The sequence below is a fragment of the Streptomyces sp. NPDC002779 genome (genome assembly GCF_042888685.1).
In the GTDB taxonomy this organism is placed as follows: domain Bacteria; phylum Actinomycetota; class Actinomycetes; order Streptomycetales; family Streptomycetaceae; genus Streptomyces.
The window spans coordinates 132,942-246,098 of the sequence record NZ_JBIAQC010000002.1 but is presented as its reverse complement, the minus strand read 5'-3'; the positions used below and the strand labels follow the sequence as shown (position 1 = coordinate 246,098).

Here is a 113,157-nt window from a genome sequence, read left to right as displayed (position 1 = left end):
CGCCGGGAACTACTCCATGTGCGGCCGGGCCTACTCGCCCCGCTTCCTGTGGATGTGGCCGGGCGCCAAGATCTCCGTCATGGGCGGCGAGCAGGCGTCCTCGGTCCTCGCCACCGTCAAGCGCGACCAGCTGGAGGGGCGCGGCGAGCAGTGGCCGGCCGAGGAGGAAGAGGCGTTCAAGGCGCCGATCCGCGCCCAGTACGAGCGTCAGGGCAACGCCTACTACGCCACGGCCCGCCTCTGGGACGACGGAGTGATCGACCCGCTGGAGACCCGGCAGGTGCTGGGCCTGGCACTGACGGCCTGCGCCAACGCGCCCCTGGGTGACCCCCAGTTCGGCGTCTTCCGGATGTGAGGGGCATTTACCGATGACCATGTTCGACACAGTCCTCGTGGCCAACCGGGGCGAGATCGCGGTCCGCGTCATCCGCACCCTGCGCATCCTGGGCGTCCGCTCGGTCGCCGTCTTCTCCGACGCCGACGCCGACGCGCGGCACGTCCGGGAGGCCGACACGGCGGTCCGCATCGGACCGGCCCCGGCGACCCGGAGCTATCTGTCCGCGGAGCGCATCCTCGACGCCGCCGCCCGCACCGGCGCCCAGGCCGTCCACCCCGGCTACGGCTTCCTCGCCGAGAACGCCGACTTCGCCCGCGCGTGCGCCGCGGCGGGCCTGGTCTTCATCGGGCCGCCGGCCGAGGCGATCGCCCTGATGGGCGACAAGATCCGCGCCAAGGAGACCGTGCAGGCGGCCGGGGTCCCCGTCGTCCCCGGCGGACGCGACCCCGAACTGGCGCGGGCCGCCCGGGAGCTGGGCGCTCCGGTGCTGCTGAAGCCGAGCGCGGGCGGCGGCGGCAAAGGCATGCGCCTGGTGCGGGACCTGTCGGTGCTGGAGGAGGAGATCGCGGCGGCCCGGCGCGAGGCCGCGGCCTCCTTCGGCGACGACACGCTCCTGGTCGAGCGGTGGATCGACCGGCCCCGGCACATCGAGATCCAGGTGCTGGCGGACGGCCACGGCCAGGTCGTCCACCTCGGCGAGCGCGAGTGCTCCCTCCAGCGGCGCCACCAGAAGATCATCGAGGAGGCGCCGAGCGTCCTGCTGGACGAGGAGACCCGGGCGGCGATGGGCGAGGCGGCCGTCCAGGCGGCCCGCTCCTGCGGCTACCGGGGCGCGGGCACGGTGGAGTTCATCGTCCCCGGCGGCGACCCCTCGGCGTACTGCTTCATGGAGATGAACACCCGCCTCCAGGTGGAGCACCCGGTCACCGAGCTGATCACCGGCATCGACCTGGTGGAGTGGCAGCTGCGGGTCGCGGCCGGGGAGAGGCTCGCCTTCACCCAGGACGACATCACGCTCACCGGCCATGCGGTCGAGGCCCGTCTCTGCGCCGAGGACCCCGCGCGCGGGTTCCTCCCCTCGGGCGGCACCGTGCTGCGCCTGCGCGAGCCGCAGGGCGACGGCGTGCGCACGGATTCCGGGCTCACCGAGGGCACCGAGGTCGGCAGCCTGTACGACCCGATGCTGTCCAAGGTCATCGCCTACGGCCCCGACCGCGCGACCGCGTTGCGCAAGCTGCGGGCGGCGCTCGCGGAGACGGTGACGCTGGGCGTGCAGACCAACGCCGGGTTCCTGCGGCGGCTGCTGGCCCATCCGGCGGTGGTGGCCGGTGAGCTGGACACCGGTCTGGTCGAGCGGGAGGTCGACGGGCTGGTCCCGGCCGACGTGCCCGAGGAGGTGTACGAGGCGGCGGCCGCCGTACGCCTGGAGGCGCTGCGGCCCGAGGGCGAGGGGTGGACGGACCCCTTCTCGGTGCCGAGCGGCTGGCGCCTCGGCGGTACGCCCAAGCCCCTCGCCTTCCCCCTGCGGGTGGCCGGTGGTGACCCTGCCGAGTACGTCCCGCGAGGCACCCACACCGTCACCGGCGACCGGGTCTCGGTCACCCTCGACGGCGTCCGGCACACCTTCCACCGCGCCGCCGACTGGATCGGCCGGGACGGCGACGCCTGGCACGTGCGCGACCACGACCCGGTCGCCGCGTCCCTGACCCGCGCCGCCCACTCCGGCGCCGACTCGCTCACCGCGCCCATGCCCGGCACGGTCACGGTGGTGAAGGTCGCCGTCGGGGACGAGGTGAGCGCCGGCCAGAGCCTGCTGGTGGTGGAGGCGATGAAGATGGAGCACGTCATCTCCGCCCCGCACGCCGGCACGGTCGCCGAGCTCGACGCCTCGCCCGGCACCACGGTCGCCATGGACCAGGTGCTGGCCGTGATCGCACCGCACGAGGAGGCGGCTGAGTGACCCTCCCCATGGCGGTCCCCGCACCCGGCCTGCCCACCCGGGTCCGCATCCACGAGGTCGGCGCCCGGGACGGACTGCAGAACGAGAAGACGACCGTTCCCACCGACGTGAAGGCGGAGTTCATCCGGCGGCTCACCGACGCCGGCCTCACCACCATCGAGGCCACCAGCTTCGTCCACCCCAAGTGGGTGCCCCAACTCGCCGACGCGGAAGACCTGTTCCCCCGAGTGAGCCACCTCCCGGTGGACCTTCCCGTCCTGGTCCCCAACGAGCACGGACTGGACCGCGCCCTGGCCCTCGGAGCCCGTCGCGTCGCCGTCTTCGCCAGCGCCACCGAGTCGTTCGCGAAGGCCAACCTCAACCGCACGGTCGACGAGGCCCTGGCGATGTTCGAGCCGGTCGTCGCGCGGGCGAAGGCCGAGGGCGTGCAGGTGCGCGGCTATCTCTCCATGTGCTTCGGCGACCCGTGGGAGGGCCCGGTCCCCGTCGCGCGGGTGGTCGAGGTGTGCCAGGCCCTCCTCGGCATGGGCTGCGACGAACTGAGCCTGGGCGACACGATCGGCGTGGCCACACCCGGTCACGTCCGGGCCCTGCTGACCGAACTCACCGGGCGCGGCACGCCCGTCGACCGGCTCGCCGTGCACTTCCACGACACCTACGGCCAGGCCCTCGCCAACACCTACGCCGCCCTCCAGCACGGCGTCACCACCGTCGACGCCTCCGCCGGTGGCCTCGGCGGCTGCCCCTACGCGAAGTCCGCCACCGGAAACCTCGCCACCGAAGACCTCGTGTGGATGCTGCACGGCCTCGGCATCGACACCGGGGTCGACCTCGGCCGTCTCGTCGCCACAAGCGAGTGGATGGCCGGCCGACTGGGCCGCCCCAGCCCGTCCCGCACCGTACGAGCCCTCTCCCACAAGGAGTGACCCCGATGGACCACAAGCTCTCCCCCGAGCTGGAAGAACTGCGGCGCACGGTCGCGGAGTTCGCGCACGACGTCGTGGCGCCGAAGATCGGCGACCTGTACGAACGCCATGAGTTCCCGTACGAGATCGTGCGCGAGATGGGCCGCATGGGCCTGTTCGGCCTGCCGTTCCCCGAGGAGTACGGCGGCATGGGCGGGGACTACCTCGCGCTGGGCATCGCCCTGGAGGAGCTGGCCCGCGTCGACTCCTCGGTGGCCATCACCCTGGAGGCGGGCGTCTCGCTGGGCGCGATGCCGATCCATCTGTTCGGCACCGAGGAGCAGAAGCGCCAGTGGCTGCCCCGGCTGTGCTCGGGCGAGATGCTCGGCGCCTTCGGGCTGACCGAGCCGGACGGCGGCACCGACGCGGGCGCGACCCGGACGACGGCCCAGCTGGACCCGGAGACGGACGAGTGGGTGATCAACGGCACGAAGTGCTTCATCACCAACTCCGGTACGGACATCACCGGTCTGGTCACCGTCACGGCGGTCACCGACCGCGGGCCGGCGGACGGCGCCCCGCTGATCTCGTCGATCATCGTCCCCTCGGGCACCCCGGGCTTCACGGTGGCCCCCGCGTACTCCAAGGTCGGCTGGAACGCCTCCGACACCCGTGAGCTGTCCTTCGCCGACGTCCGCGTCCCGCGGGCCAATCTGCTGGGCACCCAGGGCCGCGGCTACGCCCAGTTCCTGCGCATCCTCGACGAGGGCCGGGTGGCGATCGCGGCGCTGGCGACGGGCCTGGCCCAGGGCTGCGTGGACGAGTCGGTGCGGTATGCCAAGGAGCGGCACGCCTTCGGCCGTCCGATCGGCGCCAACCAGGCGATCCAGTTCAAGCTCGCGGACATGGAGATGCGGGCGCACACGGCCCGGCTGGCCTGGCGGGACGCGGCGAGCCGGCTGGTCGCGGGTGAGCCGTTCAAGAAGGAGGCGGCGCTGGCCAAGCTCTACTCCTCCACGATCGCGGTGGACAACGCCCGCGACGCCACCCAGATCCACGGCGGTTACGGCTTCATGAACGAGTACCCGGTGGCCCGGATGTGGCGCGACTCCAAGATCCTGGAGATCGGCGAGGGCACGAGTGAGGTCCAGCGGATGCTGATCGCCCGGGAACTGGGCCTGCCGAGCTGACAACGGCCTTCGCCGGCGCCCGAGTTGGGTCCCTGAGCGGCTCACCGGTGGGGCGCTGCGGGGGCCCACCTCTGGACAATTGATGAGGTTAGGCTAACCTACCTTCGAATTGTCCGGCGAAGATCGCCCCGTTCGAAAGCAGCGTACCCATGTCCCACGCCAGCGCCACCCACCTCACCCGCCGTGGCATCCTCGCCGCGGGCGGCGCCCTCGGCCTCGGTGCCGTGCTCGCGGCCTGCGGCGACGACGACACCAAAAGCGGTGGCTCTGACCAGGAGACGGCCGCCGCGAAGTCCGGCCCGTGGTCCTTCAAGGACGACCGCGGCACGACCGTCAAGCTCGACAAGGTGCCGGTGAACATGGTCGCGTTCACCGGTGTCGCCGCCGCCCTCTTCGACTACGGCATCCAGGTCAAGGGCGTCTTCGGCCCGACCACCACCTCGGACGGCAAGCCCGACGTCCAAGCCGGCGACCTCGACGTCAGCAAGGTCACCGTGCTCGGCAACGAGTGGGGCAAGCTCAACATCGAGAAGTACGCGGCCCTCTCCCCCGAGGTCCTCATCACCACGACGTTCGACGACGCCGGCACCCTGTGGTCGGTGCCCGTCGAGTCCGCGGACAAGATCGCCAAGCTCGCCCCGAGCGTCGCGATCTCCGTCTTCGACCGCCAGCTCACCGAGCCGCTGCAGCGCATGTGGGAGCTGGCCGAGTCGCTGGGCGCGGACATGAAGTCCACCGAGATCGCCGAGTCGAAGAAGAAGTTCGAGACCGCCGCGGCCCGGCTGCGCGCCGCCGCCAAGGCCAAGCCCGAGATCAAGGTGATGGCCGGCTCCGCCGCGGAGAGCATCTTCTACGTCTCCGGCACCAACTTCTCCATCGACCTGGAGTACTTCAAGTCCCTCGGCGTGAACTTCGTCGAGCCCTCGGAGAAGGCGAAGGCCGAGAGCGCCGGCTGGTACGAGGCGCTCAGCTGGGAGAACGTCGACAAGTACGACGCCGACATCATCCTGGTGGACGACCGCACCTCCACCATCCAGCCCGCGGACATCACCGAGGCGACCTGGAAGAAGCTGCCCGCCGTCAAGGCCGGCCAGGTCATCCCGCGCTCGCCGGAGCCGATCCTGTCGTACGACAAGTGCACGCCGCTGCTCGACAACCTGGCCGAGGCCATCGAGAACGCGAAGAAGGTCAGCTGACCTCGCGGAAGGTCGCCCCCTGACGCTCACCCAGGAGCCTCCATGAGCACGGCCGTAGCCGTCGATTTCCGTTTCTTCTCCCTTCAGGTCGTACGGACTCGGCGGCTCGGTCCGTCTCTGGTCCGGGTGACGTTCGGCGGACCGGAGCTGAGCGACTTCCGCTCCGACGGCCGCGACCAGTCGCTGTCGCTGTTCCTGCCGCACCCGGGGCAGGAAGAGCCGGTCGTCCCCGTCGAGCTCGGCGACCGATGGTGGCAGGGCTGGCGCGACCTGCCGGACGACGTACGGGCCGTGATGCGCTCGTACACCCTGCGCGAGCTGCGGCGGGACCCGGACGAGATCGACATCGACTTCGTGCTGCACGAGCCCGCCGGGCCCGCCTCCCGGTGGGCCTCGCGGGCCGCCGCCGGGGACCGCGTCCTGCTCATCGGGCCCGCCGTCGCCGACAACCGGGCCATCCGGTTCCGGCCGCCCGCGGACACCGGCCTCATGGTGGTGTGGGGCGACGAGACCGCCGTACCGGCCGTCTGCGCCATCGTCGAGTCGCTGCCGGCCGGCACCCGGGCCCGGGTCTGGCTGGAGGTGCGGCACGCCGGGGACATCCAGGAGCTGGAGACCCAGGCGGACGCCGAGATCGTCTGGCTGGTCCGGCAGGACCGGGGCGCCGAGGGCTCCCCCATGGCCCTCGACGCCCTGCGCGGGACCGAACTCCCGGACGCCGAGCGCCCGTACGTCTGGATCGCGGGCGAGTCGGGGTGTGTGAAGGCGCTGCGCCGTCACTTCGTCCAGGAGCGCGGCATCGACCGGCGCCGGGTCACCTTCGTCGGCTACTGGCGGCACGGCCTGACGGAGGAGCAGCTGCGGGAGCTGGGCGAGTGATGCGACGGAAGTGACCACCGTCACGGAAGGGGTCGGGTTCCGGCCGCCTGACGCACGATGAAATTAGGTTAGGCTTACCTAAGTTGATCGACCTTCTCATCCCCTCCCCACTCCCCTTCGCCTCGTCCCGCACGGACTTCCCCTCGGAGGACCCCCCATGCGCTCGCACCTGCTCAATGACACGACCGCGGAGCAGTACCGCAGCTCCGTGACCGAAGGAATCGAGCGGGTGGCCGCCAAAATCGCCGCCACCGAACGTCCGTTCACCGGCGTCACGGTCGACGCCCTCGCCCCCACCATCGACGCGATCGACCTCGACAAGCCGCTGCTCGACACCGCGGCGGCCCTCGACGAGCTGGAGGACGTCTACCTCCGCGACGCGGTCTACTTCCACCACCCGCGCTATCTCGCCCACCTCAACTGCCCGGTCGTCATCCCGGCGGTGCTCGGCGAGGCGATCCTGTCCGCGGTCAACTCCTCCCTGGACACCTGGGACCAGTCGGCCGGCGGCACCCTGATCGAGCGCAAGCTCATCGACTGGACGACCGCCCGGATCGGCCTCGGCCCGGCCGCCGACGGCGTGTTCACCTCCGGCGGCACCCAGTCCAACCTCCAGGCGCTGCTGCTGGCCCGCGAGGAGGCCAAGGCCGAGTCCCTCGACACCCTGCGCATCTTCGCCTCCGAGGTCAGCCACTTCAGCGTCAAGAAGTCGGCCAAACTCCTCGGCCTCAGCGCTGACTCGGTGGTCTCCGTCCCCGTCGACCACGACAAGCGCATGCAGACCGTCGCCCTCGCCCGCGAGCTGGAGCGCTGCAAGCGGGACGGCCTGGTCCCGATGGCCGTCGTCGCCACCGCCGGCACCACCGACTTCGGCTCCATCGACCCGCTGCCCGAGATCGCCGAGCTGTGCGAGCAGTACGGCACCTGGATGCACGTGGACGCCGCCTACGGCTGCGGACTGCTCGCCTCCGTGAAGTACCGGGACCGGATCGACGGCATCGAGCGCGCCGACTCCGTCACCGTCGACTACCACAAGTCCTTCTTCCAGCCGGTGAGTTCGTCCGCCGTCCTGGTACGGGACGCGGCCACCCTGCGCCACGCCACCTACCACGCGGAGTACCTCAACCCGCGCCGCATGGTGCAGGAACGTATCCCCAACCAGGTCGACAAGTCCCTCCAGACCACCCGCCGCTTCGACGCGCTGAAGCTGTGGATGACCCTGCGCGTGATGGGCGCCGACGGCATCGGCCAGCTCTTCGACGAGGTCGTCGACCTGACCGCCGAGGGCTGGAAACTGCTGGCCGCCGACCCGCGCTTCGACGTCGTGGTCGAACCCAGCCTGTCCACCCTGGTGTTCCGGTACATCCCGGCCGCGGTGACCGACCCGGCCGAGATCGACCGCGCCAACCTCTACGCCCGCAAGGCCCTGTTCGCCTCCGGTGCCGCCGTCGTCGCGGGCACCAAGGTCGGCGGCCGCCACTACCTGAAGTTCACCCTGCTCAACCCCGAGACCACGACGGATGACATCGCCGCCGTCCTCGACCTGATCGCCGGCCACGCCGAGCAGTACCTGGGAGAGTCCCTTGACCGCGCTTCCTGAACCCACGCACACGACCTACGACTTCGTGGGCATCGGGCTCGGCCCCTTCAACCTCGGCCTGGCCTGTCTCACCGAGCCCATCGACGAACTCGACGGTGTCTTCCTGGAGTCCAAGCCCGACTTCGAGTGGCACGCGGGCATGTTCCTGGACGGCGCCCACCTGCAGACCCCGTTCATGTCGGACCTGGTCACCCTCGCCGACCCGACCTCGCCGTACTCCTTCCTCAACTACCTGAAGGAGAAAGGCCGGCTGTACTCGTTCTACATCCGGGAGAACTTCTACCCGCTGCGGGTCGAGTACGACGACTACTGCCGCTGGGCCGCGAACAAGCTGAGCAGCGTCCGCTTCTCCACGACGGTAGCCGAGGTGACGTATGAGGACGAGCTCTACGTCGTGCGGACCACCGCCGGGGACACCTACCGCGCCCGGCACCTCGTCCTGGGCACCGGCACCTCCCCGCACTACCCGGAGGCCGTGCGCGGCCTCGGCGGCGACTTCTTCCACAACTCCCGCTACGTGCAGAACAAGGCGGAGCTGCAGAAGAAGGAGTCGATCACGATCGTCGGCTCCGGCCAGTCCGCCGCCGAGATCTACTACGACCTCCTCACCGAGATCGACGTGCACGGCTACCGGCTGAACTGGGTGACCCGCTCCCCGCGCTTCTTCCCGCTGGAGTACACCAAGCTCACGCTGGAGATGACCTCGCCGGAGTACATCGACTACTACCGCGCGCTGCCGGAGGCCACCCGCTACCGCCTCACCGCCCAGCAGAAGGGCCTGTTCAAGGGCATCGACGGCGATCTCATCAACGAGATCTTCGATCTGCTGTACCAGAAGAACCTCGGCGGCCCGGTGCCCACCCGGCTGCTCACCAACTCCTCGCTGGAAGCGGCCCGTTACGAGAACGGCACCTACACGCTCTCCTTCCACCAGCAGGAGCAGGAGAAGGACTACGAGCTGCAGACGCAGGGCCTGGTGCTGGCCACCGGCTACGCGTACACCGAGCCGGAGTTCCTGAAGCCGGTGAGCGACCGCCTCGTGCGCGACGCGCGGGGCAACTTCGACGTCGCCCGCAACTACGCCATCGATGTGACGGGCCGGGGTGTGTTCCTCCAGAACGCCGGTGTGCACACCCACAGCATCACCAGCCCCGACCTGGGGATGGGCGCCTACCGCAACAGCTTCATCATCAGTGAGCTGCTCGGCAGCGAGTACTACCCGGTCGAGAAGACCATCGCGTTCCAGGAGTTTGCCGTATGACCTTCACCTTCCGCACGCTCGACCCCCTCAAGGACGCCGAGCTGCTGCACCGCTGGGTCACGCACCCCAAGGCCGCCTTCTGGATGATGCAGGACGCGAAACTGGAGGACGTCGAGCGCGCCTACATGGAGATCGCCGCCGACGAGCACCACCACGCCCTGCTGGGCCTGAAGGACGGCGAACCCGCCTTCCTGATGGAGAAGTACGACCCGGCCCACCGCGAACTGGTCGGCCTGTACGAGCCGTTGCCGGGCGACGTCGGCATGCACTTCCTGACGCCCCCCACCGACACCCCCGTGCACGGCTTCACCCGCTCCGTCATCACCGCCGTCATGGCGCACCTCTTCGAGGACCCGGCGGTCCAGCGGGTCGTGGTCGAGCCGGACATCGCCAACAAGGCCGTCCACGCGCTCAACGAGGCCGTCGGGTTCGTGCCCTCCCACGAGATCCAGAAGCCGGAGAAGAAGGCGCTGCTGAGCTTCTGCACCCGGGAGCAGTTCCTGCTCGCCACGGGGGTGGCCGCATGACCCTCGCCGACTCCGTGGCCCATCTCTCCCCCGAACGCTGGGAGCGGGCCAACCGCCTCCTCGTCCGCAAGGCACTCGCCGAGTTCGCGCACGAGCGGCTGATCACGCCCGAGGCCACCGCCGACGGCGGCTTCGAGGTCCGCAGCGACGACGGTCTGACCCGGTACCGGTTCACCGCCGTCCGCCGCGCCCTGGACCACTGGCAGGTCGACGCCGACTCGATCTCCCGGCACCGGGACGGCGCCGAACTGCCGCTGGCCGCGCTGGACTTCTTCATCGAACTGAAGCAGGCGCTCGGCCTGAGCGACGCCATCCTGCCGGTCTACCTGGAGGAGATCTCCTCCACCCTCTCCGGCATCTGCTTCAAGCTCACCAAGCCGCAGGTCCCGGCCGCCGAACTCGTCCGGAGCGGCTTCCAGGCCATCGAGACCGGGATGACCGAGGGCCACCCCTGCTTCGTCGCCAACAACGGCCGGCTCGGCTTCGGCATCCACGAGTACCTGTCGTACGCCCCCGAGACCGCGAGCCCGGTCCGGCTGGTCTGGCTGGCGGCGCACCGGTCGCGGGCCGCGTTCACGGCCGGCGTCGGCCTGGAGTACGAATCCTTCATCCGGGACGAGCTGGGCGAGCACACCGTCGAGCGGTTCCACGGCATCCTGCGCGAGCAGGACCTGGACCCCGCCGACTACTTCCTCATCCCCGTCCACCCCTGGCAGTGGTGGAACAAGCTGACGGTCACCTTCGCCGCCGAGGTCGCCCGGGGGCACCTGGTGTGCCTGGGCGAGGGCGACGACGAGTACCTGGCCCAGCAGTCCATCCGGACCTTCTTCAACACCTCCAGCCCCGAGAAGCACTATGTGAAGACGGCCCTGTCCGTCATCAACATGGGCTTCATGCGCGGCCTGTCGGCGGCGTACATGGAGGCGACCCCGGCCATCAACGACTGGCTCGCCCAGCTCATCGAGAACGACCCGGTGCTCAAGGAGACGGGCCTGACGATCATCCGCGAGCGCGCGGCGGTCGGCTACCGGCACCTGGAGTACGAGGCGGCGACGGACCGCTACTCGCCGTACCGCAAGATGCTGGCCGCGCTGTGGCGGGAGAGCCCGGTCCCCTCCCTCCGGGACGGCGAGACGCTGGCCACCATGGCCTCCCTCGTCCACGTCGACCACGAGGGCACGTCCTTCGCGACCGCCCTGATCGAGCAGTCCGGGCTGGCGCCGACGGAGTGGCTGCGCCGCTACCTGACGGCGTACTTCACCCCGCTGCTGCACAGCTTCTACGCCTACGACCTCGTCTTCATGCCGCACGGCGAGAACGTGATCCTGGTCCTGAAGGACGGTGTCGTCCAGCGCGCGATCTACAAGGACATCGCCGAGGAGATCGCGGTCATGGACCCGGACGCGGTGCTGCCGCCGACGGTGGAGCGGCTGCGCGTGGACGTCCCCGAGGACACGAAACTGCTGTCGATCTTCACGGACGTCTTCGACTGCTACTTCCGCTTCCTCGCCGCGAACCTCGCCACCGAGGGCGTCCTCACGGAGGACGACTTCTGGCGCACGGTCGCGGAGGTCACACGCGCGTACCAGGCGACGGTGCCGGAACTGGCGGACAAGTTCCGCCAGTACGACATGTTCGCCCCGGAGTTCGCCCTCTCCTGCCTCAACCGCCTCCAGCTCCGCAACAACCAGCAGATGGTGGACCTGTCGGACCCAGCAGGCGCCCTGCAACTGATCGGCACGCTACGGAACCCCCTGGCAGAGTTCTGACATAGCCAGACGGGGGCCCGGGAGACGGTCCTCCTGGGCCCCCGTCAACACGAACTCCGCAAGGGGCGCGGGGCTGTATCAATTTGCGGCTCCGCCGCGTGGGCGCGATCAACCCCCACCGCCCCGCAGCCAACTCACAACCAAGGCACCTGAGGAGACCGGTAGAAGGAAATCCCCATCGCCTCCCACCGAGGAGCCTGCGCAGCAAGCCGAACCTTGTACGCGTCCCAGTCGTGCGATGCCACCGAAGACCACCCCAACTCGGCCACCCCGACGACCCGCGGGAACGCCATGTACTCGATATCCTCGGACGTCCGCAGCGTCTCGCTCCACAACGGCGCCTCAACCCCCCGCACCGCCGACTCGGGCACCCCCGCCAGATAGGTCCCGGGATCCCAGTCGTAGGACCGCCGCACCTCGACGTACCCCGCCCAGGACAGCCCCAGCGGAGTCCTCTCGTCGTACTTCATGTCGAGGTAGATCCGGTCGGCCGGCGAGAGGATCAGCTCCGTCCCGCCCCGCGCCGCCGCGGCGACCTGCTCCTTCTCCTGCGCACTGGTGCCGTCGAGCCCCCAGTACTGAGCGAGCGCCCCCTTCGCGGGCGAGGCCCCGGTCAGCTGATGCCAGCCGATGACCGTCTTGCCGTACTTGGCGACGACGGGCTGCACCCGGTCCATGAACTTCACGTAGTCGGCGTGCGGCGTGGAGTGCGCCTCGTCCCCGCCGATGTGCAGATAGCGGCCCGGCGTGATCGCGGCGAGCTCCCGGATCACATCGTCCACGAAGTCGTACGTGAGCTCCTTGCCGACGCACAGCGAGCTGAAGCCGACCTCGATGCCGGTGTAGAGCGGGGGCGCGACCCCGTCGCAGTTCAGCTCGGCGTACGAGGCCAGCGCCGCGTTGGTGTGGCCCGGCATGTCGATCTCGGGGACCACCTCCAGGTGCCGGGAGGCGGCGTAGCGGACGATCTCCCGGTAGTCGTCCTTGGTGTAGTAGCCCCCGGGGCCCCCGCCGACCTGCGTGGAGCCGCCGTACGTCGCGAGCCGCGGCCAGGAGTCGATGGCGATCCGCCAGCCCTGGTCGTCGCTCAGGTGAAGGTGCAGCTTGTTGAACTTGTACAGCGCCAACTGGTCGACGTACCGCTTGACCTGGTCGACGGAGAAGAAGTGCCGGGAGACATCGAGCATCGCGCCGCGCCAGCCGTAGCGCGGGGTGTCCTTGATCGTGCCGCCCGCGACCAGCCAGGGGCCGGGCTGCGCGGAGTCCTTCTCCACGGCGGCCGGGAGGAGCTGGCGCAGGGTCTGGACACCGTGGAAGAGCCCGGCGGGCCTGGCGGCCGTGATGACGACACCTCGGCGGTCGCTGTCGAGGCGGTAGCCCTCCGCGCCGAACGACCCCTTGGCGAGCCGCAGTCGGATGCCGCCGCCGTGGGTGGTGACCGGCAGGCGGTAGCCGGTGGAGGGCCGCAGGAGGTCCGCGAGGTACTCCCCGACGCGGCGCACCTCGCGCGAGTCGTCGACCCGGATCCGGGTGCCGTCGGTGATGCGGTACGGGGAACCGCCCGGCGCGACGGAGGCCGGGGCGGGCACGACCCGGTCGAGCGGGATCGCGGCCGGACCCGGCCCCGGGGGCACCGCGCCGGTGGCGGAGACGCCGGCCGCGGCGACGAGCAGTAGCGAGCCGAGAAGGCGGAGCGTTCTGTGGCGCTGTCTCACAGTCGGTCCCTTCGGTGAGCTCCGATAGGTACAGACCACTCTCTCGCGAGACCGGTGAAACAATCACCCCCATGGCGGAAATCATCCAGAAGGACGGCACCTGGGTCTTCGACGGGGACGCGCTGCGGCTGACGCCCGGCCGGGACAAGAACGTCAGCCTTTTCCGCAAGACCCTCGGCGAACTCGTCGTCCCGCTGGGGGCGTTGGCGGGCATCTCGTTCGAGCAGGGCAAGAAGGCGGGGCGGCTCCGACTGCGGCTGCGCGACGGCGCCGACCCGCTGCTGCTCGCCTCGGGCGGCCGGCTCACCGAGCCGCACGACCCCTATCAGCTGATCGTGGAGTCCGACCGCTACGGCGTCGCCGAGTACTTCACGGACGAGGTGCGCAACGCCCTGCTGCTGGACCAGGTGCCGCCCGACCCGGTGGACGCCTACCTGCTGCCGGGCCCGTCGGTGCCGCTCTCCGTCTCCGCCGGCGACGGCACCGCCAGCTTCGACGGCGAGCGGATCCGGCTGGAGTGGAACTGGAAGACGGAGGACGCCAAGGCCGCCGCGGGGGCCCGCGTCATCGGCCTCACCGACGTCACCGCCGTCGAGTGGCATCCCGCGGTGGGCCTGGAGAACGGCCACCTCCGCTTCACCGTGCGCAACGCCCCGACCAAGGCCCCGCCGAAGTACGACCCCAACGCCGTGGAGCTGTGGGGCTTCAAGAAGGACCCGCTGATGGCCCTGGTCGCGGCGGCCGTCCAGGCCCGGCTCCCGCACCCGGCGGCCGCGGACGTACGCCGGCCGGACCCGGAGGACTCCCGCACCCCGCTGCCGGCCGCCGCCGAGGACGACCATGACGCGCTGCTGCGACGGCTGCGCGAGCTGGGCGAGCTGCACCGCACGTGCGTCCTGACGGACGAGGAGTTCACCCTGGCGAAACAGGCGATTCTGAAGCGAATGTGACACCTCTCCACAGCCCACTGACATGCCCGTGCCCGAAATCGGGCAGGTTTCTTGCGAAAGGGCGATCGGTACCCCAGGATCTACCGGGTGCACGACGAACTTGTTGATCATCTGACGCGGTCCACGCCCCTCAGCCGGGGCGAGGCGCTGCGGGTGGTCCAGGACGTGCTCGCCTACTTCGACGAGACGACCGAGGAGTACGTCCGTCGCCGCCACCGCGAACTCCAGGCCCAGGGCCTGGTGAACGCGACGATCTTCGAACGGATCGAGGCGGACCTGAAATACCGGGCGGTGGCACCGCCGGAGCTCACCCTCCGGCAGCTGCGCCGGATCGTCTACGGCTAGGAATACCCATACATGTGCGGAATCGTCGGTTACATCGGCAAGCGTGACGTGGCCCCGCTGCTGCTGGAGGGACTCCAGCGCCTGGAGTACCGCGGCTACGACTCGGCGGGCATCGCGGTGACCTCGCCCAAGAGCAGCGGCCTGAAGACGGTCAAGGCCAAGGGCCGGGTCCGTGACCTGGAGGCCAAGGTCCCGGCCCGCTTCAAGGGCACCACCGGTATCGCCCACACTCGCTGGGCCACCCACGGCGCCCCCTCCGACGTCAACGCCCACCCGCACCTGGACGCCGAGGGCAAGGTCGCCGTCGTCCACAACGGCATCATCGACAACGCCTCCGACCTGCGCCGCAAGCTGGAGGCGGACGGCGTCGAGTTCCTCTCCGAGACCGACACCGAGGTCCTCGTCCACCTCATCTCCCGCGCACAGGGCGAGAAGCTGGAGGACAAGGTCCGCGAGACCCTCCGGCTGATCGAGGGCACCTACGGCATCGCCGTCCTGCACGCCGACTTCCCGGACCGCATCGTCGTCGCCCGCAACGGCTCCCCGGTCGTCCTCGGCGTCGGCGAGAAGGAGATGTTCGTCGCCTCGGACATCGCCGCGCTGGTCGCCCACACGCGGCAGATAGTGACCCTCGACGACGGCGAGATGGCCACTCTCAAGGCCGACGACTTCCGCACCTACACCACCGAGGGCACCCGCACGACGTCCGAGCCCACCACCGTCGAGTGGGAGGCCGCCTCCTACGACATGGGCGGCCACGACACGTACATGCACAAGGAGATCCACGAACAGGCCGACGCCGTGGACCGCGTGCTGCGCGGCCGGATCGACGACCGCTTCTCCACCGTGCACCTCGGCGGCCTCAACCTGGACGCCCGCGAGGCCCGCCGGATCCGCCGCGTGAAGATCCTCGGCTGCGGCACCTCGTACCACGCGGGCATGATCGGCGCCCAGATGATCGAGGAGCTGGCCCGGATCCCCGCGGACGCCGAGCCCGCCTCGGAGTTCCGCTACCGCAACGCGGTCGTGGACCCCGACACCCTCTACATCGCGGTCTCCCAGTCCGGTGAGACCTACGACGTCCTCGCCGCCGTCCAGGAGCTCAAGCGCAAGGGCGCCCGGGTCCTCGGCATCGTCAACGTCGTCGGCTCGGCCATCGCCCGCGAGGCGGACGGCGGCATCTACGTGCACGCCGGCCCCGAGGTCTGCGTGGTGTCCACCAAGTGCTTCACCAACACCACGGTCGCCTTCGCCCTGCTCGCCCTGCACCTGGGCCGCACCCGCGACCTCTCGGTCCGCGACGGCAAGCGGATCATCGAGGGCCTGCGCAAGCTCCCCGCCCAGATCGCCGAGATGCTGGAGCAGGAGGACGAGATCAAGAAGCTGGCCGAGGAGTACGCCGAGGCCCGCTCGATGCTCTTCATCGGCCGGGTCCGCGGCTACCCGGTGGCCCGTGAGGCCTCGCTGAAGCTCAAGGAGGTCTCCTACATCCACGCGGAGGCCTACCCCGCCTCCGAGCTCAAGCACGGCCCGCTGGCCCTGATCGAGCCGGCCCTGCCCACGGTGGCGATCGTCCCCGACGACGACCTGCTGGAGAAGAACCGCGCGGCCATGGAGGAGATCAAGGCCCGCAGCGGCAAGATCCTGGCGGTGGCCCACCAGCCCCAGGAGAAGGCCGACCAGACGATCCTGGTCCCGAAGAACGAGGACGAGCTGGACCCGATCCTGATGGGCATCCCGCTCCAACTCCTCGCCTACCACACGGCCCTGGCCCTGGGCCGGGACATCGACAAGCCGCGGAACCTCGCGAAGTCGGTCACGGTCGAGTAGCCGGCACTCAGGAACGGCCCCCCGCGGTGTTGCCACCCACCACGCGGGGGGCCGTCCCCTTCGCCGGGGAGCCGCCCGCCCCCCGGCCTGCGCAGCTGGCCGGTGGCCGTCACAACCCCGGCCGGCGGCACGCGCATACTGGCCATATGCCCTTCACAAAGGCACAAACACCTTTGTGCGGCAGTGGATTCATGCATCCAGGAGGGGGAGGGGGCGCGCCGAGGACGCATCTCGTCCCGGGCGAGGGGGAGTTACGGGATGACGACGACGGGCCGCTGCGCCCGCTTGGCGAGCCGCCCCGCGACGGACCCGAAGATCCGCCCCACGATGCCGTGCGTGGAGCCCACCACGATCGCGTCCGCCTCGTACTCGCGGCCCACCTCTTCGAGTTCGTGGCAGATGTCACCGCCGCGCTCGACGAGGATCCACGGCACCTCGGCCAGATAGTCCGCGCAGGCCAGCTCCAGCCCCAGCACCTCGGTGCGGTGATCCGGGACGTCCACGAAGACCGGCGGCTCGCAGCCGGCCCACACCGTGGTGGGCAGCCGGTTGGCGACATGCACGATGATCAGGGCCGAGCCGGAGCGGTGGGCCATGCCGATGGCGTAGGCGAGGGCGCGCTCACTGGAGGTCGAGCCGTCGAAGCCGACCACGACGCCGTGCTTGAAGGCGGGGTCGCAGGAGTGACGTGACTCTTCCGCCGCCAGGGGCTCGGCCGCCGTGGGATCGGCGACGGGCCGCTTGCGGTCCGCGGGTTCGAAGAATTCGTGACCGGCCATGGCTGTCTCGGCGTTGTGATCCTTGTGTGGGTGGGATGACAGGGTGCGGCGGAGCTGTGTCCGGGAATCATCTTCCCAACCCCATACCCCCAAGGGTACGGCGGCACGCCTCCTTAGCCCAGATCCCGCGATGTGCTCCGCGGGGGTTCCAGGGAGCATGCACGAGGGTGTGCCCGTAACGCAATGGTTGCTGCGCTGTACAGGCGGTTTGCACAGGATGCCCGCGCGAGGCAGGTCACCCGCCTCCTGGCGGGCCGCACAGTGACCGACCGCCCGACCACGCGTTGATCTCCGTGAGCCACCGACACCGGGAGCACGCCATGGCCGGAGAGCAGCACCAGGACAGCACCACCGACGTGGTCCGCTGGGCGGCCTTCTCCTGCGTCCTCGTCCCCGTCGTCCTCCTCTGGTACGGCACCTCCCTGGCCGGCGCCACCGGCACCGCGCTGGGTCTGGCCGCCGTCACGGCGGTCTGCCGGGTCCTGCTGCGCCGGTCCGAGCGCGGCGCCACCCGCTCGCTCGCCGAGGAGCGCGCCGCACTCGCCGAGGAACACGCCTCGCTCGCGCCCCGTCGCGGGCGCCACCACCGGAGCGGAACGGGCGCGCACCGGGGCGGACGTCACTCCGGGGGAAATACACCGGGCGGTTGACCGGTTTCTATGCCCTCGGGCGCTTCTTTTCAGCCAACTTCCGGCAACCGGGCATCCCTTGCCCGAACCACCCCCCAACCCCCGTTCGACCTGCACGAAAAGGGTGTCGGGGGTGCGGCGCACCCTACGTGGATTGGCCACTGCGACGAGGCGCACTTCCCTGCACGGCCCGCGAGTGCAACGCTTCGTGATCGAATGCTTCACGCCAAGTTGCCAAGTCGACAATGTGCCGAGTGGCGAACCGGCCACTCCGGCGCGAGGCGACACAGTAGATTCGATCTTGACTGTCTACGGCGGGGGACTCGTGCAGGACCGAGGGGAAACGTGCAGGAGCGACACAACCGAGGAGCCGCGACCACCGAGGGGGGCTTAGCAGTATGAGCCACGACTCCACTGCCGCGCCGGAAGCCGCGGCCCGGAAACTTTCCGGGCGACGCCGCAAGGAGATCGTCGCGGTGCTGCTGTTCAGCGGCGGCCCCATCTTCGAGAGTTCCATACCGCTGTCGGTGTTCGGAATCGACCGCCAGGACGCCGGCGTGCCGCGCTACCGACTGCTGGTCAGTGCCGGCGAAGAGGGTCCGCTGCGGACCACAGGGGGCCTGGAACTCAGCGCACCACATGGCCTGGAGGCGATCTCGCGGGCGGGCACGGTCGTCGTGCCCGCCTGGCGCTCGATCACCTCGCCGCCACCGGACGACGCGCTCGACGCGCTGCGCCGGGCCCACGAGGAGGGCGCCCGCATCGTAGGGCTGTGCACCGGCGCCTTCGTCCTCGCGGCGGCGGGTCTGCTGGACGGCCGCCCCGCGACCACCCACTGGATGTACGCACCGACGCTGGCCAAGCGCTATCCGTCGGTGCATGTGGATCCCAGAGAGCTGTTCGTCGACGACGGAGACGTACTGACCTCCGCCGGTACGGCGGCCGGAATCGATCTCTGTCTCCACATCGTGCGGACGGACCACGGCAACGAGGCGGCCGGTGCGCTGGCTCGCCGCCTGGTCGTCCCCCCGCGCCGGACGGGAGGCCAGGAACGCTACCTGGACCGCTCTTTACCGGAGGAGATCGGCGCCGACCCGCTCGCCGAGGTCGTCGCCTGGGCGCTGGAGCATCTCCACGAGCAGTTCGACGTGGAGACGCTGGCCGCGCGGGCGTACATGTCGCGCCGCACCTTCGACCGGCGCTTCCGCTCGCTGACCGGGTCGGCCCCGCTGCAGTGGCTGATCACCCAGCGGGTGCTCCAGGCCCAGCGTCTGCTGGAGACGTCCGACTACTCGGTGGACGAGGTCGCGGGCCGCTGCGGCTTCCGCTCACCGGTGGCGCTGCGCGGGCACTTCCGCCGCCAGCTGGGCTCGTCCCCGGCGGCGTACCGGGCGGCGTACCGGGCCCGTCGCCCGCAGGCCGAACGGCCGACGGCGGACCCCGACACCGCCCCCGGCCCGACGCCCACGCTCCATCCGGAGCCCGGCCCGGTCCCGCTCCAGGCCCGCCGCACCCCGAGCACGGTGGGCCAGGCGCTGGCGACGGCGTCCTCGGACAACGGCCGGGACGCCTACGCGGCGCGGGCGAGCCTGCCGGGGCAGCGCAGCGCGACCTGAGCCGACGTGACGGACAGCACGCCGGACGGGCCCACCGGCCCGTCCGGCGTGCGCGTGCGCGCTCCCGGCGGTGACTCGGGGTGCTGCAAAAGCCGACGTCAGCTTTAGGGTGGTCGCATGAACGATCGCATGGTGTGGATCGACTGCGAGATGACCGGCCTCTCGCTGTCCGACGACGCGCTCATCGAGGTTGCCGCCCTCGTCACCGACTCCGAGCTGAACATCCTCGGCGACGGTGTGGACATCGTCATCCGGCCGCCGGATGCGGCCCTGGAGACGATGCCGGAAGTGGTGCGTCAGATGCACACCGCGTCCGGGCTCCTCGACGAACTCGCCGGCGGTACGACGCTGGCGGAGGCCGAGGCCCAGGTCCTGGCGTACGTGCGCGAGCACGTCAAGGAAGCGGGCAAGGCCCCGCTGTGCGGCAACTCCGTCGGCACCGACCGCGGGTTCCTGCTGCGGGACATGCCGACACTGGAGGACTACCTCCACTACCGGATCGTGGACGTCTCCAGCATCAAGGAACTCGCCCGCCGCTGGTACCCGCGCGCCTACTTCAACAGCCCACAGAAGAACGGCAACCACCGCGCCCTCGCCGACATCCGCGAGTCCATCGCGGAACTGCGCTACTACCGCGAGGCCGTCTTCGTGCCCCAGCCGGGCCCGGACTCCGAGACCGCCAGGGCGATCGCCGCGAAGCACGTTCTGCCTGCTCAGTAGCCCGGGACGGGCCCGCGCCAGGGCCCCCGGAAAAGCCGGGCGCGAGCACCCCTTCGGACCCTGTACACTTTTTCTCGGCCGGTCGGTGAACCACCAGGGAAACCGCCGGTCATGGTGGGTGTAGCTCAGCTGGTAGAGCACCTGGTTGTGGTCCAGGATGCCGCGGGTTCGAGTCCCGTCACTCACCCTGAGCGATCAGCCGGTGACCTGTAGAGGTCACCGGCTGATCGCGTTCCCGGGGGAGGCGTAGGGTCGGGTCATGAGCCGGTTCTGAGGCTTGGGAGGCTCGTCATGGGGTCGCAGCGGATTCATCGGTGGCGGCTGCTGACCTGGCTGGTCCTGACGTTCAACCTCGTCATGCTGCTGTGGCTCGTGGTCGCGCTGGACGCGGCCGAGGGCGAGGCCAACAACCCCGGCAGCCCCACCGGCACCTGGCTGGTCGCCTCCGCCTGGCTGACCGGCGCGGCTCTGCTCGGCGCCGCCTGGCTGGTCACCCACCACACGGAACGCCCGGGCCGCCGCCCCCGCCGGGGCCGGCACCGCTGAGACCGCTCAGGACGACGCCCGCTCCTCCAGCTCGGTGGCCAGCACCACCTGCCGTCGCTCCAGACCCCGGGAGACCGCCGGGCGCCGGTCGGCGATCTCCTCCAGCAGCAGGTCGATCATCCTGCGGCCCATCTCCTCGATCGGCTGGCGCACGCTGGTCAGCGGGGGCTCCATGTGCCGGGCGATGGCCGAGTCGTCGTAGCCGACCAGCGCCACGTCCTCGGGGATACGGCGGCCCTCCTCCCGCAGCACCTGCCGGGCGCCCGCCGCCATGACGTCCGAACCGGCGAAGACCGCGTCCAGGCCGGGCCGGCGCTCCAGCAGCGCGGCCATCGCCCGCCGGCCGCCGTCCTCGGTGAAGTCGCCCGGCTCGATCAGCCGCTCGTCCACTGTCTGGCCCGCATCCCGCAGGGCATCGCGGTAGCCGTCGACGCGGCGCTGGGCGCCGTACACGTCGAGGCGGCCGGTGATGTGGGCTATCTCGTGGCGCCCCCGGGAGATCAGATGCTCCACGGCCTGGCGGGCGCCGCCATAGTTGTCGGAGTCCACCGAGGTGAGCGTCTCCGCCGCGGATCTCGGGCCGCTGATCACGGCCGGTATCTCCAGCTGGGCCAGCAGATCGGGCAGCGGGTCGTCGGCGTGCACCGAGACCAGCAGCACCCCGTCCACCCGGTGCGCGGCGAGGTACTGGGCGAGCCGCCGCCGCTCGCGGTCGCTGCCCGCGAAGATCAGCAGCAACTGCATCTCGGTGTCGGACAGTTCGGCACCGACGCCCTTGAGGATGTCGGAGAAGTACGGCTCCGCGAAGAAGCGGGTCTCCGGCTCGGGCACGACGAGGGCGATGGCGTCGGTGCGGTTGGCGGCGAGGGCACGGGCCGCGGTGTTCGGGACGTAACCGAGCTCGGCGACGGCCGCCTCCACGGCGGCGCGGGTGGCGTCACTGACCCGGGGCGAACCGTTGATCACCCGGGACACCGTCCCGCGCCCGACGCCGGCCCGCGCAGCGACCTCTTCGAGAGTAGGCCGCCCGCCACTCCGCCCCCGCGCACCGTGGCTTGCCATGGGCTCCGCCTTTCGCCGTCGTCTTGTCGCTGGCCTGGAATTTAACAGTCCCGTCCTCGGTCGTGACCGTGCACCGGACGGGCTGCCCCAAGCCGATCGGCGGCGGGAAGCCGGTGGCCGTGCTTCCCGTGCGGCGCCCACGTCCCTCAGTTAACGTCCCGATAACTGAACGCATCTCTCCGCCCCCACGCCCTTGACACCCCCGCCCGGACCGACGACTCTTCAACACATCACTTGTGGGAGCGCTCCCACAGTACCTGACACATACACATCCCGCACGTTCCCCGCCCGAGCCGCAGCGAGAACTAACGGGCCCAACAGTGCAGTTGGCCGGGGGGTCGGCACGTCAGGGCAACAGGAGGACGCAATGCGAGCATCTACCCGAATCCGCCGCAAGGCGGTAGTCCTCGCGGCGGTCGCGTCGCTGGGCACCGGGCTGCTGGCCGGCTGTGCCGACGACGGCAACGACGACGACAGCTCGTCGACCGAGGGCGGTGGCGGCAAGACCAAGATCACCCTTGGTCTGTTCGGCACCGCCGGATTCGAGGAGTCCGGGCTGTACAAGGAGTACGAGAAGCTCCACCCGGACATCGACATCCAGCAGACGGTCGTGGAGCGCAACGAGAACTACTACCCGTCGCTGCTCAACCACCTCACCACCAACAGCGGCCTCCAGGACATCCAGATGGTCGAGGTCGGCAATATCGCCGAGATCGTCCAGACCCAGTCGGACAAGCTGCTCGACCTGTCGAAGTACGGCAAGAAGAGCGACTATCTGGAATGGAAGTGGCAGCAGGCGACCACGCCCGAGGGCCAGACGATCGGGGTCGGCACCGACATCGGCCCGATGGCCATCTGCTACCGCAAGGACCTCTTCGAGAAGGCCGGTCTGCCCACCGACCGCGAGGAGGTCGGCAAGCTGTGGGAGGGCAGCTGGGAGAAGTTCGTCGACGTCGGCAAGCAGTACCAGGAGAAGGCCGGGAAGAGCACCACCTTCCTGGACTCCCCCGGCGGTCTGCTCCAGGCGATCCTCAGTGGTGAGAAGGAGCGCTTCTACGACACCTCCGGTGAGGTCATCTACAAGACGAACCCGGCCGTGAAGGACGCCTTCGACCTCACCGCCGAGGCGGCCGAGGCCGGACTGATCGGCAACCAGACGCAGTTCCAGCCCGCCTGGGACACCACGATCGCCAACAGCAAGTTCGCCGCGATGTCCTGCCCGCCGTGGATGCTCGGCTACATCAAGGGCAAGTCGAAGCCCGACGCGGCCGGCAAGTGGGACATCGCCCAGGCGCCGCAGTCCGGCAACTGGGGCGGTTCCTTCCTTACCGTGCCCAAGTCCGGCAAGAACGCGGAGGAGGCGGCGAAGCTGGCCGCCTGGCTGACCGCTCCCGAGCAGCAGGCCAAGCTCTTCGGTGTGCAGGGCAGCTTCCCGTCCACCCCGGCCGCGTACGAGTCGGCCGAGGTGACGAGCGCCAAGAACGACATGACCGGTGACGCGCCGATCGGCACGATCTTCGCGCAGGCCGCCGAGAACATCCCCGTCCAGACCATCGGCCCGAAGGACCAGATCATCCAGCAGGGCCTGACCGACAACGGTGTGGTTCTCGTGACCCAGGGCAAGTCGCCCAAGGAGGCCTGGGAGAACGCCGTCAAGACCATCGACAACGCCCTGGACCAGTGACCCGTATGACCACTGGGCACGACACCGCCGCCGCGTCCCCCCTCAAGGAGGGGGGCGCGGCCCCGGGCCGCCCGTCCGGCGGCGGTCCGGTGACCGAGCAGGAGCTGCGGCGCCGCAAGCGGCTGTCCCGCCGCTGGCAGCGGGACGTGCGGTGGAGCCCGTACGCCTTCGTCTCGCCGTTCTTCCTGCTGTTCCTCGCCTTCGGCCTGTTCCCGCTGCTGTACACGGGCTGGGCCTCGCTGCACCAGGTGGAGCTGACCGCGCCGACCGACATGAACTGGGTCGGCCTGCGCAACTACACCCGGATCTTCGACGACGACTTCTTCTGGAACGCCGCCCAGAACACGCTGACCATCGGCATCATCTCGACCGTTCCGCAGCTGCTGATGGCGATGGGCATCGCGCACATCCTCAACTACAAGCTGCGCGCCTCGACCTTCTACCGGGTCGCCATGCTGGCGCCGTACGCGACCTCGATCGCCGCCGCCTCGCTGGTCTTCGTGCTGCTCTTCGGCCGCGACTACGGCATGATCAACTGGGCGCTCGGTGCGGTCGGGATCGACAACATCGACTGGCAGAACGACAAGTGGGCCTCGCAGATCGCGGTCTCCACGATCGTCATCTGGCGCTGGACCGGCTACAACGCGCTGATCTACCTGGCCGCGATGCAGGCGATCCCGCAGGATCTGTACGAGTCGGCCGCGCTGGACGGGGCGAGCCGCTGGCAGCAGTTCCTCCATGTCACGCTGCCCTCGCTGCGCCCGACGATCCTGTTCACCGTCGTCGTGTCGACCATCGGTGCCTCCCAGGTCTTCGGCGAGCCGCTGCTGTTCGACGCGAACAAGGGCGCCTCGGGCGGATCCCAGCACCAGTTCCAGACGCTCGGCCTGTATCTGTACGAGCAGGGCTGGGTGAACCAGCATCTGGGCCGTGCCTCCGCCATCGCCTGGACGATGTTCCTGATCCTCATCCTGGTCGGGATCATCAACTACGTCATCTCGCGCCGGCTGCGCGCCAGTAGTTAGGAGACCGGCCGTGACGACGACCTTGACGAAACCCGAGGCTCCGCAGGAGCGCCGACGTGTGCGAGGGCCGAAGGCGGCACGGGCCGGCGGGACCCTGCACGCGGGACCGATCGCGTACGTGATCCTCGCGTTGTTCACCATCGGCTCGCTGTTCCCGCTGGTGTGGACGGCGATCGCCGCCTCCCGCGACAACCAGCGGCTGGCCGAGACGCCGCCGCCGTTCTGGTTCGGCGGGAACCTCTTCGACAACCTCGATCTCGCCTGGAACGACGCCAACCTGGGCGAGGCGTTCCTCAACACCACCTTCGTGGCCGGGGTGTCGTCGTTGACGATCGTGTTCCTGTCGACGATCGCCGGGTTCGCCTTCGCCAAACTGCGCTTCAAGGGCCGTGGCGCGATGATGCTGATCGTGATCGGCACGATGATGGTGCCGCCGCAGCTCAGTGTGATCCCGCTGTACATGATGGTCGCCGAACTCGACTGGTCCGACCAGCTGCAGGCGGTCATCCTGCCCTCCCTGGTGAGCGCGTTCGGTGTGTTCTTCATGCGGCAGTACCTGATCCAGGCGCTGCCCGACGAGATCATCGAGGCGGCACGGGTGGACGGCGCGAGCAGCTGGCGCGTGATCTGGCACGTGGTGTTCCCCGCGGCCCGGCCCGCGATGGCGGTGCTGGGGATGCTGATGTTCGTGCAGACCTGGAACGACTTCCTCTGGCCCTTCCTGGTGCTCACCCAGACCGGCAATCCGACCGTGCAGGTGGCGGTCGCGGGCCTGGGCCGCGGCTATACGCCGGACCAGTCCCTGATCATGGCGGGCGCACTGCTGGGCACGCTGCCGCTGCTGCTCGTCTTCGCGATCTTCGGCAAGCAGATCGTCGGCGGCATCATGCAGGGCGCGGTCAAGGGCTGACGCCGCCGCACCGCCCCCGCTGCCCCGGGGGCCGGGTCATCACCGCTCCGGCCCCTGCTGCCCGCCTTCTCCCCTCTTCCCCCTACCCGTAGGTCTCCACGGCCTTCGATGGGAGCGCTTTCATGTCTGAGTCCGCACAGCCGGTGACCCCGGTGACCTTTCCACCCGCCTTCCTCTGGGGGGCAGCCACCTCCGCGTACCAGATCGAGGGGGCGGTGCGGGAGGACGGCCGTACCCCCTCGATCTGGGACACCTTCAGCCATACGCCGGGCAAGACGGCGGGGGGTGAGACCGGTGACATCGCTGTCGACCACTACCACCGCTTCCGCGACGACGTGGCGCTGATGGCCGAGCTGGGCCTGACCGCGTACCGCTTCTCGGTCTCCTGGTCGCGGGTGCAGCCGACCGGCCGGGGCCCGGCCGTGCAACGGGGCCTGGACTTCTATCGCAACCTGGTCGACGAGCTGCTGGCGCACGGCATCAAGCCGGCCGTCACGCTCTACCACTGGGATCTGCCGCAGGAGCTGGAGGACGCGGGCGGCTGGCCGGAGCGGGACACGGCCTACCGGTTCGCCGAGTACGCGCAGATCGTCGGTGAGGCGCTCGGCGACCGGGTCGAGCAGTGGATCACGCTCAACGAGCCCTGGTGCAGCGCGTTCCTCGGGTACGCCTCGGGCGTGCACGCGCCCGGCCGGACCGACCCGGCGGCCTCGCTGCGCGCCGCGCACCACCTGAACCTGGCGCACGGACTGGGGACTTCGGCCCTGCGCTCGGCGATGCCGGCCCGCAACTCGGTGGCGGTGAGCCTGAACTCCTCGGTGGTCCGGGCGGTTTCGGACGACCCGGCGGACCTGGCGGCCCGGCAGCGGATCGACGACCTGGCCAACGGCGTCTTCCACGGCCCGATGCTGCAGGGCACCTACCCGCAGTCGCTGCTGACCGCGACCCGGTCGCTGACGGACTGGTCGTTCGTCGAGGACGGCGATCTGGCGCTGATCCACCAGCCGCTGGACGCGCTGGGCCTCAACTACTACACGCCGACGCTGGTGTCGGCCGCCGCGTCGGCCCCCGCGGGCCCGCGGGCGGACGGTCACGGGGCGAGCCCGCACTCCCCCTGGCCGGCCGCGGAGGACGTCGCGTTCCACCAGACGCCGGGCGAGCGCACCGAGATGGGCTGGACGATCGACCCGACCGGCCTGCACGACCTGATCATGCGCTACACCCGGCTGGCCCCCGGTCTGCCGCTGTACGTCACGGAGAACGGCGCGGCCTACGACGACAAGCCCGAGCCCGACGGCACCGTCCACGACCCGGAGCGCATCGCCTACCTCCACGGCCACCTCTGCGCGGTCCGCCGCGCCATCGAGGACGGGGCGGACGTGCGCGGCTACTACCTGTGGTCCCTGATGGACAACTTCGAGTGGTCCTACGGCTACAGCAAGCGCTTCGGCGCGGTGTACGTCGACTACACGACCCTGGAGCGGACCCCGAAGTCGAGCGCCCTGTGGTACGGACAGGCGGCTCGGTCGGGGGCGCTGCCGGAGGTGGAGTCGGTCTGACGGGGGGCGGGGCGCGGCGCTTCACGGGGGGGCGCCGCGCCCCGCTCTTTCCGGCTGCTTGCCCGGCTGCTTGCCCGGCTACTTGTAGGCCGCGAACGCCTTGGCGAAGGCGTTCTTGTCCTGGTCGACGGAGCTGCAGGTCGGGTCGGCCGCCGGCTTCGGGCCGCCGGGGCAGGCCTTGTCGCGGGTCGCCGACCACATCGACAGCCAGCCGAGGCCCTTGGCCTTGGCGAAGTTCACCAGCTGGGTGGCGTCCTGGACCGTGAAGATCTCCGTGACGACGTCGTTGACGCCGATCATCGGGGTGACCGCGACGGTCTGCCAGGCGGCGCTGTCGGAGAGGCCGAGGACGCCCTTGATCTGCGCCTGGGTGGCGGTGGCGGCCTGCTCGGCGTAGGTGCCCATGTCGCCGCTGTAGGCGGGGCCGTAGTCCATCGCCATGATGTTGACGGCGTCGATGCCCACCCCGTTCTTCCTGGCGTCGGCCAGCAGGTCCACGCCGGGCTGGGTCAGGCCCTCCGGCATCACCGGGAGGGTGAAGGAGACGTCCAGGCCGGGGTGAGCCTTCTGGAGCTTGGCGATGGCCTGGGCGCGGCGGGTGTTGGCCGCGGTGTCGGGCAGCGCGCCGCCCTCGACGTCGAAGTCGACCTTGGTGAGGTCGTAGGCGTCCACGACCTTGCCGTACGCCGTCGCCAGCGCGTCCGCCGAGGAGCAGGTCGTCGCCAGTTCGCTGCCGGCCGCGCCGCCGAAGGAGACCCGGACGTCGCCGCCCTTGGCGCGCAGGGCGCCGATCTGCGCGGCCACCGCGTCGCTCGCCAGGTCGGTCACCCCGCCCCACTTGGGCGTGCAGCCGCCGCCGTCGGTGACGAAGGCGAGGTTGTAGTCCTTCACCCCGGTGGCCTCGGCGGTGGCGACCAGGTCGAAGGCCGGGTAGAGGGAGGTGTCGACGTACGGGGCGAATCCGGCGTTGGTCGTGGTGCCGGTGCCGGTCGACGCCGTGGGTTCGGCGGTGGGGGTGGGGGTGGCGGTCCGGGTCGGGGTGGGCGTCGGGGTCGGGGTGGGCGTCCCGGTCGGGCGGCCGGTGGGCTCCGGCGTCGCGCCCTGGTCGGCGGAGCACTTGACGCCGTCCACGAGGCAGCCGGTGGGGTCGCCGGTGCCGTTGACGACGAAACCGACGGTGACCGACTCCCCGGCCGCGAGGCCGTCCTTGTCCCAGGCCGCCGGCGTCACGGTGACGCGGGCACCGCTGACCCGGGACTCGGCGTTCCACAGCGAGCTCAGCTTCGCCCCCGGCGGCAGGTCGAAGGTGAGGGTCCATTCGGGCTTCGGCGAGCCGGTGTCGTTGGTGACGACGTACTGCGCGGTGTACCCGGTCGACCAGTCACTGGTCCTGGTGTACGCGGCGCCCACGCCGGCCGCCTGCGCGGTGCCGGTGAGGAAGACGGCGCCGCCACCGACCACCGCCGCGGCGACGACACCGCCTATCGCCTTGTTCCTGCCGCTGACCCTGCGTCGGTGGGTGCTCATCGCCTGCCTGCTTTCACTGCTCACGGGGGAGGGGGTGCGGCAGCACGCTAGCGATGCGGAATCGGGCAAACGCCGTGATCGGGGCTGGGCTTGCGGATCTTAGGGCGCGCTTAAGGAAGGGATCGGGGGCGGTTAATGGTCGAGACCAGTCGGCCGCTGCGGCGTCTGCGCACCCGGTGCCCGCGGCGCTCGGGCGCCCGCCCGTCGAGCTGGATCCAGATCCGCACCTCGGTCCCGCCGAGCACGGAGGACCCAATCCGCACGTCCCCGCCGGTCGACTCCGCGAGCCGGCGCACGATGTCCAGGCCGAGCCCGGTCGACCCGGCGCTGCCCGAGCCCCGCCCGCGGGCCATCGCCGCCTCGGGGTCGGGTATGCCGGGCCCGGCGTCCGACACCAGCACGATCACCGCGTCCTCGCCGTTGTGCACGTCGACCGCGAAGGCCGTGCCCTCGGCGGTGTGCCGGAAGACATTGCCGAGCAGGGCGTCCAGCGCGGCGGCCAGGTCGGCCCGGGCCACCGGTATGCGCACCGGCCGGTCGATCCCGGCCACCCGGACCTTGCGGCCCTCGTCCTCCGCGAGCGCCGACCAGAACGCCATCCGCTCGCGGACCACCTCGGCCGCGTCGCACCCGGCGCCCGGGCCGGCCGCGGCCGTCTGCGGCTTGGCCTCCCGGGCGGTCCGGATGATGGTGTCGACCTCCCGCTCCAGCTGGGCGACGGCGGCCCGGGTCTGCTCGGCGGCGGGACCGTCCCCGAGCGAGGCCGTGTTCAGCCGCAGCACGGTCAGCGGGGTCCGCAGCCGGTGCGACAGATCGGCGGCCAGCTCCCGCTCGTTGGCGAGCAGCTGGACGACCTGGTCGGCCATGGAGTTGAACGCGGCGGCGGCCAGCCGCAGTTCGGTCGGCCCTTCCTCCGGCACCCTGGCCCCGAGCTTGCCCTCCCCCAGTTCGTGCGCGCCCTCGACCAGGCGCTGGGCGGGCTGCACCATCCGCACGCCGAGCCGGTCGGCGACGGCGACCGAGCCGACGATCAGCGCGACACCGACGGCGGCGAGGACCGCCCAGGCCGTCGAGACGCCATTGCTGACCTCGGCCTCGGGGACGTAGACCTCCACGACCGCGATCGCGCCGGAGCTCAGGGCGACGGGCTGCAGAAGGGTGGAGCCGCCGGGCACCTCGGTGGTGGAGGCGCGGCCGAGCCGCCGTACGGTCGCGATGTCGTCGTCCGCGGCGCGCTGCCGGCCGATGCCGACGGCCTGCGCACCGTCGGCCGCCGGTATGTGCACGGCCATCTCCGCCTCGGAGCCGGCCGAGGCCACGACGCGTTCGAGCTGGTCGCGGTCGGTGGTGATGGACAGCGCCGGGGCGACCGCGGCGGCCTCCCGCTCGGCGTTGGAGAAGGCGCGGTCGCGGGCCATCTCCTTGATGACGAGTCCGAGCGGCACGGCGAAGGCCAGCACGACCATGGTGGTGACCGCCAGCGAGACCTTGACCAGGGCCCACCTCACAGCGGTGGCTCCAGCTTCACGCCGACCCCGCGCAGGGTGTGCAGATAGCGCGGGCTCGCGGCGGTCTCGCCGAGCTTGCGGCGCAGCCACGACAGGTGGACGTCGATGGTCTGGTCGTCGCCGTAGGACTGCTGCCACACCTCGGCGAGCAGTTCCTTGCGGGGGACGACGACTCCCGGGCGGCCGGCCAGGAAGGCGAGCAGGTCGAACTCGCGGCGGGTGAGGTCGAGCCGGGCGCCGTCCAGTTCGGCCTGGCGGCGCAGCGGGTCGACGGTGAGGCCGCCGACGCGCAGCACGGAGGAGGGGGCGGCCTCGGCGCCGTGGGAGCGGGCCCGGCGCAGTACGGCGGCCATCCGGGCGGACAGGTGATCGACGGAGAACGGCTTGGTCAGATAGTCGTCGGCGCCCGCGTTCAGCAGCCGGACGACCTCCGTCTCGTCGTCGCGGGCCGTGGCGATGATCACAGGCACGTCGGTGATGCCGCGCAGCATCTTCAGCGCCTCGGACCCGTCCAGATCGGGCAGACCGAGGTCCAGGATGACCACGTCGAAACGGAAATGGGCGACCTCGCGCAGCGCCTCCAGGGCGGTGCCGACGCTGCGCACGGTGTGTGCGGCGTCGGTCAGATGCCGGATGAGGGCCGAGCGCACGAACTGGTCGTCCTCGACCACGAGCACACTTGCCATGCGCCGCACCGTACGCCATGCGGACGAGCCCGGTCGGAGCCTGTGGACAACTCCCCCGCTGGGGACAACCGGGCGACACCTGTGGGACGCGTGAGGCAGTATGGCCCGCGATGCGCAGAGGACTCGTACACGTACTGGCTTGGTCGCTCGCCACGGGCGCGGCGGTCACGCTGTCGTGGTGGGGCGTGCACACGGTCATGGCGGGCACGGCCTACGACCCCCCGCGCGCCCTGCCCATCTCGGCCAGCGACGCGACGACGCAGGAGTCGAAGCCGCTGGCGTCCTCGACGCGGCGGGGGACACCGTCGCAGTCCGCCTCACCGAAGAGCCCCGCGCCGAAGCCGTCCCCCTCCGGCACGCTCCGCCCGTCCGGCACGCCCACCTCCGCCCCGGCCCCCTCGCCCACCTCCTCCGGCCACATCAAGAGCTACGACACCGAGGGCGGCCGGGCGGTGTTCGACCTCGGCAGGACCTCCGCGACGCTGGTGTCGGCGACGCCCGGCACGGGGTGGTCGATGCAGGTGTGGAAGACGGAGTCGTGGATCCGGGTGGAGTTCGCGCGGGGAGCGGACCGGGTGTCGGTGTTCTGCACCTGGCACGACAGCGCGCCGCGGGTGGAGATCGGGAACTACTAGGCCCTTCCGGCCCGGCGGCTAACGGAAGACCGACGCCGGGGGTGCCGGGGAGGCCACCGCCGCGGCGTCCGTGACGGGGGTCGCGCCGCCGGTGAAGTCCGTGAGGTTCCGGCCGTGTTCGACTCGTCCCGGGTGCGGGTCCGAGGCGGCGCGCCGGGTCAGTTCGGCGACCGGGAGCGGCTGGTCGGCGGCGACCAGCACGGCGTTGCCGAAGCGCTTGCCGCGCAGGACCGTGGGGTCGGCGACCAGGGCGAGCTCGGGGAAGCGGGCGGCGGCGGTGGCGATCTGGCCGCGCAGATGCGCCAGCGGCGGTCCGTCGGCGAGGTTGGCGGCGTACCAGCCGCCGGGGCGCAGGGCGCGGCGCACCTCGTCGAGGAACTCGGTGGACGTCAGATGGGCCGGGGTGCGGGCGCCGCTGAACACATCGGCGATGACGAGGTCGGCCCAGCCGTCGGGCACCTTGGCGAGCCCTTCGCGGGCGTCCGTCGAGCGCACCCGGATCCGGGCGTTGCGGTCCAGCGGCAGTTCCCGGCGGACGAGTTGGACGAGTTGGGCGTCGCGCTCGACGACCTGCTGGGTGGAGCGGGGGCGGGTGGCGGCGACGTACCGGGCGAGGGTGAGGGCGCCGCCGCCGAGGTGCACGGCCTGGACGGGTCTGCCGGGCGGGGCGACGAGGTCGATGACGTGCCCGAGCCGCCGCTGGTACTCGAAGGAGAGGTAGGCCGGGTCGTCGAGGTCGACGTGCGACTGCGGCGCCCCGTCGATGAGCAGCGTCCAGGCGCGCGCCCGGTCCCGGTCGGGTATCAGCTCGGCAAGCCCTCCGTCGACGGCCTCGACGACGGCTTCGGTGGCCGCCTCGTGGCGCCTGGAGTTCTTGGACCTGCCCATTGGCCCATTATGCGGAGCGGCGGGCGGTCGTGCCCGTCACCGGCAGTTGTCCGCCGCCTCGATCAGCCGCGCAGCCTCCCCGAGCGCCGCCCGCAGCACCGCCGGATCCGTCGCGAGGTCCGCCTCGCCGGGCGGCAGCAGCCAGTCGGAGCCCGCCACCGGCGGCGCGGGAGCCAGGGTCAGCCCCCGGCCGTCGGTCTGCGTACAGGTGCTGCCCGGCACGTCCCAGGCCGCCGCCGTCCCGGCCGGCACCACGAACCCGAGGGTGTCGCAGCCGTCGTCGTGCAGGACGGGTCCCACCGCGTCCCCCGCACCGCGCCGGAGGATGTCGACCGCCTCCAGCCCTTGCCTCGCCGGCACCGTCACCAGGTCGCAGGCCGCTCCCGCGCACGACGGCGTGCAGGGATCGATGCTCTGTCCGGTCTCCATTCCGGCCTCCACCACGGAACCCCTCCTCGAAACGAGCGCGGGTCGGGAGTCGGGCGGCTCCCGGTCCGTGTGGTTCAACGTGTCACCGCGTCAACAGCTACGGCACAAGTGCGCCGCAAAGGATGGCAGTTCATGGCAGATGCGGGATGAGATATCCGGTTTGTAGCCAAACACTGCGTGGCGGGTCCGACACAGCAGGTACGTTCTTGCCCGCCGGACACCAGGGGCACTAAGCGAACAAACCGCCCAAGTGTCCACCGGTCCGGCATGGTTCGACGGTTCGCACGAGAGGACCCGGCCATGACGTCGTCGGAGCTGGACTCGACCCAGCCCTCAAGACCATCCCGACCGAACCTCGCGTTCCGGCAGTTGCGCGGTCGGCGCTCGCCGGCCGAGTTCGCCGCGGCGGTCCGCAGGGCCGCGCGCGAGATCGGGGAGCGCGTCAGCTGCGACGCGCGCTACGTCGGCAGGGTCGAGGCGGGCGAGATCCGGTGTCCCAACTACGCGTACGAACGGGTGTTCCTGCACATGTTCCCCGGTCGCACGCTCACCGACCTGGGCTTCGCGCCCCGTTCGTCCGTCCGCGGACGCCGGACGCGTGAGGCCGAGGACGGGCCCCTCGCGCACCTCCCGAGCCCGGCACGTGCCGCGGGTGAGACGCGGGGGGTGTACGAGCCGTATGACACGCAAGACCCGTACGACCCGCACGAGAAAACCGAGGAGAGCGACGTGCTGCGTCGCGCATTCATGACCGGCGGAGGCGCCACGGTGGCCGCCGCCTCGCTCAGCCCCTTCGGGCTCGCCCTCGACGCCACGGCCGCGCAACGTCCCGCGCGGCGGCTCGGGACGAGCGAGGTGGAGGTGGTGGAGGAAGCGGTCCGCAGGATCCGGCTGCTGGACGACCGGCACGGCGCGGACGGCCTGTACCGGCGCGCGGCGGCTCCGTTGCGCGCCGCCTACGAGCTGCTGGACGCCGGTACCACGCGGCACGCGGCGGGTGAACGGCTCCACTCGGGCGCGGGCGAGCTGGCCATCTCGGTCGGCTGGCTGGCACACGACTCGGGCCGCTTCGACGACGCGCGGTCCCACTACGCGGAGGCGCTGGCGACCGCCCGGATGGCCGGCGACCCGGCGCTGGAGGCGCACGCCTTCTGCAACATGTCGTTCCTCGCGCGGGACGCGGGCCGCCCGCGCGAGGCGGTGCGCGCGGCGCAGGCCGCCCAGCGCGTCGCCCGCCCCCTCGGCTCCGCGCGCCTGCTGTCCCTGCTCGCGCTGCGCGAGGCGGGCGGCTGGGCCGGGCTCGCCGACCGCACGGGCTGCGCCCAGGCACTCGCGCGTGCCCAGGCCCTGTTCGACCGGGGCCGCTCGGACGCCGACCCCGAGTGGATGAGCTTCTACGGCGAGGCAGAGCTGGAGGGCTTGGAGGCCCAGTGCTGGTCGACGCTGGGCGACTGGCACCGCGCGGCCCGGCACGCGGGGCGCGCGGCACACCTCCAGGACCCGCACTTCACCCGGAACACCGCTCTGTACACGGCGGAACTGGCGGACGACCTGGCGCGCGGCGGCCACCCCGACGAGGCCGCGGCGGCCGGCCTGCGCGTCCTGGAGCTCCTCAGCGAGGTCCAGTCGTCCCGGATCCAGACGATGCTGGCGGGCACGGCCCGGGTGCTCCTGCCGCACCGGCGTGCCTCGGGAGTGTCGGCGTTCCTGGAGAAGCACGCGAGCGTGCCGCGAGCGGTGTGAGCCGGGAGCCCGTCCGGTCAGCCCGCCAGATGGCCCGTGTCGTTCCAGCTCTCCAGCGCCGGTTCCCCGTACGCCCAGCCGAGGACCGAGAGCGAGGTCGGGTTCAGCCTGATCCGGGCGGCGAAGTCCAGCGGCAGTCCCAGCCAGCGGGCGCCGATGGACCGCAGGATGTGCCCATGGGCGAAGACCAGCACGTCCCGGTCCGCGGACCGTGCCCAGGACACCACCTCGTCCGCCCGCGCGGTGACCTCGGCCAGGGACTCGCCCCCGGGGACACCGTCACGCCAGATCAGCCAGCCGGGACGCACGGCCTGTATCTCCGCCGGGGTCATGCCCTCGTACGCGCCGTAGTCCCACTCCATCAGCGTGTCCCACTCGGCGGCGCGCTCCCCGAACCCGGCCAGCTCGCACGTGGCACGCGCGCGTGCCAGCGGACTGGTCCGCACCTCCACCCCGGGCAGCCCGTCCAGCGGTGCCCGGTGCAGCCGCTCCCCGAGCAGCTTCGCCCCCCGCTGTCCCTCCTCCAGCAGCGGCACATCGGTCCGCCCCGTGTGCTTGCCGGACAGCGACCACTCGGTCTGCCCGTGCCGGGCCAGCAGAATGCGCGGTGCCATGGGGTGCAGAGCCTTTCCAGGAAGATGCGAGGCGGAGCCCATCCATCATCCCGCACCCTGTGAGGGGGCAACCCAGCGGGCGATCTCTGCGTCTATCAGGGCCGGGGGCGCCCGACGGAGGCGTGCACGTACACCGTAAAGTGGCCTGTCCGGGCAACCGGCGCCACGACGAGAAGGGGGAGGCGATCGGATGCCGCACGCCGAGACACCGGGCATACAGGCGGCACCTCGAAGCCGTCTGCGCTGGTGGACCGAGCTGCCGCTGATCGCATTGGTGTACGCGTGCTACTCGGCGGGCCGCCTGCTCGCCCGCGGTGATGTCACCTCGGCCGTCGACCACGGCCTGGCCATCCTGCGCATCGAGAAGGTGCTGCACCTCAACGCCGAGCACCCGCTCAACCGCCTGTTCACCCGCGAACCGTGGCTGGGTGTGCCCGCCGACTTCTGGTACGCCTCGCTGCACTACCTGATCACCCCGGTGATCCTGGTCTGGATCTTCAGGTCCCGCGCCGTGCACTACCGCGCCGCCCGCACCTGGCTGATGACCTCCACCTTCATCGGCCTGATCGGCTTCACCCTGCTGCCGACCTGCCCGCCCCGGCTGCTGTCCCCGACGCACGGCTTCGTGGACACGATGGCCCAGTACAGCTCGTACGGCTGGTGGGCGGGCGACGCCAGCGCCCCGAAGGGCCTGGGCGGTCTGACCAACCAGTACGCGGCGATGCCGAGCCTGCACTGCGGCTGGGCGCTGTGGTGCGGCGTCATGCTGTGGCGGTACGGCGGGACCCGGCTCGCCAAGATCGCCGCTGTGGTCTACCCGCTGGTGACGGTGATCGTCGTCATGGGCACCGCCAACCACTACTTCCTGGACGCGGTCGCGGGCGCCGCGGTGATGGGCGCCGGCCTGCTGCTGACGCCGTACGTCCTGCGCTGCGCGGAACGGGTCCGGGCGCGCTTCGAGGGCCGCGGCAGCCTGATCGCGGCCGGCTCGGCCCGGGCCGCCGCAGGGGCCTCTCCCGTCGCAGAGACCTCGATTGTCAGTGGCGGATGCCAGACTTCCGCGGGTGAGCGATTTCCACGGCAGCGCGAGTCACGGTTCGAGTCCGGAGCCGAGCCGGGTGCCTCCCCCACGGACGCGGGGGACGGCGCTGCGGCACCGGCTCGCTGAGCTGCGCGGTCCCGAGGTACCGGCCAAGGCGCTGGACGCCCGCGCCCTCGCCGCCCTCGCCGCCAACCCCGGGTGCAGACGGCGCGCCATCCTGGACGGCGCGGGGGTGGACAAGACGGCACTGGCGAGCGCGCTGGGCGCGCCCTCGGCCTTCGGTCAGTCGCAGTTCGCCCTCACCCGGGGCAACGCCTTCGAGGCGAAGGTCAAGGCGGACGGCGGCGCCGAGCTGCTGCGTCTCGTGCACGAGAAGCTGGACCGCTCCGCCGAACCGCCCGCGCGGGCGCAGGTGCCGGACCTCTCCGCGACCGGCCCCGAGGGCCGCGCGGCCCGCACGGCGCTGGCGCTGCGCGAGGCGGCCGGGGCGCCGGGCGCCTGGACCCTGCTGGACCACCCGATGCTCGCGCTCGACGTGGCCGGCTCCCCCGCCTTCCTGGAGCCCGACGCTGTGGTGGCGCACCCCGACGGCAGCTGGACGGTCGTGGAGATCAAGTCCTTCCCGATGCTGGACGGCTCCGCGGACCCGTCCAAGGTCGGCGCCGCGGCCCGGCAGGCGGCGGTGTACGTCCTGGCCCTGGAGCAGGTCGCCGCCCGCATCTCCCCGCCCCCGCGCGTGCGGCACCGGATCCTGCTGGTGTGCCCCAAGGACTTCTCCAACCTCCCCACCGCCTCCGCCGTCGACATCCGCAAGCAGCGCGCGGTGACCGCCCGTCAGCTGGCCCGGCTCACCCGGATCGAGGAGATCGCCGACGCCCTCCCCGAGGGCACCTGCTTCGACCCGGAGCTGCCCGCCGCCGAGCTGACGGCCGCGGTGGAGGCCGTTCCGGCGGCGTACGCGCCCGAGTGCCTGTCCGCCTGCGAGCTGGCCTTCCACTGCCGTGACCGCGCCCGCTCGGCCGGCGCGGTCACCTCGCTGGGCCGTTCGGTCCGGGCCGAACTGGGCGGTCTGACCACCGTCGAGGACGTCCTGGCGGCGGCCCACGGCACCGCCGGGGACCCGGCCGACCCGGCGGTGGCGGCCCTGCGCAGGGCGGCCCGGCTGCGGGCCGAGGCGCTCGGCGCCCGGGAGGCGGCCCCGTGTCCCTGATCGCCACCCTCGCCCGCCTGGAAGCGGTCAGCACCGGCCGCGCCCAGCCCTCGGCCACCGTCCGCCACCGCCGGCTCTCCGAGCGCCCGCTGGTCTTCGTGCCGCTCACCACCGCCGGTGAGGCCGGCGCCCCGCTCGGCGCCCTGGTCGGCACCGACCGGGACGCGCCCCGGCTGCTGGTCGTGCCGCAACCGCGCGACCGGGACCTGCGGTTCGCGTTCCTGGCGCAGCTGGCCGATGTGGTCCTGCCGCACATCGAGGCGTACACCGAGGCCGTCGAGACCGCCGAGCGCACCGACACCGACCCGGAGACCGGCAAGCGCGTCAAGGTCGAGGTCGACCTGTGCGCGCACGCACCCCAGCTGATCGTCCCGAGCCGCGCGGGCCTGGACTTCGTACGCCTGCTCGGCCGGTCCATGCGCTTTCGCCGTACGGCGGAGCAGGACCCGGAGACGCCCTACCCGGCGCCGCCCCGGGTGCCGCTGCTCGGCCGGTGGCTGACGCACTACGGCGAGCGGTCGCGGGTGCCGGGCTCCTCTCTGCTGCTGGCGATGACCGATCTGCTGGCCCGGCACTGGGCGACCGGGCAGTCCACCCTGGAGGACCAGCACCTGGGCGCGCTGCTCGCCTGGATCGACCCGCCGGACGGCGAGTCGGGCGCCGAGGCCGCCCTGCGCGCGGAGCTCGCCCGGGACGAGCGGGGCCAGCTGTGGTGGCCGCCCGCGGGCCCGGCCACCGACCCGGCGTTCGACAACAAGCTGCTCGCCCCCGCCATCGAGCGCTACGACCGCGCCCGCACCGCGCTCGCCGCGGCGGAGGACGGTCTGCAGGCAGACACCCGGCTCGGGGTGCTGACCGACGCCGAGCGGGAGATCCGCGCCCTGGTCGAGGGCGTCCTCCGGCCCACCTGGGACGCGGTGTGGCAGGGCCTGGACCTGCTGCGCACCCGGCTGCCCGAGGCCGGGCTCCACGTCGAGGAGCGGTGGACGCGCGACCGCTGGTCGTTCACCGCCCACCGGGACCGGATCACGGCCGGTGAGCCCCCGCAGCCGCGCCGCGACGACGCGGTGACGGCGGCGAACAAGCTCGCCGCGCGCGAGCGCGAGCAGGCCCGCCTGGAGGCGCAGGAGGCACTCGACGACCCGCTGGTGATGGCGGGGCGGCGGCTGGCCGGGGAGGCGTTCGCGGGCGAGGTCGTCGAGGTCGTCATGGCGTACAGCGAGGGCAAGCGGCCGAGCCCGCGCCCGCTGGTCACGGTGCGCACGGACGACCGGCCGCAGCTCGGCGAGCGGATGAAGGTGTACCGCTCGCTGGGCGGGAAGCCGCAGTCGGCGGAGTTCGTGAGCGGCGACGGCGATCTGCTGGTGCTGCGGGTCCTGGACAAGATGGGGCGCGGCAAGGAGCCCGAGGCGGGGTCCGTGCCGGAGAAGGGCGACCGGCTCTGCTTCACCCTGTTCGAGCACGAGCAGCGGGGCGGGGCGAAGCTGCCCGACCCGGAGCAGACGCCGTGGACGCACGGCGGGCCTCCCGGCGAGGCCGTACCGGAGCCCGCCGATCAGCCGACCGAGGAGGACGTCCTGTGACCGCCGTGTTCGACCCGGGTGCGGCGGCCGCGCAGGCCACCGACGCGATCCTCGCCGACACCCTGCACGGCACGCACCGCGGGGTGGTCGTCGACTCCCCGCCCGGTGCCGGCAAGTCCACGCTGGTGGTGCGGGCGGCACTGGAACTGGCCGACGCGGGCCGCCCGCTGATGGTCGTGGCACAGACCAACGCCCAGGTCGACGACCTGGTCCTCCGGCTCGCCGAGAAGAACCCCGGCCTGCCGGTGGGCCGGCTGCACAGCAGCGACGCCGACCCCTACGACAAGGCGCTGGACGACCTGCCGCACGTACGCAAGTCGGCGAAGGCGGCGGAGCTGACCGGGCTGCCGGTGACCGTGTCCACGGCCGCGAAGTGGGCGCATGTGAAGGTCGACGAGCCGTGGCGGCACGCGATCGTGGACGAGGCGTACCAGATGCGGTCGGACGCGCTGCTGGCGGTGGCCGGGCTGTTCGAGCGGGCGCTGTTCGTGGGCGACCCGGGACAGCTGGACCCGTTCGCGATCGTCGGCAGCGAGCAGTGGGCCGGGCTGTCGTACGACCCGTCGGCGTCCGCGGTGACCACGCTGCTCGCGCACAATCCCGAGCTGCCCCAGCACCGGCTGCCGGTGTCCTGGCGGCTGCCGGCGTCGGCGGCGCCGCTGGTCTCGGACGCCTTCTACCCGTACACGCCGTTCCGCAGCGGCACCGGCCATGACGACCGCCGCCTCGCCTTCGCCGTGCCCTCCGACGGGTCGGGCCCCGACAGGGTGATCGACGAGGCGGCCGAGGCGGGCTGGGGCCTGCTGGAACTGCCCGCGCGGCACACCCCGCGCACGGACCCGGAGGCGGTGCGGGCGGTGGCGGCGGTCGTACGGCGGCTGCTGGACCGCGGTGGCGCGGCCACCTCGGAGCGGTCCCCGGACCCGGCGCCGCTGACCGCGGAGCGGATCGCCGTCGGCACCGCGCACCGCGACCAGGCGGCCGCGGTGCGGGCGGCGCTCGCGGAACTCGGCGTGAGTGACGTCACCGTCGACACGGCGAACCGTCTTCAGGGCCGGGAGTACGACGTGACGGTGGTCCTGCATCCCCTGTCCGGGCGGCCCGACGCCACCGCGTTCCATCTGGAGACGGGCCGCCTGTGCGTCCTCGCCTCCCGCCACCGGCACGCCTGCATCGTGGTCTGCCGAGCGGGCGTGACCGACCTCCTCGACGACTACCCGTCCACGGAACCGGTCCAGCTGGGAACACTCGTGAAGTTCCCGGACGGCTGGGAGGCGAACCACGCGGTCCTGGCCCGGCTGTCGGAACACCAGGTCCCATGGCGCCCCTGACCGACCCGCCCGGGACGACCCACCGACCCACCGTCCCGCCGGACGGAGTCCGGCACGCCGCCGCAGGCGGCCGACGAATACAGCCCGGACGGCTGGGAGGCGAACCACGCGGTCCTGGCCCGGCTGTCGGAACACCCGGTCCCGGGCGCCCTTGACCGACCCGCCCCGGCGCCGTGCGGACCGGGAAAGCGCCGGAGGCGACCCGCCCCCTTGCGCGGGCGCGGGACAATGGACGGTGGCCCGCTCCCTGGGGGTCATCCGTGACGTACGAGGAGGAGAAGACATGGCGGAGCCCACGCCGCGTCGGAACGAACCGCGGCTACGCCCCGCGCCCCTGCTCTTCGAGCCCACGCAGGCGGCGGCCGACCCGGAGCACTTCTTCGACCTGGAGTCGATAGAGGACCCCCGGGCCCTGCTCGCGCGCGCGACGGAGCTGACGGTCGCCTTCCGGGCGGCGGCCGACCGTGCCGTGGAGTTCCAGGCCATCGCGGCGGCCCAGCTCGCCGACCCGCGGCGCTTCGACCGGCTGACGACCGCGGACATCGCGGAGCGGGCCGAATGGACCGAGGACTACGCCAAGAAGATGGTCGAGTTCGGCAGAGACCTGCTGCGGGGGGCGGTCGAGGGCCGGGAGCAGATCGACCCCGTCTGAGCCTGCCTGGCATATGCCGAGCGGGCAAGATCCGGGCAAGATACCCCTTCCCTCCCCTTCCTGTCCCGATTTCCGGCAACCCTCCGGAACGGGACGCTCACGGCCGGTAGATGTAGTCGCCATGAGCAGTTGCCTCGGCGCCTCGGGCGTCACCCCGGACGGAGCGGCCTGGCTGGCCTCGGCAGGAACGTATCCGCGTACCACGCTGGCGTTCTGGGAGGAGCGGCCCGACGCTCCGGTCGTGCTGCCCTGCGGTTCGGTCTTCGACGTGGTCAGCGTCCCCGCGATGTTCGGGCGCCGGATGCTGGACCGGCTCTGGGACGACGGCCCCGGTTCCGGCCCGGTGGCCGTGTTCCGGGGCCGGACCCTGCTGTTCGCCGCACCGGGCACGGCCCAGCGGCTGCCGTCGCTGTTGCGCTGGGAGGAGTTCGGGCGGTCGGCGGCCGTCCCGCCCCTGCTGTGCCACGGCACCGGCGACGCGGTGACCGTCCCCGCGCCGGTCGGCACCGCCGCGCAGAGCTCCCGCTGGCTGGTGGCCCCGGACACCCGCCACCCCTGGCTTCCCGGCCCTGAGATCCTGCTCTGGGCGGCCGTCCGAGCGGCACGTGCGGCGGTGCGCATATCGATTTTTCCTCCCCCCGACCAGGATGCTAAGGTCTACGACGTCAGCAGGCGCCGCTAGCTCAGTTGGTTAGAGCAGCTGACTCTTAATCAGCGGGTCCGGGGTTCGAGTCCCTGGCGGCGCACAGACGGTGAAAGCCCCTCGCGGAAGCGGGGGGCCTTCGCATTTCCCCACGACGCCGCAGGGGCGACTGGGGGTCCGGGGGTTACCCCCGGGGGACGCAGCATCAGCGGGTCCGGGGTTCGAGTCCCTGGCGGCGCACAGACGGTGAAAGCCCCTCGCGGAAGCGGGGGGCCTTCGCATTTCCCCACGACGCCGCAGGGGCGACTGGGGGTCCGGGGGTTACCCCCGGGGGACGCAGCATCAGCGGGTCCGGGGTTCGAGTCCCTGGCGGCGCACAGACGGTGAAAGCCCCTCGCGGAAGCGGGGGGCCTTCGCATTTCCGGCACCGGCTTCCACGGCACCGCACGGGTGTCCGCGAGTCCCGGGGTTACCCGCGGGCAGAGCCCCCGCGGCGCCGCAGGGCCGGACGCGGGCCCCGGCGTTCCAGAGCTCGTCGGCGCACCCGCCGTACCCCCGCGCCCCCGCTACCGCGTCGCGATCCGTACCGTCCAAGCCCCCGAGGTCGTGCGGCCCTCCACCTCCACCCGTACGCCCTCGTCCGGCACCGTGAAGCTTTCGCCCTCGGCGATGGGGGCGTCTGCCAGGGGTGGGTAGACCGAGTTCTCCCAGCAGGCCTCCGTGTGGGGGTGGGCGTCGATCACCTCGACCGGGCCCCGGCCGGACTCCGCGCCGCTGCGGACGCGGTAGACCAGGACCCCGTCCCGGCAGGCCCCCGCGTCGTTGCCGATCCGGCCGCGCGCCTCGAAGGCGAGCGCGCTGTCCGCGCCGGTGCGTACCACCGCGAGCTTGGTGCCGCCCCCGAGCCCGAAGGCGGGAGCCCCCGCGGCGCCCGCCACCGCCACCCCCGGCCCGGCCCCGAGCGGCTCCAGGGTGAGCCGGGTGCCGGCCGGGTCCCGTACGCAGGTCACCTGGCGCGGATCCAGCCAGCCGAGCTTCCACTTGTGCCAGCCGAACAGGTCGGGGGCCAGCCCGAACTGGCTGCCCATCAGGTCCCAGTCGCCGACGTAGGTGTCCCAGTCACCCTCGCCGTCCACCGGCCGGTGGTAGAGGTCCGGAAGATCGAAGACATGGCCCGTCTCGTGGGCGAGAACCAGCCGGTCCGGTGGATGCTGCTCGAAGATCGTGACGACGCGCCGGATCTCCGTCCCGTCCGCGCGCAGCGGGGTGTCCAGGTTCACCACCTTCGTGGCGTCGGAGTCCACCCCGGGCGCGTCCGGGTCGGCGACGAAGTAGACGACGTCGTAGCGGGAGAAGTCCACCCGGCTGTCGGCGGCGGCCAGCGCGTCGCGCAGATAGGCGCCCCGGGGCACGGGCTGCCAGTCGCGCTGTATGGCGTACGCCGTCGAGGGGCGCGGCATCCGGACCCAGTCCCCGAGCGGATGCGGACGCAGCGCGAACCTGCCGTAGGAGGCCCGCTCGAAGAACCGGCTGGTGGCCGGGAAGTGGTCGGCGGTCAGCTCGGCGGGGCTGGTCAGCGGGGTGGAGTCCGGGAAGGACAGGAACACCATGACCGCGTCCAGCGAGCGGGCCGGCCGCGGATAGGCGGCGTTCCAGGTGTCCAGGCCCTCCGAGTGGTGGGCGTCGGTGCGTTTCAGGGCGCAGGGCTCCGCCGAGTACGGCTCGGCGACCGAGGGGGCGGAGAGGATCGACGTCGCGGCGAGCGCCGACATCGTGGTGAACACGGCGGCGGTGGTGCGCAGTCGGGGCCATGCGCGCACCCGGCCCCCGAGTTCTCGGAACGTCGCACGGGTGAGTTCCCTGAGCGGGAGCTGACGCGGCACGTGGACCTCCGGGAGCGGTTCGCGGGACACCGCACCCAGCCTGTGGGAATTTGTCGTACAACGCCCTGTTTGTCTGCACCGGACGAGTGAGAGGCGCGGCGGAAAGCCGACGCCGACACCCCCGAAACGCTCACGGACCGTCACATGTGGTCGGGAGGCTGCTGAACCTGTCCAGGTGCGGGCAGAAACGAATTGTCAGATCGGCGGCTCGGTCCGGGACACTGGACAGTGGCTGGAAGGGCCCCGACCCAGCCTCTATGATCGGCACACTTTCCTGACCCTTTTCTGTACTGTCCTGATCCTTTTCCTGCACGGATCCGGCCCGGCGGCCGCCAGGTCGGTCGGCATCCCGACGAGACCCATCCGAAGACCGAGTGCACTGCGGGAGCGAGCGGTGAGCGGAACGTCCGAAGGGCCGGCGCCCGCGGCAGATCTCATCGGGCCGGCCGTCACAGAGAGTAGTCAAGGGTCCCCTTCGCGTACCGGTCCGCACGAGCGGCCGGACACCACGCCCTTCCGGTCCGCCTTCCACGCCGCCCCCCTGGCGATGGCCGTCGTCGACCGTGAGGGCCTGGTCACCGGCGCCAACCCGGCCCTCGGCGAGCTGCTCGGCAGGACCCCGCAGGCGCTGGCCGGAGCGGTCGCCGCCGATCTGGTGGACCTGACGTCCGACGCGCGCACCTGGCACGCGTACCGCGAGGTGCTGCGCGGCCGGCAGGCCCGGCTGCGCTGCACGCGCCGGCTGAAGCACCCCGACGGGCACTGCCTGTGGGTGCAGGTCGCCATCGCGCCGCTGCCCGCCGAGGAGCGCGGCGGAGTCCTGCTGTCGGTCGCCGACATCAGCACCCGGCGTGAACTCCAGGCCCGGCTGCGGCACTTGCAGAACCACGACCCGGTGACCCGGCTGCCCAACCGCACCCTGTTCTTCGAGCGTCTGTCGGCCGCGCTGGAGGCGGAGGCGTACGAGGAGGGCACCGGGCGGATCGGGCTGTGCTATCTCGACCTGGACGGCTTCAAGGCGGTCAACGACACCCTCGGCCACCGGGTGGGCGACCGGCTGCTGGCGGCCGTGGCCGAGCGGCTGACCCGGTGCGCGGACGAGGCGGCGTACGCCAGGGCGAGCACCCCGCTGGTGGCGCGGCTCGGCGGCGACGAATTCGCCCTGCTGGTCGAGGACTCCACGGGCACCGAGCAACTCGCCGAGCTCGCCGAGTCGGTGCTCACGGCGCTGCAGGACCCCTTCGACATCTCGGGCCGGCGGCTGTCGGCGTCGGCGTCGATCGGGGTGGTGGAGCGGCATGCCGCCGGGACCAGCCCCACCGCGCTGATGCAGGCCGCCGACACCACGCTGTACTGGGCGAAGGCCGACGGCAAGGACCGCTGGACGCTGTTCGACCCCGAGCGCAACGCCCACCGCATGACCCGCCAGGCCCTCGCCTCCACGCTCCGGCCCGCCATCGAGCGCGGCGAGTTCGTGCTGGAGTACCAGCCGCTGGTGTGCATGGAGGACGGCCGGCTGCGCGGGGTGGAGGCGCTCGTGCGGTGGGATCATCCGCAGTTCGGACTGCTGACGCCGAATCGGTTCATCGGACTGGCCGAGGAGGACGGCTCGATCGTGCCGCTCGGCCGCTGGGTGCTGGCCACCGCCTGCCGCCAGGCCCGGCAGTGGCAGCTGGACCGCCCGGACGAGCCGCCGATCTTCGTCAGCGTGAATGTGGCGGTCCGTCAGGTCTGGGACTCCGACCTGGTCGCCGACGTGGCCGAGATCCTCGCGGAGACCGGCCTGGCGCCGCACCTGCTCCAGCTGGAGCTGACCGAGTCCGCGGTGATGGGCTCCGGCGGCCGGCCGCAGCAGGCGCTCCAGGCGCTCAGCGACATGGGCGTGCACATCGCGATCGACGACTTCGGCACCGGCTACTCGAACCTGGCCTATCTGAGCCGGCTTCCGGTGTCGGTGCTGAAGCTGGACGGTTCCTTCGTCAAGGGCTTCCAGTACGACGGTGAGGGCATCGCGCCGAACCCGGCCGACGAGGTCGTGGTGGAGGCGATGATCCAGCTCGCCCACCGGCTGGGGCTCACCGTGACGGCGGAGTGCGTGGAGACGTCGGCGCAGGCGTCCCGGCTACGGCGGATCGGCTGCGACACCGGCCAGGGATGGCTGTACTCGCGGCCGGTGACGCCGGATCGTATCTCCGAGCTGCTGCGCTCACCTGAGGTTCAGGCGGCCGCTCGTAGGTCGTAGGCGTCCGCGAGGAGTTCGTAGGACCGCAGCCGCAGTTCCCCGCGGTGGGCGTGGGACGTGATCATCAACTCGTCGGCGCCGGTGCGCTTGTGGAGGTCGTCCAGGCCCGAGCGGACCTCGTCGGCGGTGCCGTGCACGATGTTGGCGCCCCAGGACGCGATGAACTCCTCCTCCATGGCGCTGAACGAGTGCGCCTCGGCCTCCTCGGGGCTGGGGAAGAGGCCGGGGCGCCCGGTCCGCAGCCGCACCATGCTGAGCCCGGTGGCCCGCACCTGCCGCCGGGCCTCCCGCGGGTCGTCGGTGGCGAGCGCGGAGACGCCGATCAGGGCGTACGGCGCGTCCAGCACCTCGGACGGCCGGAAGGACTCCCGGTAGAGATCGAGCGCCGGGATCGTGTTGTGCGCGGAGAAGTGGTGCGCGAAGGCGAAGGGAAGGCCGAGGGTGCCGGCCAGCCGGGCGCTGAAGCCGGACGAGCCGAGGAGCCAGACGGGCGGCCGGTGCGGGCTCTGCACCCCGCCGGGGGCGGTGGCCTGGACCGGGCCCGGGACGGCGTGGATGCGGCGGTAGGGGTGGCCGTCGGGGAAGTCGTCGTCGAGGAAGCGGGTCAGCTCGGCGAGCTGCTGGGGGAAGTCGTCGGCGGCTTCGTTCAGCCGGTCGGTGCGGCGCAGGGCGGCGGCCGTGGCGCCGTCCGTGCCGGGCGCCCGGCCGAGGCCGAGGTCGACCCGGCCGGGGGCGAGCGCCTCCAGGGTGCCGAACTGCTCGGCGATGACCAGGGGGGCGTGGTTGGGGAGCATGACGCCGCCGGAGCCGAGGCGGATGCGGTCGGTGTGGGCGGCGAGGTGGGCGAGGATCACGGCGGGCGAGGAGGAGGCCACGCCGGGCATGGAGTGGTGCTCGGCGATCCAGTAGCGGTGGAACCCGCGGGACTCCGTGAGGCGGGCGAGGTCGACGCTGGTGCGCAGCGCGTCGGTGGCGGTGCTGCCCGCGCCGACGGTGACCAGGTCGAGTACGGACAGGGGGACGGGGGCGGTGCCCTGTGCCGTGCCCCGGATCTCGTCTGCCGCCATCGGTGAGTGCCTCCTGAAATCGCGCCGGCGTGGTTCCTCGGGCGATAACAGGAGGCAGACTCCGCTTTATTCCCGGCTGTCTCCCGCGCTTGCTCCTACACCTGGACGATCGGCTCCCTGGTGAACAGGGAGCCCAGTGTCGGGGCGTTCACCCTGCGGTCGGTCAGGCGCAGGGCCTCCCAGACCGTGACCTGGTTGGCCGTCAGGACCGGCTTGGACAGTTCCTTCTCCAGCGCCGGGATGAGCGCCACGGTGTGCAGTGCCGTGTCCGGGAGCAGGACCGCCTCCGCCGCCTCGTGGTCGGCCCGGCGGGCGAGGGCCAGGACCTCCTCCTCGCCCCACCGGCCCACCTCGGCCGCCGTGACGACGCCGGAACCCCGCACCGACACCACCTCCGCGCCGCCCGCCCGCAGGAACCCGGCGAACAGGTCCGCCACGTCGTCGGGGTACGTCGCCCCCACCGCCACCCGGCGCAGCCCCAGCTCCGCCAGCGCGTGCACGAAGGCGAAGGAGGTCGAGGAGGCCGGCATGCCCGCGGCCAGGGCGAGGGCGCGCACCTGCTCGTGGGCGCCCTCCCAGCCGTGCACGAAGCTGCCGCTCGTGCAGGCCCAGACCACCGCCTCCGCGCCGGTCAGCCGCAGTTGCTCCACGCCCGCCGCCAGGCGGTCCGCGGAGCCCATCTCCCTCAGGGCGTCCACCCGGTGCGCGTCCTCACCGATGTCCGTGTGCACCAGGTCCACCCGGATGTCGCTGCCCAGGAGCTGCTCGATGCGTGGATAGTCGTCCTCGGCGGAGTGGCCCGGGTAGAGGAATCCGAGTGCCGTCATGTCGAACCTTCCTGCTGCTGTTCCACGTCCGGAAGTGCGGGGCCGCTGCGGGCCGCCGGATCGATCAGCGTCTGGTACGGCCCCACGGCTCGGGTACCCAGCCGACGCAGGGCCGCCCACATCGTGACCTGGTTGGCCGAGATCACCGGTATGCGCAGTTCCGCCTCCAGTTGCGGGATCACGTCGTAGGTCGGCAGGTTGGTGCAGCTGATGAACAGGCAGTCCGTGCCGCGCCGCACCGCCCCGCGTGCCATGTCCACCACATCGCGGTAGGGCACCTTCCATATGTGCCGCGTCAGGCCCATGAACGCACACCCCGTCACCCTGACGCCCGCCTCGGCCACGTACTCCTCCAGCGACCGGGTCACCGACACCGTGTACGGCGTCACCAGCGCCACCCGTCGCGCGCCGAGGTCGGCCAGCGCCTCCAGCAACGCCCCCGAGGTGGTCACCGAGGGCACCGCGCCCGCCCTGGTCATCGCCTCGCACATCGCCCGCTCGCCCGCGATCCCGCCGACGAAGCTGCCCGAGGTGCAGGCGTAGGCCACCACCTCGGGGGCGATGGCGATCAGGGTGCGGACCCCCTCGGAGAGCGTCTCGTGCTCGCTCACCAGCCGCGCCAGGTCCAGGCTCACCTCGATCGGCACGTACGGCGTGCGGGTCAGATGCAGGGACACCTCGTCCGGGATCCAGCGCCACAGTTCGCGGTCGAGGGCGAAGTCGAACGGCGCGACCACACCGACACCGCGCTGCGGCCGGGGACCACCGAGGAAGGACACGTCCATCGCAGGCACCGCCCTCGCGAGGAGACAGGGGACCGGCGGACGGTGCGGGCGTCCGTGTTGACGAAGGTAGATTCGGGTGCGAGCGTGGTCAATCCGCGCATGTCAGACGTCCGGTTCTCAGCGAAGGAACGGCATGACCACGCCCACGCTGCTCGTCCTGGACGCCGACCCGCTCCCCCGGCTCGGACGGCTCACCGGGCGGGCGCGGATCGAGCACGCGGACCCCGCCACCCTCGCCGACCGGCTGCCGCACGCCGATGTGCTGCTGGTCTGGGACTTCACCTCGCACGCCGTACGGCACGCCTGGCCCGGTGACGGCCCCCGGCCCCGCTGGGTCCATACGGCGAGCGCGGGCGTCGACCACCTGATGTGTCCGGAACTCGCCGTCTCCGACACCGTGGTCACCAACGCCCGCGGCATCTTCGACGAGCCCATCGCCGAGTACGTCGCCGCCCTCGTGCTGGCGATGGCCAAGGACCTGCCGCGCACCCTGGAGCTGCAGGGGCAGCGGACCTGGCAGCACCGCGAGTCGCGGCGGCTGAGGGGCACCCGCGCCTGTGTCGTCGGCTCCGGGCCCATCGGGCAGGCCGTCGTCCGCGCGCTCAAGGCGCTCGGCGTCGTCCCCGCGCTGGTCGGCCGGGTCCCGCGCACCGGCATCCACGGCCCCGAGGACCTGGACCGGCTGATCGCCCGCGCCGACTGGATCATCGCCGCCGCACCGCTCACCGAGCAGACCCACGGCATGTTCGACGCGCGCCGGTTCGGCGTGATGCAGCCCTCCGCGCGGTTCATCAACGTCGGCCGGGGACAGCTCGTCGTGGAGGAGGCGCTCGTCGAGGCGCTGTCCAAGCGGTGGATCGCGGGCGCCGCGCTGGACGTCTTCGCGCACGAACCCCTCGGCGCCGACAGCCCGTTGTGGGGCTTGCCGGGACTGATCGTCTCCCCGCACATGAGCGGGGACACCGTCGGCTGGCGCGACGAACTCGCCGCTCAGTTCGTGGAGTTGTACGCGCGCTGGGAGGCGGGCAGAACCCTGCCGAACGTCGTCGACAAGCAGCGCGGATACGTACCGGGACGCTGAACTTCCCCCCGCTGGAGGGCGTATGACCGACCTGACCGGACTCACGGCCGGACAACTCCTCGACGGTTACCGCGCGGGCGCGTTCAGCCCGGTGGACGCCACGCGGGCGGTGCTGGAGCGGGCCGAGCTGATCCAGCCGGAGGTGAACGCGTTCGTGCGGATCACCGCCGAGCAGGCGCTGGCACAGGCCCGTGCGTCGGCCGAGCGGTGGCGGCGCGGGGAGCCCGCGGGGCTGCTGGACGGGGTGCCGGTCACGGTGAAGGACATCCTGCTGATGCGGGGCGCGCCCACCCTGAAAGGCTCCAAAACCATTTCGGAGCAAGGGACTTGGGACGAGGACGCGCCGTCCGTCGCCCGCCTGCGCGCGCACGGTGCCGTCTTCGTCGGCAAGACCACCACCCCCGAGTTCGGCTGGAAGGCCGTCACCGACTCGCCCCTGACCGGGGTCACCCGGCATCCGCTGGACCCGACGCGCACGGCGGGCGGGTCCAGCGGCGGCGCCGCGGCGGCCGTGGCGCTCGGCGCGGGCCCGCTGGCGCTCGGCACCGACGGCGGCGGAAGCGTCCGTATCCCGGCGTCCTTCTGCGGGATCTTCGCGCTGAAGCCGACCTACGGCCGGGTGCCGCTGTATCCCGCGAGCGCGTTCGGGACGCTCGCGCACGTGGGCCCGATGACCCGGGACGTCGCCGACGCGGCGCTGCTGCTCGACGTCATCGGGGCGCCGGACTCCCGGGACTGGTCGGCGCTGGGCCCCGCGTCCGGATCGTTCCTGGACGGGCTGACCGGGGGCGTGCGCGGGCTGCGGGTGGCGTACTCGCCCACGCTCGGCGGCCAGGTGGCGGTGCGTCCGGCGGTGGCCTCGGCGGTGCGGGGGGCGGTGGAGCGGCTCGCGGGGCTCGGCGCGTACGTCGAGGAGGCCGACCCCGATGTCACCGATCCGGTGGACGCCTTCCACACCCTGTGGTTCTGCGGTGCCGCCCGGGTCACCCGGCGTCTCGGCCCTGACCAGCGGGAGCTGCTCGACCCCGGTCTGCGCGAGATCGCCGCACTCGGCGCCCGCCGCAACGCCCTGGACTATCTGGCCGCCGTCGACGTCCGGGCGGAACTCGGCCGCCGGATGGGCCGCTTCCACGACTCCTACGACCTGCTGGTCACCCCCACCCTGCCGATCACCGCGTTCGAGGCCGGCGCCGAGGTGCCCAAGGGCTCCGGGCACCGCCGCTGGACGGGGTGGACGCCCTTCACGTACCCCTTCAACATGACCCAGCAGCCGGCCGCCACCGTCCCCGTCGGCACCGACGGGGACGGACTGCCGGTCGGTCTCCAGCTGGTGGCCGCCCGGCACCGGGACGATCTGGTGCTGCGGGCGGCGCACGCGCTCATGTCCGGCGGAAGCTGAGCGTCTCCCCCGCCGCGCCCGAGCGCCAGAGGTCGTTGCAGGCGTCCGCCATCTGGGGCAGACCCGCCACGATCTGGCCCCAGACGATGCCGGGCACCCAGCCCACATCGCCGTTGAGCAGCAGGTTGTTGCGTTCGTAGAACAGGGCGAGGTCGACCAGGGTGGTGCCGGGGCGGACCTCGCGGTCGTAGCCGTAGGCCTTGGTGCCCAGCTCCGCGCCCGCGAAGGCGAAGTAGCACAGGTCGCCGGGGATGGGGGTGACGGTCGGGTTCTCCAAGGGCGGCTCGGTGTCCGCGAAGGGCGGGAAGAGGGCGTAGATCTCGTTGCGGGCGTATTTGGCGTGGTAGACGTCCCCGCTGAGCGGGAGGGCGTCCCAGACGGCCGCGCAGGTGATCGGTGCGCGGTCGTCCAGGAGTTTCGCCGTGCAGTGGATGTCCCGCTTCAGGAGCGAGACCTCGATGAACCGATCAGTCATACGAACAGGGTGCATACATCGCATGCGCTCGGGTAGCCGCGCCGCCATGGCTCCACCACTCGAACATGGCGAACACACATCTGGACCCACCCGCCGAACGCTGCTCGCGGGGGTGGCGGCGCTCGGTGCGCTGGGCGCGGCAGGCTGCTCACGGGTCGCCACGGCGTCCACGGAGGACGGCGGTGACCTGCTGGAACGGCTGCGCGCCGCGGGTGTCGTGCGGCTGGGCATCGCAGGTGAGATTCCGTTCGGCTACATCGACCGCGACGGTGAGCTGACCGGCGAGGCGCCCGAACTGGCCAAGGTGATCTTCAAGCGGCTCGGGGTGGACCGGGTGCAGCCCGTGCCGACCGAGTTCGGCTCGCTGATCCCCGGGCTCAACTCGCAGCAGTTCGATGTGGTCGCGGCCGGGATGTACGTCAATCCCGAGCGCTGCGAGCAGGTCATCTTCTCCGATCCCGACTACCAGATGCTCGACTCCTTCATCGTCCGCAAGGGCAATCCGAAGGGTCTGCACACCTACCGGGACGTGGTGGAGAAGAAGGCGAAGTTCGCCACCGGAACCGGTTACGCGGAGATCCAGTACGCGGTCGAGGCCGGGTACGAGGAGAGCGACATCCTCATCGTCCCGGACCAGGTCGCCGGGCTGAACGCCGTGGAGGCGGGGCGGGTCGACGTGTTCGCCGGGACCGCGCTGACCACCCGCGAGGTGGTGAAGAAGTCGAGCAAGGCGGAGGCGACCAAGGCCTTCAAGCCCATCGTCGGCGGCAAACCCCATGTGGACGGCGGCGCGTTCGCCTTCCGGCCCACCGAGACCAGGCTGCGGGACGCCTTCAACGTGGAGCTGCACAAGCTGAAGAAGAGCGGCGAACTGCTGCGCATCCTCAGGCCGTTCGGCTTCACCGAGGCGGAGATGACCGACCTGACCGCGAAGGAGCTGTGCGGCGGATGACGTCGGGACTCTGGGAACTCGTACTCAAGGGCGTCTGGGTCACCGTCCAGCTGCTGTTCCTCAGCGCGCTGCTGGCCACGGCCGTCTCGTTCGTGGTCGGCATCGCCCGCACCCACCGGCTGTGGATCGTCCGCTTCCTCGCGGGCTTCTACACCGAGGTGTTCCGCGGGACCTCCGCGCTCGTGATGATCTTCTGGGTGTTCTTCGTGCTGCCCACGGCCTTCGGCTGGCAGCTGGTGCCGATGTGGGCCGGCACGCTGGCGCTCGGCCTGACGTACGGCGCGTACGGCTCGGAGATCGTGCGCGGCGCCCTGACCGCGGTGGATCCGGCGCAGCAGGAGGGCGGTATCGCCCTCAGCTTCACGCCCTGGCAGCGGATGCGGCTGATCCTGCTGCCGCAGGCGGTGCCGGAGATGATCCCGCCCTTCTCCAACCTGCTGATCGAGCTGCTCAAGGGCACCGCACTGGTGTCGGTCATGGGCATGGGCGATCTGGCGTTCAGCGGCAACCTGGTACGGCTCGCGCTCCAGGAGAGCGCCGAGATCTACACCTACCTGCTGTTCATCTACTTCGTGATCGCCTTCCTGCTCACCCGGGTGATGCGGGGTCTGGAGAAGCAGCTGAAGGCCGGTGTCGGCAAGCAGCCGGAGAAGCGGGTCGTCGTGCCCGAGCCGGTCGGGGGTGGTCTGTGATGACCTGGGACTGGAACGCCGTGAGCGACTTCATGCCGCACTTCTGGGACGGGCTGTGGGTCACCCTCCAGGCCCTCGCCCTCGGTTCGCTGATCTCCTTCGCCCTCGGGCTGGTGTGGGCGCTGCTGATGCGCGCGCCCAGCCGCTGGGTGCGCTGGCCGGTCGGGGCGGTCACCGAGTTCATCCGCAACACCCCGCTGCTGGTGCAGCTGTTCTTCCTCTTCTACGTGCTGCCCGAGTGGGGCCTGACCTTCTCGGCGCTGATCACCGGTGTGGTCGGCATCGGGCTGCACTACTCCACGTACACGATGCAGGTCTACCGGGCCGGCATCGAGGCGGTGCCGGTCGGCCAGTGGGAGGCCGCGACGGCGCTGAACCTGCCGCTCACCCGGACGTGGACCGCGGTGATCCTGCCGCAGGCGATCCGGCGGGTCGTGCCGGCGCTCGGCAACTACGTGATCTCCATGCTCAAGGACACGCCGCTGCTGATGGCGATCACCGTCCTCGACATGCTCGGCCAGGCGCGGCTGTTCGCCCAGGAGCAGTTCCAGTTCACCGAGCCGCTGACGGTGATCGGTGTGGCCTTCATCGTCATTTCCTATCTGGCCTCCCTTCTTCTGCGAGCCCTGGAGCGACGCCTTGTCCACTGACATCCAGCCCGGCCCCGACATGAACCCCGCCGACCGGCGCGCGAACGGCGAGCTGATCCGGCTGGAGCAGGTCACCAAGCGGTTCGGCGACAACACCGTCCTCGACCACCTCGACTTCTCCGTCCAGGCGGGCAAGCACGTCACGCTGATCGGCCCCTCCGGCTCGGGCAAGACCACGATCCTGCGGCTGCTGATGACGCTGACCAAGCCCGACGAGGGCACGATCACCGTGGACGGGCAGCGGCTGTTCCCGGCGCCCGAGAAGCAGGTGCGCGAGGTCCGCAAGAAGATCGGGATGGTGTTCCAGCAGTTCAACCTGTTCCCGAACATGACGGTCCTGAGGAACATCACCGAGGCCCCGGTGACCGTGCTCGGCATGTCCAAGGACGCGGCCGAGGAGCGGGCCCGGGACCTGCTGGAGCTGGTCGGCCTCACCGAGCACCTGGACAAGCGCCCCGGGCAGCTCTCCGGCGGCCAGCAGCAGCGGGTGGCGATCGCCCGGGCGCTGGCGATGCGTCCGCGGGTGCTGCTGCTGGACGAGGTGACCTCGGCGCTGGACCCGGAGCTGGTTGCGGGCGTCCTCGATGTGCTCAGGGACATCGCCCGGTCCACCGACATCACGATGCTCTGTGTGACCCATGAGATGAACTTCGCCCGGGACATCTCGGACCAGGTGCTGATGTTCGACTCCGGGCGGGTCATCGAGGCCGGCGCCCCGGAGAAGATCTTCAGCGACCCCGAGCACGACCGGACCCGGGAGTTTCTCGGCGCGGTGCTGTGACGCGGCGGGCCAGGTGATGGCGGTGTCATATGCCAGGGGGTTATCGCCGCAGTTGAGGGCGTCGGATTCTCGTCAACAAGCGCTCACTACAGGCCCCTTGGCGGCTATCGTGGAGATTGCCTGACCGGAATCCGGCCTCACACAGCTAGCGCAGGGGGAAACACCGTGGCGCTGAAGCACGAGCCGACCGCGCCGTACCACTCGGCCCAGGACGCGTTGCGCGTCCTGGAGACCGTGGCACGGCACACCACCGGAATCACCGACACCGAACTCGCCCGGCACACCACCCTCAGCCCCGAGCGCCTGCCCAGCCTCCTGAGGATGCTGCGCCGCGAGGGGTACGTCGAGCAGACCACGGACGGCGCCTATGTCACCGGCGAGGCGCTGGCCCGGCTGGGCTCGGCGCACGACCGGGAGGCGGCCCTGCGCGAGAAGCTCCAGCGGACGCTGGACCGGCTGCGTGACTCGGTCGGCGCGGCGGTGTACATCAGCCGGTACGTCGACGGTGAGGTGAAGGTCACCCAGTACGCCGAGAGCCCGGCCGCTCCCGCGGTGAACGAGTGGGTGGACTTCCGCTTCTCCGCCCACGCGACGGCGGTCGGCAAGAGCCTGCTGACCCAGCTCGACCACAACGGCCGGCGGGACCATCTCTCGCGGCACAAGATGGCCCGGCTCACCTCGCGCACGATCACCAGTGACAAGCTCCTGCTGTCTCGGCTCGCGGCCCAGCCGCCGACGGTTCCCGTGCTGGATCTGCAGGAGTACGCGGTGGGCACGGTGTGCGCCGCGGTGCCGATCACGGCGGGGGCGTCGGTGGGGTGCCTGGCGGTGTCGCTGCCGCTGGAGCACGCGCACCGGCTGCGGCAGGCGGCGGACGCGCTGAACCGGAACGCGGCGCCGGTGCTGTTGTCTTTGGCGATCTAGCTCGTCTCTCGTCCGCGGGCCGTGGGGGCGGTGGGCCGGCCTGCCCGTGGTTCGAAGCACCCCCTCGGACCAGGTACTATTTTCTTCGTCGCCAGCCGCGAGACACCAAAACAAGCGGTTGGCGTGAGTCATGCGCCGCTAGCTCAGTTGGTTAGAGCAGCTGACTCTTAATCAGCGGGTCCGGGGTTCGAGTCCCTGGCGGCGCACAGACAGTGAAGGCCCCTCGCAAGCAGCGGGGGGCCTTCATCCATTGGCCCCGGACCACCTCGGTGCCGCCAGGGCGGCTGGGGGTCCGGGGGTCACCCCCCGGAAGATGCAGCATCAGCGGGTCCGGGGTTCGAGTCCCTGGCGGCGCACAGACAGTGAAGGCCCCTCGCAAGCAGCGGGGGGCCTTCATCCATTGGCCCCGGACCACCTCGGTGCCGCGAGGGCGGCTGGGGGTCCGGGGGTCACCCCCCGGAAGATGCAGCATCAGCGGGTCCGGGGTTCGAGTCCCTGGCGGCGCACAGACGGTGAAGGCCCCTCGCGAGCAGCGGGGGGCCTTCGCTTTGTCAGGGGCTCGGGGAGACGAGGGGGCCTTTCGTGTCCTCCGGGGTGAGGGGGCGGTACGTGGGTGTGCCTGGGGGGCGCCACCACACCGGGTCCGGGGAGTGGAGGCCCTCGTTTCTGAGCTGGGCTCGGTGGATCTTGTTCGTCGCTGTGACCGGCATCCGGCCCATGACCCGCACGAAACGGGGCGCCATCTTCGTGCCCAGGTCCGGTTGGGCCAGCAGGAACTCCGCGAACCCCAGCGGGTCGAAGTCCCCGGCGACGGCCGCCATCACCTGGTCCCCGGTCACCGGGTCCGGCACCGCGTACACGGCGACGGCGCGGGCGCCCTCGTACCGGGCGAGGATGTTCTCGATCATCGCGGCGGCCAGGTTCTCCCCGTCGACCCGCAGCCGGTCGTCGGTGCGCCCGGCGAACCAGAGGTAGCCGTCCGCGTCCCGGCAGAAGAGGTCGCCGGTCCAGTACGCCCCGTCCCGCCGCCGCTCCGCCTCCGCCGCCGGATTGCGCCAGTACCCCTCGAAGGGGCTCGGCCCCCGGTTCACCAGCTCCCCAATCGCCTCGTCCCCGTTCAGCAGCCGCCCGCCCGCGTCGAACCGCGCCGGCGGCCGCTCCCGGCCCGTCTCCGGATCGAGTACGACGAGCCCGGGCCCCGCCCGCCCCACCGCCCCGGCCGGAGTCCCCGGCGACCACTGCACCGCGGCACCGCCCTCGGAGGACCCGTACCCCTCCACCAGCCGCACCCCGAACCGCCGCTCGAAGGCCACCGCGTCCGCCCTCCCCGCCTCGGTCCCGAAGCCGAGCCGCAGCGGATTGTCGCGGTCGTCGGGGCGCGGCTCGGTGGCGAGGAGGTACTGGACGGCCCGGCCGACGTAGGTGAAGTACGTCGCCCCGTACGTGCGTACGTCCGCCAGGAACCCGGACGCCGAGAACCGCCGCCGCAGCGCCACGCCCGCCCCGGCCGCGAGGGCGGGGGCCCAGTCGGCGATGACGGCGTTGCCGTGGAACATCGGCATGCAGATGTAGTGAACGTCCTCGGGGCCGGTGCCGAACTGTCCGGCCAGCGACCTCCCCGCCGCCGCCAGCCGGCCCTGCGTGCAGATCGCGGCCTTGGGGGCGCCGGTGGAACCGGAGGTGAAGCAGAGCAGCAGCCGGTCGCCCGGGGTGGCGCGGGAGGTGTCGGGACGGGCACCGGCGTACGGCGCGAGCAGGGCGTCGTACTCCTCGGAGCCGGTCAGCAGGATCCGGACGCCGGGCAGGTCGAGGCCCTCGATCAGGGGCAGATGGCCGGGCTCGGTGATCAGGACGCGGCACTCGGTGTGCAGGATGTCCCGGGCCAGCTCCGGGCCTCTGCGGGTGGGGTTGATCCCGGCGACCGCGGCCCGGGCGAGGGCGGCGGCGCCGATCCACAGGGGGTACTCCGGGGTGTTGTCGAGCAGCACTCCGACGTGCGGCTCGGCGCCGGCCGGCAGCAGGTCGGCCAGGAGCGCCGCGCGGGCGGCGGCACCGGCGGCGACCTCGTGGTGGGTCATGACCCGGTCCGCGCACCACAGCCCCGGCCGGTGATCACCCCAGCGCGCCCCTACGAGTTCGGCGGTGCTCGTGGACTCCATGCCCGCGCAGAGTAATTGACGAGCCGTCAGATGAACATGCCCGGAGCCCCCCGAGGACGGTCGGCCGCCCCCGGAGGACCTCGGTGAGGCTCAGAACGTGACGTCCGAGCAGGCGTAGAACGCGTTGTTGGTGTCGGCGACCGTCCACACCGCCAGGATCACGTGCCGTCCGCTGAGCCCGGACGGCAGCCTGCCACTGTGCGAGAGCGTGGACGGTGGCCGCTGGTTGTTGTACGGCACCGTCAGGAACGGTGTGAGGTTGAGGTCGGAGCGGGCCAGATTGTGGTTCTGGTTCCAGCCCGGCTTGGTGATGTAGTACCGGAAGTCGGTCGTGGCGTGCATGGCCGTGAACTGCCAGCGGAAGGTGTAGCTCTGACCGCCGGTCACCTTGGTCGCGGGCCAGGCACCGCCCGAGGGGGTGCGCGGGGCGCTGAGCTGGCCGAAGTGGCCGACCCCGCCGTTGCATATCTGCCCGTCGGCCGGGCCGGAGCCCGGGAAGCCCTTCGGGCCCTCGACGCTCTGCGGCTCCCACTGTATGGAGCCGCAGTTGGTCACGGTGCCGTTCTGGCAGAGCTTCTGCCTGCTGATGGGGAGATCGGTGTAGCCGTGGCCGCTGGCCCCGCCGGACGAGAGCACAAGGGCTCCAGTGGTGGCGAGACCGACCACGGCAGCAGACAACTTGGTCTTTCTGCGCATACTGCCGCTCCTGGGAACGTGGGGGATGTTCAGTGAGCTGTGCAGGGTAGGTCTAGACCAAGTCCGAGAATATTGCCGTTGGTTGGCCATGTCCAGAACAAAGACATGACCACACCCGTCACGGGGCGGATTCCCCCCGCCCGGCGCAGAAGGCGACCGTGAGGTCCTTCACCAGTGCCTTGCGCTCGTAGTCGTCGAGTTCGACGAGCCCCCGCATGGTCAGCCGGGTCACCGTGTCCTCCACCGAGTCCACCACCGAGGTGAGCATCGACGCCCGGTGCTGGGCGTCCAGCGCGGCGATCCGGCGCCGGTGCATGGCGGCGGCCACCTCGGGGGCGTACTCCACCTGGACCGGCTGCACCGAGAACACCTCGACGCCGACGGGCGCCGCGTCGGCCGCGACCAGCCGGGTCAGCGCCTCCCCCGCCGCCTCGCCGCCGCCGCGCCCCGACCCCGGTGCCTCCACCGGGACCCGGGCGAGCGCGGCGGCCACGCACTCCCGCAGATAGGCCTCGTGGTCCTCGACGCCCAGCGTGGCCCGCGCGGTGTCCCGCACCCGCCACACCGCGAGGACCACCACCCGCAGCGCGACCCCGCTCGCGTCGGCCGCCGGCATCGGCTCGCTGCGCCAGTGCCGCAGCCGTACGTCCACCCGGCGGCGCAGCAGCATCGGGTTGACCCACATCAGTCCGGTGCGCCGGACGGTCCCCCGGTAGCGGCCGAACAGACCGAGCACCCAGGCCCGTCCGGTCCGGCCCCGGGCCAGTCCGCCGAAGCCGAACAGGCCGAGGGCACCGGCCCCGGCGTAGGCCGCCCACTGCGCGGGGCCGAGGCTGCCGCCCGCGTACGACGGCAGCCGCAGCGCCTCCAGTACGAGCGGCGGCAGTGCCCCGGCCCACCAGGAGGTGACCGCGCAGCCCGCGAGACCGCAGGCACCGGCCAGCACCCCCACCGCGCCGGGCAGCACCCTGGCGGGCCGCTCGGTCAGGGCCGGGTCCACGTCGGGCACGGTCCGCGCCCTCGTGGCGGCCGGCCGGCGCAGCCGCGGCTGCTCCCCCGTGCCCTGGCGGCGGCTGACGACGGCGGGCTTCAGCGGGACGGACACCGGGGCGGGTTCGTCCCGGAAGAGCAGATGGACGGGGATCTCGGTGGTGGCCTCGTTCTGGATCAGCCGGGCGGTCCTGGGCGGTCCCTCGGACTCCGGTGTCGGTGAAGTGGTCGTGCTCATGCGTGCCTCCAGCCTCCGCGCCAGATGCGTCACAACAGGGGGGTAAAGATCGATTACGCGAACAGCCGCCGCCAGGTCTCCGGCCCCGGGTAGCCGTCCGCCGCGCCGCCCCGCCATCCCTGGGCGCGCTGGAACGCCTCGACGTTCCGCCGGTCCGCCTCGCCCCAGCGCGGTCCGGGACCGGTCGTGTAGTACTTGCCGAACCCTTTCTTCACCAGCTGCTTCCCGAGCAGCGTGACGTAGGTGTTGTCGGCCCCGGGCCGGAATAGCGCCCGCCCCGGATACCCGGGCACCCCGTGCGAGGAGGGCGGCGCGGGCGCACCGGCCGCTCCCGCGGCGATGTCCCTGCCCTGGCCGGTGACCAGCAGGGCCCAGGTCCGCGGCCCCGGCAGCCCGTCCGCGTCCCCGCCGCGCCAGCCCTGCGCCTGCTGGAAGGCCTGCGTGGCCCGCCGGTCGGCGTCCGACCAGCGCGGTCCGGGGCCCGAGGTGTAGTAGCGCCCCGCCCCGCGCCCGACGAGCATGCGGCCCAGCTCGGTGACGTACTTGTTGTTGGCCCCGGGCCCGAAGTAGGCCCGCCCCGGATAGGGCGCCGCCTCCGGTCCGGCGGTCTCCGGCACCGAGCCCGCCGTACCGCCGGCCAGACCCTTGTAGCGGTAGGGGACATAGCGGCTGGAGTGGCTCCAGTAGGCGTACGGGGTGGCCTGCCTGCGGGCGTGCGGGCGGGTCTCCTCGTAGACGATGTAGGAGGTGTGGGTGTAGTCCGTCCAGCCGCCGAAGAGGACGACGTGGGAGCCCCGCTCGGGATCGGCCGGGTTGTGGAACAGCAGCATGTCGCCGGGCTGGAGGTCCTCCTTCGCGATGCGCACGCCGTACTGGTCGAGGGTGCCGGTCCACTCGTTGCCGGGCAGGCTCCAGGCCATCGAGACGAACCCCGAGCAGTCCTGCCGGTACCCGTCCGACCAGTACTGGGACATGCTGTACGGCACCTTCGCCGCGACCCACTGCTTGGCCCGCCGGATGATCTCCGCGCGGGTGGTGCCGGGCGCCGCCGAAGGCTTCCCCGGGGCCCCGCCGGGGCCGTGCAGGGGGGCCTTGCTCCCCTGCGGGGTGTCGGGCTCGTCGGCCGCCGGAAGGCTCGGCCGACCGGGCGCCTGCGGGGCCGCGAGCGCCGGTACGGCGTGCCCGGCGCCGAGCGCCGCCGCGGCGGCCGCCACGATCACCGTCCGGTGGGCCGGATGGGCGCCCCCGCGGCCGGCCGCGGAGTGCGGCAGGACACGGCGCCAGTGAACGCATCCGGGGCACTCGCAGTCGTTCGGGGGATCGAATTCCTCGAAGACCGGAGTCCCCATGCGATGACCCTCACATTCCGGATGGAAATGTCCGCGTGTGTACACATTCGTCAGTTTCGCAACCGTCTTCCGGGCGCGCATGTTGACGGTCCGAATGATGTACGGCCCGGGGCCCGGCCGGGGCCGTCCGGAGCACCCTCCCAGGTCGGGTAGAGTTGTCGCGTCAGCAGGCGCCGCTAGCTCAGTTGGTTAGAGCAGCTGACTCTTAATCAGCGGGTCCGGGGTTCGAGTCCCTGGCGGCGCACCGACACAGGAAGCCCCCCGTCGACGCGGGGGGCTTCCCGCGTCCCCGGACGCGCACACCGGACACCCAAGACCCCCACAGCCGCCACAATGAACGCGTATGACCGGTAAACACCGCGTTTCGCATCTTGCGATCATGCCGAACGCCGTAGAACCCTTGGTTCTTCAAGCTGCTGCCCGTGTGCGGCAGTTGGGGGGCAAGGAGCCGGTTGCCGTTCTGGCGGGGAGAGGGGCCCCGTTCACGACCGGATGCCGAGGGGGGCATCATGCAACCGGAAGGTCGCGTTTCCATGTCTATGAAGTGGAAGATGTGGTGACGGTGACCCGCCACTGATACGTCTGTGAAGGTCGAGGGGGACCGACACCGACGAAGGAACCGACAGACACGCGGTCGACCTGCGTGTGGGGGGATGACTCATGACGTCGACGCCGACGGGCGCCCGGCAGAACTCCGACCCGTCCCAGACCACTCAGCTCAGAGTGCCGACTCATCGGACCGGGTCGTTCCGGCGCATCAAGAAGACGCTGCCGAAATACGACTACGAGCACTACAGCCGGCTGGCCGGTCCCCTCACCCAGCCCGATCCGAACAAGCCGTACCGGGTGCAGTACCGCTCGCTGATCTCCCAGGAGCCGCACCGCATACGGGTGGCCCTGATGCTCGCCGCGGCGCCGCTGCTCTCGCTGGTGCTGCTGGCCTGGCTGCTGCAGCCCGGGCACTGGACCGAACGCGACTATCCGGCCTATGACTTCCTGCCGGCGCTGGACATGGTGATGCTCGTCTCGATCGGTCTGATCGAGTTCTTCCGGTGCATGAACGTCCTGTCCAACGCGCACGCCACCCTGGTCGCCCGCGACCCGATCCCGGTGGTGCCCGAGACCGGCACCAAGGTCGCCTTCCTCACCTCCTTCGTGCCCGGCAAGGAACCGCTGGAGATGGTGACCAAGACCCTGGAGGCGGCGGTCAAGCTGCGCCACCGGGGCCTGCTGCACGTCTGGCTGCTCGACGAGGGCGACGACCCGGAGGTCAAGGAGGTCTGCGCCCGGCTCGGCGTGCACCACTTCTCCCGCAAGGGCATCGCCAAGTGGAACCAGGCCAAGGGCCCGCACCGCGCCAAGACCAAGCACGGCAACTACAACGCCTGGCTGGACGCGCACGGCGACGACTACGACTTCTTCGCCTCCGTCGACACCGACCACGTGCCGCTCCCGAACTACCTGGAGCGCATGCTCGGCTTCTTCCGGGACCCGAACGTCGGCTTCGTCATCGGCCCGCAGGTCTACGGCAACTACGACAACTTCGTCACCAAGGCCGCCGAGTCCCAGCAGTTCCTCTTCCACGCCCTCATCCAGCGCGCGGGCAACCGCTACGGCTCCCCGATGTTCGTGGGGACGTCGAACGCCGTACGGATCAAGGCGCTGCAGCAGATCGGCGGTCTGTACGACTCGATCACCGAGGACATGGCGACCGGCTTCGAGATCCACCGCCACAAGAACCCGGCGACGGGCAAGAAGTGGCGCTCGGTGTACACGCCGGACGTGCTCGCCGTCGGTGAGGGCCCGAGCGCCTGGACGGACTTCTTCACCCAGCAGATGCGCTGGTCGCGAGGGACCTACGAGACGATCCTCAAGCAGTACTGGAAGGGCTGGTACTCGCTGCCGCCGAGCAAGCTCTTCAACTACACGATGATGATCATCTTCTACCCGATGTCCGCCCTGAACTGGATCCTCGCGGCCCTCAGCTGCGCCCTGTTCCTGGGCCTCGGCGCCTCCGGCGTGAACATCGACCCCACCATCTGGCTGATGCTCTACGGCAACGCCTCCGCGCTCCAGATCGGCCTGTACATCTGGAACCGCCGCCACAACGTCTCGCCGCACGAGCCGGAGGGCTCCGGCGGTGTGGCCGGCATGGTGATGTCCGCGCTGTCGGCGCCGCTGTACGCCAAGGCGCTGATGGACTCGGTGCTGCGCCGCAAGAGCAAGTTCGTGGTGACCCCCAAGGGCGACTCGGCCAGCCCCGACCGCTGGTTCGGGACCTTCCGCTACCACTGGTACTTCATCCTGATCTTCGGCGCCTCGATCGCCGCCGGCTTCGTCTACGGGCACGCGCACCCCGCGATGGTCATCTGGGCGACGTTCGCCATGCTGATCACCGCGACCCCGATCTTCGCCTGGCGGCACATGCTGCGGCAGGCGAAGAAGAAGCCGCCGGTCAGCGGGGAGCCGGAGGCGGGCGCCCCGGTGGCGCCGCACCAGGCGCAGCCGCTGCCGGCCCAGCCGGGCGCGCAGCACGACCCGCAGCACAAGCCGAGTTGGGCCGCCTCGCAGGGCGGCGGCACCGACCAGACCATGCAGATCGCCCTGGGTGGACTTGGGGGACGTAAGGAATGAAAGACCAGGCCGGCCGCCGCCGTGTCCGTCGACTCGCGATAGGCACGGCGGTGGTGCTCGCGCTGGCCGGGATGAACGGTCCGTGGCTCTACCGCTTCGGCACCGAGAAATACCACCAGTACCAGATCAACCGACCGGAGTACAAAGCCGACAACGGCCACTGGGAGATCGTCGACTTCCCGGAGGAGTACCGGCAGAACACCATCCACGCGGCGCTGCTGCGCACCGGGAAGGTGCTGCTCGTCGCGGGCTCCGGCAACAACCAGGAGAACTTCGACGCGAAGAAGTTCGACACCCGGATCTGGGACCCGGTCAAGGGCACCATCAAGAAGGTGCCCACCCCGACCGACCTGTTCTGCACCGGCCACACCCAGCTGGCGAACGGCAATCTGCTGATCGCCGGCGGCACCAAGCGGTACGAGAAGCTCAAGGGTGACGTCACCAAGGCCGGCGGCCTGATGATCGTCCACAACGAGAACCCGGACGAGCCGATCACCCTGCCCGCCGGGACCAAGTTCACCGGCAAGGAGAACGGCAAGACGTTCGTCTCCAAGGACCCGGTGCTGGTGCCGCGCGCGAAGAAGGTCTTCGACCAGGCGACCGGCGAGTTCCTGCGCAACGACCCGGGTCTCGGGCGGATCTACGTCGAGGCGCAGAAGAGCGGCTCCAAGTACGAGACCGGCACCGAGGACAACTACCGGGTGCAGGGCCTGTCCGGCACCGACGCGCGGAACACCTACGGCATCGCCCAGAAGCTCGCACTGGACAAGAAGGACTTCCAGGGCATCCGGGACGCCTACGAGTTCGATCCGGTCGCCGAGAAGTACATCAAGGTCGACCCGATGAAGGAGGCCCGCTGGTACCCGACGCTCACCACCCTGAGCGACGGGAAGATCCTCAGCGTCTCCGGGCTCGACGACATCGGGCAGCTGGTGCCGGGCAAGAACGAGGTGTACGACCCCGAGACCCAGAAGTGGACGTACACCGACAAGGTCCGGCAGTTCCCGACGTATCCGGCGCTGTTCCTGATGCAGAACGGCAAGGTCTTCTACTCCGGCTCCAACGCCGGTTACGGGCCGGACGACGTCGGGCGTGACCCCGGCGTCTGGGACGTGGAGACCAACAAGTTCACCAAGGTTCCCGGGCTGAGCGACCCCGACCGGCTGGAGACCTCCGGGACCGTGCTGCTGCCTCCGGCGCAGGACGAGAAGTACATGGTCATCGGCGGTGGCGGGGTCGGCGAGTCCAAGCTGTCCAGTGAGAAGACCCGGATCGTCGACCTGAAGGCGGACAGCCCGAAGTTCGTGGACGGGCCCTCGCTGGAGAAGGGGACGCGCTATCCGTCGGCCTCCGTGCTGCCCGATGACTCGGTGCTGGTGTCGGGCGGTTCGGAGGACTATCGCGGGCGGGGTGACTCCAACATCCTCGAAGCCCGGCTCTACGACCCGTCGAGCAACTCCTTCGATCAGGTCGCGGATCCCCTGGTCGGACGGAACTACCACTCCGGTTCCGTGCTGCTGCCCGACGGACGCGTGATGTTCTTCGGCTCGGACTCGCTCTACGCCGACAAGGCGAACACCAAGCCGGGCAAGTTCGAGCAGCGGATCGAGATCTACACGCCGCCGTATCTGTACCAGGGCTCGCGGCCGTCGCTGTCCAAGGGGACGGAGACCATCGAGCACGGCGAGTCCGGGACGTTCACCTCGCAGCACGCCTCCTCCATCAAGAAGGTGCGGCTGATCCGGCCGAGCGCGGCCACGCATGTGACGGACGTGGACCAGCGGTCGATCGCGCTGGACTTCACGACGGAGGGGAACAAGGTGACGGTGACGATGCCGGAGAACAAGAACCTTGTTCAGGCCGGGTGGTACATGCTGTTCGTCGTGGACGACCAGGGAGTGCCGTCCGAGGCGCAATGGGTTCGGGTGCCATAGCGCCGTCGGCGGCTTCGGGGCGTGTGGGGGCTGCTCGCGCAGTTCCCCGCGCCCCTAGGGCGTGGTCGCCTTGGCCAGTTCCAGGGCGTACTCCGGCCACCACTCGCCGGCCTTCGGGCCGCCCTTGCACTCGCCGTCCGACTCCCCCGGGCGCTTGACCCAGACGTAGGCGTCGACCAGCGGGTCGGCCGTCTTGGTCGTCGGGGTCTCGCCCAGGGCGCGGCCGGGCGGGTTGCACCAGCGCTCCGCCGGGTCGCCCTCCTCGTAGGGGCCGTTGCCGTTGCGGCTGGTGTCGATGACGAAGGGCTTGTTGCCCGCCTTCGCCGAGAGGGTCTTGCCGTAGGCGATGGAGTCCTCGGTGGTGTAGAAGTTCGAGACGTTGACCGAGAAGCCGTCCGCCTTGGCGATGCCGGCCCAGTTCAGCGGCTCGAAGATCTGGTCCGGGTTGCCCCAGCCCGCGTTGCCCGCGTCGAGGTACACCTTGGTGTTCTTCAGCGACTTCAGCTTCTCGATCGCGCCCTTGAGGAGGTCGTAGCGCTCCTCGTGGAACTCGTCCGGGGTGCAGCCGTCCACCAGGTGCAGGACCGCGTCCGGTTCGAGGACGACCGTGGCCGAGCGGTCGCCGATGCCCTGGGCGACCCCGTCGATCCACTCGCGGTAGGCGTTGCCGTCGGCGGCGCCGCCCTGTGAGTACTGGCCGCAGTCGCGGTGCGGGATGTTGTAGAGGACCAGCAGGGCCGTGCGGCCCGCCTTGTCCGCGGCCTCGGTGTAGCCGCGGGCGTCGTCCTCCGGGGTCTCCGGGCCGATCCACTCGCCGGTCGGCTGCTCGGCGATCTTGCGGATCTGCTCGGCGTCGGCCTTCTTGCCCGCCTTCTCGTAGGCGGCCACCTGCTGGGCCGCGTTGCCCTGCGGATTGACCCAGAACGGGTCGATGTCCTTGGGCTGCTGGGTGATGCCGGCGCCGGCGTTCTCCGGCTCGTCACCCCCGTCGTCCGAGGAAGAACAGCCCGCGATCAGCAGTGCCGCCCCCAGCACCACCGCGGACGCCCCCCTGCGGGCCCCCCTGCTGCCGTACATCCACTCCCCCTTGGGTGCACTCATCCAAGCCTCAATCCTGACACACGCATCCCGAAGCACACGAGGTCGGCCCCTGGGCCGGGGCCTGCTTCCGTTCTACAGTCGTACCGGACGGCCCCGGCCCCCGCCCGGCCTGGCGCCTCCCTCTCATGACCCTTCGAGCCTCCCGCGCTGCCTTCGGGTTTCTCCCGCAGCCCGAGCGTGCGCGGTCGAGGACCAGCCCGGTCGGCGGCTTCCCGGGGAGCGGGTCGTCGACCGGGCCGGGTGCGCGTCACAGGCCCGTGCCCGTGAGATACGCCGACACCACCACGTTCGCCGTGTAGCTGCGGCTCGCCCGGTCGAAGGTGCCGCCACAGGTGATGAGCCGGAGTTCGGCGCGGCCGGGGTCGCGGGGCCCGTAGGCCTGGCGGGCGTCGAAGAGCTCACGGGTGACGACCTGGACGTCGTCGACGGTGAACTCGGCGACCCGCCCGTCGTCGCGGATGACCCGGACCGTCGCGCCGGGCTTGAGCGCGCTGATCTTGTAGAAGACGGCGGGCCGGGTCTCGGTGTCCACGTGCCCCACCATCAGGGCCGTCCCGCGGGCGCCGGGTGCCGCGCCGGCCGCGTACCAGCCGACGACGCCGGGCTGCTCGAAGGGCGGCGGGTCGACGGCGCCCTGCGGATCCAGGCCGCGGGCGACCACGGGTGCCTGCACGCCGAGGCCGGGTATGTCCAGGCGCTGGGGATGCGCCGGGCCCAGCGGTCCGGCGGGGGGCGGCAGGTCGACGTCGGGCGGGCGGCCGACCGCGGCCATGTCGCCGGTGGTGGGCGCGGACGCCCCGTGCCGTACGTCGGTGACGTCCCGTCCCCACAGCCACAGCCCGAGCAGCAGCACGGCCCAGGCCAGGCCCGTCAGCAGCCGGCCGGAGAGCCGGGAGCGGTGTTCGTCGGACATGGTCAGTCCGTCCCGCGGCTCCGGCGGGCGCTTCTGAGCGCCACGGCCGTCGCCGCGACCGAGGCGAGGACGAGGCCGGTCACCGCGTGGCCGATGCCCGGTCCGGCCGTCCTGGTCTCCCCGGCGGCGACCTGGACCGCCGCACCGCCGCCGCCCGCCTTGACGGGGGCGATCGGGGAGGCGGGCGCCTTGGGCGTGTTCCCCACCGGGAGCTCGACCGTGTGCCGGGCATCCCCGCAGGTGACGGTGATGTCGTAGGAGCCGACCCGCAGCGAGGACCGGATGCGGCTCTCGCCGACGAGGACGCCCTCGGAGCCGGTGACGGCCAGCTTGACGTCGGTGACGAACGCGGCCGAGAAGGCGCTCGCCGTCCGTTCGGCGCAGCCCGTCATCCGCAGCGCGACCTCGGCGCCCGGGACGGGAGAGGCCGGATTCACCGAGATGCCACCTCCGTCCGCCGCGTACGCCGCCGGGGTGAGCGCCGCGGCGACCACCGCGGTAGCCGCACAGAGAGTGACTTTGAATGTGCCCATCGTGAACCTCCAGATACCTGGAGAGTCCCCCTGGGTGCCGGACCCCGCATCCTCAGGGGGGTCCGGCTGCTCCGAACGGGTCGTATTCGGGCGGAAGCGGGTTTCAGATCCGGTCGACCAGGTCCGCGATGGAGTCGACGACCTGGGAGGGGCGGTACGGGAAGTTCTCCACCTGCGCGGTCCCGGTCAGCCCGGTCAGCACCAGGAACGTCTGCATCCCGGCCTCGATGCCGGCCAGTACGTCGGTGTCCATCCGGTCGCCGATCATGGCGCTGGACTCGGAGTGGGCGCCGATGGCGTTCAGGCCGGTGCGCATCATCAGGGGGTTCGGCTTGCCCGCGAAGTAGGGCTGCTTGCCGGTCGCCTTGGTGATCAGGGCGGCCACGGCGCCGGTCGCGGGCAGCGGGCCCTCGGTGGACGGACCCGTCTCGTCGGGGTTGGTGCAGATGAACCGGGCGCCGCCGTTGATCAGACGGACCGCCTTGGTCATGGCCTCGAAGGAGTACGTCCGGGTCTCCCCCAGGACGACGTAGTCCGGCTCGTGGTCGGTGAGGATGTAGCCGATGTCGTGCAGTGCCGTGGTCAGGCCCGCCTCGCCGATGACGTACGCGGAGCCGCCGGGCCGCTGGTCGTCCAGGAACTGGGCGGTGGCCAGCGCCGAGGTCCAGATGGACTCGATCGGCACCTCCAGGCCCATGCGGCGCAGCCGGGCGTGCAGGTCGCGCGGGGTGTACATGGAGTTGTTGGTCAGCACCAGGAAGGGCTTGCCGGACTCGCGCAGCTTCTTCAGGAAGGCGTCGGCGCCGGGGATCGGTACGCCCTCGTGGATCAGCACCCCGTCCATGTCGGTGAGCCATGACTCGATGGGCTTGCGGTCTGCCATGTGCGGAACTCCTGGCGTACGTACGGGATGAGCGGAGGGCGCCGGAACCACGGCGTACCGACGCCCTCAGCCTAATCAGGAAGTGCTGACCTTGACCCCGTCGATCACCCAGTACCAGTTGTTGGACCCGGTGTAGCGGAAGCGGAAGCTCACGGTGGTGGCTCCGGCCGGGACCGGTACGGACAGGGACTGCGGCTGGGAGACGACGTCGGAGGTGTAGCTCCTGACGGCGGTGGGGGTGCCGCCGTTGAAGGAGGCGAGGATCTGGGCGGTCTGGGCGCCTTCCTGACGGTAGAAGGTGACGAAGTCCAGGCGGACCGTGCTCTTGCCGGTGACGTTGTGGGCGGGCGTCACCAGGGTGCTGTCGAAGGTGCCGGAGAAGGTCTTGTCCGCCCATTCGTCGGAGTCGGCGACGGCGAAGACGCCGCGGGCGCGGACGTTGAGCTCCCGGGACTGGTCGCGCTGGGTGCGGGACCAGAACTCGTCGGTGGCGAAGGACCAGCCGCGCCACTCGGTGATCCCGCCGGTGCCCATGGCGCTGTTGATGACGGACCAGCCGCTGGGCGGGGTGCGGGTGTAGCCGAGGACGCTCTGGGGGATGCCCGTCTCGTCGGTGCGGGCGGACAGAGGGAGCGCGTCGAAGGGGTCGGTGGAGCGTTCCTGGATCGGCTTGCCGTCCAGGCCCCAGGAGGGGTCGACGGGGATGCCGAGCTGCTGGAACACGGTGGGGACGACGTCCACGAGCCGGGTGTCCAGGGGGCGGGCCCCGGCCGCGATACCGGGGCCGGTGGCCAGGACGAAGGTGCGGCGCTCCTCGATGGCGGAGCCGCCGTGGCCGCCTGCGTCCAGGTGGCCGTGGTCGGTGGTGACGATGACGGTCCAGCGCTCGGTGGAGTGGCTGGGCCTGGCCTTGATCGCGGCGCGGAGTCTGCCGAGGTAGGCGTCCTGTACGGCGATCTGGTCCAGGTACGCCTGGCTGCCGGCGCCGGAGTTGTGGCCGACGATGTCGGACTGGCCGAAGTAGACGAAGAGGACGTCGGGGTTCTGGTCGCGCAGGAGGGCCTCGGCCTCGGCGGCGATGGTGGCGTCGTGGCCGGTGTATCCGTCGGCGTCGCCGTCGAGGACGAGCTTGGCGTCGGCGCCGGGGGTGACGGTGCCCTGGGTGTCGAGGGGCTTCCAGTCGACGGCGGCGTAGGTGGACAGCTCGGGCCGGAGCTGGGCGAGGCGGGCGAGGAAGCCGGGGTACTGGCCGTACTTCTTGCCGGTGAAGGTGTTGTCCTTGACTCCGTGCTTGTCGGGCCAGACGCCGGTGGCGATGGTCGACCAGCCGGGGCCGGAGGAGGTGGCGGCCATGGGGTTGGCGTAGAGCAGCGAGGTGCCGAAGGTGCCCTCGCTCATCATGGCCTTCAGGTGCGGGGCGTCGGCGGCGGCGATCCGGTCGTGGCGCAGACCGTCCATGCCGATGACGAGGATCTTGTCCTTGCTGGTGCCGTTGGGCAGCACCGGGACGGCGTGCGCGGGGGCGGCCCCGAGGGCGAGGGCCGCGGCGGTGGTCGTGGTGGCGGTGAGCACGGTGCGGCGGGTCGGGTGTGACGTCATGAGAGGCTCCGGGGTCGAACGGGGGTGGAGGTGCCGTTGGTGCCGGGTGACCGGGGGTCGGGGTGCCGTGGGGTGGGTGCGTTCGCCCGCGCTTGCGGGGTGCCGCCGCGCCCACCCGTGCCGCCCCAGCGGCACGACTGCCCGCAGCTACGCGGGCAGGGGCGCCGCCGGACGGCTCTCAGCTGCCGGTTGCCGACTTCCAGTTGTCGACGTGCTCGGTGAGGTTCTTCTCGATGGCGTCCCAGTCCGGCTCGAAGATCTCGACGTCCTTGACGATGTTCGTCAGGGCGATCGCGTCGGCGTCGGCCGCCTCGATGTCCTGGCGGGCGGTGAAGCCGCCGCCGATCTCGCTGACCTGCTGCTGTGCCGTCCGGCTGAGCATGTAGTCGAGAAGCTTCTTGCCGTTCTCCGTATGCGGGGCGTCCGTCACCAGACCGGCGGCGTACGGCAGCGCGAACGTCGTCGGCCTGCCGCCCTCCCGCGCGGGGAACCAGATCCCGAGGTTGGGCATGTCCTTGGACTGGGCGTAGTTCATCTGCACATCGCCGTTGGCGACCAGCAGCTCGCCCTTGTCGACCTTGGGTGCGAGCTTGCCGGTGGAGGCGGACGGGCCGACGTTGTTGGACTGCAGCTCGCCGAGGTACTCCAGCGCGGCCTCCTCGCCGCCGAAGTCGTGCATCGCCTTGATGAGGACGGCGGTTCCGTCACCGGCCACGCCCGGGGTGGAGTACTGGAGCTTGTTCTTGTACTTGGGGTCCAGCAGCTCCTCCCACGTGGTGGGGGCCTGCGCCAGTTCCTTCGTGTTGTAGATGAACCCGAAGTAGTTGTTGACGACGGAGGTCCACGTCCCGTCGGCGGACTTGTCGGCGCCGCTCACCTGGTCGGCGCCCTTGGGGACGTACGTCTGCAGCAGCCCCTTGCCGTCGGCCTGCTGGATGAACGGCGGCAGGGTGACGAGGACGTCGGCCTGCGGGTTGCTCTTCTCGCGGACGGCGCGCTGCACCATCTCGCCGGAGCCGCCCTCGACGTACTCGACCGTGATCCCGGTCTCCTTCTCGAAGTCCGCGAAGATCCGGTCGTACCAGCCGTCGCCGTTCTCCCCCTTGAGGCCGTCCGCGCTGTAGACGGTGACGACCTTCTCGTCGGAGGCGGCGGAGCTGCCGCCGCAGGCGGACAGCGCCGGGGTGGCGACCAGCGCGAGCGCTACGGCGAGCGTGCTGCGGTTTCTGGGCATGGCGAGGTGAACTCCCAACAGGTAAGGGGGGTGTCGGTCAGCGGTAGGAGGCTTTGGTGCGCACGCGGGAGACGGCGAACAGCACGAGCAGCGTCGCCGTCATCAGGACCACGGCGATCGCGGACCCGGTGAACAGGGCACCGCGGTCGGTGGCCGCGTAGATCAGGACCGGAAGCGGGGTCCAGTCGGGCGGGTAGAGCATCATCGTGGCGCTCAGTTCGCCCATGGACAGGGCGAAGCAGAGGCCGGCCGCGGCGGACAGGGAGGGCAGCAGCAGGGGCAGCTTCACCCGCCACAGCACGGCGGAGGGGCGCGCTCCGAGCGAGGCGGCGGCCTGCTCGTAGGCGGGGTCGAGGCGGGTCAGCGCGGCGGACACCGACTGGTGGGCGAAGGCGGTGACCAGCACGGTGTGCGCGACGATCACGATCCACCGGGTGCCGTTGAGCAGCATCGGCGGCTGCGAGAAGGCGACCAGCACGGCGAGCCCGACGACCACGGAGGGCACCGCGAGCGGGAGCACGAACAGCGCGTCGAGCACCCGCCGTCCGCGCCTGCCGAGGGCCTGGGCGGTGAGGGCTGCCCAGGTCCCGGTGGCGAGGGCGAGCAGGCTCGCGCCGGCCGCGGTGACCAGGCTGGTGGTGAGCGCCTGAAGGGCCTCGCCGCGGGTGGCGGCCGCGTAGTGCTCGGTGGTGAAGCCGGACGGCAGCACGCTGGACCAGTGGGTGGCGAAGGAGGCGCCGAGGACCACCAGCAGCGGCAGCGCGAACAGGGGCAGGAACAGCAGGAGGAAGAGGGCCCATACGGTCCACTTGGCCCCGCGGTTATGCACCAGCACGACGGCTCACCACCCGGTACAGGCCGTACAGGCCCACGGAGATCAGGACGTTGACGACGGCGACCACGCAGGCGCCCGGGTAGTCGGACTCCAGGATCGCCTTGCTGTAGACGAGGGTGGGCAGCGTGGTGACGCCCTTGGCGCCGGTGAAGAGCACGATGCCGAACTCGTTGAGGCACAGGACGAGGACCAGGCTGCCGCCGGCCGCGAGGGCGGGCAGCGCCTCGGGCAGGATGATCCGACGGATGATCCTCGGCGCCCGGGCGCCCAGTGAACCGGCCGCCTCCAGCTGCGCGGTGTCGAGCTGGGCGAAGGCCGCGAGCAGGGGCCGCATCACGAACGGCGTGAAGTAGGTGATCTCGGCGAGCAGGACGCCCCAGGGTGTGGTGAGGAACTGGAAGGGCCCGTCGGCGGCCCCGGTGACGTCCGTCCACAGTCCGTTGGCCATGCCGACCGTGCCGTACACGAACAGCAGGGCGAGCGTGATCAGGAAGGACGGGAAGGAGAGGAAGACGTCGATGAACCGGGCCACCGCCCGTGCGCCGGGGAAGGGCACGAAGGCGATGACCAGCGCCAGGGCGAAACCGAGGACCAGGCATCCGGCGGTGGCGGCGAGCGCCAGCCACACGGTGGTCCACAGCGCCTCGCGGAACGCCTCGGAGGCGAAGACGTCGGCGTACGGCTGGAGGGACGTGCCCCCGGTGTCCGGCTTCAGCGACTGCTCGACGACGAGGGCGAGGGGATAGAGGAAGAACAGGGCGAGGAGGGCGACGGGCGGGAGGGCCCACAGGAGCCGTCTAGTCATCGCCGACTCCGGCGGCCAGCAGTACCGCGTCCTCCGGGGAGAAGTGCAGGCTCACCGTGTCGCCGAGGGCGGGCGGGTTCCTCAGTTCCCGCAGGTCCGCCATGACCCGGTGGCCGTCGGTCTCGACGTACAGCCGGTGGGTGGCGCCCCGCCACTGGATCTCCCGTACCGTCCCGGTCAGGCGGTTGGGGCCGTCGCCGACGCCGATCAGGTGCGGCCGTACGCACAGGGTGGCCCGCGCGCCCCGCGCGACGCCCGTGGTGTCGACCTTCAGTTCGGTGCCGGCGAAGGTCACGCCGCCCGGACCCACGGTGACCGGGAGCAGGTTGGCGTTGCCCACGAAGGACGCGGTGAACTCGTTGGCCGGGGCGCGGTACAGCTCCCGGGGGGTGCCGCAGGCCTGGAGGCGTGCCGAGTCCATCACCGCGATCCGGTCGGCCAGGGTGAGCGCCTCGACCTGGTCGTGGGTGACGTACAGGATCGAGACGTCCGGCAGCTCCCGGTGCAGGCGGGCCAGTTCGGCGAGCATGCCGGAGCGCAGCCGGGCGTCGAGGGCGGACAGGGGTTCGTCCAGCAGCAGCACTCCGGGCCGGATGGCGAGGGCCCGCGCGATGGCGACGCGCTGCTGCTGGCCGCCGGAGAGCTCGCGGGGGTAGCGGCGGGCGTAGGCCGCCATGCCGGTCAGCTCCAGGGCCTCGGCGACCCGGGCGCGGATCTCGTCCCGGGCCACCTTGCGGGCCTTCAGTCCGAAGGCCACGTTGTCCTCGACCCGCATGTGCGGGAAGAGGGCGTACTGCTGGACGACCATCCCGATGCCCCGCCGGTGCGGGGGCAGCCCGGTGACGTCACGGTCCCCGAGGAAGACCCGCCCGGCGGCGGGCCGCACGAACCCGGCGACCGCCCGCAGCGCGGTGGTCTTGCCGGATCCGGACGGCCCGAGCAGCGCCATGACCTCGCCGGGGGCGACGGTGAGGTCGAGGGCGTCGAGGACGACCTGGCCGTCGTAGGAGACGGTGACGCCGTCGAAGCGGATACCGCTGCTCATGCGAGCGCTCCCGGCACCTGCGCGACGGAGTCCAGGACCCGGCCCGCGCCGGCCGCCGTGAGCGCGTCCGCGTCATGGGCGCCGGTCAGGACGCCCGCGACCAGGCCCGCGCCCGAGCGGACGCCGCTGAGCATGTCGTAGGAGGTGTCGCCGACGACCGCGACCTGCCGGACGCTGTCCGCGGCGGCCGTGCGGAGGAAGGCGGTGAGGACCATGTCCGGGTACGGCCGTCCGCGGCCCCCGGCGTCGGCCGGGCACAGCGTCAGCGGGACCAGGTCCTGCCAGCCGAGCGCGGCCAGGATGGCGTCCTGGGTGGTGCGGGCGAAGCCGGTGGTCAGCACGACGGTACGGCCCTGGGCGGTGAGTTCCTCGATGGCCTCGCGCGCCCCGGGGACCGGCGCGATCCGGCCGGCGCCGACGAGCCGGGCGTACGCCTCCTCGAAGGCCTGGTTGGCCTGCTGGGCCTTCGCCTCCTCCCCGAACAGATGCCGGAAGACGGAGATCTTGGACTCGCCCATGGTGGCGCGGACGTGGGCCAGCATCGACGCGGGTTCGGCACCGAGGTGCCGGGCCGCCTCTGTGAACGCCTGCTCCACGAGGCCGCCGTCGGCGACGGTGGTGCCGGCCATGTCGAGGACGACGAGTCGGATGTCTTCGGTCATGTCCCTCACCAGCCCAGTTCGTTCGCGGTGGTCTCGGCTATCGCGGGCGAGCAGGTCATGCCGCGCCCGCCGGGCCCGGTGACCAGCCACACCCCGTCGCGCACCTGTTGCCGGTGCACCACCCGGGAGGGGTCGGTGCACTGCGCGTACACGCCCGCCCAGCGGCGGCGGATCTTCGGCAGCGGGCGTCCGAGGAAGGATTCGACGACCTCGACGAGGTGGTCGTAGGGGTCTTCGAGGGTGTCGAAGGCGAACGGGTGCTCGTACTCGTGGGTGTCGCCGATGGTCAGTCCGCCGTCGGCGCGCTGGACCATGAGCAGCTGCATCCGGTGCCGCTCGGCGGTCTCGCTCTGCGGCTGCCCGGAGGCGAGGGCATCCAGGGCGTCGCCGCGGTAGGCCGGGTAGTAGCGGAAGCTGTCGGCGTCGGCGACCGAGGTGGCGAGCGGTTCGCCCAGCGGGTCGGTCTGCATCATCTGCAGGCGGACCCGGCGCACCGGCAGCTCGGGCCCGGCCAGCTCGCGGACCAGGCCGCCGAGCCAGGCGCCGGTGCACAGCAGGACGACGTCACCGCCGTGGACGTCGCCGTGGTCGTCGCGGACGGCACCGGTGCCGATGACCTCGCGGACCTCGCGGCCGGGCAGGAAGGTGTAGCGCGGCGACTTCAGCAGCTCTTCGCGCAGGGCGAGCTGAGCCGTGCGCGGTTCCACGGCCGCGTCCCGCTCGCAGTACAGGGCGGCGGTGAACTCGCCGCGCAGGGCGGGGTTGAGGGCGCGTGCCTCGGCCGGGGTGAGCAGCTCGCGGCCCCGCGCCGCGGCGTCCTGGCGGGCTACGGCGGCCTCGGCGACGGCGAGTTCGAGGTCGCCGCGGACCGGGGTGAGGGAGCCGTTGGCCCGGAAGCCCAGCTTCGGCACCCGAGCGCCGATCTCCTCCCACAGCTCCCGCGCCCTGAGAGCGGTGTCCAGCTCCTCCCCCACCGCGCGGCCACTGACCCAGATCTGGCCGAAATTGCGCAGCGAGGCGCCGCGAGCCTCCGCCTCGCGCTCGATCTGTACGACCTCGTGGCCGCGTTCCACTGCTTGCCAGGCGTGCATGGTGCCCACCACGCCGGCTCCGACGACTGTCACTCTCACGACGGCAACGCTCCTCGGACTCGGGGAACCGGAAGGGTCCGGCTCCCAACGGGAGCGTGAACGAGCCATCAAGTTTGGGCTAGACCCGTTATGCATTCGTGATGCTTCTTGTCTATGGAGAAAAGGGCTCGGAGGATCGATTTTCAGCCGCCGAGATGGGCGCTGAAGGAGAAGCGGTCGCCGCGGTAGAGGGTCCGTACGCGCTCCAGGGGCGCTCCGGAGGTGTCCCGTGAGACCCGGTGGATCAGGAGCATCGGCAGCGCCGGCGGGGTGCCGATGAGCAGGGCCTCGCGTGGGGTGGCGAGCACGGTCTCGATGCGCTCGTCGGCGTCGCCGAAGGCGATGTCCTGGGAGTGGAGGTAGGCGTAGAAGGAGGAGTCCGGGTCGAAGTCGGTGTCCAGGCGGGGCACCCGGGCCACGGCCACGTAGGTGCTCTCCAGGCCGACCCGCTCGTCGTCGGCGAGCAGCACCCGCTCCAGGTGCCAGACGGCCTCGCCCCGGGTGAGCCCGGTTTCGGCGGCCAGGGGGTCCGGGCAGGGGAAGCGGTCGAGGGTGACGAGGGTACGGCCGGGGGTGCGCCCCTGCCGCCGTACACCCTCGGTGTAGCTGGCCAGGGACAGCGGCTGCTCCAGCTTCGGCCCGGCGACGACGGTTCCGCGCCCCTGCCGCCGCAGCTTGCCCTCCAGCACCAGCTCGCGCAGCGCCTGGCGCACGGTCTCGCGGGCGACGTCGTACTCCTCGGCGAGATCGCGCTCGGTGGGGATGGCGCTGCCCTCGGGGAGTTGCGCCACGAGGTGGTCGACGCGCGCCTTCACCGCGTAGTACTTCGGGATGCGTCCGTGTTCGGGGATGCCGGAGCGGACGGGGGCGCCGGGGGCCTGGTCGTTCGGGTAGTCCACGCAGGGATCGTCGCAGACGGGTCCGGCGGGCTCAGCGGCGCCTGCGCAACACCAGCAGGGTGCCGCCCGCGGTGAGCAGTACGGCCAGGGCGGCGGTGACGGCGGCGGCGGGGGTGCCGGTGCTGGCGAGTTCCTCGGCGAAGGGGGCAGGGGTGGGGGCAGGGGTGCCGGTGCCGGCGAGCTCCTCGGCGGAGGGGAGGCGGGGGGCGGGGGACCGCTCGGGGTCGGCGGTGGTGGCGGGGGCGGGCTCGGAGTCGATGCCGAACCGGTAGTCGTTGGACTGGCCCACCCAGTCCCCGTCGTCGTCGTGGCGCTGCACGACGGCGGCGTTGGCGGTGACGCGGTTGGGCACGGCATCGGAGGTGACGGCGAGCCGCACCTTCACGGTGACGGTCCCGCGAGGGCCGACGGTGAAGCCGGGGAACCCCTCGAAGGCTCCGACGAGTTCGTCCTCGTCGGTGGTCTCGAACCGGACGGGGTGGGTCTGGTTCCCCGCGTAGAACTCCAGCCGGGGCTGGGTCGACGTCAGGGCCCGCTTCTCGTCCACGAGTACGACGACGGGGTGCACGTTCTCGCAGGTCGCCCCGGTTTTGTTGGTGAGCTCCAGGTACCAGGTGCCGTATCCGCCCCCGGCCTGGTAGGAGCGGGGACCGCCGTGGATGCGGGTGGTGAGCGGGAAGGAGCGCCCGTCGGAGACGGCACAGCCGCTCTCGGGTCCGACGGCGTGCGCAACCCCGGGCGCGGACACGAGAGCGAGGGGGAGGAACAGGGACGCGGACAACAACAGTCGCATGAACACATGACCATGCCGGACGCCCGGCCCGACACGCGTGCGCCGCACCTGGGGAGGGGGTGATTCCCACCCGGTCGGCCCTGTGGGCCTTGTCCGCCGACCTGGGGCGGGGCCTCATCCGGAAGACGGCCCCCGCAGCCCCTCAGCCCCCTCCTCCCCTCACCCCTCCCCCCGCCCGAACAGCGGCGCCAGCACCAGCTGGGCCGCGCCCTCCGCGACCTCCCGTCCCTCCCCCGGAGCGATCCGCACCGGTACCGGGTCCTCGCCCACCCTCCGGCCCCGCTCGTCGAGAACGGCCGCGGCGCCCCGTACGAAGTGCTCCGGCCGGGCCGCCACCGTGCGCCCGCCCAGCAGCACCACGTCGATGTCGAGCAGCGCGACCAGGTTCCCGGCGCCGGTGCCCAGCACGCGGGCCGCCTCCTCGAAGTCCCCGCGGTCCACGGCTGCCAGGCACAGCGCCTCCACGCAGCCCCGGTTGCCGCACCCGCACACCGGCCCGTCCAGCTGCACCACCTGGTGCCCGAACTCCCCCGCCCCGGTCCTGGCCCCCCGGTGCACCGCGCCGCCGAGCACGATCCCACCCCCGAGCCCGGCCCCGAAGTGCAGATACGCGAACGACTCCGCCACCCCGCCGACCGCCAGGCCCAGCGCCGCGGCGTTCGTGTCCTTGTCCAGCGTCACCGGCGCGCCCAGCTCCCGCTCCAGCGCCTCGCGCAGCGCAAAGCCGTCCCACTCGGGAAACCCGGTGACCCGGTGCAGCACCCCCCGGACGTGGTCCAGCGGCCCGGGCACCCCGACGCCGACCCCGAGCAGGGCGCCCCCCGGCCGGGCGGCCAGCAGCGCCGGCACCTCCCGGCTCACCCCCGCCACCACCGCCGCCTGACCGGCCCCCAGCCCCAGCGAAGCGCTCCGCTCCGCCACCACCGCCCCGGTCAGATCCACCAGCACCGCCCGCAGCGCGTCCCGGTCCAGGTGCACCCCCACCGCATGCCCGGCCTCCGGCACCAGCCGCAGCGCGGTCCGCGGCTTGCCGCCCGTCGACGCCCGCCGCCCCGCCTCCGCCGCCAGCCCCTCCGCCCGCAGCCGCGCGGTGATCTTGCTGACGGCCTGCGGGGTCAGCCCGATCCGCTCCGCCAGCTCCAGCCGGCTGATCCCCTCAGGGCCTGCCGTCCGCAGCAGATCCAGCACGAGCGCGGTGTTGTGGCTGCGCAACGCCGGCAGGTTCACGCCCAGGGTCACGCTTCTCGCACTGCTGCTCATGGGCCCATTCTCCCCACCGCTTGCACTTTGGCAACAGCGTTGCGAAAGTAGTCGGCATGACTGGCACACCCCTCCGCACCGGCCTGATCGGCTACGGCCTCGCCGGCTCCGTCTTCCACGCCCCGCTGATCACCGCCACCGAGGGCCTCGTCCTCGACACGGTCGTCACCGCCAACCCGGAGCGCCAGGAGCAGGCCCGCGCCGGCCACCCGGACGTCCGGATCGCCGCGACCCCCGACGAGCTGTTCGCCCGCGCCGACGAGCTGGACCTGATCGTCATCGCGTCCCCGAACAAGACGCACGTCCCGCTCGCCACCGCCGCCCTGGAGGCCGGCCTCCCGGTCGTCGTGGACAAGCCGGTCGCGGGCACGGCCACCGAGGCCCGCAAGCTCGCGGCGCTGGCCGAGGAGCGCGGACTGCTCCTGTCGGTCTTCCAGAACCGCCGCTGGGACAACGACTTCCTCACCCTGCGCAAGCTCATCGCCGACGGCGAGCTGGGCGACGTCTACCGCTTCGAGTCCCGCTTCGAGCGCTGGCGCCCCCAACTCAAGGGCGGCTGGCGCGAGTCGGGCGACCCGGCAGAGATCGGAGGTCTCCTCTACGACCTCGGCAGCCACGTCGTCGACCAGGCGCTGCTGCTCTTCGGCCCCGCCGCCACCGTCTACGCCGAGTCGGACGTCCGCCGCCCGGGCGCCGAGGCGGACGACGACACCTTCATCGCCATCACGCACACCGGCGGCGTCCGCTCCCACCTCTACGTCTCCGCCACCACCGCCCAGCTCGGCCCCCGCTTCCGAGTGCTCGGCTCCCGGGCGGGCTACGTCAAGTACGGCCTCGACCCCCAGGAGGCGGCCCTGCGCGAGGGCGAGCTGCCCGGCGCGGGCTGGGGCACCGAGCCCGAGTCGCTGTGGGGCCGGGTCGGCTCCGGAGAGTCCCCGCTGACCGGCGGAGGCCGCCCTGAACCGACCCTTCCGGGCGATTACCCCGCGTACTATGCGGCCGTGGCCAGGGCCCTTACCGAGGGCGGCACCAACCCGGTGACCGCGCTGGAGGCGGCCGCCGCCCTCGACGTACTGGAGGCGGCCCGCCGTTCGGCCCGCGACGGAGTGGCGGTGGCACTGTGACGCACAGCAGCGGAATCACCCCGAAGTTCACCCCGGAGATCACTCCGACCGTCGAGGAGCTGGAGGCGCAGGAACGCCGCCTGGTCTTCAGTGAGTTCACCCCGGACGACGCCTGGCGGCTGGGCACGCTCCTGGTCGAGATGGCCCGGGAGCGCCAGGCCCCGGTCGCGATCGACATCCACCGCGCCGGCCAGCAGCTCTTCCACGCCGCACTGCCCGGCGCCACCCCGGACAACGACGCGTGGATCGCCCGCAAGCGCCGGGTGGTGGAGCGCTACCACTCCTCCTCCTACCTGGTCGGCGCCCGGTCCCGGGCCAAGGGCACGACGTTCGAGGACTCCTCCCGCCTGGACCCGGACGTGTACGCGGCCCACGGCGGATCCTTCCCCCTCACGGTGGAGGGGGTCGGCGTCATCGGCGCGGTGACGGTGAGCGGCTTGCCGCAGCTGGAGGACCACCGGTTCGTGGTGGAGGCGCTGGAGGAGTTCCTGAACAAGGGGAATTCCTGAACAAGGGGTGACCGAGGTCACCCAGGGGCGCGGGGAACTGCGCGAGCCCCCACGGACGACGCACGGACGCCCCGTGGTCGCCGACGCTCGCGCAGCCCCAGCGACTAGGCGTCCTTCAGCTCCTGCCGCTGCCGCCCGAGCCCCGCGATCTCCAGCTCGACGACATCCCCCGCCCGCAGGAACGGCTTCGGCTCGGGCTGCCCCATGGCCACCCCCGCCGGCGTCCCCGTGTTGATGACGTCCCCGGGGTAGAGCGTCATGAACTGACTGACGTACCGCACGACTTCCCCCACGGGGAAGATCTGCTCGGCCGTCGTCCCGTTCTGCTTCAGCTCCCCGTTGACCCACAGCTTCAGCGACAGGTTCTGCGGATCCGGCACCTCGTCCGCCGTGACGAGCCACGGTCCCAGCGGATTGAACGTCTCGCAGTTCTTCCCCTTGTCCCAGGTCCCGCCCCGCTCGATCTGGAACTCCCGCTCGGAGACGTCGTGCGCCACGGCGTACCCGGCGACATGTCCGAGCGCCGCCTCCGCGGACTCGACGTACCGGGCCGTACGCCCGATGACGACGGCCAGCTCGACCTCCCAGTCGGTCTTCACCGACCTCCGGGGCACGAGCACCGTGTCGTTCGGCCCCACGACCGTGTCCACGGCCTTGAAGAAGATGACCGGCTCGGCGGGCGGCTCGGCCCCGGTCTCCCGGGCGTGGTCGTGATAGTTCAGCCCGATGCACACGACCTTGCCGATCCGCCCGACCGGCGGCCCGATGCGCAGCCCCGCCGCATCCAGCGCCGGCAGCTCACCGACCACGGCACGGATGCGTGCGAGCGCGTCGTCGTCGGCGAGCAGCGCTCCGTCGATGTCCGGCACGACGCCCGACAGGTCCCGCAGAACCCCGTCGGCGTCGAGCAGCGCGGGCGTCTCCGCTCCCGCCGTACCGACTCGCAGCAGCTTCATGGTCACAATCTCCCTCGATCGCGGGGGCGCCCGCCGATGTGTGCAGCCATCGGAGGACTGGTCGATCCTCCAAGGTCCGGTTCCGGTCCGCAATACCCGGTTCACGTACTGGACCGTAGGTCAGCGGTGAGACCCGTAGGTCAGCGGTACAGCACGGCCCGCTCGACGGCGCTCCAGGTCGAGCTGGTGACGATGTACAGCGCGGCGGCGAGCGGTACGACGGCCACGGTGATCAGCGTGAAGAAGGAGATGAACGGCATGACCTTGCTGATCGCGCCCGCACCCGGGGTGTCCAGCGGCATGCTGTCCGCCAGGGTCACCTTCGACAGGCGGTAGTTGAAGAAGGCGACGGCGGCGACGAGCGCGAACAGCCCGACGTACACGAGCCCGGCCGCTCCTCCCGCGCTCACCGCGTCGGCGAAGCGGTCGCCGAGGGGCGCGGTGAAGAGGTCGTGGCCGAGCAGTTCGTTGGGCCGGCCTCCGACCTCCGCGCTGGAGAAGAGGTGGTACAGCAGGAAGAACGCGGGCGCCTGGAGCAGGCTCGGCAGACAGCCGGCCAGCGGCGACACCTGGTGCTCGGTGTGCAGCTCCAGCACGGCGCGTTGCAGCTTCTCGGGGTTCTTCCCGTGCTTGCGGCGCAGCTCGGCCAGCTGCGGCTGGAGCGCGGCGCGGGCCTTCTGGCCGCGGGCGGCGGCCCGGGACAGCGGGTGCACCAGCAGCCGTACGAGTGCGGTGAACAGGATGATCGCGGCGGCGGCCGCGGAGCCGTGGAAGAGCGGCTGGAGCAGCTCGGCGAGCTGCTCGACAAGGCGGGCGAAAGCGGACATGGGTGAGCCCTCCGGGGGTCTCGTCGTGCCGGGATGGAGGCGATCGGCATGACGATCCGCGCGGGGTGCCTACAGGTGACCCGTGATGGTGCCCCTACGCGGTCGTCGCGAGGACGAGTCCGGGGGCTCGGGGACGGGTGCGTCCCCTGGCGTCGGGGTCGCGTTGCGGGAGGAAGGCCGTACGGCGGTTCCGGTCCCTGATGGCCGTACGCACCCGGGTGGGCGGCACGGCGGGCGCGCAGCGCGCGGCGATGACCGAGCAGACGGCGAGCGCGGCTCCGGCCGCGGCGGTCGCGGCGAGGGCGACGGTCGCGAAGAGGCTGCCGGCGTCGAGGAGGACGAGGCTGAGGAAGAGGGTGAGGAGGACGGCGGCGGGCCGGAACGCGGACCAGCGCTTGATCATCGGATTCCCCCTCCCCGCTTGTCGTCTTGTTATACCACCAGCCGGTATACCCCCATGCCGGGTGCGCCACTTCGTACAGTGGTTTGAGAAAGGGATGTGACAACTCTCGACAACCTGCTGGACGCCCCCGATGCTTCCTTGTGACATGTACTGGACAGATCCCAGAACGCATCAGGACGCATCGGGAAGCGGAGAAGCCATGATCCGACGCAGAACTCTGCTGGCGGCAACGGGCGGAGCACTCCTCGGCAGCACCCTGGCGACGGGCACCGCACACGCGGACGCGACGATCGCCGTCAACCCGGGCACGCGCTACGGCACCTGGGAGGGCTGGGGTACCTCCCTGGCCTGGTGGGGGAACGTCTTCGGCACCCGGGACGACTTCGCCGACCTCTTCTTCACCACCAAGTCGGTGACGTACAACGGCACCTCGCTCCCCAGCCTCGGCCTCAACATCGCCCGCTACAACCTGGGCGCGTGCAGCTGGAACTCCGTCAACGGCGAGACGATGGTGGAGTCGCCCAACATCCCGGCGTTCAAGCAGATCGAGGGCTTCTGGCAGGACTGGAACAACGAGGACCCCACCTCCTCGGCCTGGGACTGGACGGCGGACGCGGCGCAGCGGGCGATGCTGGTGAAGGCGACCCAACGGGGCGCGGTGAGCGAGCTGTTCGCCAACTCCCCCATGTGGTGGATGTGTTACAACCACAACCCGTCCGGCGCGGCCGACGGCGGCAACAACCTCCAGACCTGGAACTACCGTCAGCACGCCTCCCACCTGGCGGCCGTGGCCCTGTACGCCCGCACCAACTGGGGCGTGAACTTCGCGACGGTGGACCCCTTCAACGAGCCCGCGTCCACCTGGTGGACCGCCACCGGCACCCAGGAGGGCTGCCACCTCGACCCGGCGGTGCAGGCGGCCGTACTGCCGTACATGAGAAGCGAGTTGGACAAGCGGGGCCTGACGGCCGTACGCATCTCGGCGTCGGACGAGACCAACTACGACACCGCCCGCAGCACCTGGGCGAGTTTCGGCTCGTCGACCAGGGCGCTGGTGTCACAGGTGAACGTGCACGGCTACCAGGGCGCGGGCGGCCGCCGGGACCTGCTCCACACCGACGTGGTGACGACGTCGGGCAAGAAGCTGTGGAACTCGGAGACCGGCGACAGCGACGGCACGGGCCTGAGCATGGCCCGCAACCTCTGCTACGACTTCCGCTGGCTGCATCCGACGGCCTGGTGCTACTGGCAGGTCATGGACCCGTCGACGGGCTGGGCGATGATCGCGTACGACGCGAACACGCTGCAGCCGACGACCGTACAGCCGAAGTACTACGTGATGGCCCAGTTCAGCCGCCACATCCGCCCCGGCATGACCATCCTGGACACGGGCGTGAGCTACGCGGCGGCGGCGTACGACGCGACGGCGCGCCGCCTGGTGCTGGTGGCGGTGAACACGGCGACGACCGCCCAGACCCTGACCTTCGACCTGTCCCGCTTCTCGACGGTGACGGGCGGCTCGGGAGGCGTGGTCCCGCGCTGGAACACCGTGACGGGAGGCGGGGACATGTACCGCGCGTACACCGATACGCGGGTGTCCGGAAAGTCGGTGAGCGCGGTGTTCGCGCCGGGGGCCGTGCAGACGCTGCATGTGGACGGGGTGACGATCTAGGAAAGCTCGCCTGTACGCGGGGGCCTGGCCTGCACCTATCTCTCTTTCGCCGGGCCCCCGCAGTACGGTGTCACCCATGCGCCCCGACACGCCTGCCGAGAACGTCGACCACACTGCCGAAGCGGCACGCCTGGAGCGGACCGCCGGCCTGTACCCCGAGGACGCCGAAGCCCTGCTGCTGCAGGCCGCGGCCCACCGGGAACTCGCCGGTGACCGCCCCGCCGCGTCCACGCTCTACGACCGCCTGCTGTCGTCGGCGGCCTCCCTGGAGAACCCGCACCTGGTGCGGGCCCTGAAGGCCGCGAACCTGTGGGAGTACGGCCATGAGGCCGAGGCCAGGGCGATCATCGACGGCATCCGCGCGGCCGCGCCCCGCGACCCGGCGCCCTGGGTGATCGTGGCGGAGGCGCTGGAGGCGCACGACGAGCTGGAGGCGGCGCAGGAGACGTTCACGGAGGGCGTGAGCCTGGTCCTGGCGAACGTACCGGAGCCCCCCTACTCCACCCACCCGCTGCTGTACGGCCGCCACCGGGTGCGCCGCATGCTGGGCGCGCCGCACGACGACTGGGACACCACGGCGGACACGCTCCACCTCACCCATACGTCTCCCACCTCCACGGTCTCCCTGGACGAGCTCCACGACCCCAAGCGCGTGTGGTCGCTCGGCTCGAACAACCCGGCGGAGCTGGAGGCGGAGATCAGCCGCCTGCGGGCGGAGCTGGGCGCGTACCGGGAGGCGCTGTCACGCCCCTTCCCGGTGGCGGTGCTGCACTGGCCGGACACAGAGCTGGCGGAACTGACGGAGGCCTACCCGACGCTGGCGCAGGAGTACCCGTCCCACGAGGCGCACCTGTCGACCATAGAGGCCTCGCTGCGGGAACTGGCCTCCTCCGGCACCCCGAACCTGGGCATCGTGACGGGGACGGTCCCGTCGTACGAGGCGTTCGCGGCGTCGGAGGGCGCATCGCCGGGCGACGCCTCGCTGCTCCCGCAGTACGCGACGACGCTGGCGGCGAGGGGCCGGGCGGTGGCGTGGCCGCCGCAGCGGGGGGCGCGGTGCTGGTGCGGGTCGGGGCGGGGTTATGGGGGGTGTCACGGGGCGGAGTGACCCGGCCCGGAGTGACCCGGCCTCTCCACAGCTGACGCGATGTCCTCGAGATCCTTGGCGATGGCCCTGCTGACGGCGCGAGTGCCCACCCCGCCGAGGACCTTGGCGAGGATGCCCGCGACCCCACGGCCGGGGGCCTCGGCGGTGAACGCCATCCGCACGGTCGTCGTCTCCGGCCCGTCCGCCCGCAGCACCCACTCCGAGAGGTAGTGGGACCCGTGCGACTCGGCCGCGACGACATACCGCACGGGCGGGTCGCACTCGGTCACCCACATCTCCTCGGTGGCGTCCTTCCCGAACATCCGCCGAGTCTCCCGCCACCGGGTCCCCACATCGAAGGGCCCCTCGGAGAGAACCTCGACCTTGGAGACGCCCGAGAGCACGCGCTCCATACCTCGCAGATCGGTAAGGGCATCCCACACAAGCCCTTGAGCTGCGGCGATACGCCGCTCGACGATTACCGTCTTACTGGTCATGGGTCCATGAAAGCAGCACGAACAACAAGATCACAGTGAGGGCTTTACGCGTCCCCTGTCACCAAATGCGCCTGCCGGCGGGACCATCACGCCGACGCGGACTCTGCGAACGGTGCCTCTCGGGCGCTGCCGGCGTACCCGCGAACGCCGCTTGCACGATGACACTCGCGCGGGAGACTGGTGCCATGCAGCCGATCCCGTCGTCCCCTTCCGTCTCCGCTCGCATGAGTCGTCAGGCGTCCCGTGACACTCGGCCGGAACTGGTGGTACGTCGACTGCTGCACGCGGCCGGTCTGCGGTACAGGGTGCACTATCCCGTCCCGGGCATGCGTCGGCGGAGCATGGATATCGCCTTCAGCAGGTTGAGGATCGCGGTGTTTCTCGATGGCTGCTACTGGCACGGCTGCCCTCAGCACGCCACGCATCCACGGTCCAACGCGGAGTGGTGGCGGGTGAAGCTCGAGCGGAACATCGCACGTGATCGTGAGACGACCGACCATCTGACTGCCGCCGGCTGGGCGGTGTTGAGGTTCTGGGAGCACGAGTCGGCGGATGACGTCGCCCGCCGGATAAAGGCCGAGGTGTTGTCCCGCAAGGGGCCTCCGGTCGACTGCTGACCAAAGGTCGAATCCCAGGAGCAGTCCGTTCCTGGTGCTCGCGGGTGGCCGTTTCCGTGTGGGCTTCGTGAGATCCCGACGCCCCGTGCCGGATCAGGGCCATGATTTCGCCTATCAAGACGCGCCCCACGCAATAGTGTGTAGATGTTGTGCGCACGGGGTGTCCCCGACGTACTTCAGCGTGTTCTGTGTCGCGGATGGGCTCGTCGGCGAGGCACAGCACCTCGCAGTCCGGTTGGCTCCAGCACACAGAAACGGGGAACGTCGCCTCCCATGACCGACGAACTCGACGGCATGTACGACACGTTCAAGGCGTTGCTCGACTCCTTTCCTCCGGCGGAGGCGGTCAAGCGGCTAGAGCAGTTCGGTATCACTCCGGAGATCGTGCAGCAGATCCGCGAGCGGCACGAGCAGGACACGATCCGCATCAAGGAACTCGAGGAACCGCACGCGGTCATCCAGGGCAACCGCGACACGTGGTACACAGGACCGCAGGCCAAGGACAAGTGCTGGCCGGCGGTCGCGGAGCAACTGCGCAAGGATGGTTGGCCCGAGGAGCCCGCAATCAGCAGCCTCAACGACTCCTCTACTCGTGTGGTCTCACTGCTGAACCATCCGAAAGAGAAGCGGTTCTCCACGCGTGGGCTCGTGGTCGGCTATGTGCAGTCCGGGAAGACGACCAACTTCACGTCGGTCATGGCGAAGGCCGCGGATCGCGGCTACAAGCTCTTCATAGTCCTGGCCGGCATCCACAATGGACTCCGCCGCCAGACCCAGGCCCGCCTCGTCCAGCAGCTCGTGGAACCGAACCCCTCGCTGTGGTCACAGCTGACCGGGCTCGAGAAGGACTTCACCCCGCAGGAGAACCCAGCGTCGTATTTCGGCAAGAGCAACAAGACCCACGTGCTGTGCGTGGTGAAGAAGAACGCGACGGTCCTGCGCAAACTCGCCAAGTGGCTCGAGAAGGCTTCGGCCTACCTCGAGGACTGCCCTGCGCTGATCATCGACGACGAGGCCGACCAGGCCACGGTGGCGACGAACTCGATCAATCCGTTGATCCTGAGCATCATGAGTCACCTGCCCCGGTCGGCGTACGTCGGGTACACGGCGTCCCCGTTCGCCAACCTGCTGATCGACCCGAGCGCCGAGGACCTGTATCCCAAGGACTTCATCGTCAACCTGCCCAAGCCCGCCGGGCACTTCGGCACCGAAGTACTCTTCGGCCGCTACGCACTCGACGGTGAGGACCCGGAGCAGGTCGACGACGGATACGACATGATTCGCTCGGTGCCGGAGGACGACATCCCTCTTGTACGACCCCGGACCAGGGCTGACGTCGAAGGCTTCGAGCCGCACATCACCGACACCCTGCGACGGGCCGTCGAGTACTTCTGGCTGGTCACGGCGGCCCGACGCGTCCGCGGCACCGGTAACCCGCACAACACGATGCTGATCCACACCAGTGTCAACACCGCGGTCCACAACAGCTTCAGAAGACCCCTGGAGTTCTTGCGCAAACACGCCGCGGAGTCGTTGGGGAACTCCGACCATCTCTCCGCGCTGCGCGCCTTGTGGGAGACGGAGACCGAACGTGTACCGGCCGAGGACTTCGCCGAAACAAAGGTGCCGTTCGAGGAATTGGTTCCGCATCTGCCCGAGGTGCTCGACAGCTGTCGCATCATCATGGACAACTCCAGCAGCGAGGATCGGCTCGACTACGAGAGCGGCCCGGTCGTCGCGATAGCGGTGGGCGGCAACACTCTCTCACGAGGGCTGACCCTCGAAGGTCTGTCCGTCAGCTACTTCGTCCGTTCCGTCTCGGCATACGACACTCTGCTCCAGATGGGCCGCTGGTTCGGATTCCGCAACGGCTACGCCGACCTGCCGAGAACCTGGATGACCGACGAGCTCGCCGGGTGGTTCAGACACTTGGCCACAGTCGAGACCGAGATGCGTCGCGACATCGACAGATACATGACCGAGGACGAGAATCCGCTCACCTTCGCCGTGCGCCTGCGTACACATCCCGCCCTGCGTGTCACCGCGGCAGCGAAGATGCGCGACGCGGTCGTGGCAGCTTCCTCCTACGGAGGCAAGCGGGTCCAGACCCACTATTTCCACACCAACGCCGAGTGGCTGCGAGGGAACATCGATGCGGCACGCACGCTGGTCGCCGCCGCTGTCACCAACGCGCGCCGCGTGGAGGCGCGTGCGGCGGACGGGCGCTACGTGTTCCGGGACGTGCCGCACGACTTCGTTCTGGACTTTTTGTCGAATTACCAGTTCCACAAGAAATCTCCGGAGAACGACGCAAAGCTGATGAGCAACTACATCCGCAAGCGGGTCACCAGGGCCGGCTCTCTGGGGCGCTGGAACGTGGCCATCGTGGGCAACCCTGCGGGGAAGGGCGAGGACTTCGCCTTCGCGCCTCATGTTGCCGTCGGTCTGAACAACCGTGCTCGTCTTGCCCTGTCCGACCCCGACCCGGACTTCGCGGACATCAAGACGCTGATGAGCCGCAGAGATGCGGCGGTCGATCTGGCGGGGGAGGTCGGGAAGCTGACGGAGAAGGGGATCATGGAAGAGCGGCACAAGCAGCTTCCCGACACCGGGCTGCTCGTCCTGTACCCGATCGACAAGGTGTCCGACCCCGACCCTTCGAAGAAGCTCCGTGCGCCCCTCGATGCGGAGGAGCACGTTATCGGTGTCGGCCTGGTCTTCCCCGAGCCGCAGAACGGTGACAGCACGGTGGAGAGTTACATATCCGCCGACCTGTCCAACGTGCGCGTCGACATCGAGGAGGAGGACTACAGCCTCGTCGACGGTGAGGACTCATGAACGAGGACGAGCTCCGCAGCCTCGTCGAGCGGCATTGGGCAGCCCTGGAGGCCGAGCAGACCACGGGGGAACGTCGACTGCGAGTGGCGGAAGTGGCCGTCACCACCAGCAGCAACCCCCTGGCGGTGGCTGTGGACCACGACGGCCACCGCCACCTCCTGGTGCCGACAGACGCGCATATGAAGGTTCGCCGGGGCTTGGACGGCCCCGTGCTCCGACTGCGAAAGCGCCCGCTGGAGGACTCGGATACCTATCAGACGTACGCGGATCTCGGCTGCCTGCGCGACGACCTCAGCGACCTGTTCACCGAGCTGTGCGTGGACGTGCTGGAGCAGGCACTCGAGCTGCCCGACAATCCAGTCAAGGCGCTGTACCGCGTGCTGGACCGCTGGAAGTCGCTCTTCCGGACGCAGGGACCGCCGTTGGGCCCCGAGGAGCTGGCCGGTCTGTACGGTGAGTTGACCGTACTGAACCGCCTCCTCGCGCGGGATCCCAGTGCGCACCGGATCTGGCATGGGCCCCAGAGATACCGCCATGACTTCTCGACCGCGCTCAGCGCCGTCGAAGTGAAGGCGACCACCAGCAGCGAGGGCCGACGACCGCGCATTCACGGACTCGACCAGCTCGAAGCACCCAGCGGCGGAACGCTCTGCCTTGCATGGTTCCGGTTGCACCGCACCACGAACGGCGTGGGCGCCAGGCTCGTGGACCTGGTGGACGAAGCCCTTCGGCTGTGCGACGACGAAGGAGCCCTGCTCGAACTGCTTGCGCTGGCCGGCTATCGGCTCGCGGACGCCGACCTCTACGAGGACGTGCGCTTCGCGGTCGGCGAGGAGCGGTGGTACCAAGTAGGCGCTGACTTCCCCGGATTGACCGGCGAGGCTCTCAGCACGGCCGGCGTGACCGTATCCGTCCTGGACGTCGAGTACACCATCGACCTGTCCGGCGAGAGCCCTGCACCGTTGGACCACGAGCAGGTGTCCCAAATGGTCGAAAATCTGGTCCAGGAGCCCGCGTGACCGAGCCCCGATGGTCTTCCCAGCCCTATCCGCCGGAAGGCGCCAGTGCCGCCGAGGGCATCCGCAACCAACTCGGACGCCCGGAACTCGACCTGCTGACCCTCCTGGTGCGCGAGTCCGCCCAGAACAGCTGGGACGCACGCATCGAAGGCCTTTCCGATCCGGTCGACTACCGCATCGACATGTGGACGGTTGGCCCGGCGCACGCCCAGGCGTGGCGTGAGCTTCTCCTCGACGGCGCGCCGACCGGTGAGGAACACTTCCCGCTGCGGGAAACGCTGAAGCGCCGTCCCGCACGAGTCCTCGCCGTCTCCGACCGCGGCACCCGAGGACTGGGCGGCCCTACTCGCGCCGACGACGCCGTGGGTCCCGAGCGCGACTTCGTCTCCTTCATCCGCAACATAGGCGAGCCGCGCGACACCGCCCTCGGCGGGGGCACCTACGGGTTCGGCAAGGGCATCTTCTACCTGCTGTCGAAGTCCGGAACTGTCCTCGTCCACTCCCGTTGCCACACGCCTCGGGGCAGCCGCGAGACACGACTCATCGGCTGCACCCTGTGGAAGAGCTATGTCGCCCGGGAGGGTGCCGGGGAGCGGCGGTACACGGGCCGCCACTGGTGGGGCGACACCTCGGGGGACGTCGTCGAACCCTTGGTCGGCCCGGCGGCGGAGAGCGTGGCCCAGCGCCTGGGGCTTCGCCCGTTCGAACCGGAGGAGACCGGAACGACCATCGTCGTCATCGACCCCAATCTGGACGATCTCGAACCGGCCGCAGCGGCCGACTACTTGGCCGAGACCGTGGCGTGGCACCTCTGGCCGAAGATGATCCCCGTGAACGACAAGGGCCCGGCCATGCGCTTCTCCGTCACGTGCGACGGGGTGGATCACCCTGTGCCGGATCCCCGACACACCCGGCCGCTCAACATGTTCGTCGCCGCCTACGAGGCGCTGACAGGACCGGACGGCAACGATCTGGCGTGCTTCAAGCCGAAGCAGCATCTCGGTCGGCTCGGGTTGGTGAAACGGATCATGCCTCCCGTGGAACCGACCCGGGCCTCGCGCATGCTCGACATCGAGGATCTCGTTCACCACGTGTGCCTGATGCGGCCCGCGGAGCTCGTCGTCACCTACCACCCGGGGCCGAAGCCGCCGAGCGTGAATCAAGGTTACGCCGGGGTCTTCCGCGCGGACGAGTCCATGGACGAGGTCTATGCAAAGGCCGAGCCGCCCACGCACGACGCCTGGCATCCGCAGTCGCTGGACAGGCCCGAGAGCACCTTCGTGAGGACGACGTTCCAGCGCATCGGCGAAGCGTTGAACGACCTGCTGTCCCTGAGCGGGACAGCTCGCTCCGGTGCAACCAATGTCGCGTTGGGCGCCGCCAGTTCGTTCTTCTCCGGCCTGGTGGGCGGAGCCTGGGGTATCGGTGGGGCCACGGCCTATTCCGGTCAGGGCGGGACCGCCACAAGGGCCCCGAAGACGGAGGAGGCGTCGCGACGCTCTGCCGCGGGCCACTCCGCGTCGAGGAGGGCTTCACACGGCCACGAGGGGTCCGGCGCCGGCGGTTCCGCAGCCTACGAGGACTGGGACGGGGCGGGGAGCAGCGCAGTCGCCACCGCACGGCGGCGCCCGCGCGTGCAGTACGTGGGGGATCCCTACTACGAGGACCGCGGTGACGACGAGTTGCTCGTCCAGGACTTCCGCCTGCCGGTGGACGGTCCGCAGCGGGTCCGTATCGATCTGGCCGTCACCCTGCCCGGAACGGGTGGACGCGAGACCGACCCCCCGATCGGAGCTCGTATGCCGGCGCTGGTCGGCTGGGAGGACGGCGAGGGGCATCTGCATACCGACGCCGCGTGCATCATCGAAGGAGGCGAGTCGGTGTGGCGTGCGCTCGTCCGACCGGCCCCCGACACCATGACCGAAATCGGGATCAAGGTCGAGGCGGTGAAGGAGTAGTGACCCGCCGAGCCCTCCCGTACCGCGTCCCGAGCGACGACGTCGTCACGGCCGAACCGTGGCTGCTGGTGATCGAGGACGGCGAGGTGCCCATGCCGGAAGCATTGCCGGACTGGGATTACCACATGGACCTGCGGCTGCGCAGGACCGTCAGCGTCGATCTCGACCGCGCGCGCTCCCAGTCGGGGCTTCCGGCCGATGCTGCGCTCACCCTCGCAGTCGTGTGGACGGCCACGGGTTCCAACCTCAGCGGCCCAGCAGAACACGCGCGCCTGGCCGACAGCGGCACGATCATCGCGGAATTCGACATCGTCCTGCGGGGCGCGGACCTCGGTGGCCTGCTCGCCCTCGACACTGCGCTGGTCCTGGCCGAACGCCGTCCGGACGCCCGCCCCTCCTCACCTCGGCGTGCCGGCTCGGTGCTGTGGAGCGATCGGGAGGAACTGCGCCTGCAGGGCGACGCCCCGCAGTTCCCCATGGCGGTGATCGATTTCTCGTTGACGTCGTTCCCCGACGACGCCGCATGGCACCTTCAGATCAGCGGTGGGCTGGACAGTGCCACCATGGGCTCGCTGCTCCTGCTCGTCAACGAACGAAACACCGTCACTGCCACCGCGTTCGAGAACGCGGGAAAACCTCGTCCAATCGACCGCATCGTCCTGTCCGCGGTGTACGCGGACGCCGCTCGGATCATGATCGAACACGCTTTGGCCCAAGACGAGTTCACCGAGGACGGCGACTTCGCGGACGGCTCGCTCGGCGCGACCATGATGAGTCTCTTCGACCGGCTCTTCCCGGGGCAGCTGATCACGGACATGCGTCTGCGGCAACGCCAGTCCCCTGCTCTGTTCGCCTCGGATCTGCAGGCGGCGGTCAAGATCTTCGAGGTGTCACGATGAGCTTCCTCTACCCTCGGCTGCTCGCCGATCAGGCCAAACCACTTTTCGAGGAGTACCAGGCCCTTCCGATCTCCCAACTGGCCGAACGCGTCGGTTTCGCGCACGCGTCCGCCGTGTACGTGGCCACCGGAGGGGACAGGGTCGCTTCCACCCGCCTCCGTGAACTGCGCCATGGGGTGGTCGAGCTTGCCAAACGTGCGGGATTCCCTGACGACTCCGACCGTGCCCGCAACGCCGAATTCGACCTTCGGCTCGCCGCCCTGCTGCACGCCGAGATGGGCATGGTGCCCGCGGAGGCGGCCTCCCGGGACGTCTGGGCCTTCCTCGCCCTTGTCGTGCTCCCTGATGTCGCGTTCTGGCGCTACCCCCAGCCGCCGAAGGACCGCATTCTCGGCACCGACCTCACCCGCCATGTCTTCGGCCGGCTGTGGTGGCGCGCTCAGCTCGTACGGGCCCCTGCCGATCCGGAGCCGTACGGCGCGCTCAAGATTCTCCGGGAGGCAGCGTTCGACCAGATTTACGCCCGTCGTGCCGCGCTCGGCGGAAGCCCACACATGGTCCGCGCGATTCTCCGCGTCTGGAAGGACCTCGATTTCCAAGGCCTGAATGAGCGCGAGACGCTGCGCGACTTTCTCAAGCGGTTGCTCCGACTAGCACCGTTCGTGCTTTTCGACGGCATTGCAGAGCACGCCCTGGACGACGAGTTGCTGGCGGTCGCTCAGGAATCCATCGATGCGCAGCGCCGCGCGTCATCGCCCACCGGGAGCGACACGACGGCGGCTGTGCCGGAGCCCGCAATGCCGGCGCCGGTCAAGAGAGGTCGGTTCCGTTCCATCGAGGTGTGTGCCGGGTGCGGCGCTCAGGCACTCGGCTTGGAGGAGGCCGGGTTCGATCCCGTAGTACTCATCGACAGCAAGGCCGATGCGTGTTTCACCATCGAACGGAACAGGCCGGAATGGGACACCATTTGCATTGACCTCACCGATTTCCCGCTCCGTGAGCGCCCGGACATCATCGGCGTCGACCTCCTCAGCGGCGGGCTTCCCCGGGTCAAGTCCATGGCCTCCGTGGGGCGAGATGAGGACACCGAGGAACGCAAGGTCCTCCGGGCCACGATCGAACTGGCACGCGCGGTGAAGCCGAGGGCCGTGCTTCTGGAGAATGTCCCGGACCTGGCCGAGAGCCCGGAGTTCGAGGTCGACCGGGCATGGATCGGGGAGCAGCTCGGCGCAGCCGGGTACCGCACGACATGGAAGGTTCTCAACGCCGCTGACTTCGGCGTTCCGCAGAACCGCAGGAGCAGCTTCATGCTCGCTATGAGCGAACCGTACTTCTCGCGATTCTCCTGGCCCGAGCCGGACGGCAGCCCTGCCCCGACCGTGGGCCAGGTGCTCGGGCCGTCGATGTCCTCGCGGGGTTGGCCGGCCGCAGACGAGTGGATAAAGAGTGCAGACCGCATAGCGCCCGCCCTCGTCGGTGGCTCCGACCGGAGGGGGGGTGCCGACCTGGGCCCCACCGGGAGCAAAAAGGCCTGGGCCGCGCTGGGCGTGAACGGCAACAGCCTCGGTGACGAGCCGCCGGGGGTGGATTTCCCCGCGAGCGAGATGCCCAAGCTGACCGTCGAGCAGGCCGCGCTGATTCAGTCGATCCCGGATGGATGGGTCTTCGCCGGAGGGAAGACATCCCGCTATCGGCAGATCGGCCACGCCATGCCCCCGCCACTTGCCGCCGCTGTCGGACGGGCCGTCGCAGCGGCCCTGCGAAGCTAAGATCACCCCATGTGTGCGTACCGTCCCGACGACCTCAAGATGATCACCGTTCTCGACCTGTTCTCGGGCTGCGGTGGTTTCACGCAGGGATTTCACGAGTTCCGGCCCGCCGGGGCGGAGGTCGACGGGCCCGTTTTCCGAAGCGTCGGGGCTGTCGAGCACAACGAGGCTGCGGCTGCCACATACGCGGTCAACTTCGGCAGGGGGCGCTCCGACAAGCGGCTCCCGGCCGCCCGTGTACACCTCGGGGACATTGAGAAGTGGGAGCCGACCGAGGACGACCTGCATGCGGATGTGGTGGTCGGCGGACCGCCGTGTCAGGGCTTCTCGGCCTTGAACCGGAACAAGAAGGGCGTCGAGCGCAACCGCCTGTGGGAGGAATACGTACGCATTGTCGCGAAGGTGCGCCCCAAGATCTTCGTGATCGAGAACGTCGATCGCTTCCTCAAGTCAGATGAGTTCCGCAACCTTCTCAGCGAGGTCGCGGCGGGAGGAAAGCTGGCCGAGTACCGGCTGGTCGATCCTCCAGGGCACGTACCTGCCGACACGGACGAGCAGAAGATCAAGCGCTACCTCCTCAACGCAGCGGATTACGGCGCGGTCCAAGCGCGCCGGCGCACCATCGTCATAGGAGTGCGCAAGGACGTCGACAACGGTCATGCGATGTCCTACCCGTCCCCGACGCATCGGCGCCGCCCGAAGAACAGCACTCACGCGGCTGCGCAGACGCTCGACGGCGTCGGTACGGAACCCCCGTTTTGGAAGGCCGTGGACGGGGTCTTCGAGGAGTCCGCGAAGCTCCCGCTGGCGGGGACCGAACTTCCCAGCAGCGAGAAGCACATCGCAGACATCGGCGTGGCCGTTCAGGGCGTTTTCACCACCGAGGATCTCCACTTCCGGCGTCAACCGAAAGAGCTCTCGGTAGCGCGCTATCTCGCCATCCCTCCGGGCGGCAACCGCAAGGACCTGGAGGGCAAGTGGTACACGGTGGACGAGAACGGCACTTTCGCGTTCTACACCGAACCGCGGCCTGAGGGTGTGGATAAGGACGTCGAATATCTTTCGACCAAGAGCTGGGACAATCACACCACCGGCACAGGCGACGTGATGGGCAGGCTCCGTATCGGCGAGCCGTCCGTCACCATCCGCACCGAGTTCTTCAAACCGGAAAAGGGCCGATACCTCCACCCCACGGAACCTCGCCCGATCACCCACTACGAGGCCGCCCGGATTCAGGGATTCCCTCGCGAATTCCGCTGGTGCGGCTCGAAGACGGAGATCGCGAAGCAGATCGGGAACGCGGTTCCTATTCCTCTTGGCATGGCAGTCGCCTCGGCCATCTACGAGTGCCTGCTGGGTTAGCCGACGGACGCCGGTCGGAAGCTGCGACACGAGCTCCCAACCGACGGTATGACATACCCAGCCATCGCTTCCGGGAAGCGCCGGTCAGACACGGGTGCTTACTTCCTGCGCCTGCGACTCGAAACGAGTCTGCGCAAGGTCAAGCACGTCATCCGTATCCCGACCGTGCGCCCGGAGCCAATGGAGCACATCCGTGATGACGGCCACGACGGCCTCTTCGGCGATCGACGCGCTCAGTCTGCTTGAGCTCGGACTACAGGTGATCTCCGCTGCCCCGTAGTGGCCGAGCACGGCTGCCGCGCGCGCCACGCTTCCGAGCTCTACGTGCCCATTCGGTGAGGTGAGCGTCGTGCCGATCTCGCACCAAGTGACCTTCCGATCCGCCTGAAGCTGGACCCCCCAGCACACCGTGACTGCGTCGATCAAGGCCACGCCCCGACCGTCCTCGGAGTCGTAGGAGGCATCAAGAAGCGTCGGGGTACCGCGCGTGTCCGGGTCGTGGACTTCAATGCGCAGATGAGTTCCTCTCATGGAGACGGCGAGGAGCGCCGGCGTGCCGCTGCCGACGTGCGCGATGACATTGGAAACCAGCTCGCTCAGACAGAGTTGGGCCTTGTCCACGAGATCATGCAGACCCCATGTCCCCAAGTGGATGCGTAGGAGACGGCGCAGCGCCTGCACTTCCTCAGGCTCCGCGAGGAAGTGCAACTCCCAAGGCTTCCTCGGCATGCATCCGGTGCAGTCCATTGTTCTCCTTCAACGTCGCCCAAAACTGAGGTTCTGCGTTGGTCGCGCCCAGGAAGTCATGGAGAAGTGGACGCATGAACAAGCCCGTCAAAGAATCACCCACGTAGTTCGGCACGACATTCGACATCCGCCCGCGGATGGTGGCGAACTCGGAGTTGAAGGGGACTTGCCCGGGGGCAGTAACCCGACCCCATGGGCCCTCCATTCCGCCCGCACCTGCTCCGGCACGGGATGCGCCCGTGCCAACCAGTCGGCGATCACACCGTTCAATCCGGATTGACTGTCCAAAGTTTGCTCCTGTCAGCGTTGCGCGAGCAGGTACGGCAGACAGGCTCCCTGAACGTGTTCTTCTCTTCTAGGACTTCAGAAGGCCATCGACAGGACATCAAGAGGCCCTTGAGGGCCTCGTAGGAGGTATTGCTGATCCTGACAGGACTTCTGTGGGATGGTTGGAACAACCCACATCAGGAGGTGCGCCGTGCCTCGGCCCGCAGGCAACGTCCGACTGAAATCCGCCCGTCTAGCCGCTGGCTTCAACTCGCAACAGCACTTGGCGGACGCCCTGACAAAGAACGCCAGACAGTTGGGCATCCGCGGCCTTTCCGTCGGGGTACGCCAGGTTCGACGCTGGGAGTCGGACAGCCCGCCGTGGCCGCAACCCGACTGCCGGCGAGTGCTCACGCACCTGCTGGGACAGAGCATGGAAGCACTAGGTTTTACGCCTCCATGGGGTTCGGACAGCGCTCCAGACCCTCACGACCGGCGCCCTCTCGTGAGTGGCGGTGCAGCTGCCATCGCGATCGGGGTGATCCCCGGACGAGCCGGAGCAGTCGTATCGCAACCAGCCACGGTGGGTGTGGACTTCGCGGCTGCGGTCCGCTCCCATCGCCGCCTTTACTGGTCGGTCGCACCGACGAAGCTGCACCCCGCGGTCATCGCGCACGCGACCCTGGGGTGCGCCCTGCTCCCGGAAACAGCCGAATCCACGCGTCGGGTGATCGCAGCCGCGCTGGCGGAGACATATCTGCTGGCGGGGAGAATGGAGTTCTTCGATCTCCGCGAGCCGAGCATGGCGAACGACACCCTCCTCCTGGGTCTACAGGCAGCGAGTGAAGCCGACGACTCCCTCCTCGGCTCGGCGATCATCGCGCACATGGCTTTCGTCCCGGGCTGGTTAGGGGATCGCAATGCGGCTCTGGAGCGCATGACCGCGGCTCGCACCTATGCTCGCCGTGCTCTCGCATCCGCGGAGTTCCTGGCATGGCTCGATGCCGTGGAAGCCGAATGCGAGACGATGTGTGGCAATACCCGCACTGCACTGAATCTGATCGGGCACGCTGAGGACATGCTCAGGACTGGCAACGAACATGCCTCGCCCGAGTGGCTGGACTGGTTCTCCCCGGCTCGCCTCGCTGCCTTCAAGGGGAACACCCAAATGGTCGCCGGCCATCTGCCACAGGCACGCGAGAGCCTCTTGACGGCTCTCGACTCCCTGGGTCCCGGCGAGGACAAGCAGCGCACGGTTGTGTACGGCGACCTGGCCGCCGTGGAAACAGCGGCCGGGAGTCCAGAACTGGCCTGCGAGTACGCAGGCAAGGCTCTCGACCAGTTGGCGGTCACCTGGTACGCAACCGCGATGGACCGCGTACGCGAGGTGCGCCGTGCCCTCGCCCCGCACCAGAATGAAGGCTGTGTCCGCGACCTTGATGACCGCCTGTACGACTGGTCGACAACCCTCAGCGTGTTGACCCGTTGAACTCGCGTACCAGACGAACCAGTTCCTGCAGGCCGGCCACGCGGAAGGTGGGCAGTTGCCTTGCCTCCGGGCTGTTCCACTGAATGGTGGCCCACGGCCCACGACGGACCAAGGCGGTCTTCATGTCGGCTTCTCGGGCCGGCCGGATGTCGTTGTCCCATCGATCACCGACGTAGAGAATCTCGTCAGCCGCGAAGGGCACCGCAGCGGCGACCCGCTTGAAGAACTCTGGGCTTGGCTTGCTGGCTCCCCAGTCATCCGACGTACCGATCAGGTCTACGTCACCGGAGAAGAGCTCTCTCAGAATTCGGCCTGCGCGCACAGTCTGATTCCCCGCGATGCCGAGCCACAGCCCGTTGGCTCGGAGTTCCGTCAGAGCGGGCCGGACGTCGTCGTACAGATCAGCCTCGCCGAATGTCTCCGCTTGTCCCGCCGCGGCACGCTTCTCGCGCTCCTCGTAGAGATCGAACCCGGGACGGAACTCCTGGAACGTCTCCCGGTAGTCGCGCCCCTGGGCGATGACGGCGCCGAACATCGCATGAAAGGTGTGCCGCCGCACACCGAGCCAGTCGGCCCAGGTCCCGTATTCGCGGGTCTCGTCCACGAGGCACTCACCGACGTCGAAGACAACAGCTCGAATCATGAGGGCAGGCTATCGATGGCACCGGCAGGGGTGGAGGAGAGTCAGCGACTCCTCCAGAAGGACAGGGACTTGGTGATCAGTTCCCGAGCCGCGTCCTCATAACTGGCTGCGTCACGCAAGGCGCTGAACGCCTTCTCGTGCAGGGCGAGTTCCTCCGGTGCGGTGATGTCCACGCCTGCGGAGACGAGTTCGTAGTGGGCTCGTTCGCCGTGGATGTTGAAACCGGGCATGGGATGAACGGCGACCTCGGCCGTTGCGGGAACCACGCCGAGTCGCAGCGAAGGGAGGTCGCTGTCGCGAAGGAGGCGTTCCATCTGACCGTGCATGACTTCCGGGCCACCGACATTGGTGTACAGGGCTTGTTCGCCCAAGATCACGTCGTAATGGTGCTCGCCGTCGTACAGAACCTGCTGTCGCTCCATCCGCTTGGCGACCCCCGCCGGTACATCGTCAGGGACGCCGAGGAACTCGACGACCTGGCGCAGGATCACGGTCGCGTACGCCTCGGTCTGGAGCGTGCCCCAGATCATGTCTGGAACGTACGCCTTGCCGTGGGGCGTCTGCCGGTACCAGCCGATTACCTCGTCCTGAATGGATTCCGTGCCGGTGGACAGCCTCTGCTGCCAGGGAATCATGCTGGTCACGCGGTCTCTCCCTCGGCCGTCCGTCTGGTCGAAGCGATGGTTGCCCACTGCTCAGGCGCGGCATCCGCCCAGGGAACGGAGCTTTCCAGCCGAATCAAGATTCGCGGCCCTCCACGACGTGCATCAGGCACCGGAGGGCATGCGGCCGGGGCGTGAGCACGCCCCGGCCGGCATCGGCTGGGTCAGAGCTGGCCCGCCGCCGAGATCGTCACCTTCGCGGACGGCGTGCCGCCCTGGGAGCCCAGCGACTCGATCTTCCGCACGAGCTCCATGCTGGTCTCGTCGGCGACCTCGCCGAACACCACGTGCTTGCCGTCCAGCCAGCCCGTCACGATGGTCGTGATGAAGAACTGGGAGCCGTTGCTGTTCGGGCCGGCGTTGGCCATCGAGAGCAGGCCCGGGCGGTCGTGCTTGAGCTTGAAGTTCTCGTCGGCGAACTTCTCGCCGTAGATGCTCTTGCCGCCGGTGCCGTTGCCCCGGGTGAAGTCACCGCCCTGGAGCATGAACTCCGGGATGATGCGGTGGAAGGAGGACCCGGCGTAGCCGAAGCCCTTCTCGCCGGTGGCGAGGGCGCGGAAGTTCTCCGCGGTCTTCGGGACGACGTCGTCGAAGAGGTTGAAGTTGATGCGCCCGGCGGGCTCGTCGTTGATGGTGATGTCGAAATAGACCTTGGTCGTCATACCCCCCATCCTGCACCCTCCGGTCCCGTGGCACTGCCGCAGGGCCTCAAGGAGGACGTCATGGCGTCCGCTCAGCCGCCCTTGGGAGTGCTCCAGGGATCCGCCCGCCGCGCCAGCCGGCCCGCCCTGCGGCGCAGTGCCGGCGGGAGGCGGTGGAGGAGCTTGCGGGTCGTTCGGCGCAGGTCGGGGGAGGTGGTCGCGTGGAGGAGCAGGCGGTGGTGGAGGGCCGTACTGCCCGGCGGGCCCACCGACACGGACAGTTGCGCGTCCCGGGGTGTCCGGGTCGGGATGACCAGGCGGGACGGCCGGCCCACCGTGGCCGTGGGTGGTGTGCCGGAGGAACCGTCCAGGACGACTCGGGCCCGGCGGCCGACCCCCAGGAGCTGCGCGCTCGCCCACACCAGGTGCGTGCCGGGAGGCAGGGGCTCGCCCGCGGCCAGGGTCAGCGGGTCGATCGTCGTCGTACCCGACAGCAGGACGCGGTGGCGGCCGCCGCCCGCCGGTCGCGTCCGCGGTGTCAGCTCCCCGTCCGGGAACCACCACGCGTCGCGGGTCGTGTCATGGGTCAGCAGTTCGCCCTCGGCGTACGCCAGGGGGTCCCGGACCTCCCAGTCCTCGGCACCCTTGATGCCGTCGAGGAACTCGGGGTCCAGGCACAGACGGCCGCCCTGGCGTTCGTACAGCGTGAGAGGTTCGCCGTCCGGGCGGAGCATCTCGATGGCCGTGGTGATGCCCAGCCCGCCATCGCTCCAGCGGATGTCCTCCACCGTGAGGCGCGGCCTGACCCCCTTCACCCTCCGGGCCAGTTCGATCAGTGAGTCCAGCCGGCCCTCCTCCAGCAGCGCGCCCCGCAGGCGGGAGATCGGGGGCAGTCCCTCCCGTACGCCCGGCGGGAAGCAGTCGAGGGCCATACGGCGAACCGTGGTGAAGTAGCGGTCCAGGGCCGGGCCCGAACGCTGGAGGATCCTCGGCTCGCTCACCGGACGCAGGAGTTCCACCCGGTAGGAGCGGCGCAGGAGGTCGTCCTGGAGCGGGCCGGGGTCCGTGGCCTCCTTCACCGCGTCCACCACCGTGCGCAGGTAGGCGTAGTACGCCTCCGGGGTGGTGGCCGAGGCGCTGGTATTGCCGCCGTCCTCCCGGCGGTTCCAGACGTAGCAGGGCGTGGCGAGGATCGAGACGGTCCCGGCGCGCACGTAGGCGCGGGCCATGAACAGCTGATCCTCCAGGCGCACCCGGCCCTCCGGGAATTCGATACCGTGTTCGAGGAGGAAGGCCCGGCGGAACATCTTGTGCGGGGTCAGGCTCTCGAAGAGCGGGGCGTCGGCGGCGGTGCAGCGGTCGACGGTACGTCGGAAGACTCGGCTGGGCACCTGCATCGTGCCGATCACTCGGCCCAGGACGATGTCGGAGCCGTTGCGCGCCGCGATGCGGTACAGGTTCTCCAGCGCCGCCGGCGTCAGCTCGTCGTCCTGGTCGACGAACTGCACGTACTCGCCCCTGGCGTGCCGGACGCCGACGTTGCGGGGTTTGCCCGGCCAGCCGGAGTTCTCCTGGTGAACGACGCGGACGTGCGGATGCCGGGCCGCCAGGTGGTCCAGGCGGGCACCGGAACCGTCGGTCGAGCCGTCGTCGACGTAGACGATCTCGTAGGCGTCACGGCCGATGCTCTGGTGGAGGAGGGAGGGGGCGCAGCGGGCCAGGTATGCGCCGGCGTTGTGGACGGGGACGATGACGCTGACCTTGAGCATGAGCGCCCCCGAGGGTCCAGCAGCGGTTCGTCTGTACGTAGGTGACACGTTATGTCAGCTTGTGGAAGTGCGACACGAGACGAGCTACGGCGGAGTTACGCCAACGGCGACATCGGGGGTACGTCAGTCCCGCCGCCCTCGGACTCGCCCCGGCCGGCGCCGGTTGTGCCGTGGCGGAGTTGCGCGCCCTCGCGCAGGCGCCTCGAGTGAGTGTCGAGCGTGACGATTAGCCTCGTGCACACCAGTCACACAGCAGGAGGCAGGCAGACATGGCGAAGATTCCCAGCGCGATGATCGCCGCGGGCGGGCTCGTCGGCGGGTACGGCGTGGCCCGGTGGACGAAGAAGCGGCCGCTCGGCGGTGTCGTGCTGGCCGCCGCCGGGGCGGCCGCGGCCAAGCAGTGGCGGCAGCGGGCCGGCGGACCGGCCGCGGGCGCGCTGACGGCCGCCTACGTCGCCGGTTTCGCCGGATCGCACCCGCTGGCCAAGAAGGTCGGCGCCTGGCCCGCCGTGCTCGGCGTGGCCGGAGCCGTGGCCCTGGCGTCCTGGGCAGTGGCCGACCGCAACGGCTGAAGCCGCGGGGGGGGCATCGGCCCGTACGGCCGGCGCTACGGACCACCCTCGACCGGTACGGCCACCTATGGCCCGCCGGGCAGGCCGGGGGCGCTCACCTCGGAACCACCCCAGCGCCCCCACTCCCGGCTGCCCGAGCCCCGCACCCCCGAGCCCTCGCGCCCCCAAGCCCAGCGCACCCCCCGCCCGCCTCAGCCGAACATCCCCACCTGGTAGTCCCCCGCCGGCTGCTGCAGGAGCACGTTGACCCGGTTGTACGTGTTGATCAGCGCGATGATCGCCACCAGCGCCCCCAGCTGCTCCTCGTCGTAGTGCTTGGCGGCGTTCTCCCACACCTCGTCCGGGACACCGCCGGCGGCGTCGGCGATACGGGTGCCCTGTTCCGCCAGGTCGAGCGCGGCGCGCTCCGCCTCGGTGAAGACCTTGGCCTCGCGCCAGACGGCGACCAGGTGGAGGCGCTGGGCGGTCTCCCCGGCCGCGGCGGCGTCCTTGGTGTGCATGTCGGTGCAGAAGCCGCAGCCGTTGATCTGGCTGGCGCGGATCTTCACCAGTTCCAGGGTGGACGCGGGCACTCCCGCGTCCGAGACCACCTGGGCCGCGGCGTTGACGTGCCGGAGCACCTTGGCCAGAACCGGGTTCTCGAAGAGGTTGAGACGGGCTTCCATGACGAGCTCCTCTGCCGTCGTCGGGTGAGTACACCCCTATGACGGATCGGCCCGAGCCCGTGTGACACGGTCGCGTGTGACCCGCGCCACAGCAGCCCCTTCGCACCCGTGCCACAGCAGCCCTTCCGCGCATGAACCGCGGCTCACGCCACCTTCTGCGAGCCCTCGGCCTCCACCTCCGACAGCGGCCGCGCGATGTCCTCCAGCGACCGCCGCTCCGCGTTCACCGCCAGGAACGCCGCCACCAGACCCGCCGCGCACATCAGCCCGGCGCCGATCTGGAAGGCCAGCACGGTGTCCCCGACCACGCCCGACTCCGTCAGGTCGGCGAAGATCAGCGGGCCGCTGATGCCACCGGCGGCGGTGCCGAGGGCGTAGAAGAAGGCGATGGCCATGGCCCGGGTCTCCATCGGGAAGATCTCGGAGACCGTGAGATACGCGCTGGACGCGCCCGCCGAGGCGAAGAACAGCACCACGCACCAGCAGGCCGTCAGCGTGGTGGCGCTGAGCGAGCCGCGGTCGAAGAGCCAGGCCGTGCCGAACAGCAGCAGACCGGAGAGCAGATACGTCGAGCTGATCATGATCCGCCGGCCGGCCGTGTCGAAGAGCCGGCCGAGCAGCAGCGGGCCGAAGAAGTTCCCGGCGGCGATGACGGCGAAGTAGTAGCCGGTGCGGCCGGGCGGGATGTCGTAGAAGGTCGTGAGGATGGCGCCGAAGCCGAAGGTGATGGCGTTGTAGAGGAACGCCTGGCCGATGAAGAGGGACAGGCCGAGGATCGCGCGGCGCGGGTAACGGGCGAAGACCGTGCGGGCGATCAGGCCGAAGCCGATGCTCTTGCGCTGATGGATGGTGATCTCCGCGCCGGCGGGCGGCAGCGGCCGGCCGTTCTCGCGCTCGATCTCGCGCTCCACCCCGGACACCAGTTCCTCCGCGTCCTCGCCCCGGCCGTGGATGAGCTGCCAGCGGGGACTTTCCGGGACATGCCGACGGACCAGCAGGATGACCAGGCCGAGGACGACGCCGAGGGCGAAGCTGAGCCGCCAGCCGAGGTCCTTGGGGAAGATCGCGGTGTCCAGCATCACGATGGAGAGCAGGGCTCCGCCGACCGCGCCGAGCCAGTAGCTGCCGTTGATGATCAGGTCGACCCGGCCGCGGTAGAGGGAGGGGATCAGCTCGTCGATCGCGGAGTTGATGGCCGCGTACTCGCCGCCGATGCCGAAGCCGGTGAGGAACCGGAAGAGGAAGAACCACCAGGACTCGAAGGACAGGGCGGTCAGCGCGGTCGCCGCCAGATAGACGGCGAGCGTGACCATGAAGAGTTTTTTACGGCCGTAGCGGTCCGTCAGCCGGCCGAAGAAGAGGGCGCCGGTGCAGGCGCCGGCCACGTACAGCGCGGCCGCGGTGCCGGTGACCTGGGCGGAGGTGATGTCGAGGCCGCTGCCCTCCTCGGCGAGGCGGCCGGCGACATTGCCGACGATGGTCACTTCCAGACCGTCCAGGATCCAGACGGTGCCCAGGCCGATCACGATCATCCAGTGCCAGCGGGACCACGGCAGCCGGTCCAGTCTGGCCGGTACGGCGGTGGTGACGGTGCCGGTCTCGGCAGGCACGGACGCGGACGCTTCTGCTGTCATGGGCACGGCTCCCTCCGACGCGTGGAACCCGTGTCGGGTGCCCCGGCCTGCGAGGACTTACGCCCCGAGCGCCCGGGACACCGTGTAGATCACCAGTCCGGCCAGTGAGCCGACCACCGTGCCGTTGATCCGGATGAACTGGAGGTCGCGGCCGATGTTCGCCTCGATCTTCCGGGTCGTGTGCTCGGCGTCCCAGCCCGCCACGGTGTCCGTGATCAGGGAGGTGATCTCCTTGCGGTAGGTCGTGACGACGTAGACCGCCGCGCCCTCCACCCAGCTGTCGACCTTGCCCTGCAGCTTCGGCTCGACGGCCATCCGGGCGCCCAGCGACAGCAGCGAGGCCCGGATCCGCAGCCGCAGCTCGCTGCGCTCGTCCTCCGCCGCCGAGACGATCATGGATCGTACGGCCGTCCAGGCGGACGCGATCAGGTCCTGCACCTCGCCCCGGCCGAGCACCTCGCCCTTGAGCCGCTCCACGCGGGCCCGGGTGTCGGTGTCGGACTGGAGGTCGGAGGCGAAGTCGCCGAGGAAGCGGTCGAGGGCGCCGCGGGCGGGGTGGGAGGGCATGTCCCGCATCTCGGTGACGAACCGCAGCAGCTCCTTGTAGACGCGCTCGCCGACCCGCTTGTCGACGAAGCGGGGGGTCCAGCCGGGCGCCCCGCCCTGGACGGCGTCCATGACCTGCTCGTCGTGCAGGATCAGCCAGTCGTGCGCCCGGGAGACGACCAGGTCGACGACCCGCCGGTGGCCGCCGTCGGCCACCACCTTCTCCAGCATCTTGCCGATGCCGGGGCCGATCTCCTGCGCGTCGGCCCGCCGGGTGATCGCCTCACCGACCACCGCCTGCACGTCCGAGTCCCGCAGCACCGTCAGCGCGCCCCTCAGCGCCGCCGACAGCTCCGCCGTCACCCGGTCGGCATGCTCGGGATCGGCCAGCCAGGCGCCGAGCCGGCTGCCGATGCCGACGGCGCGCAGCCGCTGCCGTACGACGTCCTCGGAGAGGAAGTTCTCGCCGACGAACTCGCCCAGGGAGACGCCGAGCTGGTCCTTCTTGGTGGGGATGATCGCGGTGTGCGGGATGGGGATGCCGAGGGGGTGGCGGAACAGGGCGGTGACCGCGAACCAGTCGGCCAGCGCGCCGACCATGCCGGCCTCGGCGGCGGCGGCGACATAGCCGGTCCAGGCGCCGGCCCCGGAGGTCTGCGCCCATTTGGCGAGGACGTACACCAGGGCCACGAAGAGCAGCAGGCCGACCGCGGTGAGCTTCATCCGGCGTACGCCGCGCTGCTTCTCCTCGTCGGCGGCGCTGAAGGTGGTCATGGCACGGACGGCCGAGGCGGGGGCGCCGGCAGGGTTGGCCGGTGTGTCCCGCCGGGCATGCTCCTTCACGTCCGAAGACTCCGTTTCGCCGGTTTTCGATCGTTCCATCCACTCCACCCGTTCGCGGTCCCCCTACATATTGTCCCTTCATGACCGACTCCTGGAACGAAACGAGAGTTCCCGGCGTCTGTCCCGTGGGGGGAGCACACTGGGGAACTCCACGGCCCAATGGGGGGTCTGTTCATCTCCCCCCATCCTCATGACGCATCATGAGGTGATCACATCGGAGCTTCGGGCTCCCATTCGTCCGAGGAGACCGCACCGCATGACCAGGCACCACGGTTATGCCCTGCTTTCCGCCATCGTCGCCCTCGTCCTGGGGCTGTCCGCGGCGATCTACGTCGGAGTCACCGCCGACGACGGCAGCAACCACCAGTCCACCCTGGCCAGCGGGAACACCCCGCGCAATCCCGCCGCGCCGGTCTCCACCGGCACCTGGGTGAGCACTTGGTCGACGTCCCCGGCCGCCGCCGAGCCGGGCACCGAGACGGACGGTATGGCGGGCCGCTCGGTCCGCAACGTCGTCCACACCGGCGTCGGAGGTACGAGTGCCCGCATCACGCTGTCCAATCTCTACGGCCAGTCCCCGCTGACGATCACGCACGCCTCGGTCGCCGTCGCCGCGGGCTCCGGCACGCCTGCCGCGGTGACGCAGTCCATGCGGCGGCTCACCTTCGGCGGCAACACCACGGTCGTGATCCCGACGGGCGGGCAGGTGATGAGCGACGCGGTCCGGGTGAGCGTCCCGGCGAACACCGACGTCCTGGTCACGATCTACTCCCCCACCCGCTCCGGCCCGGTCACCTACCACCCGCACGCGCGCCAGACCTCCTACGTCGCCCAGGGCGACCGGACCGAGGACGTCACCGGCACGGCGTACACGGAGGAGGTGGGGTCCTGGCGCTACCTCACCGCGCTGGACGTGCTCAGCAAGGACGCCGACGGCACCGTGGTCGCGATCGGCGACTCCCTCACCGACGGGATCACCTCCACCTCCGGAGCCAACCGCCGCTGGACGGACGTCCTTTCGCAGCGGCTGCGCGCGGCGGTGGCCGCCGGGGAGAACGTGCCCCGCTACAGCGTGGTGAACCAGGGCATCAGCGGCAACCGGATCCTGGTCGGCGGGCTCGGCCGGCCCGCGGACAACCCCAGCGGCCTGGACCGCTTCAGCCGCGACGTCCTGAACCGCACCAACGTGAAGGTCGTCGTCATCGCGCTCGGCGTCAACGACATCCTGCGCAACCCGCAACTGGCCGACCCGAACCAGATCCTCGACGGCCTGCGCACCATGGTCGGCCAGGCGCACGCCCGCGGCCTGAAGGTGATCGGCGCGACGCTGATGCCCTTCCAGGGCCACCGGGGCTACACCGACGAGCGGGAAGCGGTCCGCCAGCGGATCAACGCGGAGATCCGGGCCGGCACCGTCTTCGACGCGGTGGCCGACTTCGACGAGGCCCTGCGCGACCCGTACAACCCCCGCAAGCTGCGCCCCGAGTACGACTCCGGCGACCGCCTCCACCCCAGCGACCTGGGCTACGCCCGCATGGCGGAGGCCCTCGACCTCAAGGACCTGAAGGGCTCGGCCCCGGCGAAGCTGTGACGCGCGCGGCACGGGCCGTGGTCAGGAGTCGTCCGAGGACCCCCGGCCGTGGAACCCGTGCCCCTCCAGGCCCCGCCGCGGCGCCTTCCGTTCCAGCTTCTCGCGGCGGCGTTCCTCCCGCAGCCGCTGCCGCTCCGCCTTCGTCGCCTTGCGCTCCACCCCGACCCCGCCCCAGAAGGCGAACCCGGTCACGATCACCCGAGGGGCACCGGGATCCCCCGGTACGCCCTCCTCGCGATGGTCGAAGCCGCCCATGACGCCGATGCCGCGCACCACGACCTCGACGCCCGGCGGCACGATCACATTGATGCCGCCCATGATCGCCACGCAGTTGATCACGACCTCGCGGTCCGCGAAGTCCGCCTCCCGCAGGTCCAGTTCCCCGCCGCCCCAGAAGGCGAAGCCGGTGAAGCGGCGCGGCACGGTCCAGCGGCCCTTGCGCTCGAACCCGGACATCACCGCCACGCCCCAGGTCGAGGAGCCCTCGCCATCGATGATCCGCCCGCTCCAACTGCCGTCGTCGAGGGGCCCCTTCACCATGTTCACGGCGGGTGACACCGGCAGGTCCCGGGTGATCGGCGCCAACTCCCCGTACGTCCGTGCCTTGTACGTGGCGTCCAGCCGCTCCTCGAACTCCCCCATGTCGAGCCGCCCCTCGGCCAGGGCGTCCCGCAGGACCTCGGCGACTCGCTCACGATCGGCGTCGGATGCTCTCAGCTCCGGGAGGTCGTCGGTCATGGCAGCAGCCTACGAGTTCCACCGGCCCGGCACTACGCACCGGCCCGTTCCGCGTACATCCGGGCGATCACCGCCTCGATGTCCGGCTCCCGCACCGACAGGTCCACCAGCGGATACTCCGCCGCGACCCGCGCCACCAGTCCCGCCGCCGACTCCCCCGCCGGGAACGCCAGCCACTGCCGCGGCCCCTCCACCCGCACCACCCGCGCCGCCGGGCCCACCTCGATCGGCGGCAGCTCCCGCTCCAGGTCGACCACCAGGGTCCGCTCGCTCCCGCCCACCTCGTGCAGCCCGGCGAGCGCCCCGTCGTAGACCATGCGCCCGTGGTCGATGACCATCACCCGCGAGCAGAGCTGCTCGATGTCCTGGAGGTCGTGCGTGGTCAGCAGCACCGTCGTGCCGCGCTCCCCGTTCAACTCCCGCAGGAAACCGCGGACCTTCGCCTTGGAGATCACGTCCAGGCCGATCGTCGGCTCGTCCAGGTACAGCACCTCGGGGTCGTGCAGCAGCGCCGCCGCGATGTCCCCGCGCATCCGCTGCCCCAGCGACAGCTGCCGCACCGGAACCTCCAACAGGCCGCCCAGCTCCAGCAGTTCCACGCACCGGTCGAGGTTCTCCCGGTAACGGGCGTCCGGGATGCGGTACATGCGGTGCATCAGCCGGTAGGAGTCGATCAGTGGCAGGTCCCACCACAGGGTGGTGCGCTGCCCGAAGACCACGCCGATGCGGTGCGCCAGGCGCCTGCGCTCACGGGACGGATCGACGCCGGCGACCCGCAGCCGGCCTCCGCTCGGCGTCAGGATCCCCGTCAGCATCTTGATCGTCGTCGACTTGCCCGCGCCGTTCGGCCCGATGTACCCGACCATCTCACCCCGCGCCACCGTGAAGGAGACCGAGTCCACCGCCCGCACCTGGCGCCGCTCCCGTTTCAGGAACCCGGTCTTCCTGCGCACGTCGAAGACCTTCTCGACACCGTCCACCTCAATGAACACGCACCCTCAACTCCCCGTACTCCGATAGGCCCGAAGCCCCGCCCGCCAGGCCCAGCCCGCCAGCACCCCGAACCCGCCCGCCACCAGCGGCGGTGCGAACGCGGCCCACTCCGGCAGCCCCAGCGGATAGGGCCGCCCCAGCACATAGGACGCCGGCACCCAGTTGACGAAGGCGAGCGGCAGCACAAAGGTGACCCCGCGCACCAGATCCGTCCCGAACACCGTCGGCGGATACTGCAGCAGCGTGCCCCCGCCGTAGGTGAACGCGTTCTGCACCTCGGCCGCGTCCTGCGCCACGAACTGGAAGGCCGCCCCCGCCACGAACAGCGACCCGAAGATCACCGCCCCGCAGACCACCATCACCGGCACCAGCAGCACCTTCGCCGCCGTCCACTCCACGTCGACGGCCGTCAGCGCCCACCCCAGCACCAGCAGGCCCTGGGTGATCCGGCCCAGCCGGCGCAGCGCGAACCGGTCCGCGCCGACCTGGGCGAGCACCGGCGCCGGCCGCACCAGCAGCGTGTCGAAGGAACCGTCCCGGATCCGGCCGCCCAGCACGTCCATCGAGCCGAGCAGCAGATCGGCGAAGCCGAACGCGGTCGCCGACAGCCCGTACAGCAGGGCCACCTCGGGCAGCGTCCAGCCGCCGAGCGAGTCGACCTGCGAGAACATCAGCAGGATCGCGGCGAAGTCCAGGCCCGTGATCAGCAGGTTCCCCACCACCGTGAGCGCGAAGGAGGTGCGGTAGGTCATCGTCGCGCGGATCCACATCCCGGCGATCAGCCCGTAGGCCCGCAGCCCCTCCCGCATCCGGGACGCCTCAGCCACCCTGCACCACCACCCGCCGCGTCGCCGCCGACTGCAGCAGCCTTCCCGCCGCCAGCAGCACCACCGCCCAGCCGGCCTGGAAGGCGTACGCGGTCCAGGGCGAGACCTCCCCCATCAGCACATCCGCCGGCATCTGCAGCTGCGCCGCCCACGGCAGCGCCTGCACGATGTCCCCGAACGGGTCCGGGAAGGCGTTCAGCGGCAGCGTCATGCCGGAGCAGAAGATCCCGGCGATCATCATCGTCTGGGTGATGCCCCGGTCGTCCATGAGCCAGAACATCGTCAGCGCCGCGAGATAACGGATCCCGAAGCTGACGATCATCGCCAGCACCACCGCGACCAGGAAGGCCGCCCAGGTGGTGACATCCCCCGGCAGCGCCATCGGGAAGAACAGCGCACCGAAGGCGAACGGGATCACCCCGCGGCCCAGCAACTGGAACACCGACCGGCCCATGTCGCTCGCCAGCCACCACAGTTGAAGATCGGCGGGCCGGTACAGATCGACCGCGATCTCCCCGGTGCGGATCCGCGCCATCAGGTCCTTCTCCGCACCCCCGCCCTGGATCGCCAGCGTCGAGTACAGGGCCTGGCCGAGCCACGCATAGGTGACGGCCTGGGTCTGGTCGTACCCCCCGAGGTGCGGTCTCTCGTCCCACAGCGCCAGGTAGGTGTACACCAGGATGATCCCGAAGACCGTGTTGGTGAACACCCCGGCCGCGGTGGCCGCCCGATAGGTCGCGTACCGTCTGAATCCCCCCGCCGCGACGGCCGCGTACAACCGTCCGGAACCCACAGTCCCACCCCTCCTCGGCCCGCCGCACACCAAAACGCAGGAGCCTAGTGCGCAGGTGGTGACGCACGCCACGCATTTTCCGATGCCGAAGCGTGCCGCGATCAGGGAACGGAACCCTTGGTGCGAGAGTCTTCAACAGGGGGCGCAGAACGCGTACGAGGTCGTACGGGAACGTACAACGCGAAACAGGAGTCCGTGCACGAGATGAGCGACGAGCCACAACCGCAGCAAGACCAGCCGACCGAGCGGCCCGAGCGGCCCAAGCGCACCGGCTGGCGCCGGCTGATCCCGACCTGGCGGATGGTGCTCGGGACGTTCGTCGTCGGCGTACTGCTGCTGGCCGGCCTGTTCTTCCTCGGCTACTCCCTGGTCAAGATCCCGCCGGCCAACGCGCTCGCCATCAAGCAGAGCAACATCTTCCTGTACGCCGACGGCTCCCAGCTCGCCCGCGACGGCGAGGTCAACCGGGAGAACGTCAACCTCGCGCAGATCTCCAAGGACGCCCGCAACGCCGTACTGGCCGCCGAGGACCGCGACTTCTACAGCGAGTCCGCGATCGACCCCAAGGCCATGCTGCGGGCCGGCTGGAACACCGCCACCGGCAAGGGCAAGCAGTCCGGCTCCACGATCACCCAGCAGTACGTGAAGAACTACTACCTGGCCCAGGAGCAGACCGTCACCCGCAAGGTGAAGGAGTTCTTCATCTCGGTCAAGCTGGACCGCACCGAGTCCAAGGACCAGATCCTCGAGGGCTACCTCAACACCAGCTACTTCGGCCGCAACGCCTACGGCATCCAGGCCGCCGCCCACGCCTACTACGGCGTCGACGCCGCCGAACTCACCGCCGCCCAGGGCGCCTACCTGGCCGCCCTGCTCAACGCGCCCAGCGAGTACGACGTCGTCGCCCACCCCGAGAACAAGGCGGCGGCGCACGCCCGCTGGACCTACGTCCTGGACGGCATGGTCAAGGAGGGCTGGCTCGGCGCGTCCGAGCGGGCGGGCCTGAAGTTCCCGATGCCCAAGGAGGCCACGGTCTCCACCAGCCTGTCCGGGCAGCGCGGTTACCTCGTGCGGATCGTCACGGACTACCTCATCGCCAACCGGATCCTCGACGAGGACGAACTCACCGCCGGCGGCTACCGCATCACCACCACCCTGGACAAGTCCAAGCAGGACGCCTTCGTCAAGGCCGTCGACGAGCAGCTGATGGACAAGCTCGACCCCAAGGCCCGCAAGGTCGACTCCTACGTCCGCGCGGGCGGCGC

The 113,157-nt window shown here is 70.7% G+C and carries 101 protein-coding genes, 4 tRNA genes and 1 pseudogene (2 of these 106 running past the window's edge); 58 read left to right on the top strand and 48 right to left on the bottom strand.

Annotation, left to right across the window (positions count from 1 at the left end; translation table 11 throughout):
• From ACFYW5_RS06760 to ACFYW5_RS06715, 10 genes are all read left to right on the top strand, one after another.
• On the top strand, positions 1–355 hold the 3' end of the coding sequence (locus tag ACFYW5_RS06760) for a carboxyl transferase domain-containing protein (protein ID WP_389415864.1). 1,262 nt of this gene lie to the left of the window's left edge; only the last 355 of its 1,617 coding nucleotides appear in the window; its start codon lies beyond the left edge, outside the window; the stop codon is at positions 353–355.
• Between the two features lie 19 nt (positions 356–374).
• The gene (locus tag ACFYW5_RS06755) at positions 375–2,297 is read left to right on the top strand and encodes a biotin carboxylase N-terminal domain-containing protein (protein WP_389416423.1); all 1,923 of its coding nucleotides are present in this window, start codon (positions 375–377) and stop codon (positions 2,295–2,297) included.
• Complete coding sequence (locus ACFYW5_RS06750; RefSeq protein ID WP_389415863.1) at positions 2,294–3,223, top strand: hydroxymethylglutaryl-CoA lyase; 930 nt, start codon at positions 2,294–2,296, stop codon at positions 3,221–3,223. The genes ACFYW5_RS06755 and ACFYW5_RS06750 overlap by 4 nt, the downstream gene beginning before the upstream one ends.
• Before the next feature lie 5 nt (positions 3,224–3,228).
• Positions 3,229–4,392: an acyl-CoA dehydrogenase family protein gene (locus ACFYW5_RS06745; protein WP_389415861.1), complete on the top strand. Its 1,164-nt coding sequence runs from the start codon at positions 3,229–3,231 to the stop codon at positions 4,390–4,392.
• A 149-nt stretch (positions 4,393–4,541) separates the two neighbouring features.
• Complete coding sequence (locus tag ACFYW5_RS06740) at positions 4,542–5,588, top strand: ABC transporter substrate-binding protein (RefSeq protein ID WP_389415860.1); 1,047 nt, start codon at positions 4,542–4,544, stop codon at positions 5,586–5,588.
• A gap of 42 nt (positions 5,589–5,630) precedes the next feature.
• Positions 5,631–6,467 (top strand): siderophore-interacting protein, encoded by an 837-nt coding sequence (locus ACFYW5_RS06735; RefSeq protein WP_389415859.1) that lies wholly within the window; start codon positions 5,631–5,633, stop codon positions 6,465–6,467.
• A 157-nt stretch (positions 6,468–6,624) separates the two neighbouring features.
• Positions 6,625–8,067, top strand: coding sequence for a lysine decarboxylase DesA (gene desA / locus ACFYW5_RS06730; RefSeq protein WP_389415858.1), 1,443 nt, complete (start codon positions 6,625–6,627; stop codon positions 8,065–8,067).
• A complete protein-coding gene (locus ACFYW5_RS06725; protein ID WP_389415857.1) occupies positions 8,051–9,328 on the top strand; it encodes a lysine N(6)-hydroxylase/L-ornithine N(5)-oxygenase family protein in 1,278 nt (425 codons plus the stop codon). The genes desA and ACFYW5_RS06725 overlap by 17 nt, the downstream gene beginning before the upstream one ends.
• Positions 9,325–9,855, top strand: coding sequence for a GNAT family N-acetyltransferase (locus ACFYW5_RS06720; protein WP_389415856.1), 531 nt, complete (start codon positions 9,325–9,327; stop codon positions 9,853–9,855). The genes ACFYW5_RS06725 and ACFYW5_RS06720 overlap by 4 nt, the downstream gene beginning before the upstream one ends.
• Positions 9,852–11,624: an IucA/IucC family protein gene (locus ACFYW5_RS06715; protein WP_389415855.1), complete on the top strand. Its 1,773-nt coding sequence runs from the start codon at positions 9,852–9,854 to the stop codon at positions 11,622–11,624. The genes ACFYW5_RS06720 and ACFYW5_RS06715 overlap by 4 nt, the downstream gene beginning before the upstream one ends.
• 134 nt (positions 11,625–11,758) lie before the next feature.
• Here ACFYW5_RS06715 and ACFYW5_RS06710 read toward each other — a convergent pair whose 3' ends face one another.
• A complete protein-coding gene (locus tag ACFYW5_RS06710; RefSeq protein ID WP_389415854.1) occupies positions 11,759–13,339 on the bottom strand; it encodes a beta-N-acetylhexosaminidase in 1,581 nt (526 codons plus the stop codon).
• A gap of 71 nt (positions 13,340–13,410) precedes the next feature.
• Between ACFYW5_RS06710 and ACFYW5_RS06705 the strand changes: the two genes are divergently transcribed.
• The 3 genes from ACFYW5_RS06705 (at position 13,411) to glmS (ending at position 16,464) form a co-directional block, all read left to right on the top strand.
• On the top strand, positions 13,411–14,289 hold the full coding sequence (locus tag ACFYW5_RS06705) for a DUF4429 domain-containing protein (protein ID WP_389415853.1): 879 nt from the start codon (positions 13,411–13,413) through the stop codon (positions 14,287–14,289).
• An 87-nt stretch (positions 14,290–14,376) separates the two neighbouring features.
• Positions 14,377–14,634, top strand: a complete 258-nt coding sequence (locus ACFYW5_RS06700; protein WP_354811396.1) for a hypothetical protein — start codon at positions 14,377–14,379, stop codon at positions 14,632–14,634.
• 12 nt (positions 14,635–14,646) lie between these two features.
• Positions 14,647–16,464, top strand: a complete 1,818-nt coding sequence (glmS, locus tag ACFYW5_RS06695) for a glutamine--fructose-6-phosphate transaminase (isomerizing) (protein ID WP_389415852.1) — start codon at positions 14,647–14,649, stop codon at positions 16,462–16,464.
• Positions 16,465–16,715: 251 nt separating this feature from the next.
• Here glmS and ACFYW5_RS06690 read toward each other — a convergent pair whose 3' ends face one another.
• Positions 16,716–17,243, bottom strand: a complete 528-nt coding sequence (locus ACFYW5_RS06690) for a universal stress protein (RefSeq protein ID WP_389415850.1) — start codon at positions 17,241–17,243, stop codon at positions 16,716–16,718.
• A 320-nt stretch (positions 17,244–17,563) separates the two neighbouring features.
• Between ACFYW5_RS06690 and ACFYW5_RS06685 the strand changes: the two genes are divergently transcribed.
• The 5 genes from ACFYW5_RS06685 to ACFYW5_RS06665 all read left to right on the top strand — a co-directional run bounded on the left by ACFYW5_RS06685 (position 17,564) and on the right by ACFYW5_RS06665 (position 20,754).
• Positions 17,564–17,893: a hypothetical protein gene (locus tag ACFYW5_RS06685; protein WP_389415849.1), complete on the top strand. Its 330-nt coding sequence runs from the start codon at positions 17,564–17,566 to the stop codon at positions 17,891–17,893.
• A gap of 377 nt (positions 17,894–18,270) precedes the next feature.
• Positions 18,271–19,488 carry a helix-turn-helix domain-containing protein gene (locus ACFYW5_RS06680; protein ID WP_389415848.1) on the top strand — a complete coding sequence of 406 codons (1,218 nt, stop codon included), beginning with the start codon at positions 18,271–18,273 and terminating at the stop codon, positions 19,486–19,488.
• Between the two features lie 117 nt (positions 19,489–19,605).
• Positions 19,606–20,208 (top strand): oligoribonuclease, encoded by a 603-nt coding sequence (gene orn, locus ACFYW5_RS06675; protein ID WP_389415846.1) that lies wholly within the window; start codon positions 19,606–19,608, stop codon positions 20,206–20,208.
• Between the two features lie 114 nt (positions 20,209–20,322).
• Positions 20,323–20,395, top strand: a tRNA-His gene (locus tag ACFYW5_RS06670).
• A gap of 104 nt (positions 20,396–20,499) precedes the next feature.
• Positions 20,500–20,754, top strand: a complete 255-nt coding sequence (locus ACFYW5_RS06665) for a hypothetical protein (RefSeq protein WP_389415845.1) — start codon at positions 20,500–20,502, stop codon at positions 20,752–20,754.
• Positions 20,755–20,760: 6 nt separating this feature from the next.
• Here ACFYW5_RS06665 and ACFYW5_RS06660 read toward each other — a convergent pair whose 3' ends face one another.
• A complete protein-coding gene (locus ACFYW5_RS06660) occupies positions 20,761–21,816 on the bottom strand; it encodes a LacI family DNA-binding transcriptional regulator (protein ID WP_389415843.1) in 1,056 nt (351 codons plus the stop codon).
• A gap of 367 nt (positions 21,817–22,183) precedes the next feature.
• Here ACFYW5_RS06660 and ACFYW5_RS06655 point away from each other — a divergent pair, with 367 nt between their 5' ends.
• From ACFYW5_RS06655 to ACFYW5_RS06640, 4 genes are all read left to right on the top strand, one after another.
• Positions 22,184–23,500, top strand: a complete 1,317-nt coding sequence (locus ACFYW5_RS06655; protein WP_389415842.1) for an extracellular solute-binding protein — start codon at positions 22,184–22,186, stop codon at positions 23,498–23,500.
• Between the two features lie 5 nt (positions 23,501–23,505).
• Positions 23,506–24,525 (top strand): carbohydrate ABC transporter permease, encoded by a 1,020-nt coding sequence (locus ACFYW5_RS06650; RefSeq protein ID WP_389415841.1) that lies wholly within the window; start codon positions 23,506–23,508, stop codon positions 24,523–24,525.
• Positions 24,526–24,535: 10 nt separating this feature from the next.
• Entirely contained in the window at positions 24,536–25,435 is a 900-nt protein-coding gene (locus ACFYW5_RS06645; protein ID WP_389415840.1) for a carbohydrate ABC transporter permease, read from the top strand.
• Between the two features lie 122 nt (positions 25,436–25,557).
• Positions 25,558–26,994, top strand: coding sequence for a GH1 family beta-glucosidase (locus ACFYW5_RS06640; protein WP_389415839.1), 1,437 nt, complete (start codon positions 25,558–25,560; stop codon positions 26,992–26,994).
• A 78-nt stretch (positions 26,995–27,072) separates the two neighbouring features.
• Here the strand turns inward: ACFYW5_RS06640 and ACFYW5_RS06635 are convergent, their stop codons facing one another.
• From ACFYW5_RS06635 to ACFYW5_RS06625, 3 genes are all read right to left on the bottom strand, one after another.
• A complete protein-coding gene (locus ACFYW5_RS06635) occupies positions 27,073–28,521 on the bottom strand; it encodes a cellulose binding domain-containing protein (protein ID WP_389415838.1) in 1,449 nt (482 codons plus the stop codon).
• A 110-nt stretch (positions 28,522–28,631) separates the two neighbouring features.
• On the bottom strand, positions 28,632–30,029 hold the full coding sequence (locus ACFYW5_RS06630) for a sensor histidine kinase (RefSeq protein ID WP_389415837.1): 1,398 nt from the start codon (positions 30,027–30,029) through the stop codon (positions 28,632–28,634).
• The gene (locus tag ACFYW5_RS06625) at positions 30,026–30,715 is read right to left on the bottom strand and encodes a response regulator transcription factor (protein WP_389415836.1); all 690 of its coding nucleotides are present in this window, start codon (positions 30,713–30,715) and stop codon (positions 30,026–30,028) included. The genes ACFYW5_RS06630 and ACFYW5_RS06625 overlap by 4 nt, the downstream gene beginning before the upstream one ends.
• Before the next feature lie 110 nt (positions 30,716–30,825).
• Here ACFYW5_RS06625 and ACFYW5_RS06620 point away from each other — a divergent pair, with 110 nt between their 5' ends.
• Positions 30,826–31,350, top strand: coding sequence for a hypothetical protein (locus ACFYW5_RS06620; protein WP_389415835.1), 525 nt, complete (start codon positions 30,826–30,828; stop codon positions 31,348–31,350).
• A gap of 18 nt (positions 31,351–31,368) precedes the next feature.
• Here the strand turns inward: ACFYW5_RS06620 and ACFYW5_RS06615 are convergent, their stop codons facing one another.
• Positions 31,369–32,238: a spermidine synthase gene (locus ACFYW5_RS06615; RefSeq protein WP_389415834.1), complete on the bottom strand. Its 870-nt coding sequence runs from the start codon at positions 32,236–32,238 to the stop codon at positions 31,369–31,371.
• A gap of 36 nt (positions 32,239–32,274) precedes the next feature.
• Positions 32,275–32,682 (bottom strand): hypothetical protein, encoded by a 408-nt coding sequence (locus ACFYW5_RS06610; protein ID WP_389415833.1) that lies wholly within the window; start codon positions 32,680–32,682, stop codon positions 32,275–32,277.
• 285 nt (positions 32,683–32,967) lie between these two features.
• On the opposite strand from ACFYW5_RS06610, the gene ACFYW5_RS06605 reads away from it, so the two are divergent.
• The gene (locus tag ACFYW5_RS06605) at positions 32,968–34,410 is read left to right on the top strand and encodes a hypothetical protein (protein ID WP_389415832.1); all 1,443 of its coding nucleotides are present in this window, start codon (positions 32,968–32,970) and stop codon (positions 34,408–34,410) included.
• A 17-nt stretch (positions 34,411–34,427) separates the two neighbouring features.
• On the opposite strand, the gene ACFYW5_RS06600 is transcribed toward ACFYW5_RS06605, so the two are convergent.
• The gene (locus ACFYW5_RS06600; protein WP_389415831.1) at positions 34,428–35,024 is read right to left on the bottom strand and encodes a histidine phosphatase family protein; all 597 of its coding nucleotides are present in this window, start codon (positions 35,022–35,024) and stop codon (positions 34,428–34,430) included.
• A 190-nt stretch (positions 35,025–35,214) separates the two neighbouring features.
• On the opposite strand from ACFYW5_RS06600, the gene ACFYW5_RS06595 reads away from it, so the two are divergent.
• The 7 genes from ACFYW5_RS06595 (at position 35,215) to ACFYW5_RS06565 (ending at position 41,588) form a co-directional block, all read left to right on the top strand.
• Positions 35,215–36,192 carry a phosphatase PAP2 family protein gene (locus ACFYW5_RS06595; protein WP_389415830.1) on the top strand — a complete coding sequence of 326 codons (978 nt, stop codon included), beginning with the start codon at positions 35,215–35,217 and terminating at the stop codon, positions 36,190–36,192.
• Positions 36,143–37,276: a hypothetical protein gene (locus ACFYW5_RS06590; RefSeq protein WP_389415829.1), complete on the top strand. Its 1,134-nt coding sequence runs from the start codon at positions 36,143–36,145 to the stop codon at positions 37,274–37,276. The genes ACFYW5_RS06595 and ACFYW5_RS06590 overlap by 50 nt, the downstream gene beginning before the upstream one ends.
• Positions 37,267–38,859, top strand: coding sequence for a hypothetical protein (locus tag ACFYW5_RS06585; RefSeq protein ID WP_389415828.1), 1,593 nt, complete (start codon positions 37,267–37,269; stop codon positions 38,857–38,859). The genes ACFYW5_RS06590 and ACFYW5_RS06585 overlap by 10 nt, the downstream gene beginning before the upstream one ends.
• The gene (locus tag ACFYW5_RS06580; protein ID WP_389415827.1) at positions 38,856–40,190 is read left to right on the top strand and encodes an AAA domain-containing protein; all 1,335 of its coding nucleotides are present in this window, start codon (positions 38,856–38,858) and stop codon (positions 40,188–40,190) included. The genes ACFYW5_RS06585 and ACFYW5_RS06580 overlap by 4 nt, the downstream gene beginning before the upstream one ends.
• Before the next feature lie 283 nt (positions 40,191–40,473).
• On the top strand, positions 40,474–40,842 hold the full coding sequence (locus ACFYW5_RS06575; RefSeq protein WP_389415826.1) for a hypothetical protein: 369 nt from the start codon (positions 40,474–40,476) through the stop codon (positions 40,840–40,842).
• A 121-nt stretch (positions 40,843–40,963) separates the two neighbouring features.
• A complete protein-coding gene (locus ACFYW5_RS06570; protein ID WP_389415824.1) occupies positions 40,964–41,524 on the top strand; it encodes a bifunctional DNA primase/polymerase in 561 nt (186 codons plus the stop codon).
• Positions 41,515–41,588 (top strand) — tRNA-Lys (locus tag ACFYW5_RS06565). Before ACFYW5_RS06570 ends, ACFYW5_RS06565 begins: the two co-directional genes overlap by 10 nt.
• A 463-nt stretch (positions 41,589–42,051) precedes the next feature.
• On the opposite strand, the gene ACFYW5_RS06560 is transcribed toward ACFYW5_RS06565, so the two are convergent.
• Entirely contained in the window at positions 42,052–43,398 is a 1,347-nt protein-coding gene (locus ACFYW5_RS06560; RefSeq protein ID WP_389415823.1) for a M6 family metalloprotease domain-containing protein, read from the bottom strand.
• A gap of 364 nt (positions 43,399–43,762) precedes the next feature.
• Between ACFYW5_RS06560 and ACFYW5_RS06555 the strand changes: the two genes are divergently transcribed.
• On the top strand, positions 43,763–45,610 hold the full coding sequence (locus ACFYW5_RS06555) for a putative bifunctional diguanylate cyclase/phosphodiesterase (protein WP_389415822.1): 1,848 nt from the start codon (positions 43,763–43,765) through the stop codon (positions 45,608–45,610).
• On the opposite strand, the gene ACFYW5_RS06550 is transcribed toward ACFYW5_RS06555, so the two are convergent.
• The 3 genes from ACFYW5_RS06550 to ACFYW5_RS06540 form a co-directional block, all read right to left on the bottom strand.
• On the bottom strand, positions 45,586–46,677 hold the full coding sequence (locus ACFYW5_RS06550) for an LLM class flavin-dependent oxidoreductase (protein WP_389415821.1): 1,092 nt from the start codon (positions 46,675–46,677) through the stop codon (positions 45,586–45,588). The two genes, ACFYW5_RS06555 and ACFYW5_RS06550, sit on opposite strands and share 25 nt — an antisense overlap.
• 95 nt (positions 46,678–46,772) lie before the next feature.
• Positions 46,773–47,504, bottom strand: a complete 732-nt coding sequence (locus tag ACFYW5_RS06545) for an aspartate/glutamate racemase family protein (protein WP_389415820.1) — start codon at positions 47,502–47,504, stop codon at positions 46,773–46,775.
• Positions 47,501–48,289, bottom strand: coding sequence for an aspartate/glutamate racemase family protein (locus ACFYW5_RS06540; protein ID WP_389415819.1), 789 nt, complete (start codon positions 48,287–48,289; stop codon positions 47,501–47,503). The genes ACFYW5_RS06545 and ACFYW5_RS06540 overlap by 4 nt, the downstream gene beginning before the upstream one ends.
• A 133-nt stretch (positions 48,290–48,422) precedes the next feature.
• Between ACFYW5_RS06540 and ACFYW5_RS06535 the strand changes: the two genes are divergently transcribed.
• Positions 48,423–49,370, top strand: a complete 948-nt coding sequence (locus ACFYW5_RS06535; protein WP_389415818.1) for a D-2-hydroxyacid dehydrogenase — start codon at positions 48,423–48,425, stop codon at positions 49,368–49,370.
• A gap of 22 nt (positions 49,371–49,392) precedes the next feature.
• Positions 49,393–50,769 carry an amidase gene (locus ACFYW5_RS06530; protein ID WP_389415817.1) on the top strand — a complete coding sequence of 459 codons (1,377 nt, stop codon included), beginning with the start codon at positions 49,393–49,395 and terminating at the stop codon, positions 50,767–50,769.
• Here ACFYW5_RS06530 and ACFYW5_RS06525 read toward each other — a convergent pair.
• A complete protein-coding gene (locus ACFYW5_RS06525) occupies positions 50,750–51,244 on the bottom strand; it encodes a DUF3830 family protein (RefSeq protein WP_389415816.1) in 495 nt (164 codons plus the stop codon). The two genes, ACFYW5_RS06530 and ACFYW5_RS06525, sit on opposite strands and share 20 nt — an antisense overlap.
• Positions 51,245–51,290: 46 nt before the next feature.
• Between ACFYW5_RS06525 and ehuB the strand changes: the two genes are divergently transcribed.
• The 6 genes from ehuB (at position 51,291) to ACFYW5_RS06495 (ending at position 55,449) form a co-directional block, all read left to right on the top strand.
• Positions 51,291–52,196: an ectoine/hydroxyectoine ABC transporter substrate-binding protein EhuB gene (gene ehuB / locus ACFYW5_RS06520; RefSeq protein WP_389415815.1), complete on the top strand. Its 906-nt coding sequence runs from the start codon at positions 51,291–51,293 to the stop codon at positions 52,194–52,196.
• Entirely contained in the window at positions 52,193–52,888 is a 696-nt protein-coding gene (gene ehuC / locus ACFYW5_RS06515; RefSeq protein WP_389415813.1) for an ectoine/hydroxyectoine ABC transporter permease subunit EhuC, read from the top strand. Before ehuB ends, ehuC begins: the two co-directional genes overlap by 4 nt.
• Positions 52,888–53,538 (top strand): ectoine/hydroxyectoine ABC transporter permease subunit EhuD, encoded by a 651-nt coding sequence (ehuD, locus tag ACFYW5_RS06510; RefSeq protein ID WP_389415812.1) that lies wholly within the window; start codon positions 52,888–52,890, stop codon positions 53,536–53,538. Before ehuC ends, ehuD begins: the two co-directional genes overlap by 1 nt.
• A gap of 19 nt (positions 53,539–53,557) precedes the next feature.
• On the top strand, positions 53,558–54,319 hold the full coding sequence (ehuA, locus tag ACFYW5_RS06505; RefSeq protein WP_389416422.1) for an ectoine/hydroxyectoine ABC transporter ATP-binding protein EhuA: 762 nt from the start codon (positions 53,558–53,560) through the stop codon (positions 54,317–54,319).
• Positions 54,320–54,484: 165 nt separating this feature from the next.
• Positions 54,485–55,243 carry an IclR family transcriptional regulator gene (locus tag ACFYW5_RS06500; RefSeq protein ID WP_389415811.1) on the top strand — a complete coding sequence of 253 codons (759 nt, stop codon included), beginning with the start codon at positions 54,485–54,487 and terminating at the stop codon, positions 55,241–55,243.
• A 132-nt stretch (positions 55,244–55,375) separates the two neighbouring features.
• Positions 55,376–55,449: transfer RNA gene (locus ACFYW5_RS06495), tRNA-Lys, on the top strand.
• A gap of 265 nt (positions 55,450–55,714) precedes the next feature.
• Here ACFYW5_RS06495 and ACFYW5_RS06490 read toward each other — a convergent pair.
• The 4 genes and pseudogenes from ACFYW5_RS06490 to ACFYW5_RS06475 form a co-directional block, all read right to left on the bottom strand.
• A pseudogene (locus ACFYW5_RS06490) lies at positions 55,715–57,402 on the bottom strand (AMP-binding protein).
• Between the two features lie 90 nt (positions 57,403–57,492).
• Positions 57,493–58,098 carry a lytic polysaccharide monooxygenase gene (locus ACFYW5_RS06485; RefSeq protein WP_389415810.1) on the bottom strand — a complete coding sequence of 202 codons (606 nt, stop codon included), beginning with the start codon at positions 58,096–58,098 and terminating at the stop codon, positions 57,493–57,495.
• Between the two features lie 118 nt (positions 58,099–58,216).
• Complete coding sequence (locus ACFYW5_RS06480) at positions 58,217–59,326, bottom strand: SPFH domain-containing protein (RefSeq protein WP_389415809.1); 1,110 nt, start codon at positions 59,324–59,326, stop codon at positions 58,217–58,219.
• A 53-nt stretch (positions 59,327–59,379) separates the two neighbouring features.
• Positions 59,380–60,675, bottom strand: a complete 1,296-nt coding sequence (locus ACFYW5_RS06475; protein WP_389415808.1) for a peptidoglycan-binding protein — start codon at positions 60,673–60,675, stop codon at positions 59,380–59,382.
• Positions 60,676–60,845: 170 nt separating this feature from the next.
• Between ACFYW5_RS06475 and ACFYW5_RS06470 the strand changes: the two genes are divergently transcribed.
• The 3 genes from ACFYW5_RS06470 to ACFYW5_RS06460 all read left to right on the top strand — a co-directional run bounded on the left by ACFYW5_RS06470 (position 60,846) and on the right by ACFYW5_RS06460 (position 65,243).
• Positions 60,846–60,919 (top strand) — tRNA-Lys (locus ACFYW5_RS06470).
• 416 nt (positions 60,920–61,335) lie between these two features.
• Positions 61,336–63,309, top strand: a complete 1,974-nt coding sequence (locus tag ACFYW5_RS06465) for a glycosyltransferase family 2 protein (protein WP_389415807.1) — start codon at positions 61,336–61,338, stop codon at positions 63,307–63,309.
• Positions 63,306–65,243: a galactose oxidase-like domain-containing protein gene (locus tag ACFYW5_RS06460; RefSeq protein ID WP_389415806.1), complete on the top strand. Its 1,938-nt coding sequence runs from the start codon at positions 63,306–63,308 to the stop codon at positions 65,241–65,243. Before ACFYW5_RS06465 ends, ACFYW5_RS06460 begins: the two co-directional genes overlap by 4 nt.
• A 54-nt stretch (positions 65,244–65,297) precedes the next feature.
• On the opposite strand, the gene ACFYW5_RS06455 is transcribed toward ACFYW5_RS06460, so the two are convergent.
• The 14 genes from ACFYW5_RS06455 to ACFYW5_RS06390 form a co-directional block, all read right to left on the bottom strand.
• On the bottom strand, positions 65,298–66,320 hold the full coding sequence (locus ACFYW5_RS06455; RefSeq protein WP_389416421.1) for a glycoside hydrolase family 6 protein: 1,023 nt from the start codon (positions 66,318–66,320) through the stop codon (positions 65,298–65,300).
• Between the two features lie 271 nt (positions 66,321–66,591).
• Complete coding sequence (locus ACFYW5_RS06450) at positions 66,592–67,257, bottom strand: class F sortase (protein WP_389415805.1); 666 nt, start codon at positions 67,255–67,257, stop codon at positions 66,592–66,594.
• Positions 67,258–67,259: 2 nt separating this feature from the next.
• Complete coding sequence (locus tag ACFYW5_RS06445) at positions 67,260–67,790, bottom strand: hypothetical protein (protein ID WP_389415804.1); 531 nt, start codon at positions 67,788–67,790, stop codon at positions 67,260–67,262.
• Positions 67,791–67,893: 103 nt separating this feature from the next.
• Positions 67,894–68,673, bottom strand: a complete 780-nt coding sequence (locus tag ACFYW5_RS06440; RefSeq protein WP_250076234.1) for an HAD-IIA family hydrolase — start codon at positions 68,671–68,673, stop codon at positions 67,894–67,896.
• 75 nt (positions 68,674–68,748) lie between these two features.
• Positions 68,749–70,272: an alkaline phosphatase family protein gene (locus tag ACFYW5_RS06435; RefSeq protein WP_389415803.1), complete on the bottom strand. Its 1,524-nt coding sequence runs from the start codon at positions 70,270–70,272 to the stop codon at positions 68,749–68,751.
• Between the two features lie 178 nt (positions 70,273–70,450).
• On the bottom strand, positions 70,451–71,506 hold the full coding sequence (locus ACFYW5_RS06430; RefSeq protein WP_389415802.1) for a 2-aminoethylphosphonate ABC transporter substrate-binding protein: 1,056 nt from the start codon (positions 71,504–71,506) through the stop codon (positions 70,451–70,453).
• Positions 71,507–71,543: 37 nt separating this feature from the next.
• Positions 71,544–72,341 carry an ABC transporter permease gene (locus ACFYW5_RS06425; RefSeq protein ID WP_389415801.1) on the bottom strand — a complete coding sequence of 266 codons (798 nt, stop codon included), beginning with the start codon at positions 72,339–72,341 and terminating at the stop codon, positions 71,544–71,546.
• The gene (locus ACFYW5_RS06420) at positions 72,328–73,146 is read right to left on the bottom strand and encodes a 2-aminoethylphosphonate ABC transporter permease subunit (protein WP_389415800.1); all 819 of its coding nucleotides are present in this window, start codon (positions 73,144–73,146) and stop codon (positions 72,328–72,330) included. Before ACFYW5_RS06420 ends, ACFYW5_RS06425 begins: the two co-directional genes overlap by 14 nt.
• Positions 73,139–74,191 (bottom strand): ABC transporter ATP-binding protein, encoded by a 1,053-nt coding sequence (locus tag ACFYW5_RS06415; protein WP_389415799.1) that lies wholly within the window; start codon positions 74,189–74,191, stop codon positions 73,139–73,141. The genes ACFYW5_RS06420 and ACFYW5_RS06415 overlap by 8 nt, the downstream gene beginning before the upstream one ends.
• Positions 74,188–74,853 carry an HAD family hydrolase gene (locus tag ACFYW5_RS06410; RefSeq protein WP_389415798.1) on the bottom strand — a complete coding sequence of 222 codons (666 nt, stop codon included), beginning with the start codon at positions 74,851–74,853 and terminating at the stop codon, positions 74,188–74,190. Before ACFYW5_RS06410 ends, ACFYW5_RS06415 begins: the two co-directional genes overlap by 4 nt.
• A 5-nt stretch (positions 74,854–74,858) precedes the next feature.
• On the bottom strand, positions 74,859–75,983 hold the full coding sequence (locus ACFYW5_RS06405) for a TIGR03364 family FAD-dependent oxidoreductase (protein ID WP_389415797.1): 1,125 nt from the start codon (positions 75,981–75,983) through the stop codon (positions 74,859–74,861).
• A 143-nt stretch (positions 75,984–76,126) separates the two neighbouring features.
• Positions 76,127–76,882 carry a GntR family transcriptional regulator gene (locus tag ACFYW5_RS06400; RefSeq protein WP_389415795.1) on the bottom strand — a complete coding sequence of 252 codons (756 nt, stop codon included), beginning with the start codon at positions 76,880–76,882 and terminating at the stop codon, positions 76,127–76,129.
• Between the two features lie 31 nt (positions 76,883–76,913).
• Positions 76,914–77,675 carry a hypothetical protein gene (locus ACFYW5_RS06395; protein ID WP_389415794.1) on the bottom strand — a complete coding sequence of 254 codons (762 nt, stop codon included), beginning with the start codon at positions 77,673–77,675 and terminating at the stop codon, positions 76,914–76,916.
• 159 nt (positions 77,676–77,834) lie between these two features.
• Positions 77,835–78,935 (bottom strand): ROK family protein, encoded by a 1,101-nt coding sequence (locus ACFYW5_RS06390; RefSeq protein ID WP_389415793.1) that lies wholly within the window; start codon positions 78,933–78,935, stop codon positions 77,835–77,837.
• A gap of 56 nt (positions 78,936–78,991) precedes the next feature.
• Between ACFYW5_RS06390 and ACFYW5_RS06385 the strand changes: the two genes are divergently transcribed.
• On the top strand, positions 78,992–80,059 hold the full coding sequence (locus ACFYW5_RS06385; protein WP_389415792.1) for a Gfo/Idh/MocA family oxidoreductase: 1,068 nt from the start codon (positions 78,992–78,994) through the stop codon (positions 80,057–80,059).
• Positions 80,056–80,568 (top strand): heme-degrading domain-containing protein, encoded by a 513-nt coding sequence (locus ACFYW5_RS06380; RefSeq protein WP_389415791.1) that lies wholly within the window; start codon positions 80,056–80,058, stop codon positions 80,566–80,568. Before ACFYW5_RS06385 ends, ACFYW5_RS06380 begins: the two co-directional genes overlap by 4 nt.
• A 104-nt stretch (positions 80,569–80,672) precedes the next feature.
• Here the strand turns inward: ACFYW5_RS06380 and ACFYW5_RS06375 are convergent, their stop codons facing one another.
• The 3 genes from ACFYW5_RS06375 to ACFYW5_RS06365 form a co-directional block, all read right to left on the bottom strand.
• Positions 80,673–81,524: a fumarylacetoacetate hydrolase family protein gene (locus ACFYW5_RS06375; RefSeq protein ID WP_389415790.1), complete on the bottom strand. Its 852-nt coding sequence runs from the start codon at positions 81,522–81,524 to the stop codon at positions 80,673–80,675.
• 140 nt (positions 81,525–81,664) lie between these two features.
• A complete protein-coding gene (locus ACFYW5_RS06370; RefSeq protein WP_389415789.1) occupies positions 81,665–82,351 on the bottom strand; it encodes a YidC/Oxa1 family membrane protein insertase in 687 nt (228 codons plus the stop codon).
• 94 nt (positions 82,352–82,445) lie between these two features.
• Complete coding sequence (locus ACFYW5_RS06365; RefSeq protein WP_389415788.1) at positions 82,446–82,754, bottom strand: DUF6412 domain-containing protein; 309 nt, start codon at positions 82,752–82,754, stop codon at positions 82,446–82,448.
• A gap of 199 nt (positions 82,755–82,953) precedes the next feature.
• Between ACFYW5_RS06365 and ACFYW5_RS06360 the strand changes: the two genes are divergently transcribed.
• A complete protein-coding gene (locus ACFYW5_RS06360) occupies positions 82,954–84,426 on the top strand; it encodes a beta-1,6-galactanase (RefSeq protein WP_389415787.1) in 1,473 nt (490 codons plus the stop codon).
• A gap of 76 nt (positions 84,427–84,502) precedes the next feature.
• Positions 84,503–85,534, top strand: a complete 1,032-nt coding sequence (locus tag ACFYW5_RS06355; protein WP_389415786.1) for a YecA family protein — start codon at positions 84,503–84,505, stop codon at positions 85,532–85,534.
• Here ACFYW5_RS06355 and ACFYW5_RS06350 read toward each other — a convergent pair.
• Positions 85,519–86,010 carry an SRPBCC family protein gene (locus tag ACFYW5_RS06350; RefSeq protein ID WP_389415785.1) on the bottom strand — a complete coding sequence of 164 codons (492 nt, stop codon included), beginning with the start codon at positions 86,008–86,010 and terminating at the stop codon, positions 85,519–85,521. The genes ACFYW5_RS06355 and ACFYW5_RS06350 overlap by 16 nt on opposite strands.
• Before the next feature lie 224 nt (positions 86,011–86,234).
• Here ACFYW5_RS06350 and ACFYW5_RS06345 point away from each other — a divergent pair, with 224 nt between their 5' ends.
• The 7 genes from ACFYW5_RS06345 (at position 86,235) to ACFYW5_RS06315 (ending at position 96,472) form a co-directional block, all read left to right on the top strand.
• Positions 86,235–86,627 (top strand): very short patch repair endonuclease, encoded by a 393-nt coding sequence (locus ACFYW5_RS06345; protein WP_389416420.1) that lies wholly within the window; start codon positions 86,235–86,237, stop codon positions 86,625–86,627.
• A gap of 273 nt (positions 86,628–86,900) precedes the next feature.
• Complete coding sequence (locus tag ACFYW5_RS06340) at positions 86,901–89,465, top strand: Z1 domain-containing protein (protein WP_389415784.1); 2,565 nt, start codon at positions 86,901–86,903, stop codon at positions 89,463–89,465.
• The gene (locus tag ACFYW5_RS06335; protein ID WP_389415783.1) at positions 89,462–90,484 is read left to right on the top strand and encodes a PD-(D/E)XK motif protein; all 1,023 of its coding nucleotides are present in this window, start codon (positions 89,462–89,464) and stop codon (positions 90,482–90,484) included. The genes ACFYW5_RS06340 and ACFYW5_RS06335 overlap by 4 nt, the downstream gene beginning before the upstream one ends.
• Positions 90,481–92,442, top strand: a complete 1,962-nt coding sequence (locus ACFYW5_RS06330; RefSeq protein ID WP_389415782.1) for a hypothetical protein — start codon at positions 90,481–90,483, stop codon at positions 92,440–92,442. The genes ACFYW5_RS06335 and ACFYW5_RS06330 overlap by 4 nt, the downstream gene beginning before the upstream one ends.
• Positions 92,442–93,341: a hypothetical protein gene (locus ACFYW5_RS06325; protein WP_389415781.1), complete on the top strand. Its 900-nt coding sequence runs from the start codon at positions 92,442–92,444 to the stop codon at positions 93,339–93,341. Before ACFYW5_RS06330 ends, ACFYW5_RS06325 begins: the two co-directional genes overlap by 1 nt.
• Positions 93,338–95,110: a DUF6339 family protein gene (locus ACFYW5_RS06320; RefSeq protein ID WP_389415780.1), complete on the top strand. Its 1,773-nt coding sequence runs from the start codon at positions 93,338–93,340 to the stop codon at positions 95,108–95,110. The genes ACFYW5_RS06325 and ACFYW5_RS06320 overlap by 4 nt, the downstream gene beginning before the upstream one ends.
• 39 nt (positions 95,111–95,149) lie before the next feature.
• Positions 95,150–96,472 carry a DNA cytosine methyltransferase gene (locus ACFYW5_RS06315; RefSeq protein ID WP_389415779.1) on the top strand — a complete coding sequence of 441 codons (1,323 nt, stop codon included), beginning with the start codon at positions 95,150–95,152 and terminating at the stop codon, positions 96,470–96,472.
• 84 nt (positions 96,473–96,556) lie between these two features.
• On the opposite strand, the gene ACFYW5_RS06310 is transcribed toward ACFYW5_RS06315, so the two are convergent.
• Positions 96,557–97,219, bottom strand: coding sequence for an ATP-binding protein (locus ACFYW5_RS06310; RefSeq protein ID WP_389415778.1), 663 nt, complete (start codon positions 97,217–97,219; stop codon positions 96,557–96,559).
• Positions 97,220–97,697: 478 nt separating this feature from the next.
• Here ACFYW5_RS06310 and ACFYW5_RS06305 point away from each other — a divergent pair, with 478 nt between their 5' ends.
• Positions 97,698–98,975: a transcriptional regulator gene (locus ACFYW5_RS06305; RefSeq protein WP_389415777.1), complete on the top strand. Its 1,278-nt coding sequence runs from the start codon at positions 97,698–97,700 to the stop codon at positions 98,973–98,975.
• Here ACFYW5_RS06305 and ACFYW5_RS06300 read toward each other — a convergent pair.
• From ACFYW5_RS06300 to ACFYW5_RS06285, 4 genes are all read right to left on the bottom strand, one after another.
• Entirely contained in the window at positions 98,956–99,618 is a 663-nt protein-coding gene (locus ACFYW5_RS06300; protein WP_389415776.1) for an HAD family hydrolase, read from the bottom strand. The two genes, ACFYW5_RS06305 and ACFYW5_RS06300, sit on opposite strands and share 20 nt — an antisense overlap.
• A gap of 41 nt (positions 99,619–99,659) precedes the next feature.
• Positions 99,660–100,253 (bottom strand): DUF5753 domain-containing protein, encoded by a 594-nt coding sequence (locus ACFYW5_RS06295; protein WP_389416419.1) that lies wholly within the window; start codon positions 100,251–100,253, stop codon positions 99,660–99,662.
• Positions 100,254–100,444: 191 nt separating this feature from the next.
• Positions 100,445–100,942, bottom strand: coding sequence for a peptidylprolyl isomerase (locus tag ACFYW5_RS06290; protein WP_389415775.1), 498 nt, complete (start codon positions 100,940–100,942; stop codon positions 100,445–100,447).
• Between the two features lie 71 nt (positions 100,943–101,013).
• On the bottom strand, positions 101,014–102,690 hold the full coding sequence (locus ACFYW5_RS06285; protein ID WP_389415774.1) for a glycosyltransferase family 2 protein: 1,677 nt from the start codon (positions 102,688–102,690) through the stop codon (positions 101,014–101,016).
• Positions 102,691–102,959: 269 nt separating this feature from the next.
• On the opposite strand from ACFYW5_RS06285, the gene ACFYW5_RS06280 reads away from it, so the two are divergent.
• Entirely contained in the window at positions 102,960–103,262 is a 303-nt protein-coding gene (locus tag ACFYW5_RS06280; RefSeq protein WP_389415773.1) for a hypothetical protein, read from the top strand.
• A 191-nt stretch (positions 103,263–103,453) separates the two neighbouring features.
• Here ACFYW5_RS06280 and ACFYW5_RS06275 read toward each other — a convergent pair whose 3' ends face one another.
• The 3 genes from ACFYW5_RS06275 to ACFYW5_RS06265 all read right to left on the bottom strand — a co-directional run bounded on the left by ACFYW5_RS06275 (position 103,454) and on the right by ACFYW5_RS06265 (position 106,989).
• Positions 103,454–103,927: a carboxymuconolactone decarboxylase family protein gene (locus tag ACFYW5_RS06275; RefSeq protein WP_389415772.1), complete on the bottom strand. Its 474-nt coding sequence runs from the start codon at positions 103,925–103,927 to the stop codon at positions 103,454–103,456.
• Between the two features lie 143 nt (positions 103,928–104,070).
• Positions 104,071–105,561 carry an MFS transporter gene (locus ACFYW5_RS06270; RefSeq protein ID WP_389415771.1) on the bottom strand — a complete coding sequence of 497 codons (1,491 nt, stop codon included), beginning with the start codon at positions 105,559–105,561 and terminating at the stop codon, positions 104,071–104,073.
• Between the two features lie 57 nt (positions 105,562–105,618).
• Positions 105,619–106,989, bottom strand: a complete 1,371-nt coding sequence (locus ACFYW5_RS06265) for a DUF445 domain-containing protein (RefSeq protein WP_389415770.1) — start codon at positions 106,987–106,989, stop codon at positions 105,619–105,621.
• Between the two features lie 217 nt (positions 106,990–107,206).
• Between ACFYW5_RS06265 and ACFYW5_RS06260 the strand changes: the two genes are divergently transcribed.
• Entirely contained in the window at positions 107,207–108,541 is a 1,335-nt protein-coding gene (locus tag ACFYW5_RS06260) for an SGNH/GDSL hydrolase family protein (protein ID WP_389415769.1), read from the top strand.
• Between the two features lie 21 nt (positions 108,542–108,562).
• Here ACFYW5_RS06260 and ACFYW5_RS06255 read toward each other — a convergent pair whose 3' ends face one another.
• The 4 genes from ACFYW5_RS06255 to ACFYW5_RS06240 are packed head-to-tail and all read right to left on the bottom strand — an operon-like array spanning position 108,563 to position 111,892.
• Positions 108,563–109,279, bottom strand: a complete 717-nt coding sequence (locus ACFYW5_RS06255) for a DUF1707 domain-containing protein (RefSeq protein ID WP_389415768.1) — start codon at positions 109,277–109,279, stop codon at positions 108,563–108,565.
• A gap of 32 nt (positions 109,280–109,311) precedes the next feature.
• Entirely contained in the window at positions 109,312–110,271 is a 960-nt protein-coding gene (locus ACFYW5_RS06250) for an ATP-binding cassette domain-containing protein (RefSeq protein ID WP_389415767.1), read from the bottom strand.
• Between the two features lie 6 nt (positions 110,272–110,277).
• The gene (locus ACFYW5_RS06245; RefSeq protein ID WP_389415766.1) at positions 110,278–111,099 is read right to left on the bottom strand and encodes an ABC transporter permease; all 822 of its coding nucleotides are present in this window, start codon (positions 111,097–111,099) and stop codon (positions 110,278–110,280) included.
• Complete coding sequence (locus tag ACFYW5_RS06240) at positions 111,092–111,892, bottom strand: ABC transporter permease (RefSeq protein ID WP_389415765.1); 801 nt, start codon at positions 111,890–111,892, stop codon at positions 111,092–111,094. Before ACFYW5_RS06240 ends, ACFYW5_RS06245 begins: the two co-directional genes overlap by 8 nt.
• Positions 111,893–112,096: 204 nt before the next feature.
• Between ACFYW5_RS06240 and ACFYW5_RS06235 the strand changes: the two genes are divergently transcribed.
• Positions 112,097–113,157 carry the beginning of a transglycosylase domain-containing protein gene (locus ACFYW5_RS06235; RefSeq protein WP_389415764.1) on the top strand. It continues 1,279 nt past the right edge of the window, so the window shows 1,061 of its 2,340 coding nt (coding positions 1–1,061); the start codon lies at positions 112,097–112,099; its stop codon lies off the right edge, out of view.

Bases quoted from the DNA above. Each gene is read 5' to 3' on its own strand.
- ACFYW5_RS06720 (WP_389415856.1), top strand. From the start codon at position 9,325: ATGACCTTCACCTTCCGCACGCTCGACCCCCTCAAGGACGCCGAGCTG.
- ACFYW5_RS06550 (WP_389415821.1), bottom strand. From the start codon at position 46,677: ATGGCGGCAGACGAGATCCGGGGCACGGCACAGGGCACCGCCCCCGTC.
- ACFYW5_RS06595 (WP_389415830.1), top strand. From the start codon at position 35,215: ATGCCGCACGCCGAGACACCGGGCATACAGGCGGCACCTCGAAGCCGT.
- ACFYW5_RS06310 (WP_389415778.1), bottom strand. From the start codon at position 97,219: ATGGACTGCACCGGATGCATGCCGAGGAAGCCTTGGGAGTTGCACTTC.
- ACFYW5_RS06690 (WP_389415850.1), bottom strand. From the start codon at position 17,243: ATGGCCGGTCACGAATTCTTCGAACCCGCGGACCGCAAGCGGCCCGTC.
- ACFYW5_RS06680 (WP_389415848.1), top strand. From the start codon at position 18,271: ATGAGCCACGACTCCACTGCCGCGCCGGAAGCCGCGGCCCGGAAACTT.
- ACFYW5_RS06705 (WP_389415853.1), top strand. From the start codon at position 13,411: ATGGCGGAAATCATCCAGAAGGACGGCACCTGGGTCTTCGACGGGGAC.
- ehuB (WP_389415815.1), top strand. From the start codon at position 51,291: ATGGCTCCACCACTCGAACATGGCGAACACACATCTGGACCCACCCGC.
- ACFYW5_RS06535 (WP_389415818.1), top strand. From the start codon at position 48,423: ATGACCACGCCCACGCTGCTCGTCCTGGACGCCGACCCGCTCCCCCGG.
- ACFYW5_RS06745 (WP_389415861.1), top strand. From the start codon at position 3,229: ATGGACCACAAGCTCTCCCCCGAGCTGGAAGAACTGCGGCGCACGGTC.
- ACFYW5_RS06545 (WP_389415820.1), bottom strand. From the start codon at position 47,504: ATGACGGCACTCGGATTCCTCTACCCGGGCCACTCCGCCGAGGACGAC.
- ACFYW5_RS06355 (WP_389415786.1), top strand. From the start codon at position 84,503: ATGCGCCCCGACACGCCTGCCGAGAACGTCGACCACACTGCCGAAGCG.
- ACFYW5_RS06270 (WP_389415771.1), bottom strand. From the start codon at position 105,561: ATGACAGCAGAAGCGTCCGCGTCCGTGCCTGCCGAGACCGGCACCGTC.
- ACFYW5_RS06370 (WP_389415789.1), bottom strand. From the start codon at position 82,351: ATGTCCGCTTTCGCCCGCCTTGTCGAGCAGCTCGCCGAGCTGCTCCAG.
- ACFYW5_RS06340 (WP_389415784.1), top strand. From the start codon at position 86,901: ATGACCGACGAACTCGACGGCATGTACGACACGTTCAAGGCGTTGCTC.
- ACFYW5_RS06655 (WP_389415842.1), top strand. From the start codon at position 22,184: ATGCGAGCATCTACCCGAATCCGCCGCAAGGCGGTAGTCCTCGCGGCG.
- ACFYW5_RS06615 (WP_389415834.1), bottom strand. From the start codon at position 32,238: ATGGGCAGGTCCAAGAACTCCAGGCGCCACGAGGCGGCCACCGAAGCC.
- ACFYW5_RS06465 (WP_389415807.1), top strand. From the start codon at position 61,336: ATGACGTCGACGCCGACGGGCGCCCGGCAGAACTCCGACCCGTCCCAG.
- ACFYW5_RS06415 (WP_389415799.1), bottom strand. From the start codon at position 74,191: ATGAGCAGCGGTATCCGCTTCGACGGCGTCACCGTCTCCTACGACGGC.
- ACFYW5_RS06475 (WP_389415808.1), bottom strand. From the start codon at position 60,675: ATGGGGACTCCGGTCTTCGAGGAATTCGATCCCCCGAACGACTGCGAG.
- ACFYW5_RS06635 (WP_389415838.1), bottom strand. From the start codon at position 28,521: ATGAGCACCCACCGACGCAGGGTCAGCGGCAGGAACAAGGCGATAGGC.
- ACFYW5_RS06320 (WP_389415780.1), top strand. From the start codon at position 93,338: ATGAGCTTCCTCTACCCTCGGCTGCTCGCCGATCAGGCCAAACCACTT.
- ACFYW5_RS06650 (WP_389415841.1), top strand. From the start codon at position 23,506: ATGACCACTGGGCACGACACCGCCGCCGCGTCCCCCCTCAAGGAGGGG.
- ACFYW5_RS06620 (WP_389415835.1), top strand. From the start codon at position 30,826: ATGCGCAGAGGACTCGTACACGTACTGGCTTGGTCGCTCGCCACGGGC.
- ACFYW5_RS06570 (WP_389415824.1), top strand. From the start codon at position 40,964: ATGAGCAGTTGCCTCGGCGCCTCGGGCGTCACCCCGGACGGAGCGGCC.
- ACFYW5_RS06390 (WP_389415793.1), bottom strand. From the start codon at position 78,935: ATGAGCAGCAGTGCGAGAAGCGTGACCCTGGGCGTGAACCTGCCGGCG.
- ACFYW5_RS06365 (WP_389415788.1), bottom strand. From the start codon at position 82,754: ATGATCAAGCGCTGGTCCGCGTTCCGGCCCGCCGCCGTCCTCCTCACC.
- ACFYW5_RS06525 (WP_389415816.1), bottom strand. From the start codon at position 51,244: ATGACTGATCGGTTCATCGAGGTCTCGCTCCTGAAGCGGGACATCCAC.
- ACFYW5_RS06300 (WP_389415776.1), bottom strand. From the start codon at position 99,618: ATGATTCGAGCTGTTGTCTTCGACGTCGGTGAGTGCCTCGTGGACGAG.
- ACFYW5_RS06385 (WP_389415792.1), top strand. From the start codon at position 78,992: ATGACTGGCACACCCCTCCGCACCGGCCTGATCGGCTACGGCCTCGCC.
- ehuC (WP_389415813.1), top strand. From the start codon at position 52,193: ATGACGTCGGGACTCTGGGAACTCGTACTCAAGGGCGTCTGGGTCACC.
- orn (WP_389415846.1), top strand. From the start codon at position 19,606: ATGAACGATCGCATGGTGTGGATCGACTGCGAGATGACCGGCCTCTCG.
- ACFYW5_RS06290 (WP_389415775.1), bottom strand. From the start codon at position 100,942: ATGACGACCAAGGTCTATTTCGACATCACCATCAACGACGAGCCCGCC.
- ACFYW5_RS06665 (WP_389415845.1), top strand. From the start codon at position 20,500: ATGGGGTCGCAGCGGATTCATCGGTGGCGGCTGCTGACCTGGCTGGTC.
- ACFYW5_RS06450 (WP_389415805.1), bottom strand. From the start codon at position 67,257: ATGTCCGACGAACACCGCTCCCGGCTCTCCGGCCGGCTGCTGACGGGC.
- ACFYW5_RS06740 (WP_389415860.1), top strand. From the start codon at position 4,542: ATGTCCCACGCCAGCGCCACCCACCTCACCCGCCGTGGCATCCTCGCC.
- ACFYW5_RS06605 (WP_389415832.1), top strand. From the start codon at position 32,968: ATGACGTCGTCGGAGCTGGACTCGACCCAGCCCTCAAGACCATCCCGA.
- ACFYW5_RS06685 (WP_389415849.1), top strand. From the start codon at position 17,564: ATGGCCGGAGAGCAGCACCAGGACAGCACCACCGACGTGGTCCGCTGG.
- ACFYW5_RS06410 (WP_389415798.1), bottom strand. From the start codon at position 74,853: ATGACCGAAGACATCCGACTCGTCGTCCTCGACATGGCCGGCACCACC.
- ACFYW5_RS06420 (WP_389415800.1), bottom strand. From the start codon at position 73,146: ATGACTAGACGGCTCCTGTGGGCCCTCCCGCCCGTCGCCCTCCTCGCC.
- ACFYW5_RS06480 (WP_389415809.1), bottom strand. From the start codon at position 59,326: ATGAGCACGACCACTTCACCGACACCGGAGTCCGAGGGACCGCCCAGG.
- ACFYW5_RS06735 (WP_389415859.1), top strand. From the start codon at position 5,631: ATGAGCACGGCCGTAGCCGTCGATTTCCGTTTCTTCTCCCTTCAGGTC.
- ACFYW5_RS06460 (WP_389415806.1), top strand. From the start codon at position 63,306: ATGAAAGACCAGGCCGGCCGCCGCCGTGTCCGTCGACTCGCGATAGGC.
- ACFYW5_RS06265 (WP_389415770.1), bottom strand. From the start codon at position 106,989: ATGGAACGATCGAAAACCGGCGAAACGGAGTCTTCGGACGTGAAGGAG.
- ACFYW5_RS06440 (WP_250076234.1), bottom strand. From the start codon at position 68,673: ATGGCAGACCGCAAGCCCATCGAGTCATGGCTCACCGACATGGACGGG.
- ACFYW5_RS06260 (WP_389415769.1), top strand. From the start codon at position 107,207: ATGACCAGGCACCACGGTTATGCCCTGCTTTCCGCCATCGTCGCCCTC.
- ACFYW5_RS06345 (WP_389416420.1), top strand. From the start codon at position 86,235: ATGAGTCGTCAGGCGTCCCGTGACACTCGGCCGGAACTGGTGGTACGT.
- ACFYW5_RS06530 (WP_389415817.1), top strand. From the start codon at position 49,393: ATGACCGACCTGACCGGACTCACGGCCGGACAACTCCTCGACGGTTAC.
- ACFYW5_RS06375 (WP_389415790.1), bottom strand. From the start codon at position 81,524: ATGAAGCTGCTGCGAGTCGGTACGGCGGGAGCGGAGACGCCCGCGCTG.
- desA (WP_389415858.1), top strand. From the start codon at position 6,625: ATGCGCTCGCACCTGCTCAATGACACGACCGCGGAGCAGTACCGCAGC.
- ACFYW5_RS06395 (WP_389415794.1), bottom strand. From the start codon at position 77,675: ATGCGACTGTTGTTGTCCGCGTCCCTGTTCCTCCCCCTCGCTCTCGTG.
- ACFYW5_RS06255 (WP_389415768.1), bottom strand. From the start codon at position 109,279: ATGACCGACGACCTCCCGGAGCTGAGAGCATCCGACGCCGATCGTGAG.
- ACFYW5_RS06540 (WP_389415819.1), bottom strand. From the start codon at position 48,289: ATGGACGTGTCCTTCCTCGGTGGTCCCCGGCCGCAGCGCGGTGTCGGT.
- ehuA (WP_389416422.1), top strand. From the start codon at position 53,558: ATGAACCCCGCCGACCGGCGCGCGAACGGCGAGCTGATCCGGCTGGAG.
- ehuD (WP_389415812.1), top strand. From the start codon at position 52,888: ATGACCTGGGACTGGAACGCCGTGAGCGACTTCATGCCGCACTTCTGG.
- ACFYW5_RS06640 (WP_389415839.1), top strand. From the start codon at position 25,558: ATGTCTGAGTCCGCACAGCCGGTGACCCCGGTGACCTTTCCACCCGCC.
- ACFYW5_RS06575 (WP_389415826.1), top strand. From the start codon at position 40,474: ATGGCGGAGCCCACGCCGCGTCGGAACGAACCGCGGCTACGCCCCGCG.
- ACFYW5_RS06275 (WP_389415772.1), bottom strand. From the start codon at position 103,927: ATGGAAGCCCGTCTCAACCTCTTCGAGAACCCGGTTCTGGCCAAGGTG.
- ACFYW5_RS06660 (WP_389415843.1), bottom strand. From the start codon at position 21,816: ATGGCAAGCCACGGTGCGCGGGGGCGGAGTGGCGGGCGGCCTACTCTC.
- ACFYW5_RS06360 (WP_389415787.1), top strand. From the start codon at position 82,954: ATGATCCGACGCAGAACTCTGCTGGCGGCAACGGGCGGAGCACTCCTC.
- ACFYW5_RS06335 (WP_389415783.1), top strand. From the start codon at position 89,462: ATGAACGAGGACGAGCTCCGCAGCCTCGTCGAGCGGCATTGGGCAGCC.
- ACFYW5_RS06285 (WP_389415774.1), bottom strand. From the start codon at position 102,690: ATGCTCAAGGTCAGCGTCATCGTCCCCGTCCACAACGCCGGCGCATAC.
- ACFYW5_RS06280 (WP_389415773.1), top strand. From the start codon at position 102,960: ATGGCGAAGATTCCCAGCGCGATGATCGCCGCGGGCGGGCTCGTCGGC.
- ACFYW5_RS06445 (WP_389415804.1), bottom strand. From the start codon at position 67,790: ATGGGCACATTCAAAGTCACTCTCTGTGCGGCTACCGCGGTGGTCGCC.
- ACFYW5_RS06455 (WP_389416421.1), bottom strand. From the start codon at position 66,320: ATGTACGGCAGCAGGGGGGCCCGCAGGGGGGCGTCCGCGGTGGTGCTG.
- ACFYW5_RS06755 (WP_389416423.1), top strand. From the start codon at position 375: ATGTTCGACACAGTCCTCGTGGCCAACCGGGGCGAGATCGCGGTCCGC.
- ACFYW5_RS06625 (WP_389415836.1), bottom strand. From the start codon at position 30,715: ATGGCAAGTGTGCTCGTGGTCGAGGACGACCAGTTCGTGCGCTCGGCC.
- ACFYW5_RS06600 (WP_389415831.1), bottom strand. From the start codon at position 35,024: ATGGCACCGCGCATTCTGCTGGCCCGGCACGGGCAGACCGAGTGGTCG.
- ACFYW5_RS06435 (WP_389415803.1), bottom strand. From the start codon at position 70,272: ATGACGTCACACCCGACCCGCCGCACCGTGCTCACCGCCACCACGACC.
- glmS (WP_389415852.1), top strand. From the start codon at position 14,647: ATGTGCGGAATCGTCGGTTACATCGGCAAGCGTGACGTGGCCCCGCTG.
- ACFYW5_RS06295 (WP_389416419.1), bottom strand. From the start codon at position 100,253: ATGATTCCCTGGCAGCAGAGGCTGTCCACCGGCACGGAATCCATTCAG.
- ACFYW5_RS06485 (WP_389415810.1), bottom strand. From the start codon at position 58,098: ATGCGCAGAAAGACCAAGTTGTCTGCTGCCGTGGTCGGTCTCGCCACC.
- ACFYW5_RS06350 (WP_389415785.1), bottom strand. From the start codon at position 86,010: ATGACCAGTAAGACGGTAATCGTCGAGCGGCGTATCGCCGCAGCTCAA.
- ACFYW5_RS06430 (WP_389415802.1), bottom strand. From the start codon at position 71,506: ATGCCCAGAAACCGCAGCACGCTCGCCGTAGCGCTCGCGCTGGTCGCC.
- ACFYW5_RS06715 (WP_389415855.1), top strand. From the start codon at position 9,852: ATGACCCTCGCCGACTCCGTGGCCCATCTCTCCCCCGAACGCTGGGAG.
- ACFYW5_RS06315 (WP_389415779.1), top strand. From the start codon at position 95,150: ATGATCACCGTTCTCGACCTGTTCTCGGGCTGCGGTGGTTTCACGCAG.